This is a genomic window from Peribacillus sp. NPDC096447 (genome assembly GCF_044762725.1).
Lineage (GTDB): Bacteria > Bacillota > Bacilli > Bacillales > DSM-1321 > Peribacillus.
Genome location: NZ_JBIWEV010000003.1, coordinates 461,374 through 576,716 on the forward strand (window position 1 = coordinate 461,374; position 115,343 = coordinate 576,716).

The following is a 115,343-nucleotide window of genomic DNA, read 5'->3' on the forward strand; positions in this document are numbered from 1 at the left end:
AAAGCTTTTCAGTACACTGATAGCCACTTTGCTCTCCGAAATCTCCATTAATGACATATCGCTCATCCAATTCAATGTTGTAGTCATCTAGCGCATTTTTATAACCCAAGAACCGTTCTAGCCCAGGGGTCGTGTTCTGTGGACCGCAAATAATTGCTATCTTTTCATGCCCCTGAAGAATCAATTGCTGGACAGCCTGATAGGCCCCCTTCTTGTTATCAACAAGAACAGTATCCACTTCAAATTTTTTGATGCTACGATCAACTGCTACTACAGGAATTTCCTGTTCTTCAAGCAGTTTTAGGTGTTCACCATCTTCATTGGCAGTAGTGATAATCACACCATCCACACCTCGCTCAATAAAATTTCTCACAATCTCTTCTTCGATTTTTGGAGATTCATTTGTACTGCTTAAAATAGTAAAGTATTCTTTTTCACGAGCTTTTTGTTCAATCCCTGCCATAACAAGCGGAAAGAACGGGTTCATGATATCAGGTACAATGACCCCGATTGTATTCGTTTCTTTTCGCTTCATGGTCCTTGCTGCAGCACTGCGAATATAGCCCAGTTCCTCAATGGCCTTTAGAATCCGCTCTTCCGTTACTTTGCGAACGCCTCCTTGGTTATTAATGACCCGGGATACAGTTGCAATAGAAACGTTTGCAAGGTTTGCAACATCCTGAATATTTGGCTTTGACTCCATCTTTTAACACCTCAAAATGTAAACGTTTAGATTTTTTAAAATAAGTGTGTATAAAACAAGTAAAAATTATTAAATTAATTACATTAAAAATGTAAACGTTTAGATTATTCTTGGAATTAGATTACCAGGTTGTTTGTGTAATAGCAAGCTATTTTGTATGCGGTTACATGGAAGTTTTCGTACCGAGTCATTTGAGATGATTTACATTCTAGTCTTTTTTACCTTTTCTGGGTTACTTCCTTTTTTTCGCTTAGTCCATTAACTCGTTCTTTTAATTTTAATAATGGGATAAGTTAGTGCGTACAAGATGGATCTTCACGCACTCTTCTTTCCTTCATTTGCAGAAAAAATGGTATATTATACTTTGACATCAACGGTTTAAGACAAGGAGTGATGAAGCATCCGTACAAGATGTATCATTTCAGCAATAGTTGGGTTATTGCTTATTTTTATAAGTGTAATAGCCTACAATTATTTCGAGTGCGATAAAACTGAAAAAGGGAAAAATTCGGAAGCCAAGGAATCCAAAATTCCTGAGGTGGAGGAATATGGCGGGATCCATCTTAAAAAAGTCGGCGATATGGTTCGCCAAAAAAATTGGGGAACTTTCACATTACTAGAAACGAAGTCCATCAATGAGTCATTTGAATTGGCACCGATGGCCATCACAGTCAAGGATATCCGCAGGATTCAATTATCATCACTCACAGATGAAGCAAAGGAGGAGCTCAAGTCCTATACGGGATTGAGTTTTGAAGAGGCCTATTCGATATATTATAAAGAGAATTTATCCATGGAGGAAATCGATCAACAGGCGGCGTTGTCTAAAACGGATATCGATGAAGAGGTTTCTTATCTAGAGATAACTTATTCCGTTGAAAATAAAGATTCGAAGGAACTTCAGTTCTTCAGCATGGAAAATGTTACTTTCAATGATGATCTTACATATGATGTGCCTTCTAAAAATTTCATCCATTCCGGGGATACTTTTATAGGGACAAAAAAAGTAAGTCGATCAGATTACCAACCAGGAGAATTGAGAAAAGGCACAATTGGTTTATTGGTTGATCCCGAGGCAAACTTAGATCGGCTCGATTCCTTTTCATTCACTACCGATGATATAGCGGATGGTGAGTCTCATGAATTATTGGTGGATGGGACTTCATTTGAAATTCCCCTAAAAGGAAAGTAGTTTTATCGTCTATAAACCCTAAATAAGGGGAACCTCGAAAAAAGGTTTCACTTATTTAAGGTTTCATCCGAGCTCCCTTACGATAACTGATATGTTTATCCCTCCCCGGCAGTAGGGCTCTTCGTTGCTTCCTCCATTAATATTCTGCGCAGAATTTTCCCGACAGCTGATTTTGGCAGTTGCTCCCTGAACTCAAAACTTCGCGGCACTTTATATCTGGCCAATCGTTGCATGCAAAACTCCCTGATTTCCTGCTCCGAGACTGACTTTCCTTTCTTTAAGACTATAACCGCTTTTATCGTTTCCCCACGGTATGAATCCCGTACTCCATAAACACAAGTCTCTTTTACGGCTGGATGCTGATAAATAATATCCTCGACTTCAATTGGATATACATTATAACCGCTTGCAATGATCATATCTTTCTTCCTGCCTACGATATAAAAATATCCGTCTTCATCCATCGTCGCGATATCCCCAGTGTAAAGCCATCCATCTCGCAAAGCTGTTGCCGTTTCCTCTGAGTTTTTCCAATATCCCTTCATTACTTGCGGACCTTTAATGATCAGTTCGCCTGTTTCTCCTGCTGGCAATTCATCAACACCTGATTTCAGATCGACGATTTTAGCATCAGTATTAGGGTATGGAATTCCGATACTTCCTGGTTTTTTCTGTCCTATGACTGGATTGCGGTGGGTAGTGGGGGATGTTTCTGACATTCCAAAACCTTCCAATATTGTAACCCGGAATTTTTTTTCGAACTGATGAATGATTTCTATCGGGAGCGGCGCAGAACCACAGCTGCAGTACTTAAAGCAGCTTAAATCGTCTGCCGTTATATCCGGGTGATTCAGTAAAGCAATATACATGGTCGGGACACCAGGAAAAATGGTTGGCCGATGTGTTCGAATCAAATCTACCACCTTATCTATTTCAAATTGCTCTAATGTGATATAAGTTGATCCGGCATATATGGCACTATTCAATCGTCCATTACCAAACACATGGAATAATGGGGTCAAGCCAAGCATCCGTTCGCCAGGCCTTTGGAGTTGTAGCGCATTTGCCGTGAAGGCAAAGTCTTGAAATACATTCGAGATCAAATTAAAATGCGTGAGCATGACCCCTTTTGATTTCCCTGTAGTCCCTCCTGTATATTGAAGAACAGCCACAGCTTCCTTGGGGTCGATAGCCAGGGCAGGAAGTTCCTTATCTTTCCTTGATAAATCCGTTCCAGTTTCCATTAATTCCTCGGCAGATATGAACGTTAACCTATCAGAAAAACTTGTTAGCACTAATTTTCCCCGCTGTTCCTCACGCCCAATGAACCAATTGGCTTCTGAATCCCGTAATATATAATCCAATTCACTCGACTGATACAGTGGGTTCACTTGAACGACCATACCTCCCAAACGATGAATGGCATAATAGGCAATGATATATTCTAGACAATTTGGCAGCATGATTGCTATACGATCGTCTTTTTGAAATCCTCGGTTGTCTAAATTCACAGCAAAACGATCTGAGGCATCCTTTAATTCCATAAATGTCATTTCCCGATCCCCATCTATTACGGCTTTGCAGGTTGGGTAAAGTTGGGCTGAACGTTCAAGGAGTCCATATAATGACAATGTTGGAATGTCAATTTCAGCAGGAGTTTCTTTCGGATAAAATCCATGCCAAGCTCTAGTCAATTTTTTCACACCTCATTCTTTTCTATTAAAATGGAGCATAGTCACTTGTCAGCCGACTTGATATCCTTGGCTCATTTATCACGAATGATTTTAAAAATTCCTGTGCCCTTTGCAATGATGTTGCCTTCAGTATCTTTTATTTCTCCTTCAGTAAAGGCAATTTTGTATCCTTTTTGAAGGACCTTTGCTTCCGCGAATAGTTCCCCGCTTGATATGCTGGCTAAATAATGTACAGTTAAGCTTGTCGTCACGACTTTAGATTTGGTGACGGAACGAGTCACCATTCCTAGAATGGTATCCAGCATGGTGGCATGAATGCCCCCGTGCAGTGTTCCATTAACATTAAGTAAATGTTCTTCAATGTTTAGCTTTATTGTTACATTCCCTTCTTCAAACCGAATGATTTCAAACCCTATATGTGAAAAGAACGCACTACTTTCGAATTGGTTCCGAATATCCTCCACTTCAACTGGCAATCTTTCTCCCCCCTCACTTATGCGCAATTCAACTTATATACGGAAAGGAGCGGAAACGTATGGGGTTTCCACTCCTTTATCGTTGGCCTATATCGTTTCAATCATGATAGCCATTCCCTGTCCGCCGCCAACACAAAGTGTAGCAACTCCGTATCTTTCTTTCCTGCGATTCAGTTCATATATTAGCGTTGTCACAATCCGGGCGCCTGTCGATCCGACTGGGTGCCCAAGTGCAATGGCTCCCCCATTTACATTAACCTTGTTTTCATCTAGCGATAAATCCCTGATTACTGCCAACGCCTGTGAAGCGAACGCTTCATTTAATTCGAAAAGCCCAATTTCTTCTACTTTTTTTCCGGTGCGCTCCATAAGTTTTCCAACTGCTGGCACTGGACCAATTCCCATCACTTCAGGAGAAACTCCGGCAGTCGCCCAATCGACAATCTTTGCGATTGGCTGTGCTTGCAACCGTTTCGCTTCACTAGCTTTCATTAATACCAATGCAGCTGCCCCGTCATTACGGCCACAAGCATTACCGGCAGTGACGGTTCCGTTTTCCCTGAATGCCGGTTTTAAGCTTGCAAGCTTTTCCATTGTAGTGTCCGGGCGCGGATATTCATCCGTTTCAATGATAAACGTGCTCTTCCTGTCAGATACCTGGACAGGAACGATTTCATCTTTGAACTTACCTTCTTCTATCGCTTGCGCCGCTCTTCGTTGACTTTCCACTGAAAAGGCATCTTGTTCTTCCCTGGAAATGTTGTATCGCTTTGCGACATTTTCAGCGGTGATTCCCATCCCCAAACTTTTCCCATAAATTTCTTGAGGTTGCTGTCCAGCTTCAGTATTAGAATCCACTAACCTTGTCCGGTCTCCCCCAAAACGGGCACTTCTTAAATAAAGGGGTGCACGGCTCATACTTTCCGTACCCCCGGCAACGACTATATTTGCTTGACCTGAGCTTATTTGCTGTGCTGCTGAGGTGATGGCCTGCATTCCGGATGCACATAAGCGGTTTACCGTAAAAGCCGGTGCCGAATCGGGAATTCCTGAGCGCAGTGCTGCAACTCTTGCGACATTCGAGGATTCGGTCGTTTGCCTAACCTCCCCTAAAATGACTTCATCCACTTGTTCAGCTGCAATATTCGCTCGCTTGATCGCTTCTTTGATGGCTATGCTCGCCAAATGACCGGAACTGATCTCTTTAAATGCTCCACCGTACCTTCCAATCGGTGTTCGAACAGCACTAACGATTACGATATCTTCTCCCATTTCGTTCCTCCCCCTTGAAATTCCAGATTCATAGGCAATAGACTGCCTGCCCGAATAAAACAGTAAACACTTAACACTCTTCTAAGACATTCCTAGCAATGATTAAACGTTGGATTTCATTCGTTCCTTCATAGATCTTCGTTATGCGGGCATCCCGATAAAAACGTTCAACTGGATATTCGGCCATATATCCCATTCCGCCATGAATTTGAACCGCTTTATCCGCCACCCGATTAAAAACATCTGAAGCGAACAGCTTTGCCATTGATGCTTCCTTGATCACTTTTTCTCCTTCATCAATCTTTTGTGCCGCCATCATGGTCAATGCTCTTGCGGCTTCCGTTTCGGTTGCCATATCAGCAAGCATCCATTGAATTGCTTGGTTGTCCGCAATTGGTTTTCCGAATTGAATGCGCTCTATTGCATATTTAGCTGATAATTCAATCAATTTACCGCTTGATCCCACTGATCTTGCAGCCAATCCGACCCGCCCTTCAGCTAAAATTTTAAGGGCAGAGATATATCCCATTCCCACTTCGCCGATCACATTTTCTTCAGGTATGATACAATCCTCAAAAATGACCTGTGAGGTATATGATCCTCTTAACCCCATTTTTTTGTCCTTTTTGCCGACAGTCAAACCGGGAAAATCTCTTTCTACTAAAAAAGCAGTAATCCCTCCCTTTGCCCCTTTATCTTTATCAGTTAGAGCGAATACGGTATAAACATCAGCTATCGGCCCATTCGTGATGAAATGTTTCGTCCCGTTCATCACCCAGTAATCATCCTTCTTTTCTGCACTTGTTGCCAAATTGGTTGCATCCGATCCCGCTCCGGGTTCAGATAAAGCAAAGGCTCCAATTTTCGTGCCTGCTGCCATTTCTGGCAAGTATTTATTTTTCAAATGTTCGGATGCAAGCTTAACCAAACCTGTACTGCCAATCCCGGTGTGAGCGCTTATTAAAGAAACGAAACCATTATGGGTCCTTCCTAACTGCTCTAATACCGTAGCCTTTCCTACCGCATTTAAGCCAATTCCACCGTATTGTTCGGGAATGCTTATCCCGAATAAGCCAAGGTCTTTTGCTTTTTCCACCAAATGCTCAGGGATGGCATCTTCTTCTTCAATTTGTAAGGCGTAGGGCTCCACTTCCCTTTCAACAAAATTACGGATCATTTCCTTCATTTGCTGCATTTCATTGGTTAAAGTGATTGTCATGAGTTTATTTCCTCCTTCTGTTCATGTATAGCAGCCATTGTACAAGTTTTCTAAGTAGCGCATATAGAGCTGAATGCTGTGTTATCTAACCATTTAACGGAATTCAATGTATTCTGCTAAACACACTTACAAAATCAAGCTTCACGTTCAATTATCGTAGCGATTCCCTGTCCGCCTCCAATGCAAGCCGTAATAAGAGCAAACCTTCCGGCAGAACGCTTCAATTCATAAACCGCTTTCGTGATGAGGATGGCTCCCGTCGCACCTAGTGGGTGTCCATGTGCAATGGCTCCCCCGTTCACATTCACTCTGGCGGGATTCATATCAAGCTCCCGATTGCAAGCAATGACTTGAGCTGCGAATGCTTCATTAATTTCAATGATGTCCATTTCATTTAAGGAAAGCCCTGATTTCTCCATTACCTTTCTTATAGCGGGAACAGGTCCTATTCCCATATAATTTGGATCTACCCCTGCAACGGCCTGTGCCCTAATCGTCGCTAAAGGCTTAATCCCCAATTCCACCGCTTTTTCCCTCGACATGATGACCAATGCTGATGCAGCATCATTCAATCCCGAACTATTGCCTGCAGTCACAGACCCGCCTTCTAAAAACGCAGGTGATAATTTGGTTAGCCCTTCTTTCGTTATTTGCGGTCGTGGATGTTCATCCAATTTAAATTCGATATCATCACCTTTTCTGACGGGAATGTAAATAGGCGCAATTTGCTCATTAAAACGGCCCTCTTCCACGGCTCTGGCCATATTTTTTTGGCTTTGTAGAGCGAATTCATCTTGTTCTTCCCTGCTGACCTCATATTTTTCCGCTAAGTTTTCAGCCGTGATTCCCATCGGGGGATCGCCGATCGCTTTCGGGGACAACCGTGACTTTCTGAACTGTGGTGGCTTTGCACTGTATGCTTTTTCCGGACGATCCATCAAGTATGGCGCCCTGCTCATGCTCTCGACCCCACCGGCGATATAGACATCGCCTTCGCCAGCCCGGATCGCTTGTGCAGCCAAATTGACAGCATTTATTCCCGAGCCGCATTGACGGTCGACAGTCAGTCCCGGAAGATGAATCGAGAGGCCAGTTTCCAGTGCAGTTAACCTGGCAATGTTTCCACCCCCGCTTAACACATTCCCCATGATTACATCATCTATCATTCGAGGTTCGACATTCGCTCGTTTCAAGGCTTCTTTCATCACTTCTGCTCCAAATACATGGGCAGGAACCGATGCAAGTGCACCTCCCTGCTTTCCAATTGCTGTTCGAACTGCAGAAACTATGACGGCTTCTCTATTCATTTTCCATCCGCTCCTTTTCCTTTTATTCACACCATTATTTGAAGGCATTCCTTCTCTTCACTAGTTTCATTGAATGTAAGCAGGTTCGACCCTGCTTATGAGGACTTAAGGTCAAAGTTATCAGAACTTTTATTTTTAAGTTTCCCGGCCGGTTTAACGAATACCGCAAACAGGATGCCAAAAGCCAGGACAAGGATCGCCATAAACAATATCGATAGGTTATAACCCAATAGTTGATTTCCTCCAGCTAGACTTATGATATAGCCAGTTAATAGAGGGGCAATAATGCCCGCCAGATTTCCTGATGAGGTTAAGATGCTTGTCATCAATCCCCCCCGCTCCTGCATTTCATTGATCATGATCGTTGGTCCGATCGGTAAAATGGCATATGTAAGGCCCTTTGCTAAACACATGGCGACTATCACCCAGATTGGATTTTGAAATTCCATGATTGAGGAAAAGAACAATGCACCAAGAATCATGGCGCCCGCGACGACGAATACCCTTGATGATCGCCAATTCTGATTCTTCTTGAATAAATGATCGGACGCCATCGAAACACCCATATAAATACATACGGAAACGATTCCGATTATCGCAACGCTGGTTCCCATTTGACCTGGAGTCATTTTTACGGCTTCCACTAAATAAATCGGGAGCCAAACTGAAAACCAAACAACTAAAATATATGTTGAAAAATAAGCTAGTGTAGTAAACAAAGCAGTAGGTGAGGCCAGTAGCAGCAAAAAGTCTTTCACTTTTATTTTTTCCAGTTTTTGTTTCTTTTTCTTTTGTACGTTTTCATATACTTCAACTGGATTTTCCTTTGTTAAAAATTGAAAGAGGAAGAACCAAACAAGGCTTGCTGCACCAAGTGCTGCAAAGGCAACCTTCCAGCCGAATATCGTAATTAAGGATACGAGGACCGGTGCCACGATCATCGCACCAACGGTCCCTCCGCCAACCACCACCGAATTGGCAAAGCCTTTCAGTTTTGGCGGAAACCACTTATCGGCATGACTGTAAGCAATCGGGCTATAAGGCCCTTCGAATGCGCCAAGTAAAATCCTGTATAGAATTAATAATGGAAGAGCGGTGATGGCTAAAACACCGAATTGCAAAACGGTCCATGTCAGCATGATGAACCCCAGTACCTTTTTAGCCCCCAGCCGATCAGCCCATGCTGCCCCAAAAATCCCTGTTACTAGGTAGAGCCAATAATAACTGCTTCCAACAAGACCCCACTCCGCATAGGTAAGATCGAATTCCTTCATGATGGGAACAGCTGCGAGACCTACGATCGATTTATCTGCAAAATTGATGACGGCTCCAAAGAATAATAGAATGAGAACAACCCAACGCATATGAATCCCTCCTCTTCTTTATTTTTGTTCACAAACTGGCATGCCTTCCAACGTAAGCTTCAACTTAGATGTTGGAACCACATTCCCCCTCTTTCAATCCTTTTCTAATTCCTCTTTAACTAACAATCTTTTTAATAGTTTACCCACTGTATTTCGCGGAAGTTCTTTTCTCAATTCAAATACTTTTGGTACCTTATAAGGCGTCAATTGGGAATAACAATATCCTTCTATTTCTTCAAGATCAACGGAAGCGCTTTCTTTAGGTACGATGAATGCTTTCACTATTTCGCCTTTTTCTTTATGGGGGATGCCCACCACAGCTGCCTCTTTAATTGCTGGATGTTCATACAGAACCCCTTCTACCTCCTGCGGGTAAATATTGAATCCGCCGACGATGATCATTTCTTTTTTCCTGCCGACGATATAAAAATAACCTTCGTCATCCATCACAGCAAGATCTCCAGTATATAGCCAGTCATTCTGTAAGGCGTTTTGGGTTTCAGCTTCGTTATTCCAATAACCCTTCATGATTTGCGGGCCTTTTATGAGCAACTCCCCGACGCATGTGTTAGGCACTTCATTATTTTCATCGTCAATGATCATACAGTCCGTGCCTGGAAAAGGGATGCCAATGCTTCCTATTTTCCTTTTTCCGAAAGGCGGATTACGATGAGTGGAGGGTGAGGCCTCCGACAAACCGAAACCCTCTCCGATTTTGGCACCGGTCAGCTCCTCAAATCGCTTAATTACTTCAACCGGCAGGGGCGCCGATCCACAAGAACAACTTTTTAAACAATTCAGTCCATAGTTTTCAATTCCAGGATGATTGACGAATGCATTATACATTTTTGGAACTCCTGGGAAGAATGTCGGACGATGCTTTTTTATTTTTGCAAGTACATCTTCAAGTTCGAATTTAGGAAATAAGAGGATGGCAGCTCCAATATAGATACCTAGATTCATTGCACTTGTCATGGCATAAACATGGTAAAGGGGCGTAGCTGCCAAAACGATTTCTTCGCCAGGTTTCAGGGAATCCCCATACATTTCAAAGCTCTGCACAACATTGGAAGTTAAATTATGGTGAGTGAGCATGACACCCTTCATCTTCCCAGTGGTGCCGCCAGTATATTGGATGACTGCAGTATCTTCATGCGGGCTTATCATTTCGGCCTTCTTAATGGCGTCACCGGTCTTAATCATCGTTTGAAGGGAATAAGAGCCGTTTTGATCTTTTTCCGTATCAATGCAAACATCAAATTCAAATATCGCTTTCGTTTCTTCGATTGTAACTGCGGCCGTATGGTCAAATACAATATTCTTGGTATTTGAGTCTATTAAAATTTGCAATAGTTCCCGCGGTTTATACATGGGATTAATTTGTACAACCAACAGACCTAGTGCCTGGGCGGCGTAATAACTGATAATGAAATAAGGATGGTTGGCCATCATCAGACCAATTCGTTCACCTTTAACAAAGCCCATTTCTCTCCATTTACCAGCAAGTTTGTCAACCTGCAATTTTAAATTCTCATAATCCATTGACTGGTCTTCATAAATGATGGCTGTATGGTGTGGAAACTTACTTGCTGTTATATCAAGCAGTGAATAGACGGATATTTCCGGTAGCTTCATAGATTTCATCCCTTCAACATACCACTGCTCCCATGGTTTATTTATCGTTTTTCGCACCATTATCCCCCCACACATAAACGAATTTCATATCGCACATGTTTGTTTTATACTTATATGATTATGCAACTTGCATGCCAAGTCCTACTTTTGTGTAAAATCGCTTAGTATCAAAAACATTCAATTCATTAATGAATTTTATTAGCATATAATGCCTTTCTGTAGAGGATTCATCGAAATGTCAATAATTCATTTTTGAATCTCAAACAAACTCTGATTGGTTTTCTAACATTCTTGAAAAGTAGGTTTTTTCCATATTATAGATTATACCTACTCACAAATCCTGATTTTGATTTTATCATGCTGTATTATAAAATTTGACAAGCCCATCCAGCTAAGGATGGGCAAGTGTAATATTTATTTAAACTTTGCTTACGAGTGTATTAAATAAAAAGCTCAATCTCCATTCCAAGACTTTTTAGCGTAGGCGCATTCGTAGACTGATTTTTCCAGCGCTGAATCCAAGAATCAACCAAGCCACATAACTGGTTCAATCGATCGGACCATCCTGTAAGCTCTAGATATCTCGTTCTTTCACTTGTATCTCTCTTAGTATATGTTTGATGAACACTTCATAAAAACTATGTGTCGAATAAGAAAAGAGGCTGCCGCAGCAACCCCGCTGTTTAAAATCGGCTCAATTCCTCTGGATATAGAGTGTTTTTTTTGTAAATAATAAGATAATCATCACTTATGACCTTTACCAAGACTATCTGTTTTTCAATTTTACCAATTGAGAGAGTGATTGTTTTTCTGTTATGATTTACTTGTAAAGTCATAATATAACCTTTTTAATCATAACCTACTCAACAGTATTTGGTTATGTGTTACATAAAATTTGAAATTTGTCGGGATGAGTGATAATGAAATGAATAATCAAAAAACACCTGATTCTAATGTTAAAAGCCTAGATCAGTCTGACCTTTATCTAGCTGTTCGTTCATTTTTATCTAATTTAGATGTAAATGGAGAGTCACGATTGCCACAACGTGCTTATCTAGCTGTTCGACATGCGATTCGCCACCTTCAATTGCCCCCTGGACAGACTGTGCTAGAGAGGGAAATGGCAGAAATCCTGGGCATGAGCAGGACCCCTGTACGTGAATCACTTGTCCGTTTGGAAACGGAAGGCTGGGTACGGCTCATACCGCGTCGTGGTTTTATTGTTGCACCACTTGTAGCAGATGATCTTCAACAGATTTATGAAGTGGTGGAAGCGCTCGATGGTGTTGCAGGCAGACTCGCTACAGGTCGTGCTACTCACCAAGAGTTAAACCAACTTGAGCATCTGATTGAAGAACAAGAAAAGGCACTAGAACTAAACGATCTGCTTGCATGGACAGAACTTGATGATCAATTTCATAATTATATTGTTGATTTAGCTCAAAACCCACGCCTCAGAGGGATTGTTGACAGTCAGTCTGACCAACTCTATCGCGCACGCTTATACACAATTGGGCTTCGACCAAAGCCAACACGATCAGTGACTGAACATAAGGCGATTTTAGCAGTCATGCGAGCAGGCGAGCCTGAAGGTGTACGAACTATGTTGCAGTCTCATCGCTATAGAGCGCGCAACGAAATTCTAGATGCTCTTCAATCTATGCCTCCATTACCCGAAGAAACGGGAAATAACGAGACTTTTCCATGATATAAGAATCTATCATTATTAATAAAGAAAGGCTGTAGGGATTTCACAGAAATCAACCACAGCCTTTTTTGACAGTCGTACTTAATATTGATAAATCAGTTTTGATCATGTTTATTATCATAAACTAACCCATTATGGAAATTCCGTAATATACTTTTCCGTTATGTTGCTGATGGCGAACTATCGTTTGTGTTTTTTGTAATACTGCACGAGCACACCAACTCCATAACTTACTTGATGAATCTTACTTGTTTACTTATTAACTCATATTGTTCTTCCTTCTTTTTATTGAACTCCACCTTATTTTCTTCAAAGATGTTATTTCCTTCTGTATCAATGGAAACGATAAGAGGACCGAACTCATTCACTTCACATACCCAAAGAGATTCTGGCATTCCAAGGTCTTTCCAGTGTACTTCTCTGATCTGTTCAACCTTTGTTGCCGCATAAACAGCATTTCCGGCTGGATAGACGAGATGCAGTGCTTTATGATTCTTGCATCCTTCTTCAGTGTTCTTCCCCATTCCACCTTTTCCAACAATAAGTTTAACACCTGTTTCTTCGATAAATTCCTTTTCGAATTTTTCCATTCTCATACTCGTTGTTGGACCAATAGAAACAATTTCGTACTGTTCCTTTCCAAGGTCTCTAACAATGGGACCTGCATGAAATATGGCTTTGCCCTTAAGATCTACAGGTAAAGGGATTTTCTCTTCTATAAGTCTCCTGTGGGCAACATCTCTGCAAGTAACCAGTGTACCTGATAGGTAGATGATGTCACCAATTCTTATGTCCTTAAGATCTTCATCTTTTATAGGTGTGGTTAATACTTTTTTACTCATAGTGTTACCCCCTCGTGAGTACTAATTTCATAGTTCAAATTACTGTCAAAGGTGATCTTTCCTCTTCTATGGGACCAGCACCCTGTATTAACTGCAACTCCAATAGTAGAAGGATGTCTTGCTGTATTCACAACATTTACACCCATGACAGATTTAGATCCCTTAAGTCCCTGAGGTCCAAGGCCAATAGCGTTAATTCCATCTTCAAGAAGCTTTTCCATCTTAGCAGCATTTTCATTTTCATTACGACTTCCAACAGGTCTCATAAGAGCTTTTTTAGAGTTCATAGCTGCTGTTTCTACAGAAGTACCGACGCCTACACCAACAAGAAGTGGAGGACAGGCATTAATTCCATAACTAGTCATCCGATCGAGTACAAACTTTACCACACCTTCATAGCCTTCACCCGGCATTAGAACCGTCGCCACTCCAGGAAGGGTACAACCTCCTCCTGCCATATAAGTATAGATTTCCACTTTATCACTGTCTTCTGCAATTTCCCAGAAGATGCTTGGTGAACCGTCACCGATGTTCTTTCCTGTATTGTACTCATCAAATGTTTCTACAGAATTGTGTCGCAATGGAGTTTCTTGAGTTGACTTATACACACTATCCCTCAGAATACTATCTAACTGTCCAATCAGGGGGAAGTTCTGTCCGCACCTAACAAAAAACTGGAGAACACCTGTATCCTGACATGAAGGTCTCTTTAACTCATAAGCTAGCTTTTGATTATCAAACATGGTTTTGTAAATGATTTTTGCAAGCTTATTATCTTCCTCTTCACTTAGTTCTTTCAGTTTATTTTCCACATCATCAGGAAGTTTGTAGCTGACAAGGGAGACAAACCTTGCCATCAAATCAGTCATCTTTTCTTTTTGCTGTAACTTTTCCATAATAACACTCATAATAACTCTCCTTTTTTTATCTTTAATATTTTGTGTAGAAAGAGAAGAAAATTGGTGTTTGTAACTGTCTTTAAAGCTCTTATGAAAGAATTTTCTGACATCAATACTCCGGCTCCAGCTATATCGATTGCTAAGCTAACGCGAGTGAACTCACAAATAATAGGATCGTGTAAAGGCTTTTCTAAATCCTTTAGCATCCACCATATGCCCATTTTCGATATACCCACGACCTTAAAGGGAGAAATCGCTTTCAAAAGAAAATTTCACGCCTGATGCTTGAGCTAAATGAGTCAGTACATGAACCATATTGTTTATCTCCTTTCAAATTTCTTCATCAGGGATAGATGCAAAACAGGTTTTTCCTTCATTGCTAGCTCTCCTACCACTATTAACATCTCTTGCATGTGAATCAGGGTAATGTAAATATCTTATGAGCTAATTATTAAATAACGTATACATTAAAGTCAATGGTTTTATTTCATATTATAAAATTAATTTCTGAATAAAAACGAAACTTCTCTATATATAATGTATCTTTCTATATTTTTTTATAAATTTCCCATCAAAAAGGTTGAATATTCTAAAAATTAAGTTGACATTAACGTATACATTAATATACAATCAGATTTAGAAATACAAGGAATGATATTATTGGATGCGCTTGCAAATAAAATTTCCATTTGTAATCATTCTTAAGCTGGAGAACTTAGATTTTAGAAAAAAAGTCCTGTCACTCAAAAATTTAAGAAATGGAGGTGTACGAAAAAAAAGAGAACGTTTTAGTAACATTGCCCTACCAATGTATTCTCCTACATCACACGATTTGTTTTTCGTATTATCATAAGGGATGAACATTTTTGTATACGCTTCCATTGCTAACAAGTTAGTTTCATCAAGTAAATGAAAAAGAACCTAGAACCTCATATAAAGTTGGCCCTTCTGATAAGGTTCTGGATAAAAGATAAATATATTAAAAGCTTAATAGCGTAGTAATATGCTTAACCACTTAAAATTACAAATACCTTAAGTTCATACTTTATACGGGAGCTGGTTTGTATGTTAACATTCCTAGCATTATTAATGATCATTGTATTCATTGTACTTCTCTCAAAAAATAAATTATCTGTTTTCGGGGCATTAACAATTATTCCATTTGTTTTTGGAGCAATTGCAACCTTTGTAACGGGCGCTTCCTTTTTGGATCTGTTTGAATGGATTAAAGAAGGTATTTTATTTAGTGTAGATGAAGAAACAGGAAAGGTTTCTACTGGGGTTATTTCACCTGCTATTGTTATCTTATTTGCGGTGTTGTATTTTGGTTTAATGCTTAATGTCGGTTTGTTTGACCCTTTATGTGAATTCTTTATAAAAAAAGCAAAAGGGGACCCATTGAAAGCTACAATGGCAACCGTTTTAACTGCGACAGTAGTCACTATGAATGGTGATACTACTACAACTATTATCATTTGCGTTGCTGCTTTCCTTCAACTTTATAAACAAATGAATATTAAGCTAATTTATTTAGCAGTAATTATTGTTACCCCTATTGGAATTTTTAATCAGTTACCATGGGGAGGCCCAACAATTGCTGCAAGCACAGCAATGGGTGTAAGTATTAGCGAATTATTTAAAGATTTATTGCCAGGAATGCTGGTTGCTGAAGTATTTGCAATTTTTATGGCTTATTTTATCGGAATAAAAGAAAGAAAACGTTTAAACTTTGATCCTAAAACTGCTAAAGATATTTCCCCAGAGCAATTGGAAAGTATGTTAAACGCTATTCGTCTAAAAGATCCTGAATTAAAGAGACCTAAACTATATGCTTTTAATTTGATTTTAACGCTTGCTATTTTAGTTATGCTTGTGATGGATGTTGCACATGGCGGTGTTTTATTTGGTATAGGTGCAGCAATTGCCCTTACGGTAAACTATAAGTCTACAAGTCTTATTAATAAACGAATTGATGACTTAGCAGCAGATGCTTTAGCACCAGCTTTGGCAACTTTGGCTGCCGGGGTTTTCTCTGGCGTTTTAACAGGTAGCGGGATGTCAACTGCTTTAGCAACATCTATTACAGCTATGATCCCAGAATCATTAGGCTCAAATATGGCACCAATCTACGCATTAATTGCAGCACCTGCAATTACATTTTTACCGCAAGATGCTTTCTACTTTGGGATTGCCGGCGTTATGTCAGATGTTATGGGCCAATATGGAATTTCTGCTAGCGAAGCAGCTGTAGCTTCCATGGTGGGACAAGCATTCCGCCTAATTTCACCAGTTATTCCAGCTCTATATATGTTAGTTGATTCTACGGAGACAAACTTTATAGACTTTCAAATAAAGTATGTAATTTATGCTTGGCCCATTATACTTATATACCTAGTTGTTTATACATTAACCGGGGCATTGCCGATATAGAAAAAAGTCCTTATTAGAGCTTGATTGAAACAAGTATCTTCCATTTCATAGCAACACAAATAGAAGAGTTGACCAATTGTTTTTGGATCCTCCTCTTCTCGAGCACCATCGCAAAACATGATAGAACGCGTGAAAACAACCGTGGTATGAGCTGCTAATACATCATATACTGCGTGATTGGAATTACTTTTAGGTGCATTCTATCAAAGTCTTGTGCTGCTACTGAATTTAAGGCGTGTTTATTGAAAAGAGGAAAAAAGGATTACACAAATTAGTCAAGACCAATTTGTGTAATCCTTTTTTTTATCCAAGCAAAATATCTCTAAAAGTTACGACGCGGAATCAAAGAATTCCTTATCGGAATTCACTAGATTACTATTTACAGGAAGGATCTCGTTTTCTTGACTTTTTTGCCATTATCATTACCTCCTAACTATATATCTAGTGAATCCATAATAAACTAAGTTTCAACTTGATAAATTCCAAAAGTGATCAGTGGGATTTCAGATAGAGTATTTTCAGAATCGCAATTATTTTTGGTTAATTATTTAAAATGACATTTGTAATTGTATTAACTTTAATGGCAGTAAGGTGCGAGCATGATCGATCAACTTGATTGTTTATAAAAAATGACCAACTCATTTAGAATTGGTCATCACTTTTTTATTGAACATTGGTTGCTTTTTCATTTTTCAACCACGTTTTCGCAAAACTTTTTATCATCATCCATTTCACTTTTTCAATCACCATTCTTCATCCTCCAACATATAATACCTCAAAGGAAAACCGGGGGTATCAACATGCAAGACAATCAACATGGATCGCAAATGAATGAGGTTGAAAAGTTTGATGAATGGGTAAAAAGTTTTTTTCTGGATCCGGAAACTTGTGCGTTGGATCATCAACTTTTTTCAATTGATATATACGAAAGTGACGATGAGTATATGGTGGAAGCGGTTTTGGAAGATCATGATGTGAAAGATATTAAAGTATGCCTAAGTGATAATGAGCTATCGATCATCGTTGACGATACTGATAAGCCATTTCTTGAAAAAAAAGAAGATAAACTACCCACACAGAGAAAAATCCCTTTCCCCTTTTCGATTTGCTCACGCAGAATTACCGCTGAATTCTCGAATCCGATTTTGGTGATTCGCATCCATAAGTTTTCCCCCGGAAAAACAGCTGAAGATATTAACATTGAGTAGTCCGTTCATTAAAAATAAAAAGAATGGCCTGGGGAACCTCCCCTTAGCCATTCTTTTTTCTTGATTACCCAGCAAAATAAAAGGACGTCCGACTTCCTTTTTGTGTCGAAATTACTTGAAGCTGGGCATCGATTCTTTCTTTCAATTCCGGGACATGGGATATTATCCCGACCAATCTCCCGGTGCTTTGTATATCCATTAATGCTTCAATTGCATGATCAAGAGATTCAGGGTCGAGCGTACCGAAACCTTCATCGATGAACATCGTTTCAAGTGAAATTCCGCCAGCATTCTGCTGGACAACATCCGCAAGACCCAAGGCAAGTGCAAGGGAAGCCTTAAAGCTCTCTCCTCCCGAAAGGGTTTTGACATGCCTCTCTTGTCCTGTATATTGATCATACACAGATAACTCCAGACCGCTCTGGATATTCCTGCGTGTAGGATCAAGCTTTCGCAATAACTGATATCTGCCGCTTGTCATTTTCAGCAGCCTTGAATTGGCTTCTTTTAGGATATCATCTAAAAAGGCTGCCAGTACATAACGTTCAAAAGTTATTTTGAAGGAGTTTTGACCTTTGGAAATCTCAGACAGATGACCGACGATACTGTACCTTTCATCCAAACTTTTCTGTTCTTCCCTGATTTGCGCCAATTTCCTTTCGATTTCTTCGTTAGTCCGTTTTTCAGCCTGCAACTCATTCTGATTTAGGCGTAAAGACTCCAATTCTCCATCTATGAAATCGAAAGTCTTTTTCAATCCTTCAAGATCCGGTTTGGTCACATCTTTTAATTTCATTTCCAAATCATGAAACAGACTTAAAACACTTTGCCAATTTTGATTATACTGCTGAACTTGGTCTTCCAAATTCCCAAGAGCAGCTTCCGATTTTTTTGCTGCCGTATATTCTTTATAATTGGAAAAGCCCTGATTGGTCATTTCCGTAATTAACTTTTCTCGCTCCTCTTTCAATTCTGTCTTGAAAGCTTCTATATTTCCACTTAAGGATTCTGTTTTTGCAATGATGGCCGATTCTCTTTCCTTCACCAGTTGAAGGTTTTTTTGTGCATCTTCCAAGGCTGATTGTAAGCGTTTCTGTGTTTTTACAGCCATTTGGTAAGCAGCATTATATTCTTCCTCTGTCCGTATTCCGTCTGGCAGGGAATCGGTTAATCCTGTTAGTTTTGTAGAGTTTTCAATATACCTGGTTTTCCCTTCGTCCTCTTTTCTTTCTAAAGAGATCAGATTCTCCTTTAGCTGGTTTGCCTTGTCTTTTAAATCCAGCAACCTTTTTTCCAGATCATTGAATACAGACTTTTTCCGCATCAATTCTTTAAGATGCTCTTGCAGAACTTTTCCTTTTTGTACAAACTGTGTCAAATGCTCTTCAATATCCTCAAACCTAAACTCCGGCATGTCATTTTGTAAGTCACTAAGCTTTTCTTGTGAAGACTCTGCCAGTGCATCATATTTGGATTTCGCTTGATAATATTCACTTTCCGCTTGGCTCTTTTGTTGTTCCGCAGATTTCAGTTTGTTTTCTTGCTCTTTCAGTTCCAAATCTGTCGGCATATGCTCATGCATTTGCGCAGGTTTTGGATGACTTTGCGAACCGCAAACAGGACAATTTTCTCCAGAGTGCAGCATGGAGGCAAGCATGCCCGCTTGGCCTGATCGCCAATTTCGATTCAGGGTTTCCAGTTTTTCCTTCTCCTGAGTTTGTATTCTTTGTAACTCATGGAACCGATTATTCTTTTCATCCAGAACCCGTTTCGTATTAGTGATTTCATTAAGAACTTCTTGAAGCTTTTTAATTTTCGATAACGATGAATTATTTCTTTCTGCTTCAATTTCCTGATCACGATAAAGGGCAGCAGCTTTTTCCGCTTCTGTTTTTTCTTGAGCGACTTTCTCTGCTTCCGCTTCAATCGACAGATGTTCCGAAACAGTTTTTTCACGAAGTCGTTTACTGGTTTGCCACTCTTTTTCGTCTAAAGTAACCTGTGCTTTCAAGCTTGCAAAAGTCATGACAGCCTCTTTTACCTGCTCAAGCTGATGAACAGTTCGGACTGCCTGCTCTCTTTCATTTTCCTTCAACATTTCCTTATCATAGGAATCCTGCTTCTCAATGCGCTCAGCCCGTAACTTCTCGGACTGCTCACTTAACTTTTGAAGTTCGGCATTAGCATCTTGTACTTGTTTGCCGATACGCAAATAGTATTGTTCCTGCTTTTCAAGCGATGCCGCTTTGTGTGCCATTTTTATTTGTACTTTCACTAGTTCCATTTCTGGCAGCTTTGCTTCAAGAGCCTCCTTTTCTTTTCGCAGTGTTTCTTTTTCCGAAAATCGATTTAATAAATCGACAGCTTTTGAAAGTTCTTGATTTACTTGATCACGAGCTTTTTGCTTTTCCTGTATTTGTTTATTTATATACTCATTTTTTTCTGTTGCTTGCAAAATGACTTCCTGTAACAAGGGCAAGACCTGCTGTTCATTAGGCTCTTCCCCTTGTAATTGCTCCTGCAATTCTTCATGATTGCCAGGCTGGATGCCTTTCATTAATTCGATTCTCCGCTGAGCACTTTTTTCACTTTGCTTTCTTAGGATGGAAGCCTCTTCTTTTAATTTTTCTTCAATTCGCTTATAAAGTTCAGTATGAAATAATTTCTGAAGAATCTGTTCCTTATCCTTGCTGTCGGAAGTTAACAGTTTTCGGAATTCATTCTGAGGAATCATCAGGATTTGCCGGAATTGATTCGCATCAAGTCCAATGAGTACTTTTATTTTTTCTTCAACTTCTCGTACATTTGCACCCAGCAATTTTTTCCCTTCGGCCAATATCTCATATAATTCAGCCTTTGCTCCAACCGTTGTTGTTCCTTCACCTGCTTTTTTCTTGCGTTCCTGCTGCGGCGAACGGGTCACCAAATACGTTTTTCCACGCAGGGTAAATTGTAATGAGACTTCCGTCAACATATCATCTTCTGCAAACTGACTTCGCAAATCTTGCCCGCTACGATCTTCACCGCTGGCTTTACCATATATCGCAAAACTAATCCCATCAAATATCGTTGTTTTCCCTGCGCCTGTCTTTCCAGAAATGACAAACATGGTCCGTTCTCCAAGGGAATTAAAATCAATGGTTTCCCTTCCTGCATATGGTCCGAATGCCTGCATCGTTAAAATATCCGGTCTCATTTCAAAGCCTCCTCTTTCTTAACAGCTTCAATTACCGAAACCATCAAATCCTGCTTTTTGGAGTCAAAGTCCCGATCTGTCATTTCTTGATAAAACGTCTCGAACAGGTCCAATTCCGATTTCCGTTCATCTTTTACAGAAGAGAAGGAATTTTTTTTCCTAAGGTCGGTCAAATCCCATTTACGTTCTAGATGTAGTACGTTCGGATAAATCTGGCGCAAGCGATTAATGGGATCGATGAGTGCCCCCTCATCATTTAGTGTTATTTTTAAATAGTCATCCATTTTTTGCGATTGATAAAAAGCGGGATCAAGCAACTCTTCCATCGAACCGGATATTTCCCTCATATCGAACTTGGGTGCCAAAGAACGATAGCGTATATCAAAGCTTCCATCTTCTTTCATATCGACGATTGAAAGCGACTTATTCTGCTTGGCCTCGGAAAAAGAATATTTTAATAGTGATCCAGAGTAAAACACCTTAGGATGACGTATCGCGTCTGGACTATGTAAATGCCCAAGTGCCGTATAATCGAACGCATCGAATAAGTCGGATGAAACACAGCCAGAACCACCTACCGACAAGACCCTTTCCGAATCGCTCGTTTTTCCGCCTAATACAAAAGCATGTCCTACGAAGACATTCGGCTCATCCTTATTGAAATTCTCAGCAATCGTACCGGTTATCCGCTTCATCGCTTCTTGATGGGAATGGATACTATCATCTTCAAAAAGATGGCGAACCGTTCCGGGTTCTGCATATGGAACACAATAAAAGTTCACGCCCTTGATGCGAACCGGCTCACATTCTTTTGTCAATTTCCCATGAATGTATAACTGACTATGACGATACCATGATGAACCGAATGAAAGTCTTTCCGCAGAATCATGGTTTCCCGATATCGCAACGATCGGTGTATTCATTTTCACATTAATCGTATAAAGGATTTCATCAAGAAGCTCCACCGCTTCAGTCGGCGGAACGGAACGATCATATAGATCACCGGCAATCACAACCGCATCCGGTTTTTCCTCTTCGACAATTTCTATGAATTGCAAGAGCGCATGCCTTTGGTCATCTGTCATATGTACCCCGTGAACGATTTTCCCTAAATGCCAATCAGCCGTATGGATAAATTTCATAGTTTCACTCCGTCCTAATTTTTACTACTTACTATTATTATATCAAAAATTTTATGAATAGCATGGTTTGGGTACAGACGTTCTAATTATTACCACACTGCACCATTCTTTTGAATTATTCAGAATAAAAAAAGCAAACTCCAAAAGAGTCTGCTTTTTTCATCATTAGCTGAATAAGTGTTCATATGGACCCATATTCACCTTTCTTTCAGCTAATTTTTTTTGTAAAAATTTATGGTCACGTTTTGGTGTGGCAATGATATAGCCGCGTATCACTAAATCTTCCGTAATATCGCCCGCTTTTTCCTTTAACGCCAACTCTCCAATTTTCCCAGCGATTTTATGACGTGCAACATCACGAAAAAGTTCTGGCACAGGGCTCACTAAATCTTCTAGTAATTCCTTTTGCTGCTTTGACCATAAGTGCTTTGTTTGCTCCAAATAGTATTCTTCCCAATCCATATCGGATTTCCCATCTTCTTTGGGAAATCTTTTCAGGAACTTTCGAAACATGAAAAAGCCACCTATGCTCATCAATATTATTAAAAGGGCTACCCAAAATAGAATAAACCATAAAAACCATCCGCTAAGCAAAGTACCACCTCATATGTATAGAATGATCGTCACTATTATTATAGACAGTAACCCATATCTTTACAAGACTGGCAATGCAATCATTATTGACCGTTCACTTCCAGCAAGACAAGCGAAAAATCCCCCACAGCATTTTCTTCATATAGATTCGTGACCGAAGTTGCATAGTTAAAGATCTCTGCACGAAACTCCTCGTTTGACTGTGGTATCTTTATATCAAATACCATTTGATAAAGCAGTGTTGTAATATCATGATATTCATTATGTGTAACCTTGAAATTAAAACTGATTTTCCTGATTTCCTTACCTTCAGAATCCTTTACATTTTCAGCATGAAAATCAGTAACATGAATTGGAACACCGTTTAAAATGACCTCGTCTACCATTATCAACATCTCCTTAAAAAAGTGGTTAAAGCCATGTTATCACTAGGAGCTTCCAGCGCCAATCATTCAACCTTGTAAAATAGAAAAACGTGCACAGGAAACCCGAGCACGTTTTCTTCCAATCAATTTACTTTCCCTTTTTCACGATTATTCGCCATTTAGCGTCATCGATTTGCTCAAACTCCGTGATTTCATGACCTTCGGTAGCAGCCCAACGGGGAATGCTCTCCGTTGCTTGTGTGCAATCGAAATTAATGATCAATTCCTCTCCTTTTGCCATGTCCACTATCGCTTCTTTTGCTTCCACTAAAGGGAATGGACATACCATCCCAGTCGTTTCCAATACCTTTGCCATTTATATTCCACTCCTTGATCAAAAATTTTCGGCTCGTATCTTAAGCCGCTTTGGATGCAGCCGCTGTCTGCTTTTGCTTACGGATAATCGTGAAATAAGTTGCTACCCATGTACCCAGCAGGAAAAAGAGAATCGCGATCCAACCTTGCCAAGCAAATAGCGCCGAGTTCACCAGACCATTTCCGATTGTGCATCCTCCGGCAACACTTGCGCCGAATCCCATGGTTACACCGCCAATTGCATTGTTACGTAACGTTTTCATATCAGGCAAACGCCAACGGAATTCCCCGCTCCCTTTTGCTGCAATGAAAGCACCGAGGAAAATGCCCAATACTAAAAACGTACCCCAATCGATTAACGCATCATCTCCGGTTATAAGGAAAGTTAAAATGTTCGCGGAAGGCGCTGTAATTCCAAGTCCGAACATTCGGCCTGTCATTGCACTTAGCGGCCATGCCATGATTGCAATAAGGCCCACCAATAATGCTGTAACAAAAGGATGCCAACGTTTCTCGAATAAGATGTGGGCCAGTCCCGTCTTTTTCGGCTTCATTTTAAAGATTGGCAGTTTCGGCTTTCTCAATTCACGAATCACCAATATGCCAACCAAGAGTGTCACAATAATCACAAGCACCCAAGGCGAAACATTTAACGTTTCATGAATATACGTATCATTTGTACGATAAGATAACAGATTATCTCCAGCCACTTTCCATATACCATATTTCGTCATTGCTGCCCCTAGCATATATCCAAAAAGGGCAACCCAACTTCCGATCATGCCCTCTCCGGCACGATACCATGTTCCAGTGGCGCAACCTCCTGCCAGAACCATACCAATACCAAAAATAAAGCCACCCACGATTGTTCCCAACCATGGAAAACCATCATTTCCAAACTGAATGATCCCTGTATCATTCAATGCATAAACACCAATACTTTGTATCGCTATAACAACAAATGTAGCCAAAAACATCCGTCCATCTTTAGCTAAAATCAAATCACGATATGCACCAACAACACAGAAACGGCCTCTTTGAAGCACAAATCCCAGCAATAAACCACAAATAATACCGAACACAATCATTTGTAACATGTACCGTTTCCTCCTTAAGTAAAATAATAATAATATAATATAATTCGGATGAAATTACTAGGTTTTTGGATTAATTTTTTTACTCATGAAAAGTGCCCAGGCAAATGAAAAACCCGAGTCTCATGAATATCGACTCAGGTTTTTTAGATTATCACACCATACTGCTTCCGCCGAAACTGGCTGCTTTAACTTTTTTATATTGGTAAAGCATGGCAATTCTCCACGGAACGATCATCGCGAAAGCAAGTAAGAAAAACATTCCGCTCAACACACCGATTTCAATCGTGCTCCCAAGCATCAGTTTTGCAACCAGTCGAATCACCATGAGACCAATCAATATGAATATGAACGCTTTAGAGCGCAGAATATAAATTTTTTCATCTCTTACTTCAAATTTAGATGTTTTAATCAATAAGATGGAAAATAACATCCCTGCAACAATAGCCTCCAGCAATTCGTATCGAGTCACACGGAACATCGGGAAAATAAACATTAAAGCACCCGTACTCATAAACAGCGGCGGTAAGATGATTTTCTTTTCATTCACTGGTTTTTTCGTTTCCTTCATCCGTAATATGAAAACACCTATAGCCATCACAATCGCTATACCTGTTGATATATATATCATCTCTTAACCATCCCTTTTAACTAAAAATAGGTAAGTACCATTAAAAATTATATATGACTTCAATTTATAAACAAAGTATATATTACCTATTTGAGATAAACAAGGAGGTGTTATTAAATAAGCCCCTTTTGATGCTTCGAATGCCCAGCCCTCGTCAAAAGGCTTGAAGATAAAAATCTTGCACCCCAGCCTCTATAGACTTCGATAACCATATTTTTGCTGACCCATTGCAGAACACATTATAACCTTAGCGACCTGAAATTCCTTTTTAATTTCTTAGGTCAGGATTTATTTTGATATAATATTCAATGCTTAACGCCCATTCCCGCTCAACTAGAATATTATTGAAAAAATAACTTATTATGGACTAAAAACCTGTAAAGCCGCCGAATAGTCTAGACAGGACTGCAATTATTTTGGTCATCCAATCAAAAAACAAAATCACACCCATTACAATCATTAAATATCCGCCAACCTTCATGATGTATTGGCTGTACTTTTTGATCCATTTCAATTTTCCGACAAAGAAGGATAATATGAAAAACGGTATGGCAAATCCTAAAATATAGGCAGTCATATAGCTCATGGCAGCACTAGGATTAGTTGCACCCAGTGAAATCACAGCACCTAACAACGGACCTGCACAAGGGGTCCATCCAGCCGCAAAGGCAAGTCCGATAAGAATGGAACCTATATATCCGCTAGGCCGGTTCTTGAATTCAAAGCGGCTGTCTTTCATCAAAGATTTCGGCTGAAAGATTCCTACAATGAATAAACCAAAAATGATAATCAGGATGGCGCCAATCTGACGAATTAATTCTTTGTAATCCGAGAAAAAAGAACCTAGGTATGATGTGCTAAAGCCTATTGCGATAAAAACCAGAGAAAACCCAAGCAGGAAGAATAAGGTATGCAGCATGCTTCTTCTTTGGAGCATCCCGTTCTCGGATTTGATTTCACCAACACTCATACCAGTGATATAAGATAAAAAGGCCGGATATAGCGGTAAGCAGCATGGCGAAATAAAACTCAGGAATCCCGCCCCAAAAGCTAAAAACATATTAATATCATTCAAATAAGCTCACTCCTATGTATGTCAACCTATAAACATTGTAACAAATAAGATAAAAAAATACATTTATGGAACTGTGAATATTTCATGACAGCCAATTGGTACTAAACGGAATGGGGCGACGGTTTAATTTTCAATAAGATAACTTATTTGAATTCATTAGTCCAAGCCGATATAATTGTTATATTCATACAGATTTTACAACGAACACATAAATTAAGGGTACCATGAAAAAATGTTGGGGCCAGAAAGGAAATATAATGGCTAAAAAGAATGAATTTCTCGAACAGATTGAAATAAAGAGAAATGAACTTATCAAGATTGTCGCTAAAGATGGTTTGAACTCACATGTTGCCGTTGAATACAGCCAGCAACTTGATCAATTATTAAATAAATATAATGAACTTTTTTATAAAACCGGTACGAATTTTTAACCAGTACCTCTCCCATTGATAACCACATATGTTATTATATGTTTTATTTTGCTGTCAATCTCCCCTTTTTACATTCTTTCTCAATTTGAATACATAGGCATATCCTTTGCTATATTAAAAAACAGGCAAGCGCTATGGGCGCTGCCTGTTTTCCTGTTTTTTCATTTAAGATAATGCATAGAAATCATGTAGCAATATCAACATCGGATGTCGGTGCATAGTTTGTCACAACAAGAACAATAGGAGATCCAGCTAAGATGGAAGAACCGTCCGGAACAGTGATCACAAGACTTCCTACCCCAGTGGCGCCTGGTGTGTATGTTGTTAAATTCTCCATTTGCAGCACCCCATTAATAAACACCTCATATGAACTGTTTTCAGTACTTAATACAGGCAGTACAGTCGCAGGGTCACCAGTATCCGAGAAAAAACTTGCTGGATCAATCGAAAGCGTGGTTGGGCCAGTGGATGCAGCAGTCACCTCATAAAATAATCGGGTGACCAGTGGATTCACATTGATCACCGAAGTAGCTGCTATCGCTAATTTCATTATTTTTAACGGCAAAATATTCACCTCTCTTCTCTCCATGCTATGACTTTGCAAAAGGAATTGTATAGACAATTTTCTAAAATGGTCCTCACGATAATCTGTACTTTATATAAAATGTATAAGGAGATAAGAAAAGGGGAGAGTTTTAGAAATGCACAGTAAATATATTAAAGAAGATACAGCAATCCCGAGACCTTTGTTATTTTTCCCTAAGTGCTCTCCCAACGAAATTCGCACGAGGATCCCAAAAAGAATCATTTCTTATGAATTTTACGCTATTGCAAATGGCTGCCAACGGATTTATGAAGAAAAAGACGGAATTACTGACATAGAAAATCAGGTAATACTGGATCCATCAAATGTATCCTATATGAATTTATTCATAAATGGCGTATTGCAGCCCCACGATAATTACACCGTTGAAAAAGGAAAACTTAAATTGAATACGATTGATATCCCAATAAAAGGGACACCAATCATATTGCAAATGTTCATTATTTAAATGAGCGGCCTGTTCCTAAACGATTCCTTAATTCCAGGTCGGCTCCTTCAATAAAATTGAAATTGGATTTCATATACTGATCATGAAATTGAATAATTTACGAGTAATTGCGCGGAATTCACGAGTAAAAGTGTAAAACTCACGAGTAAATCAGCAAATTTCACGAGTAAACGTGCAAAACTCACGAGTAAATTTCTAAACCCTCCCTATTGAAAAGCCTTAAGAGATAAAATTATGTTTGACAAATCACTAAAATAATATTATCTTTAATTAAAGATAAATTAATTCGAGGTAACACCCCTTGTTTTTTTGATATGAATCTCGAATTAAAGATATCTAAATTAAAAATAAATTCCAGGAGGAATCATAAATGATTGGTATAGGTTTATTAGTTATACGTGTAGTAATCGGTTTATCGTTTGTTGGTCATGGGGCTCAAAAATTATTTGGTTGGTTTGGCGGTCATGGCTTGAAAGGTACAGGAGGCTGGTTTGATTCGATTGGCATGAAGCCAGGAGTTACCATGGCCCTATTTGCTGGTGTATCAGAGCTTATTGGCGGAGCTTTATTTGCTTTAGGTCTCTTTACACCCTTTGCAGGTATATTAACTGCACTTACTATGCTCGTTGCAATCGTTAAAGTCCATGGACCAAATGGCTACTGGGCAACTCAAAACGGTTATGAATATAATCTTGCCATCCTTGCAGTGGCGATTGGCATAGCGTTAACGGGAGCTGGCCCATACTCACTTGATTCATTTCTATTTTAAGGAAATCGCTTGGGTTTGCTAAATCTCTACATTACGGATAACACGGAGTTGGTTTAATCCACTCCGTGTTTTTTTTGATTAGAAATTTTTATTTTGGTTATCAAAGCTTAAAACTCGGGTAATGGGTTGTCCCATATTTAAATAAGATGGTTTCAATATTGAAATGCAAACTACCTGTGAAATCACTGCTGTACAGTAATATTCACAAATGAGTTGGAATAATGCCATTAAATTATAGAGTACCATTGAATCCTATTCTTTATGCCCTAAAAAGGTAAATTTTGGATTTAAAGCAATAGTTCCTAATTTGAAATATCATTTCTAAAAACTGACTCATAACCAGGAAAAGTAGAGTACAGTAATAATGACAATGATCATGACCTCATGTTTTTTTATCTCCGGTGTGTCCTCAATGAATCAAAAGAAACACTATTTTTATAGAACTAAGTTATTTATATTCCCTCAGAGACAGTTAAAGTGCTCCTATCCCATCCTGAAGATAATAGAAATAAATGGTAATTCAATTCGTTCCTATGGCTTTCAGTATACAAACGATAGGTATTTAGACTCTAGTACCCCGATTGATGACATAATCATTTACTCTCTCATAAACCTTACTTCGATGAATATTCCTTAACACTTGAAAACAGAAAAATACAGTAATAAAAAGATCAATGAAAAATGGGCAAAATAAATGAGGGTTTTTATCTTTTATGACAGTATTTTTATTTTCTTTTAGTCTTGCTGCAACAGGATTTGCCGAGGAAAATGGTACAAACGTTAGGGAAGAAAGACTGACACCAGAAGAGTTGGATTATCTTGTAAATGAAGTCGGCAATACTCAAGAAGAATCCGAGGATTTACCTGTTGAAGACGATTAATTGAAGAGGAGGCTAAGGTTATAGATTCTGGATCGGAATTTATGGTTATATTTGATTCGGAAGTTACTAAACCAGGGCAAATCAGCACTTTTGCATCAATTGCTGCAACAACTTTAAAAATGGGGGGACTGTATATAAAGTAAAAAGTGATCGTTCAAAAGAAGATAAATTATATATATACGGTAACTTTCAATGGCTAAAAACACCTTCATATACGTTAGTTGATAAAATGACGATTGGTTTCCCTTCAAGTTCAGGACTGTACCTGCCAACTAGCGGAGGGAAAGTAAAACAACACCAGCACAGATATTCTCAAGATCAACAAGGAAATGGACGTCGGATTGATTATGCAATCAAGTATTCTCCAAGTAATTGGGAACCAAGTGCTGGTGTGGCTGGTTCATATGATATAAGGGCTTCTACTAGTAAAACCAAGCATAAAGGGTATATGGGACAATATGTATATGTTCCCACATCCAAAAATGGTAAAATAAACATTAAAATAACATATGGTCATAGAAGAATTGCTGGTACACCTTCTGTGTCAGTTTATCCGGCCGGTTTATCTATTACACCAACAACAGCTACAGATACAAGGTCATATGCATTAACGCTGACTTATTGATCTGTTGTTAGAATGGGGGGGCCATGAGGCAAGTCATTATTAATTTCATTTGCATTCTAATAATATCAGTGATCTTATTTTTTATCTTTAGCTATGATGCATCTTTAGATGAACATTTTATATTGTCTCTTTTACTTATCATTTCTCTGCAAATATCTTTGATTTTAGCTATTCTGTTAAAAAGAAGGTAACACCAGAAGAGCTACCATTAATTAATGGTTGCTCTTTTGGCGTTACCTAACGTCCTTCCTAACCTTTTTCACGCGTTCCGTAAAGAAAGCCCCTTTCCTAACCAAAATTTCCGAATGTATCTGCCGTCGAGACTTAATCGCTAGTCAATGAAAATCCTTAATCTTTCCCCTGTTTTATTTTCCGAAACAGCTTAGAAATAGAATGCTCAGTTATTCATTCTTAAGGATTCAATTTGAAAACCACTTATTAGATTCTCACTCATATAATTGTCCCTTCCATAAACATTAAAAACCCCGGATAAGGAACACTTTTATCTTTATCCGGGGTTATTTGAAAACCAGAATGCATTTTTTACTTTATTCTACCCCTGGGAACCATCCTGGAGAGTGGATGATCGCTTGCCATAATGGATCTGGAATATCAAGTTGCAACTGATTATCTTTGTTTATTTTTGTAACGATTTCTGCTTCCCTGCCTTGTTCCACTTTTTGTACCCATTCAGGATCGATTATGATTTCACGGCCTAATGCGATTAACGGAATCCCGGATTGCAGTGCTTTGATCGCATCATCCGCTGTATAGATGGAACCAACTCCAATGACGGGAACTTGATCTCCGATACGTTCTTTAATAATTTCTATCCGAGGTCGGTCAACGTCGGCTCCCCGTCTTGCTTTCGACCAGAAATCCATTAATGAAACATGAAGATAATCCAAATCCTTCATTACAAGTCCATCAATTAATGCTAGTGTATCATCCATGGTGATTCCTGGTGTTTCCGGCTCCTCCGGTGAAAAACGATATCCTACGATGAAGGGATCCTTGGCATGTTCAGCAACCGCCTTTTTCACTTCATCCACAACCGCTAATGGAAAAGTCAGGCGCTTTTCTAGGGAACCGCCCCACTTGTCTTCACGACGGTTTGAATGAGGCGAAAAGAATTGCTGAAGCAAGTAACCATTAGCACCGTGAATTTCTACACCATCAAACCCTGCTTCAATCGCACGTCGGGTGGTTTCACCAAAGTCGAGAATGATCGATTCTATTTCCTTTTCAGAAAGTGGACGCGGAACTGCTTTCCCTTCGCCTTCCGACGGGATATTGCTTGCGCTGACAACATCGCCATTTACTAATTCCGGTGGAACCTCTCGGCCGCCATGAAAAATCTGGAGAATTGCCTTTGCCCCTTTCGCTTTAATCGCTGATGCCAAACGACTTAGACTAGGTATCAATTCATCCTGATCTCCGCCAAATTCCCCATGAAAACCTTTTCCATTAGCCGTCACGTAAGTACATGCCGTTATAACCATGCCGACACCGCTTGACCGGCGTTCATAATAATTAACTTCTGCGTCGGTAACCGTACCGTCAGAATTAGAAGAGAAATTTGTCATAGGAGCCATCACCAATCGATTTTTCAATTCTATTCCCTTTCCTAAATTGAACGATTCAAATAATGGTGTATATTTAGAATTCATTTAGTAATCCTCCATTTTGTAACCCAAAGGTTTGTATAATAAATCAAATCCGCAAACTGATTTAAATATCATGCATACTTTGCGATTAATGCCGAAATGGCTTCTTTTGGCTGGAAGCCAATAGCTTGATCTACCTTTTCTCCATCTTTGAATAGAATAAGTGCTGGAATTCCCATCACTCCATATTCGCTTGTCGTATTTGAATTTTCATCCACATTAAGTTTTACGATCTTAACCTGATCACCCATTTCCTCATCGATTTCATTAAGAACCGGGGCAATCATTTTGCACGGACCGCACCACGGTGCCCAAAAATCAACCAATACTAAACCTTCCTTGATTTCACTAGCAAAATTATCATCTGTAACATGTTCTATTGTCATGATCATTTCCTCCTTGTATTATCCGAAATATTTATGGTCTTTACTCACCATCTATTTAAAATCAATTTTTGCGATTCTATTTCCCGGGATAAAAACCTCTGATTTCCTGGCATTCATTTTCGGATGGATTTTGATGGATTCCAATTTACCGGATAACTCCATAAACCATGTTTCATCTTTAGAAAGTAAAGCCAAATCAATTAAAGCCAAAAGATGAGTTTCGTTACTGATTTCTAGATCCGGCAGTTTTTCAGTCCATTTACTTGGAATCCAAATCGATTTCCCAACCGCTTTTTCATTGTCACTTTCCACCACATTCACTTTAACAATTTCACGATTATCGCTCACGTTTTCAACGAAACCATGGATAAGTTCTCCATCTCTTGATTTTCCCTGTACCCAATCCCCATTTTTGAACAGATTGTTTTCAACCATTTCCTTAACACCCCTTTTATGTTCATTTAATATTAAAACTATAGTTATTAACTGTATTAATAAAATATACATTTTGTGCAAAGAAAAAACTAAATCAATATCACGGACATTGTTTAATTTTTTCCAAAAAAGTGCTGAGAGTTATATCTTCCAAATATTTTTCAAAATACAATTCTGCTTCATCGAATATTTGATCCATGACTACCTGGGTATTGGAGGATATGACACATTTTTTCTCCGGATCACCTGTACACCATTTCGGTTTCAAGGTTCCATGTGAGACCGTTATATAAATATCTGCCAAACTTACCTCTTCAGGATTACAGTCTAGAATATAGCCTCCGCCCACACCTTCTTTCGTTTTAACAAATCCCTTTTTTCTTAAGCAGCTCATCATTTTCCGAATCCTTGCCGAGTTTGTACAAACGTTTTCTGCGATAGACTCACTGCTTGCCATATGATCTGGTAGATAAGCTAAATAGACCAAACTATGCACAGCTATTGTAAAATCACTATTCACTTTTGGCATCCTCCTTAAGGAGATTACTGTAATTTTAATATTTACAGTTGATAAAGTCAACTCAAAAAACTCAACAGAGTCCTCAACTTTGTTGATTACATTATGATTGCAATGAAATTCCCCCTTATACACAAGGGAATGAGGGAATTTCATTCATCTGAATTTTGTAAACCGATAATATCATCGTTAAGAAAGATTCAAGGCCGTATTAGCCGCTTTTTGATTCACTTTCGATTGCTCACTTATATCCTGAGGATAATAATAACCTTTTGAAACCATGTAATCACTTATTAACCCATGTGTTTCTACAGCAGACCTCAGCTGTTCCCGTAATGCTGCCCTCAATTCAGGTGAAGCTGTTTCTGTTATGGCGAAAGCCGTATTTCTTATTCCTGATTTGGCAGAATTCAGAAAGTCAGTAGCAATCACCTGATCGGTCATACCACCCATCCCCGCCATGTTTTGCAAAAAGTTAGTCATTGTCTTCCCTCACCTTGGTTTACCAGGATTTCCTGTAATTTTTGAATATGCTCTCTTCCGTTGCTCATGTCTTGTAAAAGAATGTTTTTTAATTCCGTATCTTGGACTAACCCATTCATTGTAGAAGCTTTTGATAGACAAAGGCTTTTGAAGTTCAATATTTCATGCAATTCTAACGTTTCATGCAGTCCCAACTTTTCCACTAGAAGTATCTCTCCTTTCAGTAACAATCAATCACTTACTTATCTTTCGTTATTCAAAAGCACTTATTCATTCCTTTTCATTTTTTTAGATGTAAAACAACAGTATACCTGAGTGTTGAATAGGGAAAATTACTTTTGTTACATAGACTTAGGAGGTGAGTGAATGGAAAATGAAAAGCTCGCATTTCACGAGACCATGGAGACGCATGAAATAATAAATTTTAAGACGATATGCTTAATGAAATCTAAATTGATGCAAGGGATTTGTTTTGATAATGATTTGAAAGCATTAATGGAAAAAGACGTACAGCAATCCATAGTAGCCATTAATGAACTAAAGTCTTTTTACGAAGGTGCCCGAACAAACTATAAACAATGAGGTGAGCTTTAATGGAAATGGACTTTTTAGATCCCCAAGGTGCTGAACATATGCCTGAAATGGCAGATTCCTCTTTTGCCCTGGATTTCCTACTGACGGTCAAAAGCGGTATTCATACGTATGGTATCGCTTTGTCAGAAACAGCAAGTCCAGAATTGCGAAAAGCATTATACCGGCAAATGGAGCAATCCATTGATTTACATGCAGAAATAACCGATTTAATGATAAGTAAAGGCTGGCTCTATCCAAGTGATGTTGGAAAGCAAGTTGAATTGGATCTGAAATCAGCTGATATGGCAGTCAGCATCGCTGGGATGAAGCTGTTCCCTAACGATACTGATAGACTCGGAATGTTCGCAACGCCGAGTAAATAGAGGAGGAAGTTTAATGAAAGCCGTAACTTACCAGGGCAATAAAAACGTGCAGGTCAAAGAGGTTAAAGACCCCCAAATCAAAAATTCTGATGATATCATCGTAAAAATTACTGCTTCGGCCATTTGCGGTTCGGATTTGCACTTGATTCATCAAATGATTCCCAATATGCCAACCGATTATGTAATTGGCCATGAGCCAATGGGTGTTGTCGAGGAAGTTGGTCCTGGTGTAAATAAATTAAAAAAGGGAGATCGTGTAATCATCCCCTTTAACGTTAGCTGCGGAAGCTGCTGGTATTGCGACAACGACCTTACAAGTCAGTGCGATAACTCGAATCCACATGGGGAAATGGGCGGATTTTTTGGATATTCAGAAACAACTGGCGGGTATGCTGGAGGACAAGCAGAATACATGCGGGTTCCTTATGGAAATTTCACTCCTTTTAAGATTCCAGAAGACTGTGAGATTGAAGATGAAAAATTGATATTACTCGCCGATGCAGCTTCAACCGCATTTTGGAGCGTTGACCATGCAGGAGTAAAACCAGGTGATACTGTAATCATCTTAGGCTGCGGTCCCGTTGGATTACTCGTACAAAAATTCGCTTGGTTCAAAGGGGCGAAAAGGGTCATTGCCGTCGATCATCTCAACTATCGTCTGGAACATGCAAAACGGACAAATAAAGTCGAAATCGTAAATTTCGAACAATATGAAAACGTAGGGGATTATCTCAAAGAAATAACTAAAGGCGGAGCCGATATCGTAATTGACTGTTCAGGCATGAGCGGAAAAATGACTCCCATGGAATATCTTGCAACGGGGCTTAAGCTTCATGGCGGTGCCATGGGTGGTATTGTAATCGCCTCCCAAGCGGTCCGTAAAGCAGGAACCATTCAAATAACTGGTGCTTACGGAGGGCGTTATAATGGCTTTCCGCTAGGAGATATATTTCAAAGAAACGTGGATATCAAGACCGGACAAGCTCCCGTTATCCCTTATATGCCATATCTCTATAATCTAATATCTGAAGGAAAACTTGATCCTGGCGATGTCGTAACCCACGTACTACCATTGGATCAAGCTAAACATGGTTACCAAGTATTCGATACAAGGACAGACGGATGCATTAAAGTGGTGTTAAAACCGTAAGTATTATATAGAAAATTGAATGGCCAGGCACTCAAATTCAGAAGCCATACATGAAAAATAGTAAGTTTCTGAATTTGATGAATCCTGTGTCTTGAAAGTCTCATGAACTAGGTTCCCTCTATATGAAACATTGCAAGCCCCATCAATGCCCTCTTGTTTATCCCCTAACAACGCAAAAAACCCCTCTCTCTGATTTAGTTTCCACCAGAGAAAGAAGTTTCGGATTAGTAACGAAAGATAAAGCAAAAACAAGGAAAATTTATGATGAAAGATTCACTCTTCACGGTAGTTATGATTTGCTTATCTTATAATTGCTATCTTATTTTGTTTGTTGTTTATTCATTGCACTCATCATTTGATTAATTTTCTTTTGGGATGGTTTCATACCCATTTGCATCATCATCATTTTCAGCATTGATATTTCAACGTTTATCTAACTAATTTGAAACTATTAACCTGTTAAGAAAAATATACCTCATTTTAGGATGTTTTGTCCATTATTTTATATAATTGCACTATTATAAGGTTAATCTTTCTCTAGAGATAAAACTAATTTTAAACCATTTAAGGATAGGTACTAATATGTTTGAAACATATTTTAATTCGTTTCCTTCTATTCCTTCTATTATAAAGAGTTAATATTGTTGCTTTTGTCCAAATGCCTATCCTAATAATAATCTGGACATTTTTGCAACCTCCGAACCCTTGTGAGAGTATATTCCCTGCGATTCTCTCTTTTGCAGACATTATCCTTTACGGATAATTCGCAAGGAACACACGAAATCCTTTTTTGCTTTTTGTACTTGTTACAATGACTATTCAATAATAATTGAAACACCTTCACACCCTGCGAACCTTTGTGAATGCTGTGTTTTTGGGAATCCGTCTTTTACAACTATATATGCTAAATGGGATTCGCTCACAACCTTACCACACGCTCATAATGGCTCACTGTGACATTCTAGGAACGTAGGAAATATATGTATTAGAAACGCTTATAGACCCCTAAAAACGCAAAAAAAGAGCCACTCTAAGAGTGACCCATTTTTACCAAGGTGAAGGGTAATATTCATCTGGAAGTGCAGTTAAATCATCACCACTAATGCGATATGGTTGCATTAACTGTTCGCCTGTTTCTTTGTGGAAGATAGATTGAATAGTTACAAACCATCCCATTTCTCCACTCCAACCTGTGCGAATATCTTGTTCTTCTGTTGTTGTTTCCCAATACTCTTGGATTGAATCTCCACCGAACATTGATGAAGTCCAAACTTCTACCCGATAACCGTAGAAACCTGTATAAGCGTTTTTGTCTTTTTCTTCTGTCCAAGTCAATGTACCATATGAATTAGAATCATTGTATGCTGTTGCACGTACATCTGTTGTATCAGTTGCAGGTGTTGGTACAGGTGCATTTCCGTCTGCAATATCAGTCGTAGCAGTTTCAGGAATAATTGTGCTATTTTCACCGAATCTAGCATATACTTCAACTATGTAAGAGCCAACAGCGAGGTCGCTGAATGTGTGTGTCAGCACGTCTGTAAGCGTCGCCATAGCGATTTCATAGCCATTAGATAGTAATAAACGTACTGTGTATCCTTTAAAGTCGTTGTACGTGGCTTTATTCGCTTCATCTGTCCAAGTTGCTGTGATTGTTCCATTTACATCTGTAACGTCAGTTTTAGATGTTGTGATAGTTACACTTGTTTGATAACCATTTGGAACAGCAGGAAGATTTACAACGCCTTCACGTTGATAGAATGATTGGTCATACTGTGATTGCCAGTTAGCAGGAACAGTTTCGCCAGTTTTCCAGTAGATACCGTTAATGTAATCAGATACACCGTTACCAAATCCCATACGACAAGTAATGTCAATGTATCCTTTCTTCTCAATAGAAGCACCAATAATGTCATAGTTTCTATTTCCTAAAACAATTTGACCATCTGACTTGCCCACTAAATTAAAGATTTTACGTGTGCGAGAGGTATCTTGTACGAATACATGTATCTCTGAATCAACTGTAATCATCATTTGGTCGTAGTTTTGTGTATAATCGCTTGTACGTGAAACGATTGCAGGAAGTTTTAAAAGGTATTTAGATGATTCTCCTGCATACATCAAGTTAAAGATAATATCATGCTCCACTTGTCGCATGATACCCTTGAATGATTCTGCTCTTGGTACTGTGACTTGATTCATAATCATCCAATACATTTCATTGTAATAGATATAATCGCCACGTTTCGTTTTATAATCTGTAGAGATATATTTGTCGTTAAATTCTTTAATATCAGGGTTTGTGATAATGGCATATCTTTTTGAACCATTATGGAAAACCTCTTGACCATTAACGTAAAGCATCTCATTAAACGCTTTTGTAGGTGCGTTAAAAATATTAATCATGTCCATTTGTTATTCTCCTTTCTTATTAATTAAATAGATTGAAAAAGTTTGTAGGTGTTGCATCTTCATTTGGCATTTGGCGAATCTTCTTCTCCAATTGGTCAATACGTGATTGCAGGTACTTAGCGAAACTTTCAACTGTCATGTCATCATGCTTATAGTTTTTCATTGCGTGTGGTTGGTTAGCAATAGAGTTTAAAACTGACAGAGCAGATTGGTAAATCGCTTTCTTGTTTGCTTTAGATGAAGCATTATATTGCGTGTACCCTTCAATACCTTCTTCTTCTAAGTAAACTAATAATTCTTCATGTGGTAGTTCAATTCCACCGATTTCCATTTGTAATCTTTCGATATTATCCATATCTATCTTCTCCTTTGTGAGTGATTTGTTGTAAATTAAACATTCGTAAGAGTTGCAGACCCAACGGTTGATAAACTCTAGAATATGAATAGGTGTATCCATCGGTTCATTGTTATAGAGCCAGATGCCTTCATATGTAAAAACAAAAACGTGTGCCTTTGCTGTTTTGTGTTCTGCTATGTAGAACCCATTTAATTCAATGCCTATAGTTGAAAAATATTCCATATTTTCATCTTCTTCAAAATGAACCAATGTGGTATCATAGGAAGCAAAAGCCAATTCTTGATAGAGCATGTGAGCAACTATAGGAAAAATTGCATTATATTGTTCTGTTGTCATAAGGGGTTTCTGTTTGATTGGTTTCATCAAGGGAAACATGTTATTAAGTTTCTCTGATAAGTATTCGATGCTCTGTTTTGGCTGAGTGATTAATTTTTCAATAAGCATTTCTGGATTCTCCTTTCATTTAGCATCTGTCCTCTGTATAAATACAAAAGGATTAGTGAATTTTTTAGGGTGTGTGTTGAGAGGTTGGCTAGAGAGGTATTTTTGAGAAATGGGGTAATGAAAATGTTCGTCATGATAGCAAAATCCGTACAAATTACGAACGAAAAAGTACCCTCATAATGTACGTTATAGAGTAGTTTACATAATTTAGTTTATAGGCAGTTAGCATACACGAACATTACTGTATAAGATTACAGTTTTATTCGTTTTTTTATTTGTCTTCATTATCTCATCTGTCCTCTCACCCTCCCAATCAATCATCAACCATAAGCGAAGATATGAACATGGTCGTTTTCACTCGCTCGACTGTCTATTATACGTGGACACACCCTCACATGTACGCACGTATATATAATTAACAGGTGTGCGTTCTTATAGCATTACTTTTTTCACCAAAACGCTGTTATATCAACGTTCTCACGAACTGGACGATAATGTATCACCATAATCTTATACACCTGCATCGTACTCTACTGTTACTCGACAATATCCTCTTTGGATTCTGTTTCTGTAACGTTTTGTGTTTCACTTACCCCTACGCTTGCCTTTGCATCTAAGATTCTTTTCAATTCTAGATGCTCATTAGAAACGTAAGGCGAAATCTCAACTAAACTCTCAATAGAGATAGCACCAACTTCAAACATCTTAACGATGTTGTTGATTACCTCTGTTTCATTGACAGGTCGTGCATAGTGAAACACCATGTCCAATGAATCAATGACATCCTCATCATATGCTTTACCTTTCTTATTCATCAGTCCAACAATCTTATTATTACGTTGTTCTAATCCTTCACGTAAGTATCTCTCATTGATTCCTGCCTTCATATCAGCCAACTGATACAACATACGCATAGACATTTCAGATAGGTTACTCACATCACTAGCGTTCAATGCAACAGCAGGAACAGAAGCAATGTTAATCAATTGTTGCATAAGAGTATTGAAGATAGTTTCGAATGCTTGATGATTAATGTTATTAGATACCATCTTGAAGTCAGAGCCATCATCTAATGTGATACCACCACCAACGATATGAGGGTTTAATCCTTCACCTCTTAATTGTTGACCAATTACAACAGAGATTGGATTGTGATGTTTATAGAATGAATCACTAAACTTACTTAGTAAATCTTCCATGCTATCAATGATGTTAATGAAGTCATCAAGGTCACTCTTACCGAATGAAGCGTTTAACTCATTGTTTGTCTTATAGTGTATAGGTAGACCACTAACGTTCTTATAAGAGCCAACAATCCTTATGTCTTCTTGACCAATCGTGCTATACTTAACCACTTCATCTTGTGTATAGACAATATAGAAGTCGCTCTCTAAAGATGTATAGTATTCAACGAATGCAATCATGTTTAACTCATCATCGTAAATAGGATAGCCACATTCAGTAGCGATTACCTTACTGCTCACATCTCCAACACTATTCACATACACGTACTCATATGCGTTACCATACTTAACCATATTAGCCAATAGGTCGAAGTCAACCTTGCTGTACTTACCTTTCTTATACACACGTTTCATATCGCTCACGATACGCTCATCACCTGTGATTGTAAGTGGTTGCTTCAATAAGTAGGTAGTTTCTAGATTGACAATCAACTTAGCATATTGAAGCATTACTGCTCTTTGCACATATGGTTTGCCATTGTAGTTTTCTACTACTCTATTTGTAATAGCGTGAGTGCCATCCAAATATTTTTTCTTTTCAACTGTATCTTTAATGCGATTTGCATTTTCTGGATGTGATACTTCATCAATAAACCAAAATGGATTACCATTGTGGACTATCCTGATATAATCCTGTATATTCATTTTTTCTTTCTTCCTTTCCAAAATAAAAAGCACCCTATATAGGATGCTCAAATAAAACTTTTAACTCTACTTCTAATCCAACTTAACTGCTCGACATACTCTTTTGTTAAACCTTCATTTAGGTAACGGTCTTCTGGCTCTATTCCTTTTTCCTTATAATAATTTTTAACTTTGTTTGTCAAATTATAAAAGGTTTTAGTTTTACTCTTTCTATCTTCTTCATAGAAAAATTCACTCGGAGAACTACCATCAATACTTTGACCATCTTTCATGGTTATCCCCATCATATAATATATTAACGAACCGCTTCTTATTGTATCATTATAGTAATGGTCATATACTTTATCATTTATTACAATATGATTCTTTCTAATTTTATTAACGTTTCTCCGATATTTATCGAAGGTTTTGTAATCCTGCCCCAATTCATCGATTAAAGAACACTCTTTCTTTGCAACAGTTTCAAATGAAACCACATCTTTATCAAATGAAACGTTTACAGTTACACCATTGTAAGTAAATACAACGTTTTCTCCCTTTTCTGCTTCCTTGTAATAGTATGTATCTATTCTCGCAGGAATCACTTTTCCATTGTAGTCAAAATCTACATCACTTCTAATAATATCCATTTTTTAACCTCTTCTCAGATAAACTAATCTTTCTTTTTATTCTAAAATAGGTTGTAGAACAATGATTCCTTTTAATTGTTTCAGAGTATCTTTGTCCATTTGTTCAATAAAATATCTATAACACTCTTGATTGAGTAAGAGAACATATACTTCTGAAAGTTCAAATTCAAATTTCCCTTTAACTCTCCATTCTCGTTCGTGCGTCCAATCAATAATTTTACCTTCATCTGCTAGATTAAAGTTTACAATTCTCCACCATTCTTCTTTTGGTAGAATCTTTTTGGCAGTTTCTTTATCTTCGTATAGTACAGGTCTTCCACCTCTGTCAAAAACATACCTCTTAGAAAAAGATAAACCTATAGCATCATATCTATTTTTTCCACCTAATGTTTGTCTATTCTGTTGTTCGTGGTAAACATTTTGACAAACTCCATATAAAGGTGCTTCTTGGAAACAAACAGAAGGATTATCTCCAACAATAAAACCTTTATTTGTTTCACTACCATTTATTGTTCGTTCTTTTAAAATCTTGATAAGAGTGTCTATCCCTTTTTTAACAAGAACCTGTAGTTCTTCAGGTTTATCTACTTCTATTCTAGTTAAATGTGTAAGATGCCCTGTTATATCACTTCGTTCTTTAGTTCTTTTTCTCCATTTATCAAGGTCATAACCCCTATTGAGTTTAACTTTAGCCATAACTTTACCCCCTATAAAGGGTATTTTAGCACATTTTTCCCTAAACATACCATTTATTCGCTTTCTTGGCTTGCACTGCCAATGCTAGACCGATAACGTTGTCATCATGGTTGCTATTGCCTTTTTTATTTCCTGTTTTACCTTCGTTTTCAATGAATATCTGCATTTGCTCTAAGGTTTCTTGACAGTTTATAAGAATCATTTCCAATTCGAATTGCTCTTTTAAATCTGTAATCATTATGTTTTTGGTAACTGCTGTGGTATTAAAACCAATTTGAATCTTATGTTTACCCATTTGTTGATTGAAAACCTTGTGCTTATGTAGATTCATATACTCATATTCTTTGCGTAAACGCTCTAGGATTGGAATACCAAAACCTTGTCGTTCTACTGTCAAATAAGCGTAATTAAACCATCTTCCAATATCATAAATAACCTTTGCAAAGTCATAGACAGGGATTTTATTATCATAGAAACTTAGAACCTGCTCACCATCCTCATTCAACATTGAGATAGTTGAGTAGTCACCACCTGTACCTGATGCTGTATCGACACCTGCGTAGTATTTCACGCCATTGACTGGTAATTGATAAATCATTAGTGACTTGCCAACATATTTTGCAATGCTGTCTGGAACAACCATTCTCATATCTTTATATTCCAATGAGTTAGGAACGTATTTTAAACGCTCAACAATCTTTTGTTGGTCGAATACATTCAAACCAGAAGAAATGAATGATTCCATAGGTGTTGCAGGAAACTCTTGATAGAATTGTTGCAAACTCATGTCTAACAACTTCCATCTACGCCACATTAATTGCCTTAGGTTTGCACCAGATTCTAATAAGAATAATTCTTCTGGTTCTAAATCATCTTTAGTAAGGCGTTTACTTGCGTTGTTGGCTTTGTACCATATTTCTGCTTCATCATAATCATCTTTGAATTGTTTAGCGTATGAAGTGGAATAGAAGGAGAAAAAGAACGCTTTGTACTTTGAATTGCCCTTATATGCGTTCATAAAGAGTTTTTGGTAGGAGTTGAAACCGTTTGAGGTTGTTTCAATAACTAATTTTGATGTTTTACTCTTTGCCAATGCTTGTTCTGCCGATAATAGGATTGAATCTTGATTCTCATAGAATGCAAACTCTGAAAGCAATATGTATTCATATGTAGTACCACGACCAACATCTTTACCACCTGCAACTGCCAATGTGATTGAAGAACCATTATCTAATCTCAATTGGTTTCTGTTGTTTTGTGTATCTTTTGGAAACTTATATCTGTCATGTGGAAGGTCATCGTACATCATTTTCAGTTTGTCGAATAACGATGTTGCTGATTCTTGCTTATACGATACAATCATGTAGTTTGTACGTGGTCTGTTACAAGCCATCCATAAACATAAGGCAATAGACATAGTTGAAAATCCAATTTGTCGTGCCTTTGCGATTACGTTAAATCGTGTCATTTCTTCGATGAATTGCTTTTGTTGGTCATTGACCACGAATGGCACGTATTCACCTGTATTTGTTGTGATTTTGACGAAGTTTTTAAGCCACAACACAGGGTCATTGTTGATTAATTCTAATTTCTCTTTTCTTGTAAGTTTTATTTTGCTCATCTTACATCACCAAGTCATCTTCATCTTCTTCTGCATCTTGAATAGAAGAAAATCCTTTAATCATAAGATTAATTTCTTTATTTAGTTTTAATAGCGTTGCAATTGCCTTATCGTCACCTTCAAGTGCCTTCACCTCAACTACTGCATAGATTTTATAAAGTGTATCAACCTGTTTTGATTGGAGATATAGAGCCACAAGATTTGCGTACTCTAATGTTTTCTCCCAATCTGTAAAACCATTCATTGTCTTACGACCAACATAGGCAAGAAACTCCTGCTCTGTCTTTTGTTCTTTGCTTTGGTCGAAACGTGTATCTGGAAATTTATAATGAAAGTAAGCACGATTCTCTTTACTTACTTTCTTTAGTTGTTCTTTTAATGTCATTTGATTTACCTTTCTTTCTTATATATCGTCAAAGAAACTTAAATCTTCTTGCTTCTTTGGTTTGAATGAAGGAACATATTCTTCTTCCATCTCTGCCATGTGCTGTTCTGCTCTCTTGTGCATGACTTCCCTTTGTCTTTCACGCTCTTTAGCAGAATCAATATCTTTTTGATATTTAGTTTCTAATCTTTCGACAGCATATCTGCCACCTTCTGATTTCATCATTTTGTCAATCTTGATTTGACCTGTTTTCTTTGTATGTTCACAAGTTGTTTCTTTCCAAACTTTGTAGCCAGCGTCTTCGAGGAATACTTTGAAATCAAAGATTTGTTTGTAAATTTTGTTATTTGTCATAACTGTTTCATCTAAAACTTTTGACATATGTTTTTCGCCATAAGTTTCTTTTTTTACTTCAATTGAAACCTTTTCTGCTTTGTCCTCAATAGACATGTGTTTGTCCATAATATATGTATTTGGCTCTTGCTTCCATTGACCATTTTCATCTTTGAATTTAGCACCAGAAATCTTGTTTAGGAATGGCGTATAATCGTCAATGATTGTTCTTGTATGTTTGACACCCAATTCAAGAACATCTGCCCATTCGTTATCGCAAATAGCGTATTCGAAGCCAGCGTTGTTTCTCCATAGGTAGTAGCCAACCATTAACAAGTGATAATCATTTTGGTCTGCTAGATTATATTCATCCACTTTAATATCTGTATATCCTTTGAATGTGAAAGGATTTGTCTTCCAGTCAACTGTGCTTTTCGCTTCAACTTTCTTCATTTCTTCTTTGTTGATGATGATTGTTAGATTGTCTTTCTTAATGTCCTTTTTAAAGGTCATTTCGATATATCCTTTATCCATTAGGTTTTGGAGTGCAACTGCAACTCTTGTTTTATCACGACTTGCCTTTGTTGTTTCCCACCCTAAATCTTCTACGATGATTTCAACATTTGTTCTAACTTTCATTGTTCCAACATTTCTTGCCCATTGAAGGTACGCATATACCCTAATATCGTCTTTGTTCAATTTATACTCTGTACCAAACCCAAACGCCACATTTGGAATTTGTACGAATTTACCTGTTGTCATTTTTAACATTTAAATTAACCCCTTAATTAAATTATCTTTTTATTTATCTTTTATTTATCTAGCAGGTTGTTTAAACCTGCCTGGCATGTAATCCTAATTGCTTGCCACATTCGTTATATTCCTTTAACGCTTCTAACAAAACCTCATCACGCTCGAATAACCAGAATCGTTTGCCTGTTTTGTCGTGAAATGCTGTGCAGATAAACACGATTCCCTTTGTGTACCTCAGAAACTCATATAGATTTGTAGAGTAGCAGAAGAAATATTTTTCCATTTCCATTTATTTCATTCCTTTTTTGATTTAACTGTTGATTACATCAACGTCATTTGTAATTTTTGTTTGCCTGTGAGGGCGTATGAGAATGGGTCGTAATGTATTTCTATCATTCCATTGTCATATGAACTGCCTTGCTTTAAGTCGTAACTTGTACGAGTAAACTGTTTTCTTATTTCAAATTCCTTTGTTGGAAGTTGAATATCTAATTCTAGTAGGTTGCTTATACCTTCTAGTTGCATTGTTGTTTCTAGAACACCATCTTCATTCATAATGATTTTGTCAGATGAACCGAACCTTCTTTTTACTTCTACGAAATCCATTAATCCATGTCTTTCTTGAAGGCGAATCATTTCTTCCATGCCCATCTTTTCTAACCAATCACATTGAACTTTCTTGAATCCTTTATAGAATCCTAAGTAACTAGAATCAATAGCCATTAACATTAACTTTCCATCTTCTGTTGATGGTAGTGGAATGTCGTATAGTGCGTATAATAATAACGCTGTACTCATTGCAAACTTGCTTGTGTAGTTATCTCTGGATACCTTTTCAATTACGTTGGGGTTTGCACTCATTATGTTGGGTTGACTTGTCGAAGAAAGCATTGTTACGTGGTTGTCGTATGTCTTGCCATTTACAAGAGCAATATCGACACCGACTGCTTTTCGTTTGTCGTTTTTGTTTGTGGAGTAAAGATTGTGAAAATCGTAGAAGTGTTCTACTTCCCAACCTTTGACTTGTTTGAGGATTGTTGCACCTACTAAACTATCAATATCATCACTCATACATACTGTTAAATCTGCATCCTCAAAAACCCATTGAGGAAATTTTTCTTTAAAATCTTTCTTCATTACTTAGCGAAAGTTTTAACTTCGCTCTCTTGCTTTGCACCAATTTATGTTTAATAAAATTGCGTTTTTATTCATTTGTCTATGTACGTTTTTCTCCTTTTACTCACGTGCTTATTGAGTAAGGAGAGTTAAGTTACTTTTACTTCCACATTTTTCACTCCTTTAAATTATCTTTCACCTTAACAAATTAAAAATTATCTATAAAATCCTTATATTTTTGGACTTTGATTCTATCCATTTCGCAATTACCTGTTTCATATTGACTGATTAACGATTGCGAACATCCGATGTGTTCTGCTAGTTGTCTTAATCTTATGCGTTTCTTTCTACGCTTTAAGACATATTCATCTTTAGTGTTCAATTTGATTTACCTCCTGTATTGAAAATTTTAAACGGTTGTCAAAATGATATTGGGAGAGGGAAAAACCCTCTACCATATATCATTATTTGTTACATCAATTACACTTGTTTGATATTCAATAGGGCAACTGATTTACGAGATGCAACTTCAAGTGTTGCTTCTGCAACGATTTGCCCTTTTATGTTATCGCCAGTTTTAGCAAGTTGTTCGAAAGTAGGTTGACGTAGGAATGCTACGCTAACAGCGTTAATATCGAAAGCAACAATTTTGTCATTAGCCATGAAACGGTCAACAACGAAGTTGATAGTACCATAGTTAGTGTTGATGCTTGAAACCACAATACCGAAGTTGTTTTCTTTGTGAGTGTAGTTGTAGTTTGCTTTGTATAGTTCATCAATCCACTCTTTAGAATCTGGAGAAACTAGAGCATAGATTTCAGCGTTTTCGTTTCCTGCGTCAAATAGTTTACGAGCAAGATTACGAACGTCTTTTTCTGAAATTGCTTTAACACCTTCTGAATTGTAAGTGTTACCTGCATCAACATAAGAAAGCAAACCTGCCATTTTACGTACACCAGATACAGAAGCATCATCTTTAACACCTGCGATTAGGCGTTTTTCGATTGCAACTTTAACCTCTGCCAAACGGTCATTGATTTCTTGTGCGAATAAGTCGCCAGTTGCTCCACTTGCTTGTGCAGTACCAGAAACAGAAGTTGATTTCAAGAAGATTTCAAGGATGTTGTTTAATTCAGCACGAACGCTATTTTTGAAGTTTGTTGCTTCAACACCTTCTGCAACTGTTACATCAGAGAAATCTAAAGTTTTTTCTCTCCAAGTGTGGACTTTAGCAGAAGTAGATTTTACTTTGCCTTTACCTATTAATAGTGTCATGAATGGAGTTGCTTTTGGTGCAACTACTGCGATTTCATCAGTAAGATGAATATTTTCTTGTGAAGTTAATTTGTTAGTATCTAACATTTAAATTTCCTCTTTCTATTTAAAATTTTAATTTTTCCCTAATCATGCCATTAACGTCTTTATTCTTCTTTGCGATAGAATAGCCATCAACTGTTTTATGATTAGAGGGTTGATAGCCATTGGATAGTTCCAACGAACCAACAATTTCCTTTAGTTTAGTGATTTGTTTTTTTAAGGTTTCTGTGTCATCCACATCTGCCTTGATAAATTCTGCGAAGATTTCTAAACCTTCTTCTTTGAGTGTTTGATTGACTTCTCTGTCCCAAATGGATTCTAACTTTTGTTGAATTTTAGTTTCATCTTCCGTTAATTCCTTTGGCTTATATTGCGATAATTCATCAACCTGTGCTTGTAGTGCATCAATGTCTGCTTGTGTGTAAGTTTTTTCTTCAACAACCTCTTGATTGTCTTCCGAAACGTCTGTATGTACATCTTCAACTACATCATCAGTTTGTTGAGTATCTTCAATTACATTTGCTATTTTATCTTGATTGATTTCTTCCATTTCGAATTATCCCTTCCATTGAATTATTTTTTAGAGTTTACCTTCCCCTCTATGTGAGTTAGGCGAACATCCATCTTTTCCATTGTGTCTGTGATTCTATCTAATGCTTCACCTTGTTTATCAATGTGATTCATTAAACGTTCTTCACGAATTTTTGTTTCTTTGCGAGTATCCCAAAAAAGCCATCCGAAAAGGACAGCAAAGATACCGTTATCAATCAACATTTGACCTACACCAGTTAGGTCGATGGTGTTGACAGCCACCATTAAAATTTCTATCATTCTACTTTATTTCACCCCTTAACAACCTAAACGAAACGAATACTGGATTTACCTCTTACTAGAGTAGTTTCACTTTTATAACTTCCAACAAATTCATATACTAAGTAGTTGATTGCAGAGTTGCTAAGTTTTCTGGAACTTTATAACTGTGTATTGGTATTCGCCAATACCTGTGCCATCCTTACTTAACACCTTCCTTTGCTTCTTTCCATTCAATGAGATATGTTAATCCTTCTATTGCTTTCATCGCTTCTTCTATTTTGTTTTGTCTTGCGTCAATATTATCTAGCCGAGCATTTACACGATTTAGAATTTGTTCACCGTCTGCTAGAACCTGTTCTAATCTGTCTTGCTTCGCCATGTCATTCATTTAACATCATCCTTTTAATTTAATAATAAATAGGGAAACAGTATGGATAGTACCGTTTCCCTCAATTGGCTATCGCTAAGATAAAATCTTAGCATGTTACAATGGTCGTTCAAGCCATCGAACAAGGTAAAAATCTTATAGGAAAATTGACTTGTACTAAAGGAGGTTAGTACAAAGTACAAAACTGAATTTTTTCAGTTGAAGGGTAAAAAATATTAATCCCCTCTACCTTTTATCGTGGTTATCTCTGCGTTTTGTGTCATTTTTTAGATAAAAAAAAGACACCTACAATTAAGTAAGTATCTTTGCTTATTATACTTCCTGCTTCTTAAAGTTAGGGTCAAAATCCCAATCAGTAGACATGCAACATGCTTTATACTTTAACTTAGTACCACATGAAGGACAGTCCCTGTGAAATTCATCCTTGAAGGGATAATCTCCTTCTTGTTCTACATTGTAAGGTTGACCACATGAACACTTGTACATATACTTCCTCATACTTCACTCCACTCTCCTTATGGTTTGTACTATAAGTTTATCATGCAGAATACTAAAATGGTAAAAAATAACGCCTAACCCATTCTTGGTATACGTTAAGTACATAACGTTTTTTACCCCCCTTATTAGTTGTTCAAATTTTTAATAGCAGAAACAAATTTCTTATATTTCCTGTTCATCCTATTATTATTGTCGCTATCCTTGTAGAGATAATCGAACAAAGCGACCATGCTTCTTTTATTTCCAACATTTAATTTGTAGTGAGTTTTATTTGCTTGTATGTTCGAAATTACACCAACTTCATCGAAGCATGATTTTATGCTCTGTAAAATCCCTTTGTTCTGGCAGAGAATACTAAACAAAAATCTATAACTGTTATGACTTTTATCGTAATATACTCCCACTGTTCCATCACCATCAAAATACCCCCTTACAAAATGGCTATGATATTTCTTAGGGATTTTTGAAAATACAGGAGAATTATCTATATATGTTTTCCTAGTGACCACACCTAGTTTAATCAAATCGTCACATAATTTATCATTTCTAATTGAAATGTAACAATAACTTTTGTCAGCGGAGTGCCTAATACCTGTTGAATGTCCTATCGCTTTGCTGAACTTACACAAAAATGGATAATCACCATCTTTGAGTTTCATCGAAAAGTTGTAACCTTTGGCACCTTTGCATTTAGTTACACAGCCATCGGCAAAAATAAATCCAAGCCAATATGACTTAGGAATAGTATCAATTTTCTGGAAATAATTTTCGTTATATGATACTTGACGGATTCCCATTTTATTTGCCATATGGAAAATCATTTTCTTATTTCTGTTTGGCAGGTGCTTTATACATTCCTGCCAACCGCCACCTTTGTAAAATTTTGTGATAATACTCTTTTCTTGTTCTGTCCATCTCATCCCAATCTTTTCATCCCCTTAATTTTTTTATTGGAGTAAATGAGAATGCCTTGCCTACCAAAACTTCTTATTTCTTACGTATGTTTTTATCTCCTTAAATCAATATCATATACCTGCCTTTTACATCCAATTATTTGAATCTACTGTTTTGTGTTATTCGACTAAAGTGAGAGTATCGTCTTGCATTTTGGCTTGCCACTTTCCTTTATTTTTGGGGTTAATGCCTGTGGAAGATTATACGCAGGGAAATCAAATTATTGCCTGTCTAGTTAAAATTTCAATATGTATGTTTTAAAAAGCAAGTGCAACAAATAATGGTTTAATAGATTTTTGGAAATAATGTTTTTATAGATGTCTAAAAATAATGATAAAGTCAATACTAAGTATAAATAAACCAAATTAAAGGAGATTATACATGGCTTATTCAGAAGCAGACAAAATGTTATTAGCATCATTTATAATGATGGATGTATCAGCATTGCAAGCAGAAAATGAAATATGTAAAGCAGAAGGAAAATCCCCTAAATATGGTGAGAAAGATTTCTTTGATGCTGTTCGTTATGCTGAAAAAAGATTGAGGGAATTTTAAGGAGAATATATAAAATAGTAGGTGAGCGCAATGCCTGTAGGGGTTATATATTGGAGCATTAATTGTATTGGAAGCAGTGGACCTATAGAGGTTATTTTATATTAGTAAAAAAGGGGTTTGGGGTGGAACCCCAAGATAGAGCCGTAGGCGGTACAGTAGCGCGCAAGCGAAACAGATTGATAGGAGCGTTAGCGACCCCTTTTATATATCTTATCTTTTTAATATCTTTTCTTTATACATGGTACTTTTTGTCCTTTTTTTGGACGTAAATTTCCCTAGCGTGGAAAAAAGTATCCAAAAGACGGGCATAAATTTCCCAGAACGAGAAATTTATGCCCATTGAATGGACAGAAATTTCTTATCTTATTTCCTAATTATTTCATTCAGCATTCTTTTATACATCGACAATCTATCATGACGGAATGAGTTTCTATAACCTGTGAATGTCGGTCTTGCTTTCGCACCTTCCTGTGCAACTTTCTTTGTGTAGTAAGCAATAGGTTTTAGGTTTTTATTCACTTCTTCGCTCTTAAATTCATGAGTGGACTAGAGGGCATCGCCTTTTCAATTAGGTCAAAATCTTCTAACGATTGTAAATATCGTTGTGTCGTTGAAATATCTGAATGTCCAAGTAATTTAGATAATGTGTAGATGTCTATTCCGTTTAAGATACATTGAACACTAAAAAAATGTCTGAATGTATGCGGACTACATCTTTTGTTTTCAACTCTTGCACGCTTACCTGCTTCTTTTATGATGTTGTCCAAACCTACATGAGAAATATCTGTGCCTGTGTAAGAAAGAAAATAGTGATTGGTTATTTCTTGGTCATGGAAATACTGTTTTTTAATCCGTTCATATTTAATTAATATCCTTTTTAAAGCCGGACTAATGAAAACAATTCGTTCCTTGTTTCCTTTCCCATATACAAGGATTGATGTTTCATTAACATTTTCAGTCAACAAACCTCTTACCTCCATTGCACGAATGCCTGTGTCGGAAAGCATAGCAATAATCGCCTTGTTCCTTGCTTCAATGTAATTCTTGTAAGTAAAGGCATCAATCATTTCTTGTACATCTGAAACAGTAAATCCCTTTAAAACCTTTTTTGGTACTTTTGGAAGTACAACCTTTTTCGCTATATTTTCTTTTAAATATTCTTCCTGTTCACACCATGAAAAGAATGCTTTAATCATCTTGAACATGGTGACAACACTCTGTGGTTGCAATCCATCGTTTTGCTTAAACCGCACATACGCCTTTAAATCATGAGTGGTGATACTTTCTAACTCTGTAATTGCTCTTTTTTCCTTCAAATATTTCTTTAGTTGTTTGTACTCCTGATGTTTATTTTTCATGGTCTTTGCTGTAAAACCTTTTGCTTCACAGTAGTACAAGTATTCATTTAACACATCTTCAAACTCCAACAAAAAAACCACCTTTCCTATGGTTAAGTTTTCAACAGGAAAAGTGGTTTTAAATTAGTTAGATGAAGGTTAAACCAAAAATAAGGCAAATTCTTGATGAAGGATTCACTCTACAGGGTTTGTAGAGGAAAAATCACCTTTATAATTGCAACCATCAATTGATAAACCCTTATGTACCAAGGTTTATTTTGTTTGTTGTTTATTCATGGCGCTCATCATTTGATTAATTTTCTTTTGGGATGGTTTCATACCCATTTGCATCATCATCATTTTCAGCATCTGTTCGTTAATTGGCGGATTTTTCTTTAAGTAATCCATCATGTATTTACGAGCGATGAAAAATCCCAGCACTACTCCAGCAATCAATGCCAGTACGCCAACTAGAATGTAAACCCACATACTATTTCCTCCTTCGTGTTGTCTAACATCAGTGTACTAGACCAAAGGTTATTATACAATACCCGCTACTGAAAAGTCCCCCATTTAGACAAATTTTCTTTCTTTTATCGGTTTTAACCAACCGTATTTTTCATGTTCAAAATCAATGGCCAGAAAACTCGCTTCATATTTTCGAATACTTTCAAAGAAAGCCGTCTCCGCTTCATAGTCTCCTTCAGCTTTTAGAGTAATGGAATCATGCTGAATGATTAAAACGGCTTTACTTGAACCGTTTGTTTTTTCTAAATAGTATTTTCCATTTTGAGTCCAATAATTCATCTTTTTTTGCAAACGTTGTTCAATAGCTAACTGCAACTGGATAATCGGGACTGTTTTGGTGACATATTCGATTTGTTTTTGCAAAATACTCTTCAGTCTGCCCTTTGCTTGAATATACTCCAAAAACAAATTGAAAAATAGCTTTTCTCTTCCATAATAATGATGGGCAAATTCATCTTCGATTAAATAAATTTGATAGGTTCTCATCAGCCAATGCCTCCTAGCTTTCCTATTTTGGTCACGAAAACAACTAACCACCAGGACCCTCTCCACTATTTTCCACTATTGATAACTTTCCTCTTTAACTGACACATTTAAACGAAATTTATTTATTCTCATTATATATTGACAAACTAAAAAGATATGTTGTTTGCTGGAGAAATTTTCTTCTTTTTTTGTCGAATGGAAGATTTCCATTAGAATAGCACGCAATATAAATCAGGATTGTTTTTGATAAAAAAACTGACACCAAACTAGTTGGTGTCAGTTTTCCATTACTATTAGTTAAGCATTTCCTTAACACGAGCAACTACATTTTCTACAGTGAAACCGAATTCCTCCATGATCTTACCGCCTGGTGCAGAAGCGCCGAAATGATTGATGGCCAATATTTCACCCTCATCACCTGCATAACGATCCCAACCAAACGGTGAAGCCACTTCGATAGCTAGACGTTTTTTCACTGCCGGATTGATTACGCTTTGTTTATATTCTTTAGATTGAGTTTCAAATCGATCCCATGATGGCATGCTGATAACAGAAACATCAATTCCTTCGTTCGCTAAAGCTTTCTGTGCTTCCACAGCCAAGTTCACTTCGGATCCAGTCGCAAGAAGTAATGCATCGGCTACTTCTTTCTTAGAAGCAGAGATGATGTAAGCACCTTTTGAAACACCTTCATACGCAGTTTCGGAAGTGTCTTTAATTGTTGGCAATCCTTGACGAGTCAGTACAAGGGCAGTTGGTTTATTTGTAGACTCCATAGCCACTTTCCAGGCTGCTGCCGTTTCATTGCCATCAGCTGGACGGATTACCCCTAGGTTAGGCATTGCACGCAATGATGCCAATTGTTCGATTGGCTCATGAGTCGGTCCGTCTTCTCCTACAGCAATGCTGTCATGAGTGAATACATAGTTTACAGGCAGTCCCATTAGTGCTGCCATTCTTATGGCAGGACGTAGATAATCAGAGAATACGAAGAATGTTCCTCCGTATACTTTTAATCCACCATGAAGTGCCATTCCATTTAAAGCAGCACCCATAGCGAATTCACGTACACCGAACCATATATTACGGCCGCTGTAATTACCAGGTAATAGATCAGTCTCACCTTTGATGGCAGTATTATTAGATCCGGCTAAATCCGCAGAACCCCCAATGAAGCTAGGGACCCGTTTGGCAATCGCATTTAGCACTTCCCCACTTGAAGCACGGGATGCTAATGTTTTACCTTCTTCATAGACCGGAATTTCCTGATCCCAATCAGCAGGCAGTTCACCTTTGATGGCCAGCTCCAATTGCTGTGCTAACTCAGGATGTGCTTCTTTGTAATTTTTGAACAATTCATTCCAAGCTTCTTCTTTTTGAGCGCCTGCATCAACAACAGCTTCATTGAAGTGTGAATACACTTCTTCCGGAACATGGAAGTCCTCTTCGAATGTCCATTTATATGCTTCTTTTGTCAATTTAAGCTCATCTGCACCAAGCGGAGCGCCGTGAACAGCGGATTTACCTGAACGGTTTGGTGAACCGTAACCAATAACCGTTTTCACTTCGATTAATGTTGGGCGTGCATCGTCGGTTTTCGCTTCTTCAATCGCTTTAGCAATTTCCTGAAGATCATTTCCATCCTCAACGCGGATATATTGCCATCCATAAGATTTGAACCGGTCTGCTACGCTTTCACTAAATGATTGACTTAAGTCGCCGTCAAGGGAAATATCATTAGAATCATATAAAACAACAAGTCTTCCGAGTTGTAGATGTCCAGCTAATGAAGCGGCTTCTGCAGAAACACCTTCCATTAAATCTCCATCTCCACAAATGCTATATGTATAATGATCGACCACATTATAAGAATCACGGTTATAGCTTTCTGCCAAGTGACGTTCAGCCATTGCCATTCCGACTGCCATTGCGATACCTTGTCCAAGCGGCCCGGTAGTTGCATCCACACCAGCCGTATGTCCGAATTCAGGATGTCCTGGAGTTTTACTGCCCCATTGACGGAAGCTTTTCAAATCATCGATAGATAAGCCATAGCCCGATAGATGAAGAAGGCTGTATAACAGCATAGAACCATGTCCAGCTGAAAGAACAAAGCGATCTCTATTAAACCAATCTGGATTTTTTGGGTTATGGTTCATATATTCGGTCCATAGTTTATACGCCATCGGCGCTGCACCCATTGGCATACCTGGATGGCCGGAATTAGCCTTTTCAATTGCATCAATTGATAATGTACGAATCGTATTGATAGAAAGTGCATCTAATTTATCTAACATATTGTAAAAACATCCCTTCCTGTAATGTACCTCTTTATATTATAGTGACAAGCATAATATCACAACTAAAATCACTATTTACTGCCTCAATATTAAAATTTTCTAGAAATAAGAGAAGCCCCTATTTAGATTAAACTAAATAGGAGAATACATACATGCATGCACTCCCTTTTTACTCCTAAATGCTAATAGGATCCTCGTTCCATGAGTGGAATTCAAGCATTAATGTAAGTTTCTTTTTTCTTTTATATTTTTTATCTTTTGAGGAGTTACGTCATTACCTTCTGGATCAACGACTTTCACATGCTCCAACGTATCGGTCATGGACTTTCTGAATGTTTCCAAATACTCACTTCTCAATTGGGTTTGCTCTTTCGCCTCAACTTCCGTCAAACCTTCAGTCTTTGCCTTTTTAGAAAGTTCATTAATACGGGCTATTTTTTCTTTTGATAACATAATTTCGCTCCTTCATAATCTCCGGATATTGTCATGGTATTAAAAAAAAAGCGAAATTACAAGTTCTAAGATTGACTTTCCTTTTTATTCAGTTGATGTTCGAGAAAACGCCTGTTCACAGTAGCCTTGGAAACATTGTATCCAAAGCCCCTTAAAGTGGCTGCGATTTCTGCAAATGTCAATCCATTGGCCCGAAGTTTAATAATTTCTTCAATAGGAATTTCCATACGGTCCCTTCCAGTGGAATTCCTTTGATTCTGAAGGTTTTTTTGAGGACGGTACCCTTTTTCAACGGCTCTTATCATCCCGCGCTTTATTTTAAGATTATGTAGTTTCCTTTGGTATTCTTCTACAATACCGACTATCTGGATGACCATGGCATCCGAATCCGATAACTCAAGCTCCCCGTCATGAGAGAGCGTATAAATTTTCACATCTTCTTTAAGGATGACATGGAAAAGGGCTATTTTGGCATTCCCTCTTCCCAGCCTTGTTTCATCCTGGATTAATAGTATTTCAGCTTCTTTAGTTTTAAATAGTTCGAGCATGTCAAAAATGCCATCCCGATTCAACTCATAACCACTTGCCTGTTCTTTTATTATGGAAATGACTTCAACATCCATCTTTTCTGCCAATTTGACTAACTCATCTTCCTGCCTTGCCAATGATGTTTCCTGTGACTCTTTTTCTGTGCTGACCCTACAATAGATTACCGCCTTCATAATACCCTACCTTCACTACTTACTGCTCACTGGCCAAATTCTGGACAATTTCTTCCCCTTTAACCGGTATGACGATGACTTGACCAGGTTTAATTGTATCCGCCCTGACTCCATTATGCTCTTCTATCCAACCAATGAATTCTTTTTTTGTCAAATTTGCTTCTTCATATTCTTCGGCGATTCCCCATAGGGTATCACCTTCACTTACTTCTATAGAAAGGAAATTCTTTTTTGGATCATTGTTCAATGTACAAGAGAATAAAATTGAAAAGATGAATACTGATCCCGCTAATAGAATCGTATAAATATAATTTTTGTATAAATTTTTCATAAATATCCCTCCAAAGCGAATGTTCGTTCGTATGTTATGGTCAAATTATAATACGAACGTTTGTTTCAGTCAACAACAAAATTCGAACTTATGTTTGTATAGAGTTGGGGGCCATGCTATAATGTAGCAAAGAACATTGGGGAAGAGGTGCACAAATGACTAAACTATCAAAACGGCAGCAAGATATTCTTGATTTCATTAAAGAAGAGGTCCGCCAAAAAGGGTATCCACCTTCCGTACGGGAGATTGGCGAAGCAGTGGGACTTGCTTCAAGTTCAACAGTACACGGACATTTATCACGCCTTGAAAGCAAAGGCCTGATTAGACGTGACCCAACCAAGCCAAGGGCCATTGAAATAATGAATTTGGAGGAAGCGAACAATATTCCCAAAGTCAATGTCGTGAACGTGCCGTTACTTGGAAAAGTAACAGCGGGAATGCCGATAACGGCCATTGAGAACATAGAAGAATACTTTCCGCTTCCCGAAAGCATGGTTCCACATGATGACCATGTATTCATGCTGGAAATCATGGGTGAAAGTATGATCGAAGCAGGAATTCATGATGGGGATTATGTCATCGTGAAACAACAAAGCAATGCCAATAATGGAGATATCGTCGTGGCCATGACGGAAGATGATGAAGCCACTGTAAAACGATTCTTTAAGGAACCGGATTACATAAGGCTTCAGCCTGAGAACTCGAATATGGAACCAATTATTTTACGAGATGTTTCGATACTTGGAAAAGTAATAGGCTTATATAGACAAATACACTAAAAGCGCTAACCGCGCTTTTTTTGTTTGTTTAATTTATGTCCCGAATTCTCTCAATATGCATATGGAAGAGTAGATATTGATATATTTTTTAATAGAATCAGGTTTTCATGGGAATTTAAACATCCTTTATTACGGATGGAAGTTATACTATTTCCTAATATTTACTTTGGTAACAATCTGATTACAATAAAAAAGAGAGCTTAAACTACCGCTCCCAGTTAAAATTCACTTCACTCGTAATCTTTGGTTCACTTTAATGAGATTAAGATCAACCAAGCCATTCCACTGTTGAATCTGCACTTGTGTAGAACCGTATGCTTTTGCAAGCGCAGAGACGGTATCCCCTTTTTGGACAATATGATAAACCTCTTCAATGCTTGCATCATATTTTGTTAAACCGCTTGTTTCGATAAGGTTCACCAGTTTTTCAATATATTTGGGATCCGAGGCGTACCCCGCATCGAATATTGCTTTGAGTGCTTTTCTGTAATCTTTTTCTCCAATGACAGCTGTATAAAGACTTCTATTCCATGAAGTCCCCTTTACATATAAATTGGCAAGATCTCGAAGACTTTCTTCCCAAGATGGGTATTTTCTGAATTTGTTCCATACTTGAACGGGCACACCATTGACATATTCCATTGTCTGAATAATGATAGACTCACCCTTGAAGTCACCTTTTGTACCGAATATATTTTTTCCTTTGCTTGCTAATAAACTTGTCCCATATCCACTCTCCAAACAAGCTTGTGCAATGACAACAGAAGGTAATATTTTAAACTCCTGTTGAATTTTCTGGGCATAGGGAGCAATTTCCTTAATAAATGTTTCCTTGCTCATTAGAACCTCCCATTAAATGGTATTACTTTATTTTTCACTGTTTATCTTCATTCTTATCGTATTCTCATCTATGAAAAAGGTTACAGCAAGTCCCGCACAAAAGGTTCTGATGTTTGGCTAATTGTTTTTATTATAGATTATGGCTCGCTCCGCGTATTATTTATCCATTTCCCCACCAACCAGGAAAAGCCGCCAATCCATATAATTAAATGGATTGACGGCTTTTTAAATTGAACACTGGAAATCTACAAAACTTGTCTATAACTTTTATTAATTCATTTTAAATTTGTAATCATTGTATAAAACCTTGATGAAAAACAAAAATTAATTTTGAAAACTTCATTTCAAGGTGGTGAAATCATGGACTACCCAACCATCCATACAAACTTTTGGGATGCAGTGATAGCCATTCCTACCATCATGATTCTTACTCAACTTATTAAGGTCATGTTTCATATTCATCCAAAATTCATCCCTGCCATCGCTTTGGGTCTTGGCTTGTTCATTTCCATTTTCATCAGTCATCGTCATCACTTGGTTTCAGGAATTTTCATGGGCTGGTTTTATGGCTATGCAAGCATAGGCAATTATGCTGCACTCAAAACTGGTATTTTGTCTTATAGAGAATCCTATAAAAAGACGGATTAAACCTATACAGGTTGTCTCTCGCTGCAATTCAGCAATCTTTTTATTAAACACTAAAACCCATGTTAACATCCCATTACACACATCCAAAAAACCCCTTCTCAATTAAGAGAAGGGATCAATTTGTCGGGAAAAGTAAGTTATCCTTTATGTTTTTTACACTCCTGACTAGCCGAGCAGGCTTGGCAGACAGTCGGCGGAAAGGAAGCGGATTTTCTGCAATCGACTGGATCTTTTTTAAAAGAAAAGACTTGAGGCAAACTCAGAAATTTGTCTACAGTCTGATACCCTCTCAAAGAAGAGAAGGCATTTCACTATTTCTCAATATAGACCGAACGAATCAGCGTCCGGGTTCTTTCAATACCATACACATTTTTTTCCTTGACATCTATTGTTACATTATAAACACCTGACTTAGGTACTTCTGGAAGGGTGCCAGTAAAATTTTCTGTATCCATTGCCTTAATTGAGCTTTTTTCACTAATTTCATTACCGGTTTCATCTATTAGATGAACCGAAAATGTTGTGCTGATTGGCCTTTTTTTATCATTCATTGGGTTCTTTATTAAAAATTTTGCATCTTTTTGCTTAACTTTACCGGCCATACTTAATGTAATGGGATTCTTTTCGTTAAATTGTGCTGTGAACAGGTAGGCGTCTTTTGGCGATTTAGTCTTCATTCGCACTTTCCAATCACCAATTTCAAGGTTGTTTCTATTGAATGATTGGATGGTTACACCATTAAAAAAGGAAGTTTCATTTTTGGCTGAATGAACCTTTAAGGAAGGTGAATACTTTTTATTGGACGGAGAAATCAATTCAACCTTGACATCATTTGAGGCTGTATATATGTTTATATTGCCTGGGGCTGCTTCATTTACATGGAAGCTTTGTTCGATCCAGACATTTTGTTTCAGGACATCACCCAGAACGGTTTGAGCGAGTGCGGTGGTAATGACATCATCTTCAACCCGTTCTTTATAATTGATATTATATTCAGGGATCCCAGCGGTGGAAGTGCTTCTTAAATATGGTTCAATTCTTGAAAATACTGCTGAGCCGACTCGTATATTGTCGTGATCAAAGTTGGGATCTGAAAATAAATGTGTTGCATAGGGTATTTTTGTACTCCATACATTCACTAGACCATCATTTTCCCCATATGAAGATAAATATTGTCCACCCATTGATAAGGCTGATAGAACCGGGCCTCTGTTCATGCCTGCCACAGTGAAATACATGTTTTTACGAGAATTAACATGGTTATCCGTGAAAGAACGAAATTCCGCCATTTTACCAACTTGTAAAGAATAAGTTCCCTCATCTTTTTGACCTAATAGGGAACCAAGCCAGCCCGCATACCAGCTATAAGCCAAATCAGCTAGGTGAGAACCATGATGAGGGGAAGCTAAAGTGATCACCCTTCCAACATATTGGTGTGCTCCATAGTGCACTAGAGCCGCTTGGGTATCTGGGCCCCCTTTGCTGTGAGCTATAATATTTACTTTTTCGCCCCCGAAATGGTTACTGATTTCTGCAAGCATTTGAGCTAAAAGCCTTCCATTAGCATATTGGCTCACTGATCCATTTCCAGCTGAATCATGAAGCTGAACAAAAACAGTTTGGTAGCCTGCTTCATACGCTTTGGTATACATATCATTGACACCATGATAATCCGTTTCACCGTACCAGCTGGTTGAACTGCCGTTTTTCCCTTGAACAAACACGATCGGTGGTTTCTTCGTATCAAGATTGGGAGGAATACTTCCAAGAAACCAATCCCCTGGACTGAAAGTTTCGGAAGGAGGCTTTAATTTTCCTGCTGAGGAAATGTCTGGCTTAGCCATAATCAATATGGTTAGAATGAGGACAAGAAAAACGACATAATTGATTACATTCCTTTTCAATTGTTATCTCCTCCAATATCATGTGGAATTTTTTCGAACTCATCCTATTATCAACGCCCTCCTTCCAGGCTTTTCATAGCCTTCATAGTATATATTTGTACTTTTGCATACCATTACCTGCTATCTTCATAAAGATGGGAGAAAAAAACTAGAAGAATTCATAAAAAATGGAGATATAGTATGATGGTTTGCCTTCGATTCGTTTATGTATACAGTCATTTTCCATTTATGAAATTGTCCTTATAGAGGAAATCCATATATCGAATGCAGTATGTTCACGAAGAAAAAGAGAATAAGCCCTTCTCCTGCAAAGGATATAGGGCTTGACTTTTTTATGATCATCCAAATATTATTGTTCGAATTTGCCACTGTCCAATTGCTCCTATTCATGGTGTTTTGAAGTCCTATACATTAAGTAAATTGTTGAAAAAAATTCCTTCACAGTAATTGGCTGTCATTCATAGGGATCTCAGTATCAATCGTCTATTTGAATTTTTAACTCCTTAAAGCCCTTCCCTCAACCCCACATACGCGTATTTCACAATGAGAACTGGATAAATAATATCAGAGCTATGCTCGTTCTTCCGATTGTATAATTTGTTTATATGATTATCCTTTCCCCTATTTTTCACCCTCTTTCGATCATTACTTAAATCTTGCCCCAGGAATGGTTACTTTGGTGAAGAAATGTTGATAGTCTTGATCCTTTAACTACATTTGAAGTGTAGGCGAGGATCAAAAAAAATGATATCGTCGATCGAGAACCCTACACATTCAGCAAACAAATAAGCCTTATCGATTCGCAAAGGAATCTTATATTGCTCATAGTCAATGTAAGTCCTCTTGGCCATCTTCAGCACTTTAGCCATTTCTTCTTGTGTTAAACCTTTATACTTCCTCGCTTGTTTAAGTGTGAACTTAACGTTTGTCATATCTTGTCACCACCTATCTAAAAAAATAATATCACACTTGAAGTATAGTTACCAACAATTTTTCGCAAAATTCACGCACTTTAAGTTTACTCACTTTCACTCATGGTGTATATTCAAGTAAGAGGTGAAGAAATATGCACATTGGTGAACGGATTAAAATGTTAAGAAAAGAAAGAAAAATGACACAAGAAGATTTGGCAAATATATTAAAGGTGGCGCCAACGGCAGTATCAGCATGGGAATCCGGACGGAATAAACCTTTAATGGATAAATTGAGCATGATGTCCGCATGCTTTGAAATACCGCTATCCTACCTCATTGAAGGAGCACCTATCGTTAGAAATGCTCCTGGAATGGAATTTCTAAATGAAAAGAATGTAAGATTAATTGGAGTCTATGGCAATATTCCTGCTGGAGATCCTAATTTTACCAATGAATATATAGAAGCCTATATGCCGACATTAAATTCGATGCTAAAAACGAATAAAGAATATTTTTTCCTTAGAGTGAATGGCAATAGCATGAACAAAGAATTCAGTGACGGATCATTGATTCTCGTTGAAAAAACAACCTACGTTGATAAAGGAAAAATTGGAGTGGTCTTGGTAAATGGTCACGATGCTACGGTCAAAAAAGTGAATATCACTGAAGAAAACATCACACTCACTCCCTGCAGCACGGACCCTTTTTATGAAGAGAAAACCTATAACATCAAAAATGATAGAGTCCGAATTTTAGGAAAAGTGGTTCAAGCCATTAAAATATACGATTAATATCCACTTAGAGTTTCTTTACGGAATATTACTTTAGTTCTCTTTGTTGACTGATACATATTAGGTACAAGCCATCATGGTTTGTGCTTTTTAGTATTGTTCTTTAAATATGTCTTTGCAAAAGATAAATATAAATTTGTGTCAGCCTATAAACAAAGGCATATTTGTTTTCCCCAGATTACTTATTTCATTGAGTGAATGTTTTTGGAACTATAAGCTTCCCAGGTCTCTTATTATCAAATTCCACTTTTTCCTTCTGTGCAAATTTATTTCCTTTCACTTGCTCCGCTATTTTCCAAGTACTCATACAGGACGGTAGAATGTACACGATTATTTTATAACATGCATTCCTGAACGAAGAAAAGCCCCTCTCTTTTTGAGAAGGGCTGAGTTTGTAGACAAAAGAGGTTCTATCTAAAAGTTAAAACAAAGTTGATTGGAGCTGGTGTGCGAGACTCCTGCGGGAAAAGCGTGTCCAGGGGAGACCCCGCAGGCGCAAAGGCACCGAGGAGGCTTCCGGACCGCCCGCGGAAAGCGAGTGCCTGTAGTGGAAATCAACGTTCAAATTGTACAAACCCTAAAAAACTGTAGACAAACTCTTTTTGAGAAGGGATTCCTGCGTGGTGTGCTACTGAAGGTTAAGATAAATTAACCAGTCAATTTAATTATTTGACCCGTAATTTCTGGTTTACTGTAATAGTGTACTGACTGTCAAGACCGTTCCAATCTTTAATTTGCTGAACCGTACTGCCATAAGCAATGCTTAAGGAGTATACGGTGTCACCACTAACGACTGTGTGGTATACAGCTGTATTTTTCTTTTTAAGATCGAAGCATTTAACTAAACCGTTTACATGTCCGCGAGCCAGGGATTCGATAAAGGATGCCGTTTTCAATTTGGCTGCGTCATAGACATTATCGATAAATCCATTTTCAGTCAGTAATGCAGGCATGTCCGTTTCACGGAGCACATGTAAATCTCCTGTTTTTTGTCCTCTGTCTTGGATGTTGATAAGCTTCATGACCTCTGAATGAATATGGTCTTGATACGTTTTCGTAATCTGATTAGTAGACGTATAAACGTAATCCTCATACCCAGTGCCGCCGCCGGCATTAATGTGGATGGAGAGATAAAAGTCGGCTCCCCACGCGTTCGCTGCATTCGTCCTATCGTTTAAAGAGGGGTACGTATCTTGGTACCTGCTCATTTTTACAGAAACGTTATCATATTCTATTAATAAGATGTCTTTGATTCGAGTTGCAATGGATAAAGTTAAATCCTTTTCTCTCAATCCATTCCCCACCGAGCCTGGATCCGTACCGCCGTGGCCGGGATCAATAAATACTTTTACCATTTCTATCACCTCTATTAATCTTATGTTACGTATCAATAAATGCTTGTACACATAACTATCTGATTAAAGAAATTTCAAAAGAATTCATCTTCTCGGCTACAGGTCCAAAAAAAATACACCCTAAAGGTGTTATGGCATTATATGATGACATTCGCCAAATGGACGGGAAATTTTTTAAAAAGCCTCCTTCCATTTTTATACTTTTCTATCAGGAATTATTGGGCATCTGTAAATAAAGTGATAGAAGGAGATAGAGAGATTAAAAAAGCTTGCATTTATTGGTTATGGTTTGTTTTATTTAATTGTTCTGTACAATCTTTGATTGAGTCAATCACTATAGTCGGTTCTGATAATTGCGGAAAATGCCCACTTTTTTTTGCGACAATGTGTTTGCTGTTTCTTGACAATGAAAGCAATCCCAATTGATTCTCAAGTCGTTTTTTTCGAATTTCCTCTGGCATCATTCGATTTTCTTGTCCACCAGTAATGACAAATACAGGTATTTCGGGAAATGTATCAGTTTGCTGGATTTGATCAACAGTTTTTTTTACAAAATTAACTTCATTGAATTGTTTATGCGAGGATAAGGAATCAAACACCTTGAACATCTTATTTATGGTTTTTACGGCCTTGCCTTGATATTCATTAAGGCTTATATCTTTCGTTGTACTGGATTCTAAAAAAACTATTCCCCCCACTTCATTTGGATAAAGTCGGGCATATAAATTAGCATATAGGCCGCCTAGCGAATGTCCGACCAATAAGTATGGAGGTTCAAACCCCACGATTGTTAATGCCTCACGTAAAGTTTTAACAATACTTTTCCCATCTTGGCTTTCCTTCGGTTTATCGCTGCCAGCAACACCAAAGCGATTATAGGAAAATACAGATGCTGTTTCCGAAATTGCCGGTAGTATTTTCATCCAACCTTCTATCGGTCCAGAACCACCGTTAATCAAAACTATATTTGGTTTGCCTTTTCCACTAATATTATATTGTAACGTCCCTTTTGGTGTTTCCACTTTATATTTTTCTATTTTCAATGTCAGCTCACCTCACTTTGTTTAAATTACTCTACGTGTGTAACAAGCTATTGGTTTCATTTCTTGAAGTTCTAACATAATGCTTTAATTTTCACGAAAGTTATCTGGAAACTTATCCTAGAGCTTAAATTTTAAAAGGAGAGCTGTATGATGAATGAATATGGTAAGTTTGAACAATTGGTTCAAAAGTTTGATCAAGGAAGCAAGCTAATTCGCGCATGGGAATTAAAAGGCGGAATTTCTGCAGAGGTTACAGGTCTTGAAATATTACATCCTTCAGGGCGGATCATGAAAATGATCGTTCGTCAGCATGGTGATCATGACCTAAAACGGAATCCAAATGTGGCAGCAGATGAACACAAGCTCTTAGGGATATTGAAAGCTGCAGGTTTGCCTGTACCGATGCCATATTACCTCGAGCAATCGTGCGAGATTTTTTCCAAGCCATGCATACTTATCGAGTTTATTGAGGGAAAGTCAGAATTCACACCCCCAAATCTCAATGATCATATCTTACAATCGGCAATCAATCTAGCAAAAATCCATCGTGTTGATCGTGCAAATCTATCTTTATCATTCCTGCCTAAATTAGAAAATACATATATCGAAATGTTAAATAATAACGATAGGGTAATCCTGGACGAAACATTAAACCTGAGCTTGATTAGAGATTTATTAAAATATTTCACGCCTTTACCATCCATGAATAAGGAAGTGATCCTTCATGGTGATTATTGGCCAGGAAATCTATTATGGAAAGAGGATAAACTAGTTTCCATAATTGATTGGGAAGATTCAGGCTTAGGGGACCCTTTGGCTGACCTTGCCAATAGTCAACTTGAAATCTTTTATCATTTTGGAATGCAAGCGATGAATGACTTCACCAATCAATATAAAACCCTGATGCCTGAGGTGAATTTTACAAACTTACCCTACTGGCAATTATTTGCCGCATTACGGTTATCTACATTTCCTGAATGGGGCTTGGAAAAGAGCAAAGAAAATAACTGGCGAAAAAGACACAAGTCATTTGTTCGTCAAGCGATTAACCGAATTCGTTTAAATTAATGCTTTTTAAAATGAGTGAAAGATCTGATATGCCCAGGATATTTTTGATAAAGGCATTTATACTAGTCCCTTTATCATTTATTTTCATAAACTAATAATGACTTTCAAAAAAAATCCAGGAGGTGTTTAAATGTATAATAAGCCCTTGGGGCATCCGAAAGGCGGTCAATGTCCACGACAATATTGCCCACCTCACAGAATGCCTACTCATTATAATCCACCACAAATCTCCCCGGCAAAGCAATATGTTAAAACCAATATCATCAACACGGTGATTCCGGTTTTTCACCCGACACATACAACTACCGTGAATAAACACTTCAACACATATATACCGCATACCCGAAGTATCGTGAAAGAGTGTTATTCCCAAAGCTTTATTTGTGGAGTTCCTCAACCCTCTAGTTTTTCAAGGAGAATATTAAGATATTAATTAAAAAACCCCAATTCGGGGTTTTTATTAATTCCTACCTCCACCCTTTGAATAATGAGTGTCAAAGGATTTACAACTGTCTAAATGCAAACTCCCTATATTTTATAAAGTGTTGTTTTTGATAAAACTCTTTTGCAGCTTTGTTTTCAAACCAATAATCCAGTTCAATTAAATCTATATCATTCTTTTTGGCAATCTCATAGACCTCATTCATTAGTATTTTACCGTAACCTTTTTTGGTTTGATTTTCAACGATACTAAGCTGATGCACATATACTGATTTATAAGCATTTTTAAAAGCACTTTCTGGATAGTTTTTAATTTCAATCCATACGTAACCGATCGGTTCTTCGTGTTCTTTTAAAACGAGAAAAACAAAACTATTATTTTCTACCAAACTTTTGAAAGATTCTTTCATTGCACTATAATTATATTCCTTAAAATACTTAGGATATTGTTTTGCATGCAGATTGTGAACATTTCTATTTAATTTTGCAATTACTTCATAATCCCTGGTTTGACTAACATACATAATTATCCCCCTGTCTAAATCCTGTGAATTTCCATAAACCGGTAATGTCCATATTCAAAGTACAATCATTTATATAGGCCAGTCAATAGCCGTAAAGAAGAATCCCATTCCTAAAGAGGCAGGAAAAGTTCTTTTTTCATTCTGGGTAAAAAAAAGACGCGAATATCCTTAACATACTGGAAGGTGATGATCATGACTTACCCTCTTTTTATTGTGACTGGTATTAGTGGCTCAGGTAAATCAGCAACTTCACTGGAATTGCAGAAAATCATGGTGGATTTCAATGTATTTTGATATGGATCTTATCGTTAACAATGACGACTATCAAACAGCATGTGATAATTGGTTGAAAGTTGCCTATTATAGTGCTTATTCCAGACGTAATTCCGTATTATTCGGCAATGTACCCGATCCATATAATGTTGAAATTTGCGGCCATTTCCCTTTATTTAATGCCAGTTTATTACCTACATCTTTATTGTAACGGTGAAGCTCGTTCACAACGATTATCGGCTCGTGGCAAATGGACGTTGACAGCATTAATTAAATGAATGAACTATCTGGGAAGTTAGTTCAAGAAGCCAAAACATCAGTTCCACCAATACCTACTTTAGACACTTCTACCACTTCGCCGCCCCAAGTCCCCAAGTTAATTAAACAATGGATAATGGAGAAGCTTGCCTAAATAAAGGAACATTATTTTTATAAATGCAGATATGGAGCTTTCTGATGAAATACGTACGTTTATTCCGAAAACCACTCTTGTCTGCTGCTGGCTTTCTTAGCCAAATAAACGTTCCGGTATAACCAAAGCCTTTTTGTTTAGCTTTTGATTTAAGGGTCGTTAGTTGAAGAAGTAGTAAAAAGGGATCTTCATATAAAAAATCCCTTTTTACATCCCGATAACATCTGTTCAAATTAACTAGCTTTGTATAGAGTATGCACTAAATTGGGATACCTAAATTGTTGGGAACGTGATCTATTCTCCGCAGAGTGGGAATCCTAATCCTATTAAAGTTGTTGCTAATAGAGATGAAATACGGATTCTAAGTGTAGCTACATCATCAATTTCAGTGACTAAAAAGAATTGACCATTAACTTCTAAAATACAAGGTGATTGCATTCATTCTTCCCCCTTTCTATCAAAAGATAAAATAGTATATGAAAAATATATTTAAGTGTAATAGTTTAATAGTTTGATTTTCAGAGGAAAGAATATTTGATTACTATGTTAAGTGCCTTAGGGGATTCTTTTGTAGGTTAGAATAGCCCTTATTTCATTCGGGATCACTCTATTGGCGGTCAAGGTATCCTTCTTGTAGAGTTCCTTACAGGTCATAGGAAAATAAATCCTACTGAAAAACGAATTGTGGGTATTTAGCTATTGTTGGATCACATTTTTATAATATATTCTATCGAGGTATATTTTGAAATAAATAAAGTATATACAGAGGTTTTTTCGATAGTGCTCAAGCAGCTATATTGCCGAATAACTATTTATTTATTTCATATTGAATCCCGAGGAAAATAATCCTGAATTGGTTCGCCTATCCTTCACTGTTAAGGATACAGGAATCGGTATCCCCACTGACAAAATCGACAGGTTGTTTCATTCTTTCAATCATCCGAAAGGACTTGCCATTTGCAAACGATTGACGGAATTGATGGGTCCAGTCAAAAAGGTTCTACCTTTGCCTTCGAAATTGATTTGCCGGCTTTAAAACAAGAATGAAAACCGTTATTTCAATCTATATAAATACAATGGGCCCAGACTTTTCTGGGCCTCTTTTTGATGGTGAATGCATTTGGCATTACCCCACTATCCATAACACCCATCCTTGTTTTTATTAATCAGCTGTTGCCGTTCAACTGTTATTCGTTTTTTATAGCCTTTGTTCTTTAATATGTTCTCACTGGTGATATAAGATGACGATAGGAGGAATTATCGCTTGGCTCGATTAAGACAGGCCTCATTGGACCACCAAAACTTAGCTTTACCTCTTTTTCCTTTATCGCTTTTAAGGCATCCAATAAAAAACTTCCATCCAGTGATATACTTAACCCCGCATCACCTCTGATTGACTTGATGCTTTGCGTTTCTTCAATTTTCCCTAATTCCGTTGAGTTAGAAGATATCCTTAGCTTACTATTGTCCAGAATTTCTAAATGTACATTGTTATTTTTCCATTCACTTGCAAAAAGATAGGCCCTATCAATACCCCTTAACAGTGTTTTCGTATCCAAGGTGATGATCGTTTTCAATTCTTTTGGCAGCAATCCTGATACATTCGGATAATTACCTTCAATCAGCCTTGAAAAAAGTGAGATATTATTTGATTTAAAGACGATATAGTTTTTTGTAATGAAAATATGTATGATACCCGCTTCATCATTAATCAACTTGGTTAATTCATTAAGGCTTTTACTTGGAACGATGAAAGACCCATTCACCTTCGATTCCAACGGAAGTTCTCTTAACGCTAAACGATGGGAATTTGTTGCAACACAAGAAAGGCTGTTTTCTTTGATTGACAAATTGACTCCTGTCAGGGAAGGTCTGGTTTCGCTTTTAGAAACGGCAAACGCAGTCTGTTTTATGATTTCCAATAATTCAGCACTTGGGATATTAAAATAACAAGCCCCATCTATTTGTGGAAGATTTGGGTATTCCCCGGAACGTAGTCCCTTTAGATTCATTACTATTTCATTTGATTTAATAGTAACTGATTGATTTTCATTCAGCTTAACATGGATGACATCAGATAATTTTTTTACGATTTCACTTAAATATTTTGCCGATAAAACAACCGTGCCCTTTTCATGAACCTCCAATTCCTTTACACCATCAATCGTTAAAGGAATGGTTTTTTCAATGACAATATCGGAATTACTACCAAGAAGGGTTAAGCAATCGTCATTAGCCACTATCTTTATTCCTGATAAAATGGGAATAGGTGTTTTTATGGAAACGGCATGGCTGACATCTGAAATCGCCTTATAGAAGCATTCTTTGTTTATTATAAATTCCATGAAATAAGTTCACCCCAATATAATCGTTATAGGAATAATTCGACAAAATTCCTGTTCACCATTCTTATATGTTGCTATCAGGTTCGAAGAAGCGGCTTATTGTATCACTATCAGCCTAATATTGATCGTGAAATGCAAAGTCAGAAAATATGAAACTGACTATAGGTGGTATTAGTTTAATATGAGTCCTTTAGATGATAAGATTCTTGGGGGATTGAAAATAGATTAATATTTAGGAGGAGTTCATCTTGAATCCTTATGCATTTTTGGCAATTGCCATCCTAAGTGAAGTGTTTGGCAGTTCGATGTTAAAAGTATCAAACGGGTTTAAAAGGTTATACCCTTCCATTGGTGTGGTAATTGGAATGGGTTTGGCTTTTTATTGCCTATCGTTATCATTAATAACCATACCGCTTGGAACGGCTTATGCCATTTGGTCTGGAATAGGCACGGCTTTAACAGCTTTAGTGGGGATTATCGTTTATAAAGAAAGCTTTAACCTGAAAAAACTTTTAGGTTTAGTCCTGATCATTGGAGGAGTGGTTGTTTTGAAACTCTCTAGTGGAGGCACTTCTTAACAATTTAGTAATCGGAGGTAATAATATGAAAGGATACATAGCTTTAGGAATATCAATCATAAGCGAAGTATTTGGTACGACCATGCTTAAGCTGTCAGAAGGCTTCACTCATTTATTCGCTACTTTTGGGGTTATAATTGGATTTGGTATAGCATTTTATAGCTTATCTTTATGTCTTAAAACAATACCGTTAAGCTTAGCATATGCGATTTGGTCGGGAATAGGCACAGGTTTAACAGCATTGATTGGCGTACTATTATGGAATGAGCCATTTAGTATCACTACATTAGGCGGCTTAGTATTAATCATTGGCGGAGTGATTTTACTAAATGCTTCCCATACCACTAAACAAGCGGAAGGAGAGTCAAACTAAGTTTGACTCTCCTCCTCTAAAAATGTTTCAAAGGCAGCCACGGCTTTTCATTTTCAATGGAGCTGAACTTTCAAGAGTCAGTCCTTCCTTTCATTTCTTCCTTAACCTTCACCAAGTCCTTCGTGCAAAGTCCGTGAACTTGAATTTATCGGGTCTATGCCTGGATTCGCTATATTGAAACAAGCTTCCATCGATTAAATGGACCGTACTTTTCACAACTGCCACCATATCGAAGTCTTCAATGTCCAATAATTGTTTATCTTCCTCACTGCATGGCTCCACGGTAATTTCCTTGTTGGAAAAACCAATCTGGAGCCCGAGTTCCTTTTCGATATATCCATAAATAGAATCCTCACAAATTTCCTTGGTCAGGTTAGTTACGAATTCGCTTTTGAAATAGTCTTTGTCCAGTATGATTTTCTTCCCATTGATTTGGCGTACCCGGAACACCTTCCATATTTCACCATCATCAGTTAAGTCTAGAAGCTTGGCCATTTTTGAGTCGGGGGTCTCAAGCTCCAACTTGTGGATGATCGTTTTGGAATGCAAATTCAACTTTTCCACCATTTCTTTATAGGAAATCAACCCTGCTACAGGAAAATTAAATTTGCTGAAATCCAAGACAAAGGAACCCTTGCCTTTGATTTTATGAATATATCCATTTTGTTCAAGCAACTGTAAGGATTTTCTCACAGTATCCCTGGATATATCATACTCTTCCATGAAGCTGCTTTCGGAAGGAAGCTTTGAATTTGTCGGAAAGGTTCCTTCTTCAATTTTTGAAACGATATCACCATATAGCGATAGATATTTGCTGTTCATTTCATCACCACAATATATTTTTCTTAGTATGCTACTCGTCCTTTTTCAGCAAATAGACAACCGATTCATAGGGACGAAGGATAACATCACCTGCAAGTTCTTTCGAATCCATATAGTTTGAGAGCAGGAGCTCTGATTTGTATCCGGATATTTCAATATCCTTTGGAATTTCGAAGGACGCTTCTTTTGCATAAAAGTTATTGATGACCAAAAGTTTCTCGTTTTCATAACTGCGTACATAGGCGAACAATTGGTCATGGTCGCCAAGAATTTCCTGATAGTCCCCATATGCAATGATATCATGTTTCTTGCGTAAGAATATAAGTTTTTGGTAATGATGAAAAATGGAATCCTGATCCATCAGTGCGTGTTCAGCGTTGATGTTCTTAGCATTATCAGGCACCGCAATCCATGGAGTCCCTTTTGTAAAGCCTGCATGCTCCGCATTTTCCCACTGCATGGGAGTTCGCGAGTTATCACGGGATTTAGCTTGAAGGATTTCGATTATTTCCTTTTCATCCTTGCCTGCCTCTTTTAAAATATTGTAATAATTAATCGATTCCACGTCCCGATATTGTCCAATATCATTGAATTTCGGGTTGGTCATCCCTATTTCCTCCCCTTGATAAATATAAGGGGTTCCCCTAAGCATATGAATGGCTGTTGCCAGCATCTTGGCCGATTCCTTGTGATACTCTTGATCATTCCCAAACCTGGATACGATCCTCGGCTGGTCATGGTTGCACCAGAACAGGGCATTCCATCCATTTCCTTCTTGCATCCCATATTGCCAGCTGCTTAGGATTTCCTTTAACTGCCTGAAGTCAAAATCTGCAAGTGACCATTTTTCCCCATCCTTATAATCCACCTTTAGATGATGGAAACTGAATACCATGGACAGCTCCTTTTCAACTGGAGATGAATATTTGATGCAATGGTCAATGGTCGTCGATGACATTTCCCCTACAGTCATCACCTCTTCATCCTTCCCGAAAGTTTCTTCATTCATCTCTTTTAGGAATTGATGAATTTTGGGACCGTCTGTATAAAAGCATCGTCCATCTCCATCTTTGTCATTTTCATAGATGTCAGGTTTCGAAATTAGATTGATGACATCCAAACGGAACCCTTTGACACCTTTATCAAGCCAGAAGTTTACTACATTGAAGATTTCCTGCCTCACCCTGGGATTTTCCCAGTTAAGGTCAGCTTGTGTCCGATCAAACAAATGGAGGTAGTATTCATCATGTTCCGCTACATATTCCCATGCAGGGCCTCCGAATTTCGAAATCCAATTTGTAGGGGGCTCTCCATCTTTCGATTTCTTGAAAATATAATAGTCCTTATATTCTTTATCTCCAGCCAATGCTTTTTGGAACCATTCATGCTCTGTTGATGTATGGTTGAATACCATATCCAGCATGATTTGAATATCCCGCGAATTAGCTTCCTTCACCAATCTCTCGAAATCATCCATCGTCCCAAAAACAGGATCAATTGATGTATAATCCGCTACATCATATCCATTATCATTTTGAGGTGAACGATAAAAAGGGGTCAGCCAAATATAATCCACTCCCAGTTTATTCAGATAATCAAGTTTTTCAATAACACCATTTATGTCCCCGATGCCGTCACCGTTCGAATCCTTAAATGACTTCGGATAAATTTGATAGATGGTACTTTTTTTAAAATCCTTCATTGTAATTCCTCCCCTGCTATCCCTGATGTATCATTTGCCAGTATGGTAAAAAAGAGGGAGAATGCTCTCCCTCCGCGTTATTAAGCATTTAATTTCGTTGTTTTCGTTCTTGTTTTCAAGTTCATATTTGGACGCTTGGAGAATGCTATAGTCAAAATGAATGGCACAACGAATGCAACCAGCATCGCGAGTGCAAACATTCCCATATGCTGCGGCTGGATGGATAGGATACCTGGGATCCCTCCAACACCGATGGAATTTGCCATTACACCAGATCCGACTGAAACGATGCCTGCGAAAAGTGAACCGATCATACCGGCTAAGAACGGAAAGCCGTATTTCAGGTTAATTCCGAACATGGCTGGCTCGGTTACACCGAGATAACATGAAATCGTAGCGGGTATGGAAACCTGTCTTTCCTCCTGGTCTTTTCTGTTAATGTAAATCATTGCTAGCACTGCCGTACCTTGTGCAATATTGGATAATGCGATCATTGGCCATAGGTTCGTACCGCCAAGTTCACTCATAAGCTGAAGATCGATTGCGTTTGTCATGTGATGCAGGCCTGTGATGACAAGCGGTGCATAGGCAAAGCCGAAAACGGCAGCAAATAGCCAGCCAACTGATGAAGTCAATCCGGAATATACAACCGTTGAAATGACAGAACCGATTTTCCAGCCTAAAGGCCCCAAAATGGTATGGGCAATGATTACAGTTGGAAGTAAAGCGAAAAATGGAACGACGATCATGGAAATGGAATTGTGCACTTTATCTCTCAAGAACCGTTCTAAATACGCCAAGACGAACCCTGCAAGTATCGCTGGGATGACTTGAGCCTGGTAGCCGATCATATCGACCTGGGCAAAACCGAAATCCCAAAAAGGTATGTCACTTGCCTTTGTGTTTGCCACTGCATATGCATTAAGAAGCTGTGGGGAAACCAGGGTCAAACCAAGGACGATGCCGAGAATTTGAGTCGTGCCCATTTTCTTCGAGATCGACCATGTAATCCCAACAGGAAGAAAATGAAAAATAGCTTCACCTATCAGCCAAAGGAAGGCGTGTACCCCTGCCCAAAATTGTGAAATATCCACAAGGGTCTTTGTGCTGTCATCGAACATTTTTATATCCCCAATGATATTGCGGAATCCAAGAATGAGTCCTCCAACGACTATGGCAGGAATTAGCGGGGTGAAAATATCCGCAAGATGTGCAATCATACGCTGCAGCCAGCTCATATTCTGTTTAGCCGCATTTTTCACATCTTCTTTTGATGCTTCCTGAAGTCCAGCTATGGAAACGAATTCATTATAAAACGATGAAACTTCATTCCCGATTATGACCTGAAACTGGCCAGCTTGTGTAAACGTTCCTTTCACAAGCTTAATCGATTCGATATTCGTTACGTCCGCCTTAGCCGGATCTTTCAACGCAAAACGCATTCTTGTCGCACAATGCGTAACCGTCGCAATATTTTCTTTCCCTCCAACATGTTGGAGCAAATCCGTTGCTGGTTCTGTGTATTTACCCATTTCACTACTTCCTTTCCCTAGAAAGCAAAATATAGTTGTTTTTATAACCTGTACGTATAGGTTCTGTATACGCTTTCATATTATCCTGTACGTACAGGTTTTGTCAATAACTTTTTTCCTTATTTTAATAGGATTGATGATTATGCACTTTCATTTACTATTCTATTATTGCTAATATGGATGTTTGATAACACGATTCATGTTATCCCGTAATTCCTCAAGAAAGACGAGTAGCTGAAAGATACCGAAATAGGGTATAATGATGATATAACCTCTCAATCAACATTTTAATGGTTAGAATATAACAGGGAAATGGGAGATGTATTCATGTCTGAAAACAATAAATTTCCACTTATATCAGGTAATCTTTCTTTGGATTTAGTGAATACGGAACTAGTCAGTCGTGGTCAGCGCCAAGACTTATTACTATCAGAACGGGATGTGCTGGACTGGATTTCTGTAATAAAAAGGGAAAACCCATATTGGGATAATCAGCTATCCTTAAAAATTAAAGAAAGAATTCAACAGGTATTTGTAGGCGTTCTAGAAATGCGTACTATTTTAAGAAAACAATTTGAGTCAATAGCAGATGGGAATCCGATTCCTGCTGAGTTTATCGCTTTTTTAGAAAATAAAATCGAAAAATCACCTTTCACTTATAAATTAAGTGATCAGAAACTGGTTCCCATACCTATTGGAGAAGCGGAGGATATCCTGCAATCTTATATTGCTTTTGACACATTAACATTAATCGAAGAAAATAAGCTGCCATCACTAAAGCGATGCTCGAATGATGATTGCGTACTGTTATTTATTGATGAAAGCGGAAGACGCAAGTGGTGTTCAATGAAAATATGCGGGAATAGAAAAAAAGTGGCCCGATTTCAACACCGGAAATCTGATGATGAATGAAGATCCAGCTTATTATTATAGTTGGTTTTTTTTATGAACTTTTAAACTAACCGTTAAAAACTGTTTTGACAGGTTATTTGATTTCGTGTAAAGTGTAAAAGTACATTAAAGGAGGGGGAATAATGGACCGCATAACAGTAGCGAGACAACAAGAAACACGCTCATTTCATATACGGTTTTTATCTAAAATGAAGGGAAAAGGAAGAAGTCCTTTACAGATAAATGTAAAAGACGCAATACCCGGGCTAATCGGTGGCTTTTTAACTATTTTCGCTTTAATTCTTTTAACAAAAATGACATCGGCATTGTGGTTAATGGCTCCATTTGGTGCCAGTTGTGTCCTGGCGTTCGGTTTATGGAACGCGCCGTTATCACAGCCACGGAATATTATTGGGGGCCATTTTGTTTCAGCATTAGTAGGTTTAGCTTCTTATCATTTTTTGGGCGATGAGCCTTGGGCAATCGGCTTAGCAGTCGGATTAGCAATTGCCGTCATGATGCTGACAAAAACAACGCACCCACCAGCAGGGGCAGATCCACTTGTTATTATGCTTGGTCATTATAGCTGGAGCTATTTATTTACGCCTGTGTTAATTGGTTCCGTGATAATCGTTTTCCTGGCATTGTTAATTAATAATTTACGCAGCAATCGGAGCTATCCAACTTTTTGGATTTGATTGCTTTTTAATGAGTTATTTGCAATGTTTCACCATCATGAAATAATTAAAAACGAGGAACTCCCAGCTCCTCGTTTATTAGTTATAAGTGCTGGTAATCCTGAAATTAATCTATTTCTCCATACCTTTAAAATCCATTATCTTTCAGCGTTTAGTTTTACATGCGTTTCTGCAACTTCCACTCCGTTTACAAGAAGTGATATTCGATGGATTCCCATGTAATGTCGACGTGTGGTCAGGTCTTTCCAATTGTGGATTCTCACTCTCTCGACTTGTTCTCCATCCGTGAAATTCCTATCTGCCAGGAGGAATATTTTGCGAGACGTTTTCTGATTAGCTTTTACAAAATCGATGGCGTACTCAATACGAAGCTTCGCTATATTCTTCACATGCACTTGAAACCCGAAATGAAGTTCACTGGTTTCCCCAATAAAAATCGAGTCTGGTTCATTTCTAATAAATGCGTTTGTAATGATACTCGGATTATTCAATACATCCATGTATCCAAATAATGAAAGGACCTCAGGATCTGCTTGACGAACTAAGGTCCTGCATCCCCGTCGGACAATCCAAATCGTGTTGGGTTCTCCGCTTTCATGCCAACGCTTGGCAGTTTCTATGACGACATTCGGATTATCTCTCGCAATATCATTCAAGTTATTGGCCACACTTTTGCGAACATATAGGGACGGGTCGTTTTTCAGGTTCTCAAGTAATTCCAAAACTGGTGCCGGATCGGATTTGAACATCGGTAAAGCTTGCCCCCAAGGTAACCTGGGCCTGCATCCCTCACTAGCCAGCCGCCGGACATGCTCATCATCATGATTGGTCCATTCCTTCATCTTCTCGATCATTAAAACGGGATCAAGCAAGATAAAAGCACGGATTGCAAATTCGGAGGATGATCTTGCAGTAAAACGCTCCAACGCATCTAGCGATAACGGCCAATCTTTCTTATTCAACCCATGTACCTCTACAAAATCCGGAAAAAATAGATATCTGAAACCTTCACAATCCTTATCAATTCGATATAAAATATTCAAAGCTTCTTGGTAATCACTTGGAAGATGCTTTCCAAGGGTAATCGAAATATGTCTAATTCGCTCTTTTAATTTCCTTTCATTCCAGTGCTCATCCATAACTTCCCCAATAAACGATTCACTAGAAAAAGACGGATGGACACCTCTTACTTTCTCACTGAATTCACGAATGAACGGTTCATTATATAGATCCTTTAAGGGCTCAGCCATTTAATTCACTTCTTTTCTTCAGGTTAAATTAGCTTTTGGATACTTGCATTACCTATCAGCTATCATTTCAACTTATGTTATGTACTCTGAGCGATGCATATCACTAAAAAAGGACAGCTTACTTTACAGAACAAGTCTGTCCAAAATCAAGTGAAGTTCATTCATCATTATTTGGAATGGCTGCATAAGAACTGATTCTATAGGAATCTATATACCTCTTTCCCATGGATGTAATCTTTGCACCAGAACCCGTTTCCCATAAGTCCATCTAATATACCCATACAAAATCCCTCCCGAAATTTTCCTTTGTTTATAGTATGATAGTAGTAGCATATAAAGTAAAATATTCCTACCATATTAATGAATTAACCAAACGACAAAAAGCCCACTCTGAAGAGCAAGGACCTGCTTCTAGCTTTTTTCAAAGAAAAAGGGTCAGTCCTACTGAGTTAATACTTTAACACAGTGGGGACTGACCCCATTGTCTATTAGACATTTTGATTTTAGCTTTATCTGACCTTTCTTATCTATTTAATTGTTTCACTTTTACAGGCTTTTTTTCCTTGCTTAATTTGATGATTTGACCGATAATACTGATGGCAATTTCTTCTGATGTTTCCGAGTCAATTTCCAATCCGATTGGAGAATGGACCTGCTCCAACTGTTCTTGCGTGACCCCTTCACTTTTTAACTTTTCAAATATGCTTATGACCTTGCGTTTACTGGCTACCATCCCAACATATGCAATCGGAAATTGCAGTGCCGTTTTTAATACAATATCATCACAATCTTTTGTAACAATTACCACATATGATTTTTCATTTAGGTTGGCTGCGAGCAAAGCCTTTCCAATATCCTCGTTCACAAAAAGGTTTGTCGCATTAGGAAAGCGTTCCTTTGTACAATAACCAACGCGATCATCGACAATGCAATAAGGGTATTCGAGGAAATCAGCGAGCTTTGCCAACGCATGGCCTAAATGACCAGCCCCAGCCAGAATGAGTTCAGGCCTGCTTGTATAGACTTCAATAAAGACTCTTAACGTTCCGCCACAATTCATCTGAATTCCGTCTTTTGCATGTTTATTCAATTTATATTCAACGATTTTCGATTGGCCATCTTGGATCGCCTTTACACTATCTTCAATCACATAGTGTTCAGCCAAGCCCCCTCCGACAGTCCCTTCAATAATACCATCCCGGTAGACAATCATTTTTCCAACATGCCTGGGAGTCGAGCCCTTTGATTCAATAATCATGGCTAAAGCAAAGGTTTCGTTTTGACGCGTCAGCATGGCCACTTTTTCCATCAGCTGCATGAAAAGCTCCCCCCTATCTTTAAACATTAATTCGGTTGATATTGCTTCATGCTAAGAAAATATCGTAAAAGATGTAACGCAACGGTTTTTCTGTAAGCCGCAGTGGAGCGTTGATCGTCGATTGGTCTAATGATCTTATCGAAGGCTGCCACAATTTCAGCGATGTCTGCATCGGCTAATGGAATCGTTTTTCCAACCAGCTTCTTCTCAATATCAATGGAACGAACCATCGTAGGTCCGACCGCCCCGAAGGCAAATCGAATGTCATCGATTCGATCTTTGCTTATCCGGACGAAACCCGCAAACGATACTTTGGCAATGGCATCTGCGTTGCGGTTGCCGACTTTCTCGAAAACGACATGTGAATCTCCTAATACGAACGGCAGAATAATCTCCGTTACTATTTCATTGTGAAAGCGTTGAACCCGTCGTGGACCTTGAATAAAATCGCTAATCGCAACCATGCGATCACCATTTACGGAGCGCAACAGAAGCTTTGCATTGTATACATATAATAAAGGAAGCATGTCACCGGCTGGAGAGGCGTTGCAAATATTACCGCCTAATGTTCCCTGGTTTCTAATTGCCGGGGCAGCAATTGTTTTAATTGCATTCTTTAAAGCAAAAGGAATCAAAGGATTTTCAAGTAATTCACTATAGGTACAGCAGGCCCCGATGTGGAGATCCTTATGATGTTGATACACCTGCTTTAATTCGGAAAGATGATCAATAAAAACAATCGGTTTAGGGATTTTCGGAGGTACTCCCCTTCTACTTTTGTGAAGAACCATAACATCGGTGCCTCCAGCTATGATTGCACAATCTTCTCTATTCAATTGGCTCAACGTTTCGTCTAAACGCTCGAAGCGATACGCTGTTATTTTCTCTACCATAAGCCATCACCTTTTTTAGCTGCTAGGTTAATTGCCTCAACAATCATATTGTAGCCCGTACATCGGCACAGATTTCCGGAGATGCCTTCACGAATTTCAGCCTCTGAAGGATGAGGATTTTTAGATAACAAAGCTTCACTTGCCATAATCATCCCCGGAATGCAATAGCCGCATTGCACTCCCCCGGCGATGGAATAGCTCTCATCTAACATTTTAAATTGTTCCGTTTCAATGATGCCTTCGATCGTTTGAATATCGGCACCAGCAATTGAGCCAATTGGAATAAGGCAGCTGTTTTGCAGAAGGTTATTCACAAAAACACTGCAGGCTCCGCACTCCCCTTCACCACAGCCTTCCTTTGTTCCGATTAACTCAAACTCATCTCTTAATAAATCTAGTAATCTTGCTGTAGCAGGGGCTTCAGTTTCTACCGTTCTTCCATTTAGTGTGAATTTAATCAACCCTCTTCACCTTCTTTCATCCAAAGACTTTCAATAATGACTTCCGGTGTAATCGGAATTTGCTGAAAAGAAGTGTGCAGGGCATCCTCGATCGCGGCTTGGACTGCTGGAGCGCCTCCGATTAAAGTCAATTCACCTGCGCCCTTCGCCCCGTATGGACCATCAGCATAGGGGTTATCAAAGACCTTGCTTTCAATTGAAACAACATCCAATGAAGTCGGCGGTCCATAATCCGATATGCTTTTTTGTTGGATTCTACCTTGCTTTGACGTCATCTTTTCTAGATAACCGTATGCTAGCCCTTGAGCCAAACCACCGTCAATTTGGCCTTTCATAATCCGTTCATCGATGACCTTTCCAACTTCATAATTGCCGTATACTTTTTCTAACTTTATATTTCCTGTTAACGTATCAACTTCTACTTCAACGATATTAACGCCCCATGAATAAGCCGGGTAGGCATCTCCAGTGAAGGTTTTCTCGTCCCAAGGAATCATTTCACGGTGAACATAGTGCTCAACTACTTCCTGTTCCACCCCTGTTTGCCATTGATCCTTAAGTTTTTTTGCGGCCCGTTCAAGCAATTTTCCAACAATCATCGTCGTCCTGGAAGCTACGGTCGGACCCGAGTCGGGAACCTCTTTTGTGTCGGGATAAGGGTACAAAATATCTTCGAATGGGAGGTTAAGTTCTTTGGCGACAATTTTACACAACGTCGTCAAAATACCTTGTCCCATATCAGAGTTTGAGATTTTTAGTGATACCTGGTCGTCCTTTGATTTAACCAGCTTCACCGTTGCTTTAATATGATCTCTTTCGCCACTGCCTGTAAATCCACATCCGTGGAGGAACAGCGAAGTTCCTATGCCTTTTTTATAGCGCTGATTTTGTTGATTTAATCGCTGAAAGTCTTCTTTTTTCTTTTTGTATTCTGACACGTTGAGTACGTCCTCAATCATTTCTTCCACTAATATCGGGTCGCGGAATTTACCTTTGGTGATGGTGGGGTCTCCTTGTTTGACGAGGTATTTTCGTTTAAATTCAATCGGGTCGATTTTTGCCAGTTTACTAATATGTCCAATATGACTTTCGATTCCGGCAAAGCTTTGTGGAGCACCAAAGCCTCTGAAGGCGCCGTTCGGAACGGTATTGGTTTTTAAGACATAGCCTTTTGCATGAAAATGCGGAATTTTATAAACACCGGCACCGTTTATTAATGCGCGCTGCAGCACGACAGAGCTCAATCCCACATTTGCCCCTCCATCGAGAAAGATGTCAACACACATGCTCATAATATTTCCTTCCTTATCAAGGGCCGTTCGATATTTGAGTTTGGCCGGATGTCTTTTCGTCGTAACCAGCATATCCTCAGAACGGTCGAACACGAGCATTACCGATTTTTTGACTGCTCTTGCGGCAACGGCTACGTGACAAGCCATCATCGAAGGATAATCTTCTTTGCCTCCAAAACCTCCGCCGGTAGGACTTTGAACAACTCTAACTTCATCGTCACCACAGGCTAATGCGCTTAGCAATGCATTTTTTATATAATAAAGACATTGCATCGATCCCTGGACGACAATTTCATCATCCTTATAAACGGCGAGCATTCCTTGCGGCTCAAGGTAGACATGCTCCTGATAGCCCGTATCATATTCTTCTTCGATGACTTGATGGGCTCCCTGCTCGATAGCTGAAATGTTCTCCAAGCTTTCCCCAAATTCATAGTTTGCCAAAACTAACGATTCTGATTTTTGCTTGATCGCTTCGTCCAATGTATAGATAGCCTGATGTTCTTCAAATTCAATCTCCACTTCATTTAACAAACTGTACAGGATACCCAGGTCTTTGCCCGTGAGCATGAGAATCGGCTCACCAATATAATTGACCCACTCATTGGCAAAAATGGGCTGATCTTCTTTGATAATTTTGACATAATTCGGTCCGGGGATATGCTCTGCTCCAACAGCTTCATACCCTTCCGGAAGGTTAGGTAATTGAATGGATATAATTTTCCCATAAGCAATTGGCGATCGATACAAAACACCATAAACCATATTTTCCAATTTCACGTCACTTATATAGGGCAACTGGCCCGATACTTTACCTTTATGGTCCTTTTTGGGCACTGAGGTGCTTATGTCTTTGAGATTCATTGCAACAACACCCTTCGACTCATTTTTTTAAAGGGACATATTCCGAATAGAAACCTCTTCCTATGATTTTATCAATGAGAATGATCTTTTATGATTCATTTCTATTCAAGATTTTCGTAGTTTTTAATGATATATTTACTTCGAGAAATTTAAAGCTTTATCATGATCAATGGCTTTTTGGTAATCCTCCGGTGTATCAACATCCATTAATACTCCCGCATCATCTACATTCAAGTATTCCTTTTCGTAACCGCCCAGGACCACACGCAAATTACTTTCTGGATTGGTTTCGAGAATTTTCTGTTTCACTTCACTTGATAATTTAATGGGATGGCCGCCTTTATAGTCAAAGCTGGGAATAACCACGTTTCCTTTGTGTTTTGCTAGTAGCTGAACAGTCTCTTTTTTAACAAGCGGACAATCTCCGGGTGTTATAAAGAAGCTTGGGGCATTTACTTCGTTGCAGCCCTTTTGAATGGAATGAAACATTCCCTGGTTAAAGTTTTCATTATAAACAAACTTGATCTGAAATGAATAGGCATTTTCACTGATGATTTTGGCAATTTCCTCTTGGATGATTTCCGCTTGAAACCCAGCTACGACGATGACCCTGTTGCATAATCCTTCAAATTTAGAGATCGTTTGCTCCAACACGCTCATTTGCCCCATCGGCAAAGTCATTTTAAATGCATTCGCTCGGCTGGAATATCCAGCAGCTAGGACGATCGCTTCCATGTTTGTCACCTTCTACTTATCATTTTTCTTAATTAAAAGCACAAGCGGAGTAAGGATTTGCTGTATGGACATTGATTGTTTATGCTTTGAATTTTAATTAAAGAATCTGGATTGTGTTTTTTTCTTTATATGCGTAAAAGCCTCATTATATTACTTATGGTACGCTTCAGCGTAACGCACCTAAATGAGGTTTAAATAATTTTTCGTAGAGATTAACAATGAATTTTTTCGTAATTATGAAACGCATGGTACGGAAGAAAAAATGTTTTTTAATGACGGTCCAATCGATGACAGTGGTGCGGAGCACATCATTAATCCATATGATGAAAATAATAGATTTAGATGACCTTGAATTAGAGAAGAAGAGGTACATGCAAAAACCAATACAGTAGAAATTTTCATGCCGCCTCAAAAACAAGCAGGAAAAGTTTTAAAATGAAAGTGAAACCAATATCCTTATTTTGGCGGGTGATCTCGACGGACATGGAATCGGCATAAATCTTCTCCACTTCTTGTGTCATATACATATCCAAGGCGTGACAGGCAACGACTCAATACCCACAATTAATAGAATTTTAGATGTAACAAAAATTTAATAAGCCCCTGTATCCCCCAAATCTCTAGAGCCCTACAATCTATATAAAAAATCAAATAGGAGAGTTAATCACTATGGATAACTCTCCTATTACGGTACATCCTTTAAAAATCAACCGCTTCACAGCAACCGATAAAATTAATGTTTATCCCCAGGGCTTACTCCTAAGGCAGTGCTTGGGATGGCATCATAGACAGCAGGATCGGCGTTTTCAAGGGAACCGTCTGCTAATCCGTTAAGAACCGCTATGACTGGAACCTTTGCTGTTTCTTTAAGCATTCCGTTTTGCTTCTGACCGAGCGTTTGGGTTTGTCCCTTTATTTCAATTAGCATCGTGGCTGTGCCATTTAACTGGATGGCCCCAAGCCCAGAGCCTGGGTAGTTCACGATCGGATATTTTTGAATCGCGCCGAAAGAGGAGTTTCCAAGCTGCAACGACTCATAAGCGACGGCATTGACTTTTTTGCTCAAGGTAAGGACATCCTCGTCTAACACATAGTTCTTCCCGCTGAACGGGTCCACATAAGGCTTGGTTGTAAATTGAGCAAGCAGCTGGATGGAAACTGAACGGCTGTCCTCTTCTGACAAGCGGTTAAAGCCTCGGTGATGAATGTCAATGGCAACGTCCGGACTTAGTTCTTGGGTCAATTCTGTAAGTGCACGTGTTTCCGGTGAAAAGACAAGTGATGCGTTTGCTCCATTATTTGTGGCACTATTGTTTAACACTTCTGCCACTTTCTGTGGGTCCTTTTTAATCTCTTCCTTTATGTCAAAATCATAATTCGGATGGAAATCACGATTTAAGTCGAAACCAGGGATCCCGTAAACCACGCTTCCATCATTATTTTGGGCTCTCTCGCTACCTTCTGCATTGTAATACCAAGGTGCTTTTGTATCAGCCGGAAGGCCTAATTCTTTCGGATTCCATGTTTGATGGGAATACCTGGTTGGAAATGGTTTGCCCTCGTATTGGTTCGCTGTTCCATCAGGATTTAAACGTGGCACAAACCAGACACTCACCTCATCCAAAATATCATTTACTTCTTTACTGCCCGATGATAGCTGCTGCATTAACTCACCAATTGCTTCTGTGCCGAGCGGCTCATTTCCGTGAATTTGAGTATAAACAAGGACCCTCTTCTTCTCTGGATCATTGTCACCAAATTTCGCTACATATAGTGGGTACCCATCGTTGGATGTTCCAAATTGCTCAAGAACCATCTTCCCTTTCGCTGCCTTTTCGATCTGCTTTAATTTGCTTTCCAATTGCTCATTTGACATCAGACCTGATAAGGAAAGGTTCTGTCCATCCTGTACCCAAGGACCATTTGGAGTGGTAACTGGCTCAGCAAAAGCTGAGGTTCCTACAAGAGTGGAAGCCAAAATCCCACTAGTGAGAATGTACTTCAATGCTTTTTTCTTCAATCTTTTCTCCCCCTATAACTATATAACAAGACAAATATTAGCATATTCTGACTATTCTTGAAATGATATATTTAAAAATTTTGAAAATTCAATCAGCAGGTCGGTTCTGGGCGTAGCGTATAACGCGGATACGAATGGATCCAGTACGGGGCTTAGAAGCTACCTTATCTAGCTTTATTGACGATCTCAGATAGGCCATCGAAGACAAATGCGATGTTGAATTTTTTGATTAACGAGTCAGAACCTTACGACTGGGATAATCCATCTTATGTAGAAAAAATATTCTAAAAAGTGTGTAGGGAGTTGATGGATACCATGAAAAAACTAAGAGTATATAAGGAAAATGGCGAATAAAGAGATCAAAAATTCAATACCTGCTGGCATGAGTACTTGCTTGTTTATATCGTTTATGTTTAAGATCCAATGCTATGTTCTACTGCATCATCCCAACTAGAAAAGTAATGCAATGCGTTTTTCATTAACTCAGGATTTGACTTCTTTACCTCTTTCTTCAGTGGTGGCTTCCCTTCTTTTTCTACTAATTCAGAAATTAGATTCACGACTTCTTCAACACTCATATTCACTTCCATGTTTCCCCTCCTTTTCGTTCCTGGTTATATATTTCCCCAATTTTTGCACATACAACTTTAAAACCCAGCTACCTTCACATGAGAAGATTAGCTGGGTTTCTTAATTATTTACATCTACTTATTTATAGAACTATTCGGATCCGGCTAGTATAAAAGCTACTTCTCATTGTGTTCACAATCGCGCCCGATTGCCAATAATATATGTTGATAAATAAGTACTAAAAAAATTCACCAAAAATCATGGTTTGAAAAGTGAAAGTCCATCCCATCATTGTTTGAAATTTAATAATGGCGACCTCTTCAGGAGGTCCCCATTAATGAAGGCACGGTTTCTTGTTTAACGGTACAGTTCATTACGGTATATCATGTCCCATCGAGCTTGTTAAAATGTTAAACCATTGCTCTTTTTCCATGCTTAGGTTTAGTGAATCAATAGCGCTATCCAATCGTTCTTTCTTACCGGATCCAACGATAGGAATGATTTTTGCAGGATGTCTCAACAGCCATGCATACATCACTTCATCTATTCCATTGGCCCCGATTTCTTCTTTTACGATTTCTAACGTTTTTCTTAAGCGAACAGCCTTTTCATTCGATTCCTCAAAAATGCTTCCTCCTGCAAGCGGTGACCATGCCATCGGCGCAACGCCCATTTCCTGACATAAGTTCATGGTTCCGTCTTCGAAGTTTTCAAGATTATATGCAGAAAGCTCCAGTTGATTCGTCACAAGCGGATATTCTAGATATGATTGAAGCATATCCCATTGCGGTTTTTTGAAGTTTGATACTCCAAAGTTACGGACCTTTCCTGATTCTTTTAATTGATTAAACGCCTCAGCCGTTTCCCCAGGGTCCATCAGGGGATCCGGACGATGAATAAGTAACAGATCAATATAATCCGTTTTAAGATTCATAAGAGATTGATCAACAGACTTTATGATATGGACTTTACTAGTGTCATAATGGTGACTTTTATGGGAAGGACGGTTTTTTGATTGAAGAACTATGCCACATTTCGTAACAATCTCCATTTTATCGCGTAAAGATGGCTTTAATGAAAGTGCGTTCCCAAAAATCTCCTCACACGTATAACTGCCATATATATCGGCGTGATCATATGTAGTTACGCCCCGATCCATTCCGTGTTCAATAAGCGATAGGATTTCCTCGGTAGAAAATCTCCAATCTGCCAATCTCCACATACCGTGTACAATGCGTGAAAAACTAAGTTCATCAGTTAGATTGACTCTTTTCATGTTTTTCTCCCCTTTGATCTTGCTAATTAATTGTTTGTTTTTTCTTTCATGACTATCCTTCGTTAATCTGTGACAGAATCAATTGCTGCTGCCTTGAACATTAGTATAATTTAATTTTTCGGAGAATCCTAATCTTGAGTGACCCTTTTATGCCCTATTTCTTTTGTTTAGGTACATGAACCTTAACAAAAGAAATCATGTCGTGCAATTTACCCGTTATGAACATAAGAAAAAGGCTGCCGCAGCAACCTCTTAAACCCTCTATCAGCATGAATCACTTCATTAGTTCTTTTGTGTTTTCTCGTGTAATTCCACGATTTCTATTGCTAAATCTTTTGTTGTCATGGAAGTCATCAAGTGATCTTGAGCATGGATCAGGAGCATTGGGATATCGAATTTCTCACCATTCACTTCTTGTTGAATCAATGCTGTTTGGATTTTATGTGCCGCAACAAACTCTTGTTCCGCTTCCTTTAATTTATCCTGGGCATCGCTTGATTTACCTTGTTTTTGCAAGGCGATGGCTTCCATTGCACAACTGCGGGCATTCCCGCTATGGAGAATTAATTGAAATGATAATTCAGAGAGATCCTCTTTCGTTTTCGTCATATTAACACCCCTTTTGATAGTATGTTATTTTGATATAAATTGGAGGGCCACCAATCTTGTTTGCGACTGGAAGCACTTTCATTTCGAGTAAACCCATAAAATTATTCAATAACCTTTCCCCCTTTAAAATAAAAGTTTGAAAAAACAAACAATTACAATAAATAAACATTTTAACGTTATATTGATTATGTCAATATTTTATTGAAAATATGGTTTGTGTTACAAACTTTTAAATCATAGGAATGTAAAATCCTTGCTTCACCTAGAACAGCAAAAAAGAAAGCTCCCTGCCTCTTCAATTCTGTACAAGCCTACATACATTTCCCTACACATATTTGTTTAACTTCAATCAAAGGTATATGATAGATAAAAAGATTGTAGGTGGAACGACTTATTAATTCTGAAACGAGAAAACCAATAAACATTACTCTCAATCCGTACTTGACTAATAGACTAGCTAATCTGGCTGAAGAAAGAAATATCCCCATCGAAAGACTGATGGATAAAGCTGTAGACTTGTTGCTTGAATACATGGAAGATAATGAGACCGTTAATCAGGTGAAATTCAGTAATAACGAAGCAATTGAAAAGAATAAAGAAATGATTGCAAAAAGTAGAGAATTCATTAATAAAAAACAAGCACTTAACCCCTAGGTAAAGTGCTTGTTCATACTTTAGGCAAACTCGATGAATATCGAGTTTGTCTAGTGTTTTTTATGGCTTGAACAATTTGGACGTTGCTTTCCACTCCAGGCACTCGCTTTCCGCGGGCGGTCCGGGCGCCTCCTCGGCTTTCGCCTGTGGGGTCTCCCGTAGACACGCTGTTCCCGCAGGAGTCTCGTACCTTCCGTTCCAATCAACTTTGTTTTAACCTTTAGATAGAATCCTTTTGCCTAGAGTCCTTTTAGAAATATTAAAACTTGAGGTGATGTTTTTAAAACATGATTCTATTCAGCGAGATCAACTTGAAATGGATCACATTCATGATTCCGTGATGTCCCACTGCGGATTCCAAACGACTTCCCAAAGGTGTCCATCAGGGTCCTGAAAGTGTGCAGAGTATCCTCCCCAGAAAGTGTCATGTGCCGGATCGGTTATGATCGCGCCAGCTTTTTTTGCTTTTTCCAACACAATATTCACTTCCTCTTTACTGCCTACATTGTGACCAAGGGTAAATTCAGTAGGACTTGCCGGAGACAAAGGAACCTTGGACTCATGAGCTATATCCCTTCGATTCCATATGGCAAGCTTTAGGCCTTCTTGCAGGTCGAAAAAGGCAACAGCTCCATGCTCAAATTCTTTGCCAACTATTCCTTCTGTTTGAAATCCCAGGCCATCCCGATAGAATTTCAGCGATTTTTCCAAATCTTCCACACCTAATGTTATGACAGTAATACGTGGTTTCATGATTGACCTCCTTCTTATTTACTTTCACCTTCTATTGGTTACCAACGCTTTAAGTTCATACCAGATTAGAATCAATACGTTTTTTTGTCAATTTAAAAGGAATTCCTGTATAAGAAATTACTATGTATTGGTTTTCTTCAGTTGTTTTGATCACAGTCTATCCGTGGCAGGATACGGATTACTGATTTTATTCGTAATTTCCCCCTTTCCCCATGTAGCGTCATCCAAAGTATATTACTATGAAGTAAGGGATGGGGATTGTCCGTCGGAAAAACTGCCATTTGATAAAATCTCCTTTAGTACCAATCAAGATTAATTAGGTCTAATCCATTTTATTGCTATTTTATCTTCACCTACTTTAACCGCTCTTTATTCATCAAATGGCCCCTCTCGATTAAGAAGGGCCTTTAATAATGGATGTACTTAATCTTCAAGCTCCTTTTTCTTGTTCAAGAGTTGGAGGTATTCCCTATCCAATTCTTCTTTTTCCTCTTCCTTCACAACACTGGACAGTTTCCCAAGTGTCTCGATGATTTGCACTTCAATCATAAGAAGTTCAGCCTGTTTATCTTGATGATCATCTTTAAGTGTGGACGATTTTGTTGCTTCCTGATTGATAGCACTTACTCTCGGAGGTTCACCTTCAAATGAAAGTGAATGCGTTGCAAGCGATTGGATCAATGAACGATCATGAGTGACAAAAACGATGGTTCCTGGATATGCTTTTAACACTTCGGTTAAAGCCTCTTTAGTATGAATATCCAGGTAATTTGTAGGTTCATCCAAAACCAGTACATTATAGTTTCCCAAAAAAACTTTAGCCAGGGATGCCCTGACTCTTTCCCCACCGCTTAAAAGTGATACTTGTTTGTGAACGTCATTTCCATTAAAAGCTAATCGTGATAATAGCGTACGAATAAAAGCCTGATTGTAGGGACTGTCCTCCAATATATTTTCAAGAACCGTTTTACTTTCATTCAAATTTTCTTGTTGTTGTGCAAAAAATCCAATCTTTGCCGGCTTCGCGACATATAAATCTGGGTGCCGTTCTACTATCTTTTTCAGTAATGTCGATTTTCCTGATCCATTTTGACCATTGATGGCGAGTCTGCAAGCTAGTTGGACATCTCCAAAAATATGTCGCTTCAGCACCCTTGATCCAACTTTCAGGGAACAGCCATTAAATCGAATGACCCTTTTACTATGCAAAGATGGAAATTCTGAAATATCAAAAATGATAGGAGGATCTTCCCTCGGTTTTTCTTTTTTTGCTAATTTTTCGATCCGAGTTTCGATCGCTTCGGCAGAACGGTTCAATTTCGCCTTCTGTTTCCCGGAGCTGCGTTTATGCAGCCTTGCTTCTGAATTACCCATTCGTTTAGGGGCTTTCCTAATTGAATCAGATTTGGCTTGGAGGTTTTGTGCAGCCTGTTTCAACCGGTTCTTTTCGCGGGTATACTCTTCATATTGCTTATTTTCCTTTTCTGTTTTTGCTTGCTTTTGTTTGATATACGCTTCGTAATTCCCTTCATATACCGATACCTTACCTTGCTCAACTTCCCATATTGTTGTACACAGATGATTCAAGAATGCTTTATCATGTGAAGTAAGCAAAATAGCGCCATTAAAAGATTTTAAATCCTTTTCCAATTGTTCAATTCCGGACATATCCAAATGACTGGTAGGTTCATCCGCAATCAATACATCTGCATTGGAAGACAGAGCTGCAGCGATTTTTCTTCGAGTACGTTCGCCGCCGCTTATGTTTTCTTGATCCTCATTGGGCAATTTCCATATGCTCGTTAATATCCCGCTTATTTCTTGTTCAGTTTCTTCAATCTGCGGGATATAGCTGACTGTTCCATAGCTCTCTATATAACCGGAATCAGGTGCCCTCACGCCCGCTAGTATAGAAAGCAGGGTCGTTTTACCTTCTCCATTCCTGCCAACCAAACCAACACGGTCATGACTGTAAAGATGAAGTGTATCTACAGAAAGAACTTCACGGCTCCCGTAGCTTTTCTTTAAATCATTCGCTTTTAAAAATAACATAAAAAAATCCCCCTCCATTTTTCTAGAGAGAGATCGCCTGCTACTAAATTAATATACATAAACCAAATATACCTCATCTGATTTGATAACAGAAAAAGTAGTTGTATATGAATTAGTACCTATAAACGAACAGACGTATCCCATCTCTAAACATAATCATTAAAAATCTCACATGGGCATCTAAAAAGATTCTTGTTCAAATGAAAAAGTGAATTCACTTAACTTACCGATAAATACGGTAAGCAAATAAAGTGACGCGTATTTTCATTGAATATATCTAACCGATAACACCCATTGAAATTGATTTAGATTTACTGTTTATTTGATAAGATTACTGCTTCATTGTATAAGGTACCTATTCCTTCCAATGTAATGAATTAATGATTGCATATTATTCATATGTTTGTAAAGCAGATTTATACCCTTTTTTCTTAATTCATAAAAAGAGAAAATTAATTGGGCTCTACATGGACATGAACATCATACACTCCATGATCTTTCATCATCACTTTTTCTACATGTGTCGCTATATCATGTGCTTCTTTAATATCCAAGGTAGAATTCACAAGGATTACAACATCAATCACTTCATTGTTCCCGTAATTTCTCCCTTTGATTTCTTTTATCCCCTTGACTCCATTGACATTTGTAATTACATCCTTATATAGATGAATTTTATTTTCATCAAATCCGTCAGAAAGTTCATGCGAGGCTTGAATGAATATATCCCAGGCTGTTTTGCATATTAATAATCCAACAATGACTGCAGTAAGGGGATCCAGCCAAGGCATGTTTAATTGGGAGCCGAAAATCCCTATAGCTGTTCCGATACTTACCCAAGCATCGGAAATATTATCTTTCGAAGCTGCCATAACGGCTTTACTGTTAATTTTCATAGCAAGCTTTTTATTATATCGGTATACAAAATACATGGCTATTGCTGATAAAACACCTACATACCCGGCAATAATGTCAGGTGATTCCTTTCCACCTTTAAGCATGGAAGCAACTGCATCTATCAATACTTGTACACCAACAGCAAACATGATAAATGAAGCTACCATCGATGCAATCGTTTCACTTTTCCAATGACCATAACCATGATCTTTATCGGGGGGTCTTTGAGCTAGCCTTAAACCGATCAATACGGCAATCGACGCAATAATATCAGTCGTGTTGTTCAAACCATCCGCTTTTAAGGCCGCTGAGTCGCTTATGTATCCGATACCCAGCTTCATGATCGATAGACAAATATAAGCAATTATACTAATGATTGCACCACGTTCGCCTAATTTGAGGTCATTATATTTTTGTTCTTCCATTCAACTTCCCCCCACAATTAAGTACCTGAATATCATATCAACTTAAAAATGGGTGGGTCTATAGCAACCTTTTTGTATCGCTTTATATAAGTAAGTGATATATAACTATGTTGCATAAGGCAAACTATCTGAAAAGAATGATATTGATTAACCCTTGACAAAATCCCCGGATGTCATCCCCGCAAAATAACTTAATTCAAATGAGTTGCATATCGTATTTTCGACAGTAAAACAAAATAAAGTTCCGCTTTCATTTGATTGCAAATTATATTTTATATGAAGTGACTTAGCTATATCCTCGATTATTTTTATGCCAAGCCCCTTACTACTATCGATATCAAAACCAATCCCATTATCCTTGATACTGACCTCGTTATTTTCAATGGTTATCACAAGTTTATCAGCCCTCGAATGATTCAACACATTTTGGAAAACGTTATCGAATAACCTTTGGAGCCACAAGTCATTACTTATCCATTCCAACTCTCCATTTAAAGGCCGATATACTAATTCAATACCATGCATGTTATACAAATAGGCCCACTTTTTAACCATCATTTCTATTAAATCGTGCATATTCACTTCGTCATTTAAAATATAGGAATTATCGAGCGTATCTGTGGATTGAATATTATATTCATTTGTTAATTCGGAAATATAATTTATTTGTTGATATAGTGATTGTAATAGTGGAGCCTGATCCGTATATTGACCTTCTAAATAGAATAATTGTAATCTTACTGCTGTTAAAGGTGTATTGATGTCATGCCTTAATTTATTTAAGAGTTCATTTTTCATTTCCTCTTGTTGCTTTAGTTCCAATTCCCGATAGGTCGTTCTTTCAATTAGTAAGTTCACCGATTTAGTTAATTCCCCGATTTCATCATGGCTATTTACCTCTAATTTATTCGGAATCTCCTCATCACTGGCTAAATTCCTGATGGTTTCATTCAATATATTTATTTTATTTAATAGCGAGTTAATAGATTTGGAAAATAAGAAGGCTAACAATAATAGTGATAAAATGAATACTCCCAGCATTGTAGGATATGCAAAAGATTCATGAAAAGGAATGTCACTATTATTGGATTTAAAGGCCATATCATAAATTAGTGACATAAGGATACTGATTAACAGTAATATAAATGGTACGCTAATAACGGCAATAAATAACAATAGCTGGTATTTTTTCTTTAATTTCATTTCTTTATATAGGTATTCAATCTATACCCTTCTCCATATATATTTTGGATGATCTCTCCGGTGTTATCATTGATTTTTGTTCTGACTTTTTTTATATGTACATTAATGATATTTTGATTCCTATCTTCGAGCTGCCATAAATATTCAAAGAAATGTTCTTTCGTCAAAATCCGATTCCTATTTTCATATAAATAGAAAAATATTTTACGCTCTATCGCAGTAAAAACCACTTCATTATGCAAGTCATTATTGAATACCTTTTTATGTTCGGCATCAATATATAAATGTTTAATTTGTGTGAAAGTACCATATTGATTTTCCAGCAACTTCTGCATTCTTAATAATAGCTCCCTGGGATCAAAAGGCTTAGTCATATAATCCTCACCAATTGTCAAACCTTGAAGTTTGCTATCCATATCATTTCGGGCGGATAAAAAAATAACTGGAATATTTAATCCTAGACTTTTTACTTTCTTTGTAATTTGATAGCCATCATCTCCTGGCAGCATAACATCCATAATGATAAGATCCATCTCATGGATTATATCTATAATATCTTTTCCTTCTTTCATCCAACATACATTATACTCTTCGCGCTGCAAAATTTTTACCAATAAATCACCAATCATTAAATCATCTTCAACAATTAAAATATTATATCTTTTCATCACAGGGCCTTTCTATATTCATTTGATAAATTCCATGGCAAGATCATATATCTCATCTGGCGCATATAAATAAATGCTGTGCGTCCCTTTCAGTTTTATTACATCCGCTTTTAATAGTTTCTCTGCAAACTCCTCATAATCTTTATTTTTTTGTTTTGTATATTTTGAATTTTTATTTTCATCGGCAATCGCATCTAAAAATAAAATGGGTGTTTCTTTTGGAATCGGCAAGTTAACAGATTTTTCACCATTATTGTAACTCTGTAAAAGCTCTTGCTCCATATCATCATTAAAAAACTGTTTATATGATAGTGCTTTATACATTTCTTTTTCATGGTCAGTCAAGAATGATTGCCGAATCACTTCGGGATTATAAACAGCAGAAGGGACAAGACGGTGCAAACCCATTTTCGTTAAAATATTCACTCCTCTTACTGTCAATGAATCAACCATGCCCATTTTATGGGTTACATATTGGTGCGGTAAACCAATATCCAAAGCAATAATTCCCTTTACTTCACTTGGGTATTTTTGTGCCCAGTAAATAGCTTCAATACCTGATACTGAGTGTGGTACCAAAATATAAGGAGGTTTATTTCCACTTTCCATTAACGATTTCCTGCTTTGTTCCAAAATTACATCAATATCCCTATCATCATGAAAAACATCACTGTATCCATATCCTGCTCTTTCAATGACCGCAATCTTATTTTCTTTTGCAAACTTACTATATAATCCCTTCAATTCATAAACAGGAGCAGCAATCCCGGAACCGGACATAAAAACGTATGTATCCTTCCCGCTTCCTTCCGTATACACATTAATTCCTTTGTTATTAAAATCAACGGATGTTCCTACACTAATTAATGATGATTCCTTGCCCTTTTGATAATTATGGTAAATAAAAACAGCTAAAACTACAAATAAGATAATAGCAATGAAGGTGAAAAATATATTCTTTGATACTTTCAACATTTTTCTCATATAGAAAACTCCTTTCAAGTTATACTGAAAGGATATATGTTAAAAATAAATTTCTAATTAATTTTCATTGTATATTTTCAATAAAGAAAAATTCACCTTTTAATGACCATTGATTTGCATTAAAAAAGCTGCGCCAGCGCAGCCCTAAGTATAAATTATATTATATGTCGGTTTAATAACACCGTTTGGATATTGTTTCATTTCAACTAAATCTAATTTTAGACTTGGCTTAACACTGCCGAAAAGAGGAATGCCTTCACCGATTATGACTGGATTCACTTTCAGCACCAATTGATCAATGAGTTTATGTTTTAATAACGTTCCAGCCAGTTCTCCGCCCCCGCAAAGCCATAGCTTTCCGTCACCTTGCTGTTTGAGGTTTTCAATAAACGCAACGGCGTTTCCTTCGATAAGCTCTACCTCCTCATTCGATTCAAACTGAAGGGAGCTCGAGAATATATAATGTTTCAAACCCTTATAACCCGGTTCACCCGGTTTAGCTCCGAATTGAAATCCAAATTCATATGTTTTACTTCCCATCAACACCGCTTCATATTGCTGGATATCGGATAAAAAGTCCGGGACATGATCTCCTTCAAATAAGAAAAAGGAATGATTGATATCCCCTTCCAACATTGCTTGGTCGGCAATGAAATTATCAAGTGAAACGGCTACATGATATACCAATTCTGCCACTTAGCATCCCTCCAATAGAGATTACACATTTTACACGAACGTTATTTCATTAGCCTCATATGGTATCAGATAGCCATATCGATTATTCTTTTGATATGGTCTTCATTTGTTTCGACACCCACTTGAGTACATAGGTATTTATTTAGTCTAAGGAATTCTGGGATCATACATCTCAACGTTTTACTGATTTCATTTGAATTGCGGCCACAATCCCAACTTTCCAACAGTGATGATTGCTTTTCATCTAATTTACTTCTATTGCCCTCGATTTTTGTCCATACACCATAGGGTACATCTACATGTTCTTCCATCTCCATATACCACCCAGACACAATCAGCCAACGTATCCTATCAAGATTGGATAGTGCATATAACATTTCCCTTCTCATAACGGCCCTGTAGGTTTCATGGACAAAAGCAAGCAGCTTTCCTCTCCAATGCTCAACTTCATCAGGTGAAGGTTTATACACTTGCTTAGCTGATTCCTTAATTACATGACTCATAATATTAAAAGGATCATAGAGAACTTCAACCTCTTTTAACCAAATGGAAGGTACAATTTCCTCAGGTGCATGATACCAGCTATCCACTTTCACAAAGGTATCATAATGAGTGACGACATAAGGTGAAGAAGGATTGTAGTCTTCGTGAAAGGTAACATCCCCCCAATTGTTGGCTCTATTCCTTTTTTCCTTTAAAAAATCTCCTTTCCGTTCAGGTATGACAATAGTGTGCAAATCTATATCAGAGTAGTTATCATCGTTACCTTTTGCTAATGAACCGGCTAAGTAAATAGCCAAAACATCAGGATCTGCCGATAAATCTTTTAATGCATTTTCCAAAAGAATATCGCGTTGTTTCGGTAAAATTGCATCTCTTTCTATATGTTTGCTAACGAATCCCCGCACACAAAACCATCTCCTTTTTTTGTAAAACCGTCAAAGTAATATATATTCGTGAATCAGAATAAAATCCCTTTAGCAGTATTGCCATGTCAGAGATATATACTGCTTCTTACCGCCTTGTTTTCTTTGCTGAGTACCCACTTTACCGGCATCTATCCATGCATTTTCCGATATGATATTATTTTGAATATTAAGTTAAAAGGAGGCATCATTTCATGTTTTTTGCAAATACCCCCGAACCGCCCTATTACGCTTGCATTTTCACTTCCCAAAGAAGCGATAAGGATGCCGCGAGCTATAATTCAACCGCTGAATTCATGGATGAACTTGCCGCTCAACAAGACGGCTATTTAGGAATCGAAAGCGTAAGAGATCAAAACGGGTTAGGAATTACCGTATCCTATTGGAAGTCCTTGGATGCCATTAAGCTTTGGAAGGAAAATGCTGCTCACAAAAAGGCACAAGAAAAAGGTATGAAAGATTGGTACTCGTCATACACTACTTTGTAAGGTTGAAAGAGATTATACAAGCAAATAAGGAAACTGAAATTTATGAATTTTCAGCTTTAAAAAAGACCGCTTTACTTTTTGAGGGTTTGTAAATTTGAACGTTGATTTCCATTCCAGGCACTCGCTTTCCGCGGGCGGTCCGGGAGCCTCCCCGGCGCTCTTCGCGCCTGTGGGGTCTTCCCTTGGACGCGCTTGTCCCGCAGGAGTCTCGTACCTTCCATTTCAATCAACTAGATTTTTTTTTCACTTTAGGATGTTCATCCCAAACCATGTTAAAGACTAATTCCCATTATGGATTTTTACTGTTTTATGAACACTTATTAAATTGGACAATTTCACCATACCCTTGGAGAGTAACTTTCAGATACCAAAGCCGCTTGCGGTTAGAACTTTTTTTAACTGAAATCAAACTAGTTTTCCATTGAGTTTTTTTTCAGCAAGAGACCGCTAAAACCCCAGTTGGTAATCATTCCCTCAGTAAAATCGTAAAAGAGCTTCGGGATGAGAGCATTCCGAAATCCACTTTTATCACAAACAGAGACCGCTTCTTAAACGATCTTCACAATGAATTAATTAAAAGGTAATGCCGTTAAGATCTTCTTTTATAAGTGAGTACATATATAAATCATCGAATTTTCCACAAGTATATTCATAATGCCTTAGCAATCCTTCTCTTCTAAAGCCTTGCTTTTCCACTAGTTTTTGGGATGGGAGATTATCCGGTTCAATCAAGGCTTCAATCCTTTCCAGGTGAAAGTGACGATAACCATATATCACGACGGCTTCCAATGCTTCACTCGCAATGCCTTTTCCCCATTGATCTTTAGTTAATTCATATCCAATTTCAGCTCGATGATGTTTGGTGACCATATTTAGAAAACCACAACTTCCTATAACCTTACCGGAATTCTTTAATGTAATTCCCCATCTGATTCCCGAACCTTTTTCGAATATAGATTCGTACCACTTAATTTCATCCCATACATCATTTACCGTCTCGAATGGATCTAACCCCATTGGCTTCACTACATCCGTATCAGATAGATATTTGAACATGTCACCCGCATCTTCCAGTGTTACTTCTCTTAATATCAATCGTTTGGTTTCAATAAGCGGAAATACCTTCTCCATTCAATTTCCCTCCTCCAAACTCCCATTTCCATATTTAACTATTTTAATCATTACCTAATTAAAGAAGATAATCAATTCATTATTGCTTAAAAATTAATGTTAATAACTAAAAAGGCGTCCCTACTTTCGTGGAAACGCCTTTTTCCCGTTTATTTAATTCCTTCATTAAAAGAATTTTTTGTTTCCTTTACTGCTGAAATGATTAAAAACATGGGCCTTCGATTTTCATCTTTCATTTCAGGAACACTTTTTAACATTTCATCAGAAGGCATCGGTTCCTTTACTGCTTTAATGCTGAAACCAGCACAAATCAAGTCATTCATATATGTTGAAATCGTACGATGATACTTTACTACGTTTTCGGTTAAGAAGGTTGTTTCTCTCACACCTTCGGATTGGTAGTTGTCAACTGGCCAATGCAGATGATTTCCGTGATCATCTACGTACCAAGCTTGTTCATTGCGAGAAGTAAAGATTGGATGTTCAACCGAGAAAACAAAGGTGCCTCCGGGCTTTAAACAATCATGCACCTTTTTGCAGATTGCCTCATATGACTCAATGTAATGAAAAGCCAATGAACTGATAACCACATCAAATTCAGAGCCGGAAAAATCGATGTCTTCAATTGGCATTTTCATATATGAAATGAAAGGGTCATCCGTTTTTTCACGTGCTCTTTGAAGCATGTTGTCAGAAATATCCACACCAACGACGGACCTGGCGTTTTGCTCTCGGGCAAATCGGCAATGCCAGCCGAAACCGCAGCCCAAATCAAGTACACTCTTATTTTGCAGATTTGGCATTAGCTCTTTTAATACATGCCATTCTCCGGCAGCTTCAAGTCCTTTGACTGATCGTGGCATCTGCTCATACGCAGAAAAGAAATTTGCATCATCATATTTGTTTTGTTTCATATCATACATCTCCTATTATCAAGATAGCCTCCTAAGATTCATACCACATCTATTACAGGAGGCTACCTATCTCCTTCTCACCATTTTTTTTTTCACCTCATTTTCTTGGTGATTCACTGTCCTAATACTAACACACTGCTTTTTTTTCCTACATCTCCGTTGTTCGTCATATACCTTGATCTCAATAAGTAAAATCATTCGATTTAGGCCTTATCTCCTAACGTCTTCATTAGGAATAAGACTTTTTTACTCATCCTTAATAAGTTATCGAGAAGATAAGCAAACTATACCATATTACAGCTGTACGGAATCTACCTTGGCTTAGTAAGCTACAAATTAATCCAGGTAGTAAAAAAGGATAAATGTATATCGCTTAATCAAAATGTAATGGGGTGAAGTTTTATGAGAATGAAAAAAGCTTTAATAGGTCTCTCACTCTTATGTATGATTGTTCCTGGTATTGCCAAATCGGCTGATTCCGTTGCTGAAAATGATCGAAGCAATATCGTGGCAAATTGGAAATTCACAAAACAACATGTTAAAAGCGGTTCAATCGATAAAGGTAATTTAATTATAGAAGATACAAGCAAACATGGAAATGATTTAGAGTTAGTGACGATAGGGGATCCTGCCTCGCCTGAATTAAAAAATATGATTCAATGGTCCGAAGAAGATTATCATGATCAAGAAAAAGTGGATAGCTTGGAGTTCGCTAATTACGAAAACGCCCCTTCCGGAAGATATTTTAAAACCAAAAAGGGTTCCCCTATAAATTCGGAGAAATTCGATAAGGGGTTTACCATTGAAGCGGTGTTCAAGTTACCAAGCGATTCCAAGAATGTCATGGGGCTTTTTTCTAGACAAGGACAGGCAGCAGATCTTAATAAAATGGAAGGCGAGAAGAAAATCCTTTCTGCTTTAACTGTATCCAGTGATCAAAAAATCCACTGGACAAGCCATCCATCTAATTTAAATTATAATGTAAGCAATTGGTCTCGATCATTAAATGCTGATGAATGGTACCATTTGGCGGTTGTTAATGATGGTGACACGACGACTCTGACTTTGAATGGCGTCAGCGATTACGGAAAATCGGAAAAAGTAATCGGTATTGCAGCAGTTAAAGGGAAAGGCTGGAACATCGGAGCATCTGAGTGGGGAAATAAGTTTAATGCACTATTCAAAGGGAATATCCAGCAAATACGAATTGCCAATAAGGCTTTAACTGAAAAAGAATGGCTTGTACAGGATGCCCGTGACGATGAACCATTCGAAGGATCAAACAAATCTTTACCCTTTCTAACGAATAAAAAGAATTATAATTTTCTTTTTGTCCCGGATACCCAGAAATATTCAAGCCAAAATCCAGAGATTTTCAATAGCCAAATGAACTGGATTTCCAATAACACCAAGAAGAACAATATCATCATGAATACATTTGTTGGGGACATCGTCGATAGTGATTCAGAAAAACAATGGCAGAATTCCCTCGGAGCCATTTCCCATTTGGATAAAAAGGAAATTCCATATTTGATGGCGGCTGGGAATCATGACTATGCGGACGGCGATCCTTTTTTAACGCATTATGGGCCGCAGCGTTTTTTGAATAAAAAATACTATAAGGGGTCGTCTCACTCTGGGTATAGTTCATATGCAATCGCTAAGGCAGGAAGTTATGAATATCTAATCTTAATAGTGGATATGAAAAATTTGCATAATGACTTGGAATGGTCAAAAAAAGTTCTAGACCAGCATAAAGATAAACCGACAATCCTCGTCTCGCATGATATTATATTCCCGAAGATTAAGGAAGATAAAACCATTGCCGTCGAATCTTCTAATGGCCGGGTGATTTGGGATGAACTCGTAAAGGACCATAATCAAGTATTCATGACGGTTAATGGACATTATTATGGGATAGCACATCGGGTAAAACAAAACTCAGCAGGAAATGATGTCATTCAAATGCTGGTCAATTACCAAACGAATTATCGAGGGGGTAATGGCTGGCTAAGACTTGTAGAATTTGATGAAAAGAAAAATGTATTGGTATTCCGGACCTATTCGCCATTTGTCGACGAAATGTCCAAAAAAGAAAAATCCTATATCGATTATAAATTTTTAACAGGTGAAAATAATTCATTTAAATTGGATTGGGACTTTAAAAATAGATTTAATTTTAAGTAATTAAAAGAACAGGGAAAAATCCAATTCCCCAGGTGTAACTGATTGATCTCAGCAACCTGGGTGAATTCCTTATTGGGTGCCCTCCTATGTTTAAAGTCGTTCAAGTAGGATAAGGCGATTTCTTCCAGTTAGTTTAAACAACTATCATGCTGCTTTTTTCATTACTGATTTATATTTTCCGAACCCATTAACGACAAGAACCCCTAATATTGCAATTCCGCCGCCAATGACTGAAAGGGTACTAGGCACTTCCCGGAGCCAAACCCAAGCGACGAAAATGGCAATCACAGGTTCAAGGTATAACAAACTGGACACGGAACTGGCTTTTCCTAATGATAGTGCGACTGCCCAAGTTACATAACCGATGGCCGCAGGGAAAATACCAACAAAAATCGCTGATATATGACCTTCCATTTTAGCGTGTTGAATATCTTGAAATAGCCCAGGGAAAAATATGAAAAAGGGTATTGTACCGATCCATGTGAAATACGCTGTCAATTCAATCGGATTATAACGGCTGAACAGTGGCTTTTGGAAAACAAAAAACACTGCAGAAGCAATAGCCGACATCAGCACTAAAAAGGCTCCTTCGGAAATATTCAGGGAAGGGCCTGCAGTACCTAATGTTATTAAGGTGATCCCTGTGAACCCTATTCCTAAACCAATCCATCCGAATAGGCCGAGTCGTTCTTTTAAAACGAACGCAGCAATGATCGCTATGAAGACAGGTGCTGAACCAATCAGCATTCCAGCCGTTCCCGCCGAAACAGTTTGTTCCCCGAATGTCACCCCAATATGGTAAATACTAATTCCAATAAATGCAAGGATCGATATCCTCATCAAATCCGCTTTTTTCGGGAGCCGAAATTTCACCCCAGGCCATAGAGCATAAAGGACAAAAATCCCTGATGCTATAAGATAACGAACAAGTACCAAATGGCCAGCTGAATACCCGCCATGCAAGCTTGCACGAATAGCAGCGAATGTTGATCCCCAAATAATAACTGTAATTGATGCCAATATAAATGCCTTAGTGTTCAAAACCTATTCCTCCCATACCCATTCACTATAAACTGAAGGTATCATGGATACGGGAGAACTTCAATAAATTTTCTATCGCACTGTGAAGTGGAACAGTAAAATACGAATAAGAATACATTCCGAGATGTAATCATCGGTTAAGAAAATCTATACCATATGGGATTGGATAGGAAATCTTCATTTAAAGATTGATCAGGTTAGAAAAGAATGCTAAACAAAAGGGTTCTATCTAAAAGTTAAAACAAAGTTAATTGGAGCGGATGTGCGAGACTCCTTTGGAAAAGCGTTTCCAGTGAGACCCCGAAGGCGCAATTGCGCTGAGGGCGGACTGCCTGCGGAAAGGGAGTGCCTAGAGGCAAAGTTCAAATTGTACAAACCCTAAAACCTGGGTTCTACCTAAATTTTTAAACAAGACTAGATTATCTTTAATGTTTTTTCACTGTAATCCTTATTGGATTGAAGAAATTTTCGACACTCCTGCCGAATTACTGGCTAGCCGAGACACCGCAGCCGCTTGCGGCAAGGAGGCTTGGCAGACAGTCGGCGGAAAGGGAGCGGATTTCTGAAATCAACTGGAACGTTTTTTTTTAAAAAAACCGCAGACAAACTCGATTTTCATTGGTTTTGGCTACAGTTTAGTTGATTGGAATGGAAGGTACGAGACTCCTGCGGGAAAAGCGAGGCCAAGGGAGACCCCACAGGCGCAAATAGCGCCGAGGAGGCTCCCGGACCGCCCGCGGAAAGCGAGTGCCTGGAATGGAAATCAACGTTCAAACCGCAGACAAACTCGATTTTCATTGAGTTTGGCTACAGTCTGCATAATTAATTTAATTAACTATTTTCTGGTTTCCAAGATGAAAAGCGTCTTTCAATAATGCCTAATAATGAAGTAAGAATGATTCCCGTAATCGTAATGACCAACACGCCAACAAACATGCGATCTGTTTGTAGATTTTGTCCATTGCTTGTCAATTGGTATCCGATACCAGCTGTCGAAGCGAATAATTCACCTACAACTACAGCAATTAATCCTTGGCCTATACCTAAGCGAATACCGTTTAAAAGGAATGGTACCGTCGAAGGCAAAGCAATTGTTTTAAAGATCTGAAATTCACTTGCATTAAATGTTCTGGCTGCTTTTATTAAGTTTTGATCTAATGTTAACATAGCTTTTTGAGCGCTCATCACTATTGGAAAGAAGGCCATCAAAAATACTATAACAATTTTTGATGCTGGTCCTATTCCGAATGCAATTATGATCACTGGTAAAAGGGCGACTTTAGGCGTTACATATAATCCTGAAATGAAAGGGTTAACTACTGCATTAAAGTTAGAATTCCAGCCCGATAACACACCAAGCGGGATTCCAATTAGTATTGCTAAAACAAAGCCTGCAACAAATTCGTAACCACTCACTTTCATATTTTCCCAAAAGGAAACTTCTTGGACCATTAAAACTGCCGCTTGTGCAATTTCAATTGGTGAGCTAATGAACAATGGATTTATCCATTCGTTTTGAGAGGCAACTTCCCAAAGTATCAGGAATATTAAAACAGAAGCAACACTGATAAAAAATGACTTTTTTTCTTTTTTCATTTTCTTCGCCTTTTTTATCTTGTGCTTTGATTGTGTAAGTTGGATAGTACCCTTCGTCATATTATTCTCCTTTCACTATATATTTTCTTTATTATCGAAACCTTGTTTTGAAGACTCCTGTTCAATAATGGACCATATATGGTCTACAAACTTTAAAAATTCCGGGCTGCGCTTCACATGAAGATCTCTCGGTCTAGGTATATCAACATCAACAACCTCCACTACACGTCCTGGTCTTGCTCCAAAAACAAAAACTCTGTCAGCTAAAAATACCGCTTCATCAATTTGGTGAGTAATAAAAAGACTTGTCTTTTTTGTCTCATCCCATATTCTAAGTAACTCACCTTGCATAAACTCCCTGGTTTGTGCGTCTAATGCCGAAAATGGTTCATCCAGTAATATTAAGGACGGGTTTACCGTTAATGCTCGAGCCAAGTTTACCCTTTGCTGCATCCCCCCTGATAATTCGTGGGGATAATGATTTTCATAACCTTTTAAACCGACCATTTCAATAAATTCCTTCGCCTCTTTTTTTTTCTCTGCCGTTAATTGCTTTAACAGTTCAACTCCATAGAGAACATTTTCCAATACTGTTCTCCAAGGTAAAAGACTCGGGTTTTGAAAAACCATTGCCCTGTCCTTACCAGGACCATCAATTTTTTGCTGATCTAATAGAATTCCCCCCTTACTTGGCTTAAGCAATCCAACTACAGTATTTAAAAAAGTGGTTTTTCCACAGCCGCTCGGCCCAACAATACATATAAATTCACCATCTTTGATATTCAAGTTTATATTCTGCAGGGCAATCACTTTTGCACCAGTTTTATTGTTTACGTAAGTAACATCTAAAAAACGAGTAGACAATTTGAAATTTTCCAGTTGTGCATTTTCCATCTCACCTATCATCTCCTTTCTATCTAATTATTTTTTAAATGCTTCTTCTATATAACTATTTGTCCAAATAACATCTTCAGTAGTATCCTGTTTAGTAGAAACGCCTGACAACTTGCCGAATTCAACTAAAGGATCCTGTGCATTATCCCAAGCTTCTTGATTCATTTCCCCATAGCCTTTAAAAGTGTTTTTCAATCCGATTAGTGATTCCTCTAGGATATCAACATCAATTCCATCAAAATAAGATACGATTGATTCGGCTGCCTCTCTTGGATTAATACGTGTGAATTCCATACCTTTCCCTATTGCCCGAACTACTTTCAAAGATGTTTCCTGATTTTTTTCTAAATATTCCTTTTTAGCAAAAACAGCTTCCCAGACCATATTCCCATACATTGGCTCTTCACTTGTATTGATTACAATCTCACCAACATCTTTACTTTCCGCCTGTAAACCCATTGGAGGCGATGCTATACCACCGTCAACAATCCCCTCCTGCATACCGCCAATCTTCGATCCATCTCCTGCTAATTTGACGGTTTTAAGCGTATCGGGATCAACACCATGCATTTGCATTAAATAGCGGGTGTATACGTCTCCAGAATCACCGACAAGGTTTGTACCAATAGTTGCGCCATTCAATGAAGCCACTCTATCTTCAAACGATGAGTCTTTAGAAACATTCTTTTTCTTTTGATATTGTTTAGAGAGAGTAATTTGATAGGTTAGCGCTGAATTTAAAGATTGAATCGCCATTAATTCTTCACCTTTATCAAGAGGAGTAAACATACTTCGAGGACCCGAGACCGCAAACTGAGCTTCACCTGACAATACAGAAGCAATTACTTGTGCTCCTCCACCACCTGATACAATCTCTGCTTCAATTCCTTCTTTTTCAAAAAAACCTTGCTCGATGGCTACATACAATGGGGCAACTGACAATAACCGTGCAGGTTCCGTAAAAGTAAGCTTTACCGCTTTTCCTCCGGAACTCCCTTTATTTTCTGTAGTTGTTTCGTCACTTGGACCGCATGCAGAAATTATTAACACCAAACAGATCAGAACGAACGCCAATTTATTCTTAAACAAATTACTTTCCTCCCTAAATCAAATATATTTTTCACAATTAATTCGCTAACTTTGAAAACACTATTGCAAATTGTCCATTAGACATCTATATCCCCCTTATTTTGTTTTATATACAAAACATAATTTCATATACACATCAATTCTAAATCAACTGTTACATTAAGGTCAATTATAATTTCTGAAAATTTAGGTAATTCATGGATTGCTGCATAAAAAAAACACTCTTTTAGAATCATGAGTGTCGTTTAACTCTAAGATATAATTTTTTTCAGTAAAAATAACTCTTCTGTTCCATCCTTCAAACAAAGGAAAAAGACATAGTCTTCAGTCCATCAATGCTTCACCAAATTGTAAAGTTTGCAATAAAAGATGTGTAATCAGTACTAAGAATATGTTTTTGTTAAGGTTAGTCCATTATAAACATAATCCCACATTGAATCATCATTAGGACCATCACTGGGTACTTGCACTGTACAAATGCCTTTGATTCCCCAGTCGATTTCATTAACACCTTTTAACCCCTCTATGGGATCAAGAAAGAGGATATTAAATTTCCCCGGTATCATTTCGGACAAGGTGGATTGCAATTCAACTGCATCGTGAACCGAAACTGCCCCCCATCTAACAAATAAGACGGATTTGCTTTTTGAAATTATTTCAATAAACTTATTTATTCGGTAATTAAGTTTTTCTTTGTAAGCAGGGTAAAGATGAGTCCAATCTTGATTAGGTATTATTGGGAAATCATGGACTGAAATAATATTATAATAGGTATCTTGGATAAAATGCGCGTTTTGCTGCTTACCGCCTTCATCAGAAAATACCGCATCTCCATCATCAAGATAAGAAGCGATGCCATCTACCTGCTTCATATTGTTTAAGTCCATAAATCCGACAAATCTGTTCTTCAATAATCTGCTTACATCCGGGAGTGAGTTAGATACAACCCAATCAAGGGGAAATGAAAACCGCCTCAAATTATGCCGCCTTAAATTAAGGGAAGGTCCACACCAACTGCCTAGGCTAATGATTACATCATAAGATCCTTTTATTTCTTGTAATTTCAATTCAGTCATCCTCTCTACTAATTTCTCATCATCAAATCCTTTTGGTAGTTAACTGTTTTTATTTCCAGTCTTTTTAACTTTTTCGGGAATTGTATAGACAATCCAGCCATAACGAATTTTCAGTTCTTCAGCCATTATTTCGGCGGTTTCTTTATACCTGTTACTAAGCAGAAACGGTTATTTTCCGCTTTAATTATTTTTTCTTTCATTGCCTGTACCACCTTTTTAATATCTTATGAAGTTTCCTATAAATCTGTATAGTTCTTAATAGATTACTAACAGCCCTTTTTATGTTTCTGAAAAATAAAAGAAGCCCTACTTGGATAAAGTGGACCTGTTGGGAGCTTAAAGAAATATGGGGAATGCAGTGAATGGCTATTCTAAAAACATCTCGGATTATGATTTGATTAAGGATAATGGAGTTTTCTTGTTCACAACCTGAAAGTTAAAGCGGTAGAGCCTAAATGAGATGGGTGGATTCTACAGAAATTCATTTGACTTCACCCCTTTTAAAGTTGTCCTTTTTTCAGCATATGCATCACCTCCACTCCACAGATGATCGAAACGTTTTTAATCCTAGCATAGAACGGACTCGCTTCTTTATTAAGCGATGATCTTGCTCCACTATGTTATTTAAGTACTTCAGTTGTCTAAGTTGCATACCATCAGGCATGCTTTAATCTTTTTTTAGCTCTTCAATTGCTATAGGATAATCTGGATTCTTATCGACCGTCATGACACGAGGCTTAGAAACATGAAAAGACCGCAAAGCTTTCTTGAAGAAGCGCTATGCAGCCTTTTTGTCTCTTGTTTTACTGAGATAAAAATCAATTGTGTTTCCTTTTGAATTCACTGCAAGATACAGATACATCCATTGACCTTACGTTTCATCGACTCTCCAGGAGTCATTTTTTGGCTTAAGATGACGCCATAGCCTTTCATCAAATTCCGGTCCATATTGGTGAACCAACGCATATCCGTTGTGTGAACCAACGCATATCCGTTGTGTGAGCCAACGATAAGCCGCGTTCTTTCATCATCTTCACTACATTACGAAAGCTCAAGTTGTACCGCAGGTACCATCTCACTGTTAACAAAATCATGTCAGGCTGATATTGTTTCCACTTGAATAAATTTTGATTTTCCATACTGATCACGCACCTTTTTTGGAGTAATAGTATCAGTATGTTCAAGATTTAGAGATTAATTTCAATTGTCTTGAAGTTTTTGCACCAGAACCACTTCTTATCTATCTTCCCATTGGTCTAGGATACTTTGAAAAACACCCTTTTTCAAATAAAGCTCAATCTCCATGCGGGTATCCAAACGCAATACTGTCTGGAACGAGGTCCTTGAGCCGTCCGGTTTAATGGCTTCAACCTTCACATTTTGGAACGGACTGAGCGGCTCGTCCAACCCTATGATGGAATAGCTCTCTAGACCAGTCAGATTCATCGATTCATAGTTTTCGCCAGGCATAAATTGAAGAGGCACAATCCCCATCATGACCAAGTTACTGCGGTGAATTCGTTCAAAACTTTCCGCGATGACCGCCTTGACGCCTAGAAGGTAGGTCCCCTTAGCGGCCCAATCTCTTGCACTCCCCGTTCCATATTCTTTGCCGGCTAAGATAATCAGTGGCGTATTTTCCCGTTGATAGCTCATGGCTGCGGAATAGACATCCATTTCCTCCCCGCTCGGCACATGGAGAGTAAAACCGCCTGTCTTATCTATAAGTTTATTCTTTAGCCTTGGATGGGCGAAGGTTCCCCTGACAAGTACCTCATGATTTCCTCGGCGGGAACCGTAAGAATTGAAATTGGCGAGTCCGACGTCCTTCTCAACGAGGTATTGTCCGGCGGTACTCTCATACGGAATGTGGCCGACAGGCGAAATATGGTCCGTTGTGATGGAATCACCTACCTTTAACAAGACTCTCGCTTTGTGAATATCTCCTGGTTGGTGTTCATCGATCTCCGCTTGGAAGAAGGGGGACGCTTTAAAGTAAGTGGATCGATCATCCCATCTAAAAATCGGATGATCATCATATTCTAGACTCTGCCATCTCTCGTCGCCTTCAAACACACTTTCATAGGCTTCTAGAAATAAATCGGATGAAATCGTAGAATCCACTAGGCTAGCAATTTCCTCGGAACTCGGCCAAATATCCTTCAAATAGACCTCTTTGCCCGATGCAGATCGGCCCAGCGGTTCGCACTCCAAATCAATATCCATGGTGCCTGCGATAGCAAAGGCAATGACTAAAGGAGGAGAGGCCAAATAGTTCGCTTTGACTAAGGCGTGAATGCGTCCTTCAAAATTACGATTTCCACTTAATACGGCAGCAACCGTCAAATCATGATCCTGAATCGCTTTTTCAACTTCTTCATCCAGGTTGCCGCTGTTGCCTACGCATACTCCTGCAACCGCTTTGCCTATATCATTTTGAATGAGTGGCACTTCATCTACATAAACCGGTAAAACGAACACTTTTTTCAACTTATACTTTTCTTTAATTTTATTGGCTAGTTCTTGAACGGAATTAAGTGAGTAATTTATTTTGACATCAATAATGCCGGATTTAAACGCTGCATCAATAATCCGGCTAATCGTTGGTCTTGAATAGCTGAGTTTTTCTGCTATTTCCTTTTGTGTAAGGTTCATCTCATAATACATCTTTGCTACTACAATCATTTCTTCATTTGAGTACATGTCATCCTCCCTTCCGAGAAATTATGTTCACTCGTTAAAATTAATTTCATATTTAGATTATATTTAATTTTCTGATAAATTAAAACGCATTATTTATTTTTGAACATAATTTCAATTGTGTCTAAATAAGAAACAACTCTATCTGGCTGAAATAAAGTGTTTAAAACCGAGATTTAATCCTATTTGGAAACCTAAATGAAAACAACAAAGCAGTGTATCCCGACAATTGGGATGCACTGCTTTGTTGTTTGTTCGAAAGATAACTGGCTTTATTTCTCTTAATGTTATACAGTATTTGATCGATACAAGCGTTGTTTAGACTTTACCTGTTTTAAAGGTCTTTCCAAGTTCACCGTAATCATTGTGTTAATAATAGTAAGAGTTCCAAATTCACCAGAATAACACTTCTTCACACCAATAACATCCTTAAGTCCATTGATACTTGCAATCGTTTCTACTCTGGAGGCGAAAAAAAGGATATTTAGTTTTAAAAAACTCGGATTCAAATATTTAATTCTTCTCTCCGATCTCTTTTCCTGCTGATTTTTTATCCTTTATTTTAAAAGAAATGAGGAAGCTAATTAACGAAAGTACAGCGATGACAATAAATGAGATTTGCGCGCCATACATATCAGGATGTACTATCTCGGGACGCTGCTGAGCATTTTCGGTAGCTGATGTCATCACAGTAACAAGTATTGCTGTACCTACAGATGCGGCAATCATTTTCATCGTATTATCCATTGCTGCACCATGGGCAATTAACCGTTTAGGCAGCTGGTTTAAGGCGGCCGTTGAAACAGGCATCATAACCATGGCTAATCCGAACATCCGTATACTGTACATGACCATTATAAATGTAAAACTTGTCGAAGGACCAACATCCATAAAAGTAAAGGAGGAAGCGGTTATGAGGAGTAATCCGCCAATAACCAGCCACCTGGCCCCAATCCGGTCAAAAATACGTCCAATGAACGGTGACATTATTCCGGTAATAAGTGCTCCAGGGAGTATCGCTAATCCAGCTTCAAACGCAGTAAATCCTCGCATGTTTTGCATAAATAGCGGGATGAGCGTTTCGGCTCCTATCAGACCCATAAAGGTAATGGCTCCAATAATGATGGCAATCGGGAATAATGAATACGTGAACACACGGAACTCCAGCATTGGATGCTTCAATCGTAATTGCCTGTTGATGAACCAAACAAGTGAAATTGTCCCAATGCCTAGGGATATGATGGTACTCTCGTCTGTCCAGCCATAATTACCTGCAGCTGTAAAACCATACAATAATCCACCGAAACCTACGGAAGATAAAACAATCGAAAGCACATCCACTTTTGGCCGTGTAACTTCTGTTACATTTTTTAAAGCGAAGAACGCAACTATGATATCAATAATAGCAATTGGAAGAATGATAAAAAATAACACCCTCCATGAGTAGGTCTCCGTAACCCAGCCCGACAAAGCGGGACCAATAGCCGGTGCGAATGAAATGACCAGACCGACCAGTCCCATGGCTGCACCCCGTTTATGAACAGGGAAAATCATTAGGAAGACTGTCTGCATTAACGGGAGCATGATTCCGGCTCCGCTCGACTGAATCATTCGTCCTAGCAGCAGCATTCCAAAATTAGGAGCTAGCCCCGCAACCAATGTACCAATTGCAAAAATCACCATGGCTGAAAGGAAGAGCTGTCTGGTGGTAAAGCGCTCCAATAAAAACGCGCTAACAGGGATCATGATCCCATTAACCAGCATAAAAACGGTTGTTAGCCACTGTGCACTATTTGCCGTAACATTCATTTCCTCCATTACAGGAGGAATCGCGGTAATCATTAATGTTTGATTCAAGATCGCAATAAATGTACCCGCAAGCAAAAGGGCAACAATTGTTGACTGTTTACTTTTTGTTGAACTCAATTAAGGTCCCCCTTTACGATTTGGAAAAAAACATACTTTTGTAGATTACACGAATTTACATCAGATTTCCAGTAATTTGCTGTTAAAAATAAAAGCCATAAAGTCGGCATTAAATAATTACTTTCCCTACCAAAAATAGGGGATCTCCTTTGAAGAACAGGTTGCAATTAATGTTCGTATTGGACTATTTTAAAGGGTTGCTGTTGGGTCAAACACGGAAGCACATTTAAAAGATACTCCCCTATGAGAGCAGATCAAATAGCCGCAGCAGACATCAAAACAATCTTCAAGTGATCGACCTTTATTGCATAAAAAGCACTCTTAACTGGCTATAACAAATAATCACCATTGCAATTACGTTTCCGATATTTGCTTAGTATATTTCCGCGTTTTGATACCTCTGTCCCTATGATTTAAAAGCGAATGATACTTTTTTAATTTCCAGCAAAATGGCCATTATCTACAGTATGTTTTTCCGCCATATTCATAGTTTATTATGAATAACAATAGAAGAAAGTCGTCAGTTTCAGAGAGTTTATTGCTGAATTTTGGACTCTATTGAATGGCGCTCTCTTAAAAGATCCATACATGGTTTAAAAATTAAAGATATGAAAAGTAGTAAGATTTTTAGATATTTCCACAGCTAATCATGCAAATAAAAAGCACCCAATTTAATGGATGCTTAGATTTCCTTTCTTTCGTAATCTTATTTCAAATTTATCACTGAAAAATTCATTTGCATTAAAAATAGTACTAATGTCTGAAATATCACCTATGTTCACAATTAAGGCTTCATCAACTTCTTGATCTGTGAGAACTATGCGATATTCATATTGATTTTCAAAGTATTTATCTTTCCAAAAATAAATATCAGTCCCTTGATTTTTATAAGAGCTCATCCTAGCTGAGGAATTGATGTTATAATCATCATATTTTACCAAGCCGCCTCTATAAGCATAACCTTTTTCATTGAGTGTTCTAGTAATTCTGTCAATAAATTGCGATGGGGTAACAAAAACTAAGCTATCTCCGAACTCCCTGATCATTTTATCGATTTGTTCATGAGGTAAATTAAATTTGGTATAGTAATATTTTTCATCCTCCTTAACCACTTTTAACATATCGCCAACAATTGCAAACATACAATATAAGGGCCTTTTTTTATTTATATTTTTTCTGAAATTCATTTTTTTAGTTCGACCCGACATTATTAATTCATTGGTATCTTGAGTAAAGAAATTCATTGTTAATTCCGTAAAAACATGTGTTGCTTCAAATTTGTCTCCTACACCTTTTTCGCCTGAAGCACTTTCTATATCAATGTACTTTTTGAAATTATTCATATATAAATCTCCAGACAAAAAACTTTCCACAAAAGGTGTGAACTTTATAAACCCAAAAACTTGACCTTTAAATCCAACGTCTGACATTTTCATACGCTTCATTCCCTCCTATTTAACTACTAAATTCACAAAAGGGACTATTCACCGGTATTTATTCCAAACTATTATGAACGTTTACTATTAGTGAACATGTAAAAATGTATGCCTAGTTTACAAAGAATATACTTCAGTAAAAAACGCTTATCCAAAGGTATACAGTCTTTCTTCTTTATAGTCTTCTTTTTAACCTCTCCTGATTTCATAATCTCCCCCCAAAAAAGCAACCAATTTATCACGTGCATTTTATCAAAAAAATCCTTGTAGAGACGACTCAAAATTAATGTTTAGAAAAAATACGTAATAACGCTTTCCATTTTATTGTAGGGTCCAATATCCTTTTTCAAATTTAATTAAAGCAGAAATCGTGAATTACCGAATATCACTAGGACAGCGGTACTGTATAATGGAAGTATAAGTTTACCTCTTTTTAATTAATTGGCGTTCAGCTTATTCAAACTAAAACTTAACTAATCTATCGGCAGAAAGGCTGGTAACTATTTTGAGTATAAATCCAAATATGGTGGAGATAGCCTCCCTCCTTGGTGAAACGTCACGTGCAACAATACTTGCAAGTCTGCTGGATGGGCGTTTTCATACGGCAGGTGAATTAGCATTGTTGGCTGCAATAACACCTCAAACCGCCAGCTTTCACCTTTCTAAATTAGTGGAAGGTAACCTTGTTATAGTTGAAAAACACGGACGACATCGCTATTATCAGCTAGCAAATGGAGAAATTGCGCACATTTTGGAATCCATTCTGGCCATTTCCCCACCTCCTGAAGTTCGGTCTTTAAAACAATCAAGTCAAGTCAAAATGCTTCAGGAAGCCAGAACTTGCTATGATCATTTGGCAGGAAAACTAGGCGTCCAATTAACTGAATCGATGTTGAAAGCCGGATATTTGAAAAAAGTAGAGAGAGAGTTTACAGTTACACCCAAAGGGGATCATTTTTTTTCAGAATTCGGCGTCGATTTACTTGATTTAAGAAGAAAACGCCGTTCATTTTCCCACTCATGTTTAGACTGGAGTGAACGTCACCATCATCTTGGCGGAGCTTTAGGGAATGGGATCCTTACACATTTTTTTGATTTAGGCTGGATAGTCCGTGTTCCATCTATTCGCGCAGTAAAAGTCACACCTAAAGGGAAAGAAGGATTTAAAGAAGTTTTTTGTATAGAGGTATAATTTAATAATCCCTCATGATGAAAAAGAAAGGTTCTTTTTCACCATGAGGGACTTTCTGTCTTTAGCGGCTTAAATCCATGCGATTGCTATAAAGCTCTTTTAA

The 115,343-nt window shown here is 37.9% G+C and carries 116 protein-coding genes and 4 pseudogenes (2 of these 120 only partly in view); 29 read left to right on the forward strand and 91 right to left on the reverse strand.

The annotated features are described in order from the left end of the window. Positions 1-703, reverse strand: partial view of a LacI family DNA-binding transcriptional regulator gene (locus ACIQZD_RS13455; protein WP_402903246.1) — the 5' portion only. The gene continues 320 nt to the left of window position 1, outside the view; only the first 703 of its 1,023 coding nucleotides appear in the window; the start codon lies at positions 701-703; the stop codon falls past the left edge of the window. A 439-nt stretch (positions 704-1,142) separates the two neighbouring features. On the opposite strand from ACIQZD_RS13455, the gene ACIQZD_RS13460 reads away from it, so the two are divergent. Further along, positions 1,143-1,895 carry a hypothetical protein gene (locus ACIQZD_RS13460; protein ID WP_402903249.1) on the forward strand — a complete coding sequence of 251 codons (753 nt, stop codon included), beginning with the start codon at positions 1,143-1,145 and terminating at the stop codon, positions 1,893-1,895. Positions 1,896-1,990: 95 nt separating this feature from the next. On the opposite strand, the gene ACIQZD_RS13465 is transcribed toward ACIQZD_RS13460, so the two are convergent. The 7 genes from ACIQZD_RS13465 to ACIQZD_RS13495 form a co-directional block, all read right to left on the reverse strand. Further along, a complete protein-coding gene (locus ACIQZD_RS13465; protein ID WP_402903252.1) occupies positions 1,991-3,598 on the reverse strand; it encodes a long-chain-fatty-acid--CoA ligase in 1,608 nt (535 codons plus the stop codon). A 62-nt stretch (positions 3,599-3,660) separates the two neighbouring features. Continuing rightward, positions 3,661-4,065 carry a PaaI family thioesterase gene (locus ACIQZD_RS13470; RefSeq protein WP_137018018.1) on the reverse strand — a complete coding sequence of 135 codons (405 nt, stop codon included), beginning with the start codon at positions 4,063-4,065 and terminating at the stop codon, positions 3,661-3,663. Positions 4,066-4,152: 87 nt separating this feature from the next. After that, a complete protein-coding gene (locus ACIQZD_RS13475; protein ID WP_402903256.1) occupies positions 4,153-5,337 on the reverse strand; it encodes a thiolase family protein in 1,185 nt (394 codons plus the stop codon). Between the two features lie 70 nt (positions 5,338-5,407). Then, the gene (locus ACIQZD_RS13480) at positions 5,408-6,556 is read right to left on the reverse strand and encodes an acyl-CoA dehydrogenase family protein (RefSeq protein ID WP_402903258.1); all 1,149 of its coding nucleotides are present in this window, start codon (positions 6,554-6,556) and stop codon (positions 5,408-5,410) included. A 134-nt stretch (positions 6,557-6,690) separates the two neighbouring features. Then, positions 6,691-7,863: a thiolase family protein gene (locus ACIQZD_RS13485; protein WP_402903261.1), complete on the reverse strand. Its 1,173-nt coding sequence runs from the start codon at positions 7,861-7,863 to the stop codon at positions 6,691-6,693. 95 nt (positions 7,864-7,958) lie between these two features. Further along, positions 7,959-9,227, reverse strand: coding sequence for an MFS transporter (locus ACIQZD_RS13490; RefSeq protein ID WP_402903264.1), 1,269 nt, complete (start codon positions 9,225-9,227; stop codon positions 7,959-7,961). 93 nt (positions 9,228-9,320) lie between these two features. Further along, on the reverse strand, positions 9,321-10,919 hold the full coding sequence (locus ACIQZD_RS13495; protein WP_402903267.1) for a long-chain-fatty-acid--CoA ligase: 1,599 nt from the start codon (positions 10,917-10,919) through the stop codon (positions 9,321-9,323). 868 nt (positions 10,920-11,787) lie between these two features. Between ACIQZD_RS13495 and ACIQZD_RS13500 the strand changes: the two genes are divergently transcribed. Next, a complete protein-coding gene (locus ACIQZD_RS13500) occupies positions 11,788-12,570 on the forward strand; it encodes a GntR family transcriptional regulator (RefSeq protein ID WP_402903269.1) in 783 nt (260 codons plus the stop codon). A gap of 230 nt (positions 12,571-12,800) precedes the next feature. Here the strand turns inward: ACIQZD_RS13500 and ttdB are convergent, their stop codons facing one another. Next, positions 12,801-13,412, reverse strand: coding sequence for a L(+)-tartrate dehydratase subunit beta (gene ttdB / locus ACIQZD_RS13505; protein WP_101221665.1), 612 nt, complete (start codon positions 13,410-13,412; stop codon positions 12,801-12,803). After that, entirely contained in the window at positions 13,409-14,320 is a 912-nt protein-coding gene (ttdA, locus tag ACIQZD_RS13510; protein WP_402903272.1) for a L(+)-tartrate dehydratase subunit alpha, read from the reverse strand. Before ttdA ends, ttdB begins: the two co-directional genes overlap by 4 nt. A gap of 1,056 nt (positions 14,321-15,376) precedes the next feature. Between ttdA and ACIQZD_RS13515 the strand changes: the two genes are divergently transcribed. Next, positions 15,377-16,741 carry a citrate:proton symporter gene (locus ACIQZD_RS13515; RefSeq protein WP_402903275.1) on the forward strand — a complete coding sequence of 455 codons (1,365 nt, stop codon included), beginning with the start codon at positions 15,377-15,379 and terminating at the stop codon, positions 16,739-16,741. Positions 16,742-17,541: 800 nt separating this feature from the next. Then, positions 17,542-17,949 carry an Hsp20 family protein gene (locus ACIQZD_RS13520; protein ID WP_402903278.1) on the forward strand — a complete coding sequence of 136 codons (408 nt, stop codon included), beginning with the start codon at positions 17,542-17,544 and terminating at the stop codon, positions 17,947-17,949. A gap of 64 nt (positions 17,950-18,013) precedes the next feature. Here the strand turns inward: ACIQZD_RS13520 and ACIQZD_RS13525 are convergent, their stop codons facing one another. The 8 genes from ACIQZD_RS13525 to ACIQZD_RS13560 form a co-directional block, all read right to left on the reverse strand. Then, complete coding sequence (locus ACIQZD_RS13525) at positions 18,014-21,145, reverse strand: SbcC/MukB-like Walker B domain-containing protein (RefSeq protein WP_402903281.1); 3,132 nt, start codon at positions 21,143-21,145, stop codon at positions 18,014-18,016. Beyond that, complete coding sequence (locus ACIQZD_RS13530; RefSeq protein WP_402903284.1) at positions 21,142-22,287, reverse strand: exonuclease SbcCD subunit D; 1,146 nt, start codon at positions 22,285-22,287, stop codon at positions 21,142-21,144. Before ACIQZD_RS13530 ends, ACIQZD_RS13525 begins: the two co-directional genes overlap by 4 nt. A 165-nt stretch (positions 22,288-22,452) precedes the next feature. After that, a complete protein-coding gene (locus tag ACIQZD_RS13535) occupies positions 22,453-22,881 on the reverse strand; it encodes a DUF2621 domain-containing protein (protein ID WP_137018029.1) in 429 nt (142 codons plus the stop codon). 83 nt (positions 22,882-22,964) lie between these two features. After that, positions 22,965-23,267, reverse strand: coding sequence for a DUF3219 family protein (locus tag ACIQZD_RS13540; protein WP_402903287.1), 303 nt, complete (start codon positions 23,265-23,267; stop codon positions 22,965-22,967). Between the two features lie 127 nt (positions 23,268-23,394). Next, positions 23,395-23,622 carry a sulfurtransferase TusA family protein gene (locus ACIQZD_RS13545; protein ID WP_048685981.1) on the reverse strand — a complete coding sequence of 76 codons (228 nt, stop codon included), beginning with the start codon at positions 23,620-23,622 and terminating at the stop codon, positions 23,395-23,397. Between the two features lie 40 nt (positions 23,623-23,662). Further along, entirely contained in the window at positions 23,663-24,718 is a 1,056-nt protein-coding gene (locus ACIQZD_RS13550) for a YeeE/YedE thiosulfate transporter family protein (RefSeq protein ID WP_402903290.1), read from the reverse strand. Between the two features lie 151 nt (positions 24,719-24,869). Then, positions 24,870-25,346, reverse strand: coding sequence for a CcdC family protein (locus ACIQZD_RS13555; RefSeq protein WP_137018031.1), 477 nt, complete (start codon positions 25,344-25,346; stop codon positions 24,870-24,872). Between the two features lie 367 nt (positions 25,347-25,713). Further along, the gene (locus ACIQZD_RS13560) at positions 25,714-26,421 is read right to left on the reverse strand and encodes a cytochrome c biogenesis protein CcdA (RefSeq protein WP_402903294.1); all 708 of its coding nucleotides are present in this window, start codon (positions 26,419-26,421) and stop codon (positions 25,714-25,716) included. 257 nt (positions 26,422-26,678) lie between these two features. On the opposite strand from ACIQZD_RS13560, the gene ACIQZD_RS13565 reads away from it, so the two are divergent. Then, positions 26,679-26,852: an aspartyl-phosphate phosphatase Spo0E family protein gene (locus tag ACIQZD_RS13565; RefSeq protein ID WP_072272814.1), complete on the forward strand. Its 174-nt coding sequence runs from the start codon at positions 26,679-26,681 to the stop codon at positions 26,850-26,852. Between the two features lie 184 nt (positions 26,853-27,036). On the opposite strand, the gene ACIQZD_RS13570 is transcribed toward ACIQZD_RS13565, so the two are convergent. Further along, positions 27,037-27,426 carry a DUF4183 domain-containing protein gene (locus tag ACIQZD_RS13570; protein WP_402903298.1) on the reverse strand — a complete coding sequence of 130 codons (390 nt, stop codon included), beginning with the start codon at positions 27,424-27,426 and terminating at the stop codon, positions 27,037-27,039. Between the two features lie 127 nt (positions 27,427-27,553). Here ACIQZD_RS13570 and ACIQZD_RS13575 point away from each other — a divergent pair, with 127 nt between their 5' ends. The 4 genes from ACIQZD_RS13575 (at position 27,554) to ACIQZD_RS13590 (ending at position 30,179) form a co-directional block, all read left to right on the forward strand. Next, positions 27,554-27,904, forward strand: a complete 351-nt coding sequence (locus ACIQZD_RS13575) for a DUF4183 domain-containing protein (RefSeq protein ID WP_402903301.1) — start codon at positions 27,554-27,556, stop codon at positions 27,902-27,904. A 370-nt stretch (positions 27,905-28,274) separates the two neighbouring features. After that, complete coding sequence (locus ACIQZD_RS13580) at positions 28,275-28,673, forward strand: DoxX family protein (protein ID WP_402903304.1); 399 nt, start codon at positions 28,275-28,277, stop codon at positions 28,671-28,673. 713 nt (positions 28,674-29,386) lie between these two features. After that, entirely contained in the window at positions 29,387-29,554 is a 168-nt protein-coding gene (locus ACIQZD_RS13585) for a hypothetical protein (protein WP_402903307.1), read from the forward strand. 229 nt (positions 29,555-29,783) lie between these two features. Further along, a complete protein-coding gene (locus ACIQZD_RS13590) occupies positions 29,784-30,179 on the forward strand; it encodes a hypothetical protein (protein ID WP_402903309.1) in 396 nt (131 codons plus the stop codon). A 548-nt stretch (positions 30,180-30,727) separates the two neighbouring features. Here the strand turns inward: ACIQZD_RS13590 and ACIQZD_RS13595 are convergent. The 6 genes from ACIQZD_RS13595 to ACIQZD_RS13620 form a co-directional block, all read right to left on the reverse strand. Then, a complete protein-coding gene (locus ACIQZD_RS13595; RefSeq protein WP_402903312.1) occupies positions 30,728-31,849 on the reverse strand; it encodes an NADH-dependent flavin oxidoreductase in 1,122 nt (373 codons plus the stop codon). 68 nt (positions 31,850-31,917) lie between these two features. Beyond that, positions 31,918-32,232, reverse strand: a complete 315-nt coding sequence (gene trxA / locus ACIQZD_RS13600) for a thioredoxin (RefSeq protein ID WP_101221652.1) — start codon at positions 32,230-32,232, stop codon at positions 31,918-31,920. 51 nt (positions 32,233-32,283) lie between these two features. Beyond that, on the reverse strand, positions 32,284-32,667 hold the full coding sequence (locus tag ACIQZD_RS13605; protein ID WP_402903314.1) for an IDEAL domain-containing protein: 384 nt from the start codon (positions 32,665-32,667) through the stop codon (positions 32,284-32,286). A gap of 100 nt (positions 32,668-32,767) precedes the next feature. Next, positions 32,768-33,187 (reverse strand): RrF2 family transcriptional regulator, encoded by a 420-nt coding sequence (locus ACIQZD_RS13610; protein ID WP_101221650.1) that lies wholly within the window; start codon positions 33,185-33,187, stop codon positions 32,768-32,770. Positions 33,188-33,373: 186 nt separating this feature from the next. Further along, the gene (locus tag ACIQZD_RS13615; RefSeq protein WP_402903319.1) at positions 33,374-33,667 is read right to left on the reverse strand and encodes a spore coat protein; all 294 of its coding nucleotides are present in this window, start codon (positions 33,665-33,667) and stop codon (positions 33,374-33,376) included. Next, positions 33,664-33,870 (reverse strand): hypothetical protein, encoded by a 207-nt coding sequence (locus ACIQZD_RS13620; protein ID WP_137024438.1) that lies wholly within the window; start codon positions 33,868-33,870, stop codon positions 33,664-33,666. The genes ACIQZD_RS13615 and ACIQZD_RS13620 overlap by 4 nt, the downstream gene beginning before the upstream one ends. A gap of 163 nt (positions 33,871-34,033) precedes the next feature. On the opposite strand from ACIQZD_RS13620, the gene ACIQZD_RS13625 reads away from it, so the two are divergent. Genes ACIQZD_RS13625 through ACIQZD_RS13635 form a run of 3 tightly spaced genes read left to right on the forward strand, consistent with a single transcriptional unit; the run spans position 34,034 to position 35,773 of the window. Continuing rightward, a complete protein-coding gene (locus ACIQZD_RS13625) occupies positions 34,034-34,249 on the forward strand; it encodes a spore coat protein (protein ID WP_402903322.1) in 216 nt (71 codons plus the stop codon). 11 nt (positions 34,250-34,260) lie between these two features. Beyond that, entirely contained in the window at positions 34,261-34,623 is a 363-nt protein-coding gene (locus tag ACIQZD_RS13630; protein ID WP_402903325.1) for a spore coat protein, read from the forward strand. A gap of 13 nt (positions 34,624-34,636) precedes the next feature. Then, entirely contained in the window at positions 34,637-35,773 is a 1,137-nt protein-coding gene (locus ACIQZD_RS13635) for a zinc-dependent alcohol dehydrogenase (RefSeq protein ID WP_402903327.1), read from the forward strand. Between the two features lie 319 nt (positions 35,774-36,092). Here ACIQZD_RS13635 and ACIQZD_RS13640 read toward each other — a convergent pair. The 17 genes and pseudogenes from ACIQZD_RS13640 to ACIQZD_RS13720 all read right to left on the reverse strand — a co-directional run. Continuing rightward, positions 36,093-36,188, reverse strand: a pseudogene (locus ACIQZD_RS13640) (YneF family protein); the annotation flags it as partial. A 632-nt stretch (positions 36,189-36,820) separates the two neighbouring features. After that, entirely contained in the window at positions 36,821-38,185 is a 1,365-nt protein-coding gene (locus tag ACIQZD_RS13645) for a hypothetical protein (RefSeq protein ID WP_402903330.1), read from the reverse strand. Positions 38,186-38,204: 19 nt separating this feature from the next. After that, positions 38,205-38,987, reverse strand: a complete 783-nt coding sequence (locus tag ACIQZD_RS13650) for a glutathionylspermidine synthase (RefSeq protein ID WP_402903333.1) — start codon at positions 38,985-38,987, stop codon at positions 38,205-38,207. 536 nt (positions 38,988-39,523) lie between these two features. Continuing rightward, the gene (locus ACIQZD_RS13655; protein WP_402903749.1) at positions 39,524-40,876 is read right to left on the reverse strand and encodes a phage portal protein; all 1,353 of its coding nucleotides are present in this window, start codon (positions 40,874-40,876) and stop codon (positions 39,524-39,526) included. Between the two features lie 47 nt (positions 40,877-40,923). Continuing rightward, positions 40,924-41,505, reverse strand: coding sequence for an energy-coupling factor ABC transporter ATP-binding protein (locus ACIQZD_RS13660; protein WP_402903335.1), 582 nt, complete (start codon positions 41,503-41,505; stop codon positions 40,924-40,926). Between the two features lie 36 nt (positions 41,506-41,541). Continuing rightward, positions 41,542-42,201, reverse strand: a complete 660-nt coding sequence (locus ACIQZD_RS13665) for a DUF2971 domain-containing protein (RefSeq protein ID WP_402903338.1) — start codon at positions 42,199-42,201, stop codon at positions 41,542-41,544. A gap of 40 nt (positions 42,202-42,241) precedes the next feature. Beyond that, positions 42,242-43,822: a terminase large subunit domain-containing protein gene (locus ACIQZD_RS13670; RefSeq protein WP_402903341.1), complete on the reverse strand. Its 1,581-nt coding sequence runs from the start codon at positions 43,820-43,822 to the stop codon at positions 42,242-42,244. A gap of 1 nt (position 43,823) precedes the next feature. After that, positions 43,824-44,207 carry a hypothetical protein gene (locus tag ACIQZD_RS13675; protein ID WP_402903343.1) on the reverse strand — a complete coding sequence of 128 codons (384 nt, stop codon included), beginning with the start codon at positions 44,205-44,207 and terminating at the stop codon, positions 43,824-43,826. 18 nt (positions 44,208-44,225) lie between these two features. Then, positions 44,226-45,311 carry a hypothetical protein gene (locus ACIQZD_RS13680; RefSeq protein WP_402903346.1) on the reverse strand — a complete coding sequence of 362 codons (1,086 nt, stop codon included), beginning with the start codon at positions 45,309-45,311 and terminating at the stop codon, positions 44,226-44,228. A 61-nt stretch (positions 45,312-45,372) separates the two neighbouring features. Continuing rightward, entirely contained in the window at positions 45,373-45,582 is a 210-nt protein-coding gene (locus tag ACIQZD_RS13685) for a hypothetical protein (protein WP_402903349.1), read from the reverse strand. A 32-nt stretch (positions 45,583-45,614) separates the two neighbouring features. Beyond that, the gene (locus ACIQZD_RS13690) at positions 45,615-46,430 is read right to left on the reverse strand and encodes a hypothetical protein (RefSeq protein ID WP_402903354.1); all 816 of its coding nucleotides are present in this window, start codon (positions 46,428-46,430) and stop codon (positions 45,615-45,617) included. Between the two features lie 187 nt (positions 46,431-46,617). Then, complete coding sequence (locus ACIQZD_RS13695) at positions 46,618-46,791, reverse strand: helix-turn-helix domain-containing protein (protein WP_402903358.1); 174 nt, start codon at positions 46,789-46,791, stop codon at positions 46,618-46,620. 98 nt (positions 46,792-46,889) lie between these two features. Next, positions 46,890-47,771, reverse strand: a complete 882-nt coding sequence (locus tag ACIQZD_RS13700) for an SU10 major capsid protein (RefSeq protein ID WP_402903361.1) — start codon at positions 47,769-47,771, stop codon at positions 46,890-46,892. A 19-nt stretch (positions 47,772-47,790) separates the two neighbouring features. Continuing rightward, positions 47,791-48,276 (reverse strand): xanthine phosphoribosyltransferase, encoded by a 486-nt coding sequence (locus ACIQZD_RS13705; protein ID WP_402903364.1) that lies wholly within the window; start codon positions 48,274-48,276, stop codon positions 47,791-47,793. Positions 48,277-48,299: 23 nt separating this feature from the next. After that, a complete protein-coding gene (locus ACIQZD_RS13710) occupies positions 48,300-48,557 on the reverse strand; it encodes a BhlA/UviB family holin-like peptide (protein WP_402903366.1) in 258 nt (85 codons plus the stop codon). 181 nt (positions 48,558-48,738) lie between these two features. Then, entirely contained in the window at positions 48,739-48,927 is a 189-nt protein-coding gene (locus tag ACIQZD_RS13715) for a hypothetical protein (protein ID WP_402903371.1), read from the reverse strand. A gap of 623 nt (positions 48,928-49,550) precedes the next feature. Then, the gene (locus ACIQZD_RS13720) at positions 49,551-50,345 is read right to left on the reverse strand and encodes an LAGLIDADG family homing endonuclease (RefSeq protein WP_402903375.1); all 795 of its coding nucleotides are present in this window, start codon (positions 50,343-50,345) and stop codon (positions 49,551-49,553) included. Between the two features lie 415 nt (positions 50,346-50,760). On the opposite strand from ACIQZD_RS13720, the gene ACIQZD_RS13725 reads away from it, so the two are divergent. Continuing rightward, positions 50,761-50,934, forward strand: coding sequence for a hypothetical protein (locus ACIQZD_RS13725; protein ID WP_402903378.1), 174 nt, complete (start codon positions 50,761-50,763; stop codon positions 50,932-50,934). A 515-nt stretch (positions 50,935-51,449) separates the two neighbouring features. Here ACIQZD_RS13725 and ACIQZD_RS13730 read toward each other — a convergent pair. The 7 genes from ACIQZD_RS13730 to yneA all read right to left on the reverse strand — a co-directional run bounded on the left by ACIQZD_RS13730 (position 51,450) and on the right by yneA (position 57,091). Further along, the gene (locus ACIQZD_RS13730) at positions 51,450-52,361 is read right to left on the reverse strand and encodes a tyrosine-type recombinase/integrase (protein WP_402903381.1); all 912 of its coding nucleotides are present in this window, start codon (positions 52,359-52,361) and stop codon (positions 51,450-51,452) included. A gap of 183 nt (positions 52,362-52,544) precedes the next feature. Continuing rightward, a complete protein-coding gene (locus ACIQZD_RS13735; protein ID WP_034312934.1) occupies positions 52,545-52,760 on the reverse strand; it encodes a YneF family protein in 216 nt (71 codons plus the stop codon). Between the two features lie 84 nt (positions 52,761-52,844). Then, on the reverse strand, positions 52,845-53,285 hold the full coding sequence (gene sirA / locus ACIQZD_RS13740) for a sporulation inhibitor of replication protein SirA (protein WP_402903384.1): 441 nt from the start codon (positions 53,283-53,285) through the stop codon (positions 52,845-52,847). Between the two features lie 293 nt (positions 53,286-53,578). Next, positions 53,579-55,582, reverse strand: coding sequence for a transketolase (gene tkt / locus ACIQZD_RS13745; RefSeq protein WP_402903387.1), 2,004 nt, complete (start codon positions 55,580-55,582; stop codon positions 53,579-53,581). A gap of 222 nt (positions 55,583-55,804) precedes the next feature. Continuing rightward, on the reverse strand, positions 55,805-56,038 hold the full coding sequence (locus ACIQZD_RS13750; protein ID WP_402903390.1) for a DUF896 domain-containing protein: 234 nt from the start codon (positions 56,036-56,038) through the stop codon (positions 55,805-55,807). A 65-nt stretch (positions 56,039-56,103) separates the two neighbouring features. After that, positions 56,104-56,760 carry a YneB family resolvase-like protein gene (locus ACIQZD_RS13755; RefSeq protein WP_402903393.1) on the reverse strand — a complete coding sequence of 219 codons (657 nt, stop codon included), beginning with the start codon at positions 56,758-56,760 and terminating at the stop codon, positions 56,104-56,106. 19 nt (positions 56,761-56,779) lie between these two features. Next, complete coding sequence (yneA, locus tag ACIQZD_RS13760) at positions 56,780-57,091, reverse strand: cell division suppressor protein YneA (protein ID WP_402903396.1); 312 nt, start codon at positions 57,089-57,091, stop codon at positions 56,780-56,782. Between the two features lie 155 nt (positions 57,092-57,246). On the opposite strand from yneA, the gene lexA reads away from it, so the two are divergent. After that, positions 57,247-57,870: a transcriptional repressor LexA gene (lexA, locus tag ACIQZD_RS13765; protein ID WP_101221643.1), complete on the forward strand. Its 624-nt coding sequence runs from the start codon at positions 57,247-57,249 to the stop codon at positions 57,868-57,870. Between the two features lie 225 nt (positions 57,871-58,095). Here the strand turns inward: lexA and ACIQZD_RS13770 are convergent, their stop codons facing one another. Continuing rightward, positions 58,096-58,710, reverse strand: a complete 615-nt coding sequence (locus tag ACIQZD_RS13770) for a glucosaminidase domain-containing protein (RefSeq protein ID WP_402903400.1) — start codon at positions 58,708-58,710, stop codon at positions 58,096-58,098. A 360-nt stretch (positions 58,711-59,070) separates the two neighbouring features. On the opposite strand from ACIQZD_RS13770, the gene ACIQZD_RS13775 reads away from it, so the two are divergent. Further along, positions 59,071-59,358, forward strand: a complete 288-nt coding sequence (locus ACIQZD_RS13775) for a hypothetical protein (RefSeq protein WP_402903403.1) — start codon at positions 59,071-59,073, stop codon at positions 59,356-59,358. Between the two features lie 311 nt (positions 59,359-59,669). Here ACIQZD_RS13775 and ACIQZD_RS13780 read toward each other — a convergent pair whose 3' ends face one another. Together ACIQZD_RS13780 and ACIQZD_RS13785 are read right to left on the reverse strand one after the other, a co-directional pair. Further along, entirely contained in the window at positions 59,670-61,202 is a 1,533-nt protein-coding gene (locus tag ACIQZD_RS13780; protein ID WP_402903752.1) for an esterase/lipase family protein, read from the reverse strand. Between the two features lie 767 nt (positions 61,203-61,969). Then, positions 61,970-62,194, reverse strand: a complete 225-nt coding sequence (locus ACIQZD_RS13785) for a helix-turn-helix transcriptional regulator (protein ID WP_402903405.1) — start codon at positions 62,192-62,194, stop codon at positions 61,970-61,972. 134 nt (positions 62,195-62,328) lie between these two features. Between ACIQZD_RS13785 and ACIQZD_RS13790 the strand changes: the two genes are divergently transcribed. Further along, positions 62,329-62,967 (forward strand): LexA family protein, encoded by a 639-nt coding sequence (locus tag ACIQZD_RS13790; RefSeq protein WP_402903408.1) that lies wholly within the window; start codon positions 62,329-62,331, stop codon positions 62,965-62,967. A gap of 665 nt (positions 62,968-63,632) precedes the next feature. On the opposite strand, the gene ACIQZD_RS13795 is transcribed toward ACIQZD_RS13790, so the two are convergent. Together ACIQZD_RS13795 and ACIQZD_RS13800 are read right to left on the reverse strand one after the other, a co-directional pair. Further along, a complete protein-coding gene (locus ACIQZD_RS13795) occupies positions 63,633-64,322 on the reverse strand; it encodes an N-acetylmuramoyl-L-alanine amidase family protein (RefSeq protein ID WP_402903411.1) in 690 nt (229 codons plus the stop codon). 275 nt (positions 64,323-64,597) lie between these two features. Beyond that, positions 64,598-65,365 carry an alpha/beta fold hydrolase gene (locus ACIQZD_RS13800; protein ID WP_402903413.1) on the reverse strand — a complete coding sequence of 256 codons (768 nt, stop codon included), beginning with the start codon at positions 65,363-65,365 and terminating at the stop codon, positions 64,598-64,600. 147 nt (positions 65,366-65,512) lie between these two features. On the opposite strand from ACIQZD_RS13800, the gene ACIQZD_RS13805 reads away from it, so the two are divergent. Beyond that, a complete protein-coding gene (locus ACIQZD_RS13805) occupies positions 65,513-66,433 on the forward strand; it encodes an aminoglycoside phosphotransferase family protein (protein ID WP_402903416.1) in 921 nt (306 codons plus the stop codon). A 199-nt stretch (positions 66,434-66,632) separates the two neighbouring features. After that, positions 66,633-66,866 carry a CotD family spore coat protein gene (locus tag ACIQZD_RS13810; protein WP_402903755.1) on the forward strand — a complete coding sequence of 78 codons (234 nt, stop codon included), beginning with the start codon at positions 66,633-66,635 and terminating at the stop codon, positions 66,864-66,866. 70 nt (positions 66,867-66,936) lie between these two features. Here ACIQZD_RS13810 and ACIQZD_RS13815 read toward each other — a convergent pair whose 3' ends face one another. Then, positions 66,937-67,398: a GNAT family N-acetyltransferase gene (locus tag ACIQZD_RS13815; RefSeq protein ID WP_402903419.1), complete on the reverse strand. Its 462-nt coding sequence runs from the start codon at positions 67,396-67,398 to the stop codon at positions 66,937-66,939. Positions 67,399-67,681: 283 nt separating this feature from the next. On the opposite strand from ACIQZD_RS13815, the gene ACIQZD_RS13820 reads away from it, so the two are divergent. Further along, positions 67,682-67,882, forward strand: a complete 201-nt coding sequence (locus ACIQZD_RS13820) for a hypothetical protein (RefSeq protein WP_402903421.1) — start codon at positions 67,682-67,684, stop codon at positions 67,880-67,882. Positions 67,883-68,377: 495 nt separating this feature from the next. Here ACIQZD_RS13820 and ACIQZD_RS13825 read toward each other — a convergent pair whose 3' ends face one another. Beyond that, on the reverse strand, positions 68,378-68,521 hold the full coding sequence (locus ACIQZD_RS13825) for a DUF3956 family protein (protein WP_137020061.1): 144 nt from the start codon (positions 68,519-68,521) through the stop codon (positions 68,378-68,380). A 415-nt stretch (positions 68,522-68,936) separates the two neighbouring features. On the opposite strand from ACIQZD_RS13825, the gene ACIQZD_RS13830 reads away from it, so the two are divergent. Beyond that, a complete protein-coding gene (locus tag ACIQZD_RS13830; protein WP_402903424.1) occupies positions 68,937-69,119 on the forward strand; it encodes an ATP-binding protein in 183 nt (60 codons plus the stop codon). 178 nt (positions 69,120-69,297) lie between these two features. Here ACIQZD_RS13830 and dnaN read toward each other — a convergent pair whose 3' ends face one another. Further along, positions 69,298-70,428 carry a DNA polymerase III subunit beta gene (gene dnaN / locus ACIQZD_RS13835; protein ID WP_402903426.1) on the reverse strand — a complete coding sequence of 377 codons (1,131 nt, stop codon included), beginning with the start codon at positions 70,426-70,428 and terminating at the stop codon, positions 69,298-69,300. Positions 70,429-70,676: 248 nt separating this feature from the next. Between dnaN and ACIQZD_RS13840 the strand changes: the two genes are divergently transcribed. Continuing rightward, positions 70,677-71,006, forward strand: a complete 330-nt coding sequence (locus ACIQZD_RS13840) for a DMT family transporter (protein ID WP_402903429.1) — start codon at positions 70,677-70,679, stop codon at positions 71,004-71,006. A gap of 25 nt (positions 71,007-71,031) precedes the next feature. Then, positions 71,032-71,379: a DMT family transporter gene (locus ACIQZD_RS13845; RefSeq protein WP_402903432.1), complete on the forward strand. Its 348-nt coding sequence runs from the start codon at positions 71,032-71,034 to the stop codon at positions 71,377-71,379. A 108-nt stretch (positions 71,380-71,487) separates the two neighbouring features. Here ACIQZD_RS13845 and treR read toward each other — a convergent pair whose 3' ends face one another. From treR to treP, 3 genes are all read right to left on the reverse strand, one after another. After that, positions 71,488-72,201: a trehalose operon repressor gene (treR, locus tag ACIQZD_RS13850; RefSeq protein WP_101221632.1), complete on the reverse strand. Its 714-nt coding sequence runs from the start codon at positions 72,199-72,201 to the stop codon at positions 71,488-71,490. Between the two features lie 31 nt (positions 72,202-72,232). Next, positions 72,233-73,903, reverse strand: coding sequence for an alpha,alpha-phosphotrehalase (gene treC / locus ACIQZD_RS13855; protein WP_402903435.1), 1,671 nt, complete (start codon positions 73,901-73,903; stop codon positions 72,233-72,235). 80 nt (positions 73,904-73,983) lie between these two features. Then, positions 73,984-75,435 carry a PTS system trehalose-specific EIIBC component gene (treP, locus tag ACIQZD_RS13860; RefSeq protein ID WP_402903438.1) on the reverse strand — a complete coding sequence of 484 codons (1,452 nt, stop codon included), beginning with the start codon at positions 75,433-75,435 and terminating at the stop codon, positions 73,984-73,986. Between the two features lie 327 nt (positions 75,436-75,762). Between treP and ACIQZD_RS13865 the strand changes: the two genes are divergently transcribed. After that, the gene (locus ACIQZD_RS13865; protein ID WP_402903441.1) at positions 75,763-76,347 is read left to right on the forward strand and encodes a CGNR zinc finger domain-containing protein; all 585 of its coding nucleotides are present in this window, start codon (positions 75,763-75,765) and stop codon (positions 76,345-76,347) included. A gap of 122 nt (positions 76,348-76,469) precedes the next feature. Next, positions 76,470-77,024 carry an HPP family protein gene (locus ACIQZD_RS13870; RefSeq protein ID WP_402903444.1) on the forward strand — a complete coding sequence of 185 codons (555 nt, stop codon included), beginning with the start codon at positions 76,470-76,472 and terminating at the stop codon, positions 77,022-77,024. 137 nt (positions 77,025-77,161) lie between these two features. Here ACIQZD_RS13870 and ACIQZD_RS13875 read toward each other — a convergent pair whose 3' ends face one another. After that, on the reverse strand, positions 77,162-78,274 hold the full coding sequence (locus tag ACIQZD_RS13875) for a DNA alkylation repair protein (protein WP_402903446.1): 1,113 nt from the start codon (positions 78,272-78,274) through the stop codon (positions 77,162-77,164). A gap of 90 nt (positions 78,275-78,364) precedes the next feature. On the opposite strand from ACIQZD_RS13875, the pseudogene ACIQZD_RS13880 reads away from it, so the two are divergent. Further along, positions 78,365-78,462 (forward strand): annotated as a pseudogene (locus tag ACIQZD_RS13880) (IS6 family transposase); the annotation flags it as partial. A gap of 335 nt (positions 78,463-78,797) precedes the next feature. On the opposite strand, the gene ACIQZD_RS13885 reads toward ACIQZD_RS13880, so the two are convergent. From ACIQZD_RS13885 to ACIQZD_RS13930, 10 genes and pseudogenes are all read right to left on the reverse strand, one after another. Beyond that, positions 78,798-79,592: an XdhC family protein gene (locus tag ACIQZD_RS13885; RefSeq protein WP_402903448.1), complete on the reverse strand. Its 795-nt coding sequence runs from the start codon at positions 79,590-79,592 to the stop codon at positions 78,798-78,800. A gap of 26 nt (positions 79,593-79,618) precedes the next feature. Beyond that, positions 79,619-80,485, reverse strand: coding sequence for an FAD binding domain-containing protein (locus ACIQZD_RS13890; RefSeq protein WP_402903451.1), 867 nt, complete (start codon positions 80,483-80,485; stop codon positions 79,619-79,621). Next, on the reverse strand, positions 80,479-80,946 hold the full coding sequence (locus tag ACIQZD_RS13895) for a (2Fe-2S)-binding protein (RefSeq protein ID WP_402903454.1): 468 nt from the start codon (positions 80,944-80,946) through the stop codon (positions 80,479-80,481). The genes ACIQZD_RS13890 and ACIQZD_RS13895 overlap by 7 nt, the downstream gene beginning before the upstream one ends. Next, positions 80,943-83,102 (reverse strand): xanthine dehydrogenase family protein molybdopterin-binding subunit, encoded by a 2,160-nt coding sequence (locus tag ACIQZD_RS13900; protein ID WP_402903457.1) that lies wholly within the window; start codon positions 83,100-83,102, stop codon positions 80,943-80,945. The genes ACIQZD_RS13895 and ACIQZD_RS13900 overlap by 4 nt, the downstream gene beginning before the upstream one ends. Before the next feature lie 135 nt (positions 83,103-83,237). After that, positions 83,238-83,837: a nucleotidyltransferase family protein gene (locus ACIQZD_RS13905; protein WP_402903460.1), complete on the reverse strand. Its 600-nt coding sequence runs from the start codon at positions 83,835-83,837 to the stop codon at positions 83,238-83,240. A 459-nt stretch (positions 83,838-84,296) separates the two neighbouring features. Next, positions 84,297-84,374 (reverse strand): annotated as a pseudogene (locus ACIQZD_RS13910) (YpjP family protein); the annotation flags it as partial. Positions 84,375-84,570: 196 nt separating this feature from the next. Next, entirely contained in the window at positions 84,571-85,857 is a 1,287-nt protein-coding gene (locus ACIQZD_RS13915) for a M14 family zinc carboxypeptidase (RefSeq protein WP_402903462.1), read from the reverse strand. Positions 85,858-86,270: 413 nt separating this feature from the next. Next, positions 86,271-86,447 (reverse strand): homing endonuclease associated repeat-containing protein, encoded by a 177-nt coding sequence (locus ACIQZD_RS13920; protein WP_402903465.1) that lies wholly within the window; start codon positions 86,445-86,447, stop codon positions 86,271-86,273. 353 nt (positions 86,448-86,800) lie between these two features. Continuing rightward, positions 86,801-87,703 (reverse strand): aldo/keto reductase, encoded by a 903-nt coding sequence (locus ACIQZD_RS13925; RefSeq protein WP_402903467.1) that lies wholly within the window; start codon positions 87,701-87,703, stop codon positions 86,801-86,803. A 282-nt stretch (positions 87,704-87,985) separates the two neighbouring features. Further along, positions 87,986-88,312: a PTS sugar transporter subunit IIA gene (locus ACIQZD_RS13930; RefSeq protein ID WP_230176545.1), complete on the reverse strand. Its 327-nt coding sequence runs from the start codon at positions 88,310-88,312 to the stop codon at positions 87,986-87,988. Between the two features lie 381 nt (positions 88,313-88,693). On the opposite strand from ACIQZD_RS13930, the gene ACIQZD_RS13935 reads away from it, so the two are divergent. Next, positions 88,694-88,966 (forward strand): ribbon-helix-helix domain-containing protein, encoded by a 273-nt coding sequence (locus ACIQZD_RS13935; protein ID WP_402903472.1) that lies wholly within the window; start codon positions 88,694-88,696, stop codon positions 88,964-88,966. A gap of 327 nt (positions 88,967-89,293) precedes the next feature. Here the strand turns inward: ACIQZD_RS13935 and ACIQZD_RS13940 are convergent, their stop codons facing one another. The 8 genes from ACIQZD_RS13940 to ACIQZD_RS13975 form a co-directional block, all read right to left on the reverse strand. Then, positions 89,294-89,719, reverse strand: a complete 426-nt coding sequence (locus tag ACIQZD_RS13940) for a VOC family protein (protein WP_402903475.1) — start codon at positions 89,717-89,719, stop codon at positions 89,294-89,296. Positions 89,720-90,142: 423 nt separating this feature from the next. Further along, complete coding sequence (abc-f, locus tag ACIQZD_RS13945) at positions 90,143-91,771, reverse strand: ribosomal protection-like ABC-F family protein (RefSeq protein ID WP_402903478.1); 1,629 nt, start codon at positions 91,769-91,771, stop codon at positions 90,143-90,145. A 452-nt stretch (positions 91,772-92,223) separates the two neighbouring features. Further along, complete coding sequence (locus ACIQZD_RS13950) at positions 92,224-93,093, reverse strand: cation diffusion facilitator family transporter (protein ID WP_402903481.1); 870 nt, start codon at positions 93,091-93,093, stop codon at positions 92,224-92,226. Between the two features lie 147 nt (positions 93,094-93,240). Next, positions 93,241-94,296 carry a sensor histidine kinase gene (locus ACIQZD_RS13955; RefSeq protein ID WP_402903484.1) on the reverse strand — a complete coding sequence of 352 codons (1,056 nt, stop codon included), beginning with the start codon at positions 94,294-94,296 and terminating at the stop codon, positions 93,241-93,243. Beyond that, complete coding sequence (locus ACIQZD_RS13960) at positions 94,293-94,964, reverse strand: response regulator transcription factor (RefSeq protein WP_402903487.1); 672 nt, start codon at positions 94,962-94,964, stop codon at positions 94,293-94,295. Before ACIQZD_RS13960 ends, ACIQZD_RS13955 begins: the two co-directional genes overlap by 4 nt. 18 nt (positions 94,965-94,982) lie before the next feature. Beyond that, positions 94,983-95,948 (reverse strand): alpha/beta fold hydrolase, encoded by a 966-nt coding sequence (locus tag ACIQZD_RS13965; RefSeq protein ID WP_402903490.1) that lies wholly within the window; start codon positions 95,946-95,948, stop codon positions 94,983-94,985. Positions 95,949-96,092: 144 nt separating this feature from the next. Further along, complete coding sequence (locus ACIQZD_RS13970) at positions 96,093-96,644, reverse strand: dihydrofolate reductase family protein (protein WP_283902152.1); 552 nt, start codon at positions 96,642-96,644, stop codon at positions 96,093-96,095. A gap of 65 nt (positions 96,645-96,709) precedes the next feature. Further along, positions 96,710-97,552: an aminoglycoside 6-adenylyltransferase gene (locus tag ACIQZD_RS13975; protein ID WP_402903495.1), complete on the reverse strand. Its 843-nt coding sequence runs from the start codon at positions 97,550-97,552 to the stop codon at positions 96,710-96,712. Between the two features lie 212 nt (positions 97,553-97,764). Between ACIQZD_RS13975 and ACIQZD_RS13980 the strand changes: the two genes are divergently transcribed. Then, a complete protein-coding gene (locus ACIQZD_RS13980) occupies positions 97,765-98,058 on the forward strand; it encodes an antibiotic biosynthesis monooxygenase family protein (protein WP_402903498.1) in 294 nt (97 codons plus the stop codon). A 573-nt stretch (positions 98,059-98,631) separates the two neighbouring features. Here the strand turns inward: ACIQZD_RS13980 and ACIQZD_RS13985 are convergent. Continuing rightward, positions 98,632-99,189: a GNAT family N-acetyltransferase gene (locus ACIQZD_RS13985; protein WP_402903501.1), complete on the reverse strand. Its 558-nt coding sequence runs from the start codon at positions 99,187-99,189 to the stop codon at positions 98,632-98,634. A 149-nt stretch (positions 99,190-99,338) separates the two neighbouring features. Then, positions 99,339-100,103: a class I SAM-dependent methyltransferase gene (locus ACIQZD_RS13990; RefSeq protein WP_402903504.1), complete on the reverse strand. Its 765-nt coding sequence runs from the start codon at positions 100,101-100,103 to the stop codon at positions 99,339-99,341. A 402-nt stretch (positions 100,104-100,505) separates the two neighbouring features. Here ACIQZD_RS13990 and ACIQZD_RS13995 point away from each other — a divergent pair, with 402 nt between their 5' ends. Continuing rightward, positions 100,506-102,290 (forward strand): laminin G domain-containing metallophosphoesterase family protein, encoded by a 1,785-nt coding sequence (locus tag ACIQZD_RS13995; protein WP_402903507.1) that lies wholly within the window; start codon positions 100,506-100,508, stop codon positions 102,288-102,290. A 144-nt stretch (positions 102,291-102,434) separates the two neighbouring features. Here the strand turns inward: ACIQZD_RS13995 and ACIQZD_RS14000 are convergent, their stop codons facing one another. From ACIQZD_RS14000 to ACIQZD_RS14040, 9 genes and pseudogenes are all read right to left on the reverse strand, one after another. Next, positions 102,435-103,331 (reverse strand): DMT family transporter, encoded by an 897-nt coding sequence (locus ACIQZD_RS14000; RefSeq protein ID WP_402903512.1) that lies wholly within the window; start codon positions 103,329-103,331, stop codon positions 102,435-102,437. Positions 103,332-104,162: 831 nt separating this feature from the next. Next, positions 104,163-104,927, reverse strand: coding sequence for an ABC transporter permease (locus ACIQZD_RS14005; protein WP_402903516.1), 765 nt, complete (start codon positions 104,925-104,927; stop codon positions 104,163-104,165). Between the two features lie 75 nt (positions 104,928-105,002). After that, positions 105,003-105,821: an ABC transporter ATP-binding protein gene (locus ACIQZD_RS14010; RefSeq protein WP_402903521.1), complete on the reverse strand. Its 819-nt coding sequence runs from the start codon at positions 105,819-105,821 to the stop codon at positions 105,003-105,005. A gap of 27 nt (positions 105,822-105,848) precedes the next feature. After that, a complete protein-coding gene (locus ACIQZD_RS14015; RefSeq protein WP_402903524.1) occupies positions 105,849-106,910 on the reverse strand; it encodes an ABC transporter substrate-binding protein in 1,062 nt (353 codons plus the stop codon). Between the two features lie 383 nt (positions 106,911-107,293). Next, the gene (locus ACIQZD_RS14020; protein WP_402903527.1) at positions 107,294-107,986 is read right to left on the reverse strand and encodes a DUF1796 family putative cysteine peptidase; all 693 of its coding nucleotides are present in this window, start codon (positions 107,984-107,986) and stop codon (positions 107,294-107,296) included. A 500-nt stretch (positions 107,987-108,486) separates the two neighbouring features. Then, positions 108,487-109,125: pseudogene (locus ACIQZD_RS14025) on the reverse strand (IS6 family transposase). Between the two features lie 97 nt (positions 109,126-109,222). Then, a complete protein-coding gene (locus tag ACIQZD_RS14030; protein ID WP_402903530.1) occupies positions 109,223-110,689 on the reverse strand; it encodes an aconitase family protein in 1,467 nt (488 codons plus the stop codon). 510 nt (positions 110,690-111,199) lie between these two features. Continuing rightward, positions 111,200-112,612, reverse strand: coding sequence for a DHA2 family efflux MFS transporter permease subunit (locus ACIQZD_RS14035; protein WP_402903532.1), 1,413 nt, complete (start codon positions 112,610-112,612; stop codon positions 111,200-111,202). Positions 112,613-113,283: 671 nt separating this feature from the next. Continuing rightward, positions 113,284-114,048, reverse strand: coding sequence for a hypothetical protein (locus ACIQZD_RS14040; RefSeq protein ID WP_402903535.1), 765 nt, complete (start codon positions 114,046-114,048; stop codon positions 113,284-113,286). Between the two features lie 505 nt (positions 114,049-114,553). On the opposite strand from ACIQZD_RS14040, the gene ACIQZD_RS14045 reads away from it, so the two are divergent. Next, on the forward strand, positions 114,554-115,240 hold the full coding sequence (locus ACIQZD_RS14045) for an ArsR/SmtB family transcription factor (protein WP_095394369.1): 687 nt from the start codon (positions 114,554-114,556) through the stop codon (positions 115,238-115,240). Positions 115,241-115,326: 86 nt separating this feature from the next. Here the strand turns inward: ACIQZD_RS14045 and ACIQZD_RS14050 are convergent, their stop codons facing one another. Continuing rightward, positions 115,327-115,343, reverse strand: the 3' end of a protein-coding gene (locus tag ACIQZD_RS14050) for a DMT family transporter (RefSeq protein ID WP_252269360.1). The gene runs 868 nt beyond the window's last position; 17 of the gene's 885 nt are visible here — the last part of the coding sequence; its start codon lies beyond the right edge, outside the window; it ends in the stop codon at positions 115,327-115,329.

Coding starts and splice junctions, on each gene's coding strand:
- treP (WP_402903438.1), bottom strand. CDS start 75,435: ATGGGTAAATACACAGAACCAGCAACGGATTTGCTCCAACATGTTGGA.
- ACIQZD_RS13605 (WP_402903314.1), bottom strand. CDS start 32,667: ATGGTTGAAAACAATCTGTTCAAAAATGGGGATTGGGTACAGGGAAAA.
- ACIQZD_RS13555 (WP_137018031.1), bottom strand. CDS start 25,346: ATGATATATATATCAACAGGTATAGCGATTGTGATGGCTATAGGTGTT.
- ACIQZD_RS13680 (WP_402903346.1), bottom strand. CDS start 45,311: ATGTTAAAAATGACAACAGGTAAATTCGTACAAATTCCAAATGTGGCG.
- ACIQZD_RS13870 (WP_402903444.1), top strand. CDS start 76,470: ATGGACCGCATAACAGTAGCGAGACAACAAGAAACACGCTCATTTCAT.
- ACIQZD_RS13960 (WP_402903487.1), bottom strand. CDS start 94,964: ATGAAAAGATATAATATTTTAATTGTTGAAGATGATTTAATGATTGGT.
- ACIQZD_RS13875 (WP_402903446.1), bottom strand. CDS start 78,274: ATGGCTGAGCCCTTAAAGGATCTATATAATGAACCGTTCATTCGTGAA.
- ACIQZD_RS13735 (WP_034312934.1), bottom strand. CDS start 52,760: ATGTGGGTTTACATTCTAGTTGGCGTACTGGCATTGATTGCTGGAGTA.
- ACIQZD_RS13705 (WP_402903364.1), bottom strand. CDS start 48,276: ATGGAAGAAATCAATCAAGATAAAATAGCAAATGTAATTGAAGATACT.
- ACIQZD_RS13790 (WP_402903408.1), top strand. CDS start 62,329: ATGCACATTGGTGAACGGATTAAAATGTTAAGAAAAGAAAGAAAAATG.
- ACIQZD_RS13540 (WP_402903287.1), bottom strand. CDS start 23,267: ATGGTAGACGAGGTCATTTTAAACGGTGTTCCAATTCATGTTACTGAT.
- sirA (WP_402903384.1), bottom strand. CDS start 53,285: ATGAGAACCTATCAAATTTATTTAATCGAAGATGAATTTGCCCATCAT.
- ACIQZD_RS13520 (WP_402903278.1), top strand. CDS start 17,542: ATGCAAGACAATCAACATGGATCGCAAATGAATGAGGTTGAAAAGTTT.
- ACIQZD_RS13700 (WP_402903361.1), bottom strand. CDS start 47,771: ATGTTAGATACTAACAAATTAACTTCACAAGAAAATATTCATCTTACT.
- ACIQZD_RS13940 (WP_402903475.1), bottom strand. CDS start 89,719: ATGAAACCACGTATTACTGTCATAACATTAGGTGTGGAAGATTTGGAA.
- ACIQZD_RS13485 (WP_402903261.1), bottom strand. CDS start 7,863: ATGAATAGAGAAGCCGTCATAGTTTCTGCAGTTCGAACAGCAATTGGA.
- ACIQZD_RS13675 (WP_402903343.1), bottom strand. CDS start 44,207: ATGACATTAAAAGAACAACTAAAGAAAGTAAGTAAAGAGAATCGTGCT.
- ACIQZD_RS13905 (WP_402903460.1), bottom strand. CDS start 83,837: ATGGAAGCGATCGTCCTAGCTGCTGGATATTCCAGCCGAGCGAATGCA.
- ACIQZD_RS13890 (WP_402903451.1), bottom strand. CDS start 80,485: ATGGTAGAGAAAATAACAGCGTATCGCTTCGAGCGTTTAGACGAAACG.
- ACIQZD_RS13500 (WP_402903269.1), top strand. CDS start 11,788: ATGAATAATCAAAAAACACCTGATTCTAATGTTAAAAGCCTAGATCAG.
- ACIQZD_RS13490 (WP_402903264.1), bottom strand. CDS start 9,227: ATGCGTTGGGTTGTTCTCATTCTATTATTCTTTGGAGCCGTCATCAAT.
- ACIQZD_RS14020 (WP_402903527.1), bottom strand. CDS start 107,986: ATGACTGAATTGAAATTACAAGAAATAAAAGGATCTTATGATGTAATC.
- ACIQZD_RS13685 (WP_402903349.1), bottom strand. CDS start 45,582: ATGGAAATGGAAAAATATTTCTTCTGCTACTCTACAAATCTATATGAG.
- treC (WP_402903435.1), bottom strand. CDS start 73,903: ATGAAGGATTTTAAAAAAAGTACCATCTATCAAATTTATCCGAAGTCA.
- ACIQZD_RS13710 (WP_402903366.1), bottom strand. CDS start 48,557: ATGATAGAAATTTTAATGGTGGCTGTCAACACCATCGACCTAACTGGT.
- ttdA (WP_402903272.1), bottom strand. CDS start 14,320: ATGAGTGTTATTATGGAAAAGTTACAGCAAAAAGAAAAGATGACTGAT.
- ACIQZD_RS13720 (WP_402903375.1), bottom strand. CDS start 50,345: ATGAGATGGACAGAACAAGAAAAGAGTATTATCACAAAATTTTACAAA.
- ACIQZD_RS13770 (WP_402903400.1), bottom strand. CDS start 58,710: ATGAGCAAGGAAACATTTATTAAGGAAATTGCTCCCTATGCCCAGAAA.
- yneA (WP_402903396.1), bottom strand. CDS start 57,091: ATGAAAAATTTATACAAAAATTATATTTATACGATTCTATTAGCGGGA.
- ACIQZD_RS13965 (WP_402903490.1), bottom strand. CDS start 95,948: ATGAGAAAAATGTTGAAAGTATCAAAGAATATATTTTTCACCTTCATT.
- ACIQZD_RS13480 (WP_402903258.1), bottom strand. CDS start 6,556: ATGACAATCACTTTAACCAATGAAATGCAGCAAATGAAGGAAATGATC.
- ACIQZD_RS13475 (WP_402903256.1), bottom strand. CDS start 5,337: ATGGGAGAAGATATCGTAATCGTTAGTGCTGTTCGAACACCGATTGGA.
- ACIQZD_RS13785 (WP_402903405.1), bottom strand. CDS start 62,194: ATGACAAACGTTAAGTTCACACTTAAACAAGCGAGGAAGTATAAAGGT.
- ACIQZD_RS13795 (WP_402903411.1), bottom strand. CDS start 64,322: ATGGTAAAAGTATTTATTGATCCCGGCCACGGCGGTACGGATCCAGGC.
- ACIQZD_RS13625 (WP_402903322.1), top strand. CDS start 34,034: ATGGAAAATGAAAAGCTCGCATTTCACGAGACCATGGAGACGCATGAA.
- ACIQZD_RS13630 (WP_402903325.1), top strand. CDS start 34,261: ATGGAAATGGACTTTTTAGATCCCCAAGGTGCTGAACATATGCCTGAA.
- ACIQZD_RS13550 (WP_402903290.1), bottom strand. CDS start 24,718: ATGTTACAAATGATTGTGTTCGGTATTATTTGTGGTTTATTGCTGGGA.
- ACIQZD_RS13885 (WP_402903448.1), bottom strand. CDS start 79,592: ATGCAGCTGATGGAAAAAGTGGCCATGCTGACGCGTCAAAACGAAACC.
- trxA (WP_101221652.1), bottom strand. CDS start 32,232: ATGACAATAGAACATGTTACAGATGATAATTTTGCTAGTGAAATCAAG.
- ACIQZD_RS13665 (WP_402903338.1), bottom strand. CDS start 42,201: ATGGCTAAAGTTAAACTCAATAGGGGTTATGACCTTGATAAATGGAGA.
- ACIQZD_RS13590 (WP_402903309.1), top strand. CDS start 29,784: ATGACGATTGGTTTCCCTTCAAGTTCAGGACTGTACCTGCCAACTAGC.
- ACIQZD_RS13670 (WP_402903341.1), bottom strand. CDS start 43,822: ATGAGCAAAATAAAACTTACAAGAAAAGAGAAATTAGAATTAATCAAC.
- ACIQZD_RS13950 (WP_402903481.1), bottom strand. CDS start 93,093: ATGGAAGAACAAAAATATAATGACCTCAAATTAGGCGAACGTGGTGCA.
- ACIQZD_RS13805 (WP_402903416.1), top strand. CDS start 65,513: ATGATGAATGAATATGGTAAGTTTGAACAATTGGTTCAAAAGTTTGAT.
- ACIQZD_RS13980 (WP_402903498.1), top strand. CDS start 97,765: ATGTTTTTTGCAAATACCCCCGAACCGCCCTATTACGCTTGCATTTTC.
- ACIQZD_RS13755 (WP_402903393.1), bottom strand. CDS start 56,760: ATGAAGGCGGTAATCTATTGTAGGGTCAGCACAGAAAAAGAGTCACAG.
- ACIQZD_RS13925 (WP_402903467.1), bottom strand. CDS start 87,703: ATGAAAAGAGTCAATCTAACTGATGAACTTAGTTTTTCACGCATTGTA.
- ACIQZD_RS13585 (WP_402903307.1), top strand. CDS start 29,387: ATGACAGTATTTTTATTTTCTTTTAGTCTTGCTGCAACAGGATTTGCC.
- ACIQZD_RS13985 (WP_402903501.1), bottom strand. CDS start 99,189: ATGGAGAAGGTATTTCCGCTTATTGAAACCAAACGATTGATATTAAGA.
- ACIQZD_RS13775 (WP_402903403.1), top strand. CDS start 59,071: ATGGACTACCCAACCATCCATACAAACTTTTGGGATGCAGTGATAGCC.
- ACIQZD_RS13995 (WP_402903507.1), top strand. CDS start 100,506: ATGAGAATGAAAAAAGCTTTAATAGGTCTCTCACTCTTATGTATGATT.
- tkt (WP_402903387.1), bottom strand. CDS start 55,582: ATGTTAGATAAATTAGATGCACTTTCTATCAATACGATTCGTACATTA.
- ttdB (WP_101221665.1), bottom strand. CDS start 13,412: ATGAGTAAAAAAGTATTAACCACACCTATAAAAGATGAAGATCTTAAG.
- ACIQZD_RS13635 (WP_402903327.1), top strand. CDS start 34,637: ATGAAAGCCGTAACTTACCAGGGCAATAAAAACGTGCAGGTCAAAGAG.
- ACIQZD_RS13990 (WP_402903504.1), bottom strand. CDS start 100,103: ATGAAACAAAACAAATATGATGATGCAAATTTCTTTTCTGCGTATGAG.
- dnaN (WP_402903426.1), bottom strand. CDS start 70,428: ATGGAATTTATAATAAACAAAGAATGCTTCTATAAGGCGATTTCAGAT.
- ACIQZD_RS13815 (WP_402903419.1), bottom strand. CDS start 67,398: ATGTATGTTAGTCAAACCAGGGATTATGAAGTAATTGCAAAATTAAAT.
- ACIQZD_RS13780 (WP_402903752.1), bottom strand. CDS start 61,202: ATGGCTAAGCCAGACATTTCCTCAGCAGGAAAATTAAAGCCTCCTTCC.
- ACIQZD_RS13725 (WP_402903378.1), top strand. CDS start 50,761: ATGGCTTATTCAGAAGCAGACAAAATGTTATTAGCATCATTTATAATG.
- ACIQZD_RS14010 (WP_402903521.1), bottom strand. CDS start 105,821: ATGGAAAATGCACAACTGGAAAATTTCAAATTGTCTACTCGTTTTTTA.
- ACIQZD_RS13865 (WP_402903441.1), top strand. CDS start 75,763: ATGTCTGAAAACAATAAATTTCCACTTATATCAGGTAATCTTTCTTTG.
- treR (WP_101221632.1), bottom strand. CDS start 72,201: ATGAACAGCAAATATCTATCGCTATATGGTGATATCGTTTCAAAAATT.
- ACIQZD_RS13530 (WP_402903284.1), bottom strand. CDS start 22,287: ATGAAATTTATCCATACGGCTGATTGGCATTTAGGGAAAATCGTTCAC.
- ACIQZD_RS13545 (WP_048685981.1), bottom strand. CDS start 23,622: ATGGCAAAGGTATTGGAAACGACTGGGATGGTATGTCCATTCCCTTTA.
- ACIQZD_RS13690 (WP_402903354.1), bottom strand. CDS start 46,430: ATGAAGAAAGATTTTAAAGAAAAATTTCCTCAATGGGTTTTTGAGGAT.
- ACIQZD_RS13930 (WP_230176545.1), bottom strand. CDS start 88,312: ATGACGAAAACGAAAGAGGATCTCTCTGAATTATCATTTCAATTAATT.
- ACIQZD_RS13750 (WP_402903390.1), bottom strand. CDS start 56,038: ATGTTATCAAAAGAAAAAATAGCCCGTATTAATGAACTTTCTAAAAAG.
- abc-f (WP_402903478.1), bottom strand. CDS start 91,771: ATGTTATTTTTAAAAGCGAATGATTTAAAGAAAAGCTACGGGAGCCGT.
- ACIQZD_RS13650 (WP_402903333.1), bottom strand. CDS start 38,987: ATGCTTATTGAAAAATTAATCACTCAGCCAAAACAGAGCATCGAATAC.
- ACIQZD_RS13580 (WP_402903304.1), top strand. CDS start 28,275: ATGATTGGTATAGGTTTATTAGTTATACGTGTAGTAATCGGTTTATCG.
- ACIQZD_RS14030 (WP_402903530.1), bottom strand. CDS start 110,689: ATGTACTCAAATGAAGAAATGATTGTAGTAGCAAAGATGTATTATGAG.
- ACIQZD_RS14040 (WP_402903535.1), bottom strand. CDS start 114,048: ATGAAAATGTCAGACGTTGGATTTAAAGGTCAAGTTTTTGGGTTTATA.
- ACIQZD_RS13660 (WP_402903335.1), bottom strand. CDS start 41,505: ATGGATATTATTAGAAGTGATGTAGATTTTGACTACAATGGAAAAGTG.
- ACIQZD_RS13525 (WP_402903281.1), bottom strand. CDS start 21,145: ATGAGACCGGATATTTTAACGATGCAGGCATTCGGACCATATGCAGGA.
- ACIQZD_RS13955 (WP_402903484.1), bottom strand. CDS start 94,296: ATGAAATTAAAGAAAAAATACCAGCTATTGTTATTTATTGCCGTTATT.
- ACIQZD_RS13515 (WP_402903275.1), top strand. CDS start 15,377: ATGTTAACATTCCTAGCATTATTAATGATCATTGTATTCATTGTACTT.
- ACIQZD_RS13810 (WP_402903755.1), top strand. CDS start 66,633: ATGCCTACTCATTATAATCCACCACAAATCTCCCCGGCAAAGCAATAT.
- ACIQZD_RS13595 (WP_402903312.1), bottom strand. CDS start 31,849: ATGAATTCTAAATATACACCATTATTTGAATCGTTCAATTTAGGAAAG.
- ACIQZD_RS13920 (WP_402903465.1), bottom strand. CDS start 86,447: ATGGAAGTGAATATGAGTGTTGAAGAAGTCGTGAATCTAATTTCTGAA.
- ACIQZD_RS13845 (WP_402903432.1), top strand. CDS start 71,032: ATGAAAGGATACATAGCTTTAGGAATATCAATCATAAGCGAAGTATTT.
- ACIQZD_RS13615 (WP_402903319.1), bottom strand. CDS start 33,667: ATGACTAACTTTTTGCAAAACATGGCGGGGATGGGTGGTATGACCGAT.
- ACIQZD_RS13900 (WP_402903457.1), bottom strand. CDS start 83,102: ATGAATCTCAAAGACATAAGCACCTCAGTGCCCAAAAAGGACCATAAA.
- ACIQZD_RS13820 (WP_402903421.1), top strand. CDS start 67,682: ATGTATTTTGATATGGATCTTATCGTTAACAATGACGACTATCAAACA.
- lexA (WP_101221643.1), top strand. CDS start 57,247: ATGACTAAACTATCAAAACGGCAGCAAGATATTCTTGATTTCATTAAA.
- ACIQZD_RS13825 (WP_137020061.1), bottom strand. CDS start 68,521: ATGCAATCACCTTGTATTTTAGAAGTTAATGGTCAATTCTTTTTAGTC.
- ACIQZD_RS13715 (WP_402903371.1), bottom strand. CDS start 48,927: ATGAATGACATGGCGAAGCAAGACAGATTAGAACAGGTTCTAGCAGAC.
- ACIQZD_RS13645 (WP_402903330.1), bottom strand. CDS start 38,185: ATGGACATGATTAATATTTTTAACGCACCTACAAAAGCGTTTAATGAG.
- ACIQZD_RS13575 (WP_402903301.1), top strand. CDS start 27,554: ATGCACAGTAAATATATTAAAGAAGATACAGCAATCCCGAGACCTTTG.
- ACIQZD_RS14005 (WP_402903516.1), bottom strand. CDS start 104,927: ATGAAAAAAGAAAAAAAGTCATTTTTTATCAGTGTTGCTTCTGTTTTA.
- ACIQZD_RS13565 (WP_072272814.1), top strand. CDS start 26,679: ATGGCTAAAAAGAATGAATTTCTCGAACAGATTGAAATAAAGAGAAAT.
- ACIQZD_RS13655 (WP_402903749.1), bottom strand. CDS start 40,876: ATGAATATACAGGATTATATCAGGATAGTCCACAATGGTAATCCATTT.